Source organism: Scandinavium tedordense (genome assembly GCF_024764965.1).
In the GTDB taxonomy this organism is placed as follows: Bacteria; Pseudomonadota; Gammaproteobacteria; order Enterobacterales; family Enterobacteriaceae; genus Scandinavium; species Scandinavium tedordense.
Map to the genome: position 1 here is coordinate 629,417 of NZ_JALIGG010000058.1, position 84,100 is coordinate 713,516.

91 protein-coding genes and 1 pseudogene (1 of these 92 only partly in view) are annotated in these 84,100 nt (G+C 54.2%); 41 read left to right on the forward strand and 51 right to left on the reverse strand.

Annotated features, from left to right (window positions below; all coding sequences use genetic code 11):
- Both marA and marB read left to right on the forward strand, forming a co-directional pair.
- Window positions 1-198 carry the 3' portion of an MDR efflux pump AcrAB transcriptional activator MarA gene (gene marA / locus MUU46_RS22405; protein WP_159756530.1) on the forward strand. It extends 186 nt beyond the left edge of the window, so only the last 198 of its 384 coding nucleotides appear in the window; the start codon falls outside the window, past its left edge; the stop codon is at window positions 196-198.
- 29 nt (window positions 199-227) lie between these two features.
- The gene (gene marB, locus MUU46_RS22410; RefSeq protein WP_159756527.1) at window positions 228-446 is read left to right on the forward strand and encodes a multiple antibiotic resistance protein MarB; all 219 of its coding nucleotides are present in this window, start codon (window positions 228-230) and stop codon (window positions 444-446) included.
- Window positions 447-486: 40 nt separating this feature from the next.
- On the opposite strand, the gene eamA is transcribed toward marB, so the two are convergent.
- Complete coding sequence (eamA, locus tag MUU46_RS22415) at window positions 487-1,386, reverse strand: O-acetylserine/cysteine exporter (RefSeq protein ID WP_258966763.1); 900 nt, start codon at window positions 1,384-1,386, stop codon at window positions 487-489.
- Between the two features lie 194 nt (window positions 1,387-1,580).
- On the opposite strand from eamA, the gene ydeE reads away from it, so the two are divergent.
- Window positions 1,581-2,774, forward strand: a complete 1,194-nt coding sequence (ydeE, locus tag MUU46_RS22420; protein ID WP_258966764.1) for an efflux MFS transporter YdeE — start codon at window positions 1,581-1,583, stop codon at window positions 2,772-2,774.
- A gap of 7 nt (window positions 2,775-2,781) precedes the next feature.
- Here ydeE and MUU46_RS22425 read toward each other — a convergent pair whose 3' ends face one another.
- Window positions 2,782-3,618, reverse strand: coding sequence for a helix-turn-helix transcriptional regulator (locus tag MUU46_RS22425; RefSeq protein WP_258966765.1), 837 nt, complete (start codon window positions 3,616-3,618; stop codon window positions 2,782-2,784).
- 98 nt (window positions 3,619-3,716) lie between these two features.
- Here MUU46_RS22425 and MUU46_RS22430 point away from each other — a divergent pair, with 98 nt between their 5' ends.
- Window positions 3,717-4,616 (forward strand): SDR family oxidoreductase, encoded by a 900-nt coding sequence (locus MUU46_RS22430; RefSeq protein WP_258966766.1) that lies wholly within the window; start codon window positions 3,717-3,719, stop codon window positions 4,614-4,616.
- A gap of 54 nt (window positions 4,617-4,670) precedes the next feature.
- Here the strand turns inward: MUU46_RS22430 and zinT are convergent, their stop codons facing one another.
- The 8 genes from zinT to MUU46_RS22470 all read right to left on the reverse strand — a co-directional run bounded on the left by zinT (window position 4,671) and on the right by MUU46_RS22470 (window position 12,743).
- Window positions 4,671-5,309: a metal-binding protein ZinT gene (zinT, locus tag MUU46_RS22435; protein ID WP_258966767.1), complete on the reverse strand. Its 639-nt coding sequence runs from the start codon at window positions 5,307-5,309 to the stop codon at window positions 4,671-4,673.
- Window positions 5,310-5,381: 72 nt separating this feature from the next.
- Window positions 5,382-6,080 (reverse strand): urea ABC transporter ATP-binding subunit UrtE, encoded by a 699-nt coding sequence (urtE, locus tag MUU46_RS22440; protein ID WP_258966768.1) that lies wholly within the window; start codon window positions 6,078-6,080, stop codon window positions 5,382-5,384.
- Window positions 6,081-6,089: 9 nt separating this feature from the next.
- Complete coding sequence (gene urtD / locus MUU46_RS22445; RefSeq protein WP_258966769.1) at window positions 6,090-6,887, reverse strand: urea ABC transporter ATP-binding protein UrtD; 798 nt, start codon at window positions 6,885-6,887, stop codon at window positions 6,090-6,092.
- The gene (gene urtC, locus MUU46_RS22450; RefSeq protein WP_110508255.1) at window positions 6,887-7,960 is read right to left on the reverse strand and encodes an urea ABC transporter permease subunit UrtC; all 1,074 of its coding nucleotides are present in this window, start codon (window positions 7,958-7,960) and stop codon (window positions 6,887-6,889) included. Before urtC ends, urtD begins: the two co-directional genes overlap by 1 nt.
- A complete protein-coding gene (urtB, locus tag MUU46_RS22455) occupies window positions 7,960-9,525 on the reverse strand; it encodes an urea ABC transporter permease subunit UrtB (RefSeq protein ID WP_258966770.1) in 1,566 nt (521 codons plus the stop codon). The genes urtC and urtB overlap by 1 nt, the downstream gene beginning before the upstream one ends.
- A gap of 95 nt (window positions 9,526-9,620) precedes the next feature.
- Window positions 9,621-10,892 carry an urea ABC transporter substrate-binding protein gene (gene urtA / locus MUU46_RS22460; protein ID WP_159756500.1) on the reverse strand — a complete coding sequence of 424 codons (1,272 nt, stop codon included), beginning with the start codon at window positions 10,890-10,892 and terminating at the stop codon, window positions 9,621-9,623.
- A 205-nt stretch (window positions 10,893-11,097) separates the two neighbouring features.
- Window positions 11,098-12,201 (reverse strand): cobalamin-independent methionine synthase II family protein, encoded by a 1,104-nt coding sequence (locus tag MUU46_RS22465; RefSeq protein WP_258966771.1) that lies wholly within the window; start codon window positions 12,199-12,201, stop codon window positions 11,098-11,100.
- Between the two features lie 146 nt (window positions 12,202-12,347).
- Window positions 12,348-12,743 carry a rhodanese-like domain-containing protein gene (locus MUU46_RS22470; RefSeq protein ID WP_258966772.1) on the reverse strand — a complete coding sequence of 132 codons (396 nt, stop codon included), beginning with the start codon at window positions 12,741-12,743 and terminating at the stop codon, window positions 12,348-12,350.
- Window positions 12,744-12,824: 81 nt separating this feature from the next.
- On the opposite strand from MUU46_RS22470, the gene ftrA reads away from it, so the two are divergent.
- The gene (ftrA, locus tag MUU46_RS22475) at window positions 12,825-13,817 is read left to right on the forward strand and encodes a transcriptional regulator FtrA (RefSeq protein WP_258966773.1); all 993 of its coding nucleotides are present in this window, start codon (window positions 12,825-12,827) and stop codon (window positions 13,815-13,817) included.
- A 112-nt stretch (window positions 13,818-13,929) separates the two neighbouring features.
- Window positions 13,930-14,025 (forward strand): protein MgtS, encoded by a 96-nt coding sequence (gene mgtS / locus MUU46_RS22480; protein WP_110508261.1) that lies wholly within the window; start codon window positions 13,930-13,932, stop codon window positions 14,023-14,025.
- A gap of 276 nt (window positions 14,026-14,301) precedes the next feature.
- On the opposite strand, the gene MUU46_RS22485 is transcribed toward mgtS, so the two are convergent.
- The 6 genes from MUU46_RS22485 to guaD form a co-directional block, all read right to left on the reverse strand.
- Window positions 14,302-14,709 carry a hypothetical protein gene (locus MUU46_RS22485; protein WP_159756488.1) on the reverse strand — a complete coding sequence of 136 codons (408 nt, stop codon included), beginning with the start codon at window positions 14,707-14,709 and terminating at the stop codon, window positions 14,302-14,304.
- A 502-nt stretch (window positions 14,710-15,211) separates the two neighbouring features.
- A complete protein-coding gene (gene dcp, locus MUU46_RS22490; RefSeq protein ID WP_258966774.1) occupies window positions 15,212-17,257 on the reverse strand; it encodes a peptidyl-dipeptidase Dcp in 2,046 nt (681 codons plus the stop codon).
- A gap of 32 nt (window positions 17,258-17,289) precedes the next feature.
- Window positions 17,290-18,063: a xanthine dehydrogenase accessory protein XdhC gene (xdhC, locus tag MUU46_RS22495; protein ID WP_258966775.1), complete on the reverse strand. Its 774-nt coding sequence runs from the start codon at window positions 18,061-18,063 to the stop codon at window positions 17,290-17,292.
- Entirely contained in the window at window positions 18,053-20,416 is a 2,364-nt protein-coding gene (gene xdhB / locus MUU46_RS22500) for a xanthine dehydrogenase molybdopterin binding subunit (RefSeq protein ID WP_258966776.1), read from the reverse strand. Before xdhB ends, xdhC begins: the two co-directional genes overlap by 11 nt.
- Window positions 20,406-21,824: a xanthine dehydrogenase small subunit gene (gene xdhA / locus MUU46_RS22505; RefSeq protein WP_258966777.1), complete on the reverse strand. Its 1,419-nt coding sequence runs from the start codon at window positions 21,822-21,824 to the stop codon at window positions 20,406-20,408. Before xdhA ends, xdhB begins: the two co-directional genes overlap by 11 nt.
- Window positions 21,821-23,149, reverse strand: a complete 1,329-nt coding sequence (guaD, locus tag MUU46_RS22510) for a guanine deaminase (RefSeq protein ID WP_159756472.1) — start codon at window positions 23,147-23,149, stop codon at window positions 21,821-21,823. The genes xdhA and guaD overlap by 4 nt, the downstream gene beginning before the upstream one ends.
- Window positions 23,150-23,547: 398 nt before the next feature.
- On the opposite strand from guaD, the gene ydfG reads away from it, so the two are divergent.
- The 3 genes from ydfG to MUU46_RS22525 all read left to right on the forward strand — a co-directional run bounded on the left by ydfG (window position 23,548) and on the right by MUU46_RS22525 (window position 26,142).
- Entirely contained in the window at window positions 23,548-24,297 is a 750-nt protein-coding gene (gene ydfG, locus MUU46_RS22515; protein ID WP_258966778.1) for a bifunctional NADP-dependent 3-hydroxy acid dehydrogenase/3-hydroxypropionate dehydrogenase YdfG, read from the forward strand.
- Window positions 24,298-24,392: 95 nt separating this feature from the next.
- Entirely contained in the window at window positions 24,393-25,079 is a 687-nt protein-coding gene (locus MUU46_RS22520) for a GntR family transcriptional regulator (protein WP_159756466.1), read from the forward strand.
- 160 nt (window positions 25,080-25,239) lie between these two features.
- Window positions 25,240-26,142 (forward strand): hypothetical protein, encoded by a 903-nt coding sequence (locus tag MUU46_RS22525; protein WP_258966779.1) that lies wholly within the window; start codon window positions 25,240-25,242, stop codon window positions 26,140-26,142.
- 139 nt (window positions 26,143-26,281) lie between these two features.
- Here MUU46_RS22525 and MUU46_RS22530 read toward each other — a convergent pair whose 3' ends face one another.
- From MUU46_RS22530 to MUU46_RS22555, 6 genes are all read right to left on the reverse strand, one after another.
- Window positions 26,282-27,745: a mannitol dehydrogenase family protein gene (locus tag MUU46_RS22530; RefSeq protein ID WP_258966780.1), complete on the reverse strand. Its 1,464-nt coding sequence runs from the start codon at window positions 27,743-27,745 to the stop codon at window positions 26,282-26,284.
- 105 nt (window positions 27,746-27,850) lie between these two features.
- Entirely contained in the window at window positions 27,851-29,380 is a 1,530-nt protein-coding gene (locus tag MUU46_RS22535; RefSeq protein ID WP_258966781.1) for an MFS transporter, read from the reverse strand.
- A gap of 103 nt (window positions 29,381-29,483) precedes the next feature.
- Window positions 29,484-30,860, reverse strand: a complete 1,377-nt coding sequence (locus tag MUU46_RS22540) for an MFS transporter (RefSeq protein WP_258966782.1) — start codon at window positions 30,858-30,860, stop codon at window positions 29,484-29,486.
- A gap of 44 nt (window positions 30,861-30,904) precedes the next feature.
- Window positions 30,905-31,924: a Zn-dependent oxidoreductase gene (locus tag MUU46_RS22545; protein ID WP_258966783.1), complete on the reverse strand. Its 1,020-nt coding sequence runs from the start codon at window positions 31,922-31,924 to the stop codon at window positions 30,905-30,907.
- A gap of 11 nt (window positions 31,925-31,935) precedes the next feature.
- Entirely contained in the window at window positions 31,936-33,150 is a 1,215-nt protein-coding gene (rspA, locus tag MUU46_RS22550; protein WP_258966784.1) for a starvation-sensing protein RspA, read from the reverse strand.
- Between the two features lie 161 nt (window positions 33,151-33,311).
- Window positions 33,312-34,595 (reverse strand): MFS transporter, encoded by a 1,284-nt coding sequence (locus MUU46_RS22555; RefSeq protein ID WP_258966785.1) that lies wholly within the window; start codon window positions 34,593-34,595, stop codon window positions 33,312-33,314.
- A gap of 259 nt (window positions 34,596-34,854) precedes the next feature.
- Between MUU46_RS22555 and MUU46_RS22560 the strand changes: the two genes are divergently transcribed.
- The 3 genes from MUU46_RS22560 to speG all read left to right on the forward strand — a co-directional run bounded on the left by MUU46_RS22560 (window position 34,855) and on the right by speG (window position 36,138).
- On the forward strand, window positions 34,855-35,070 hold the full coding sequence (locus MUU46_RS22560) for a hypothetical protein (protein WP_159756442.1): 216 nt from the start codon (window positions 34,855-34,857) through the stop codon (window positions 35,068-35,070).
- Between the two features lie 104 nt (window positions 35,071-35,174).
- Window positions 35,175-35,516, forward strand: coding sequence for a DUF1283 family protein (locus MUU46_RS22565; RefSeq protein WP_159756439.1), 342 nt, complete (start codon window positions 35,175-35,177; stop codon window positions 35,514-35,516).
- 67 nt (window positions 35,517-35,583) lie between these two features.
- Window positions 35,584-36,138, forward strand: a complete 555-nt coding sequence (gene speG / locus MUU46_RS22570; protein WP_159756436.1) for a spermidine N1-acetyltransferase — start codon at window positions 35,584-35,586, stop codon at window positions 36,136-36,138.
- On the opposite strand, the gene MUU46_RS22575 is transcribed toward speG, so the two are convergent.
- From MUU46_RS22575 to MUU46_RS22625, 11 genes are all read right to left on the reverse strand, one after another.
- Entirely contained in the window at window positions 36,132-36,824 is a 693-nt protein-coding gene (locus MUU46_RS22575; protein ID WP_374685034.1) for a YnfC family lipoprotein, read from the reverse strand. The two genes, speG and MUU46_RS22575, sit on opposite strands and share 7 nt — an antisense overlap.
- Window positions 36,825-37,065: 241 nt before the next feature.
- Complete coding sequence (locus tag MUU46_RS22580) at window positions 37,066-38,109, reverse strand: phage late control D family protein (protein WP_258966787.1); 1,044 nt, start codon at window positions 38,107-38,109, stop codon at window positions 37,066-37,068.
- A gap of 3 nt (window positions 38,110-38,112) precedes the next feature.
- Window positions 38,113-38,319 (reverse strand): tail protein X, encoded by a 207-nt coding sequence (locus MUU46_RS22585; RefSeq protein WP_258966788.1) that lies wholly within the window; start codon window positions 38,317-38,319, stop codon window positions 38,113-38,115.
- 10 nt (window positions 38,320-38,329) lie between these two features.
- Window positions 38,330-39,241 carry a hypothetical protein gene (locus MUU46_RS22590; RefSeq protein WP_258966789.1) on the reverse strand — a complete coding sequence of 304 codons (912 nt, stop codon included), beginning with the start codon at window positions 39,239-39,241 and terminating at the stop codon, window positions 38,330-38,332.
- Window positions 39,242-39,299: 58 nt separating this feature from the next.
- Window positions 39,300-39,515, reverse strand: coding sequence for a hypothetical protein (locus MUU46_RS22595; RefSeq protein WP_258966790.1), 216 nt, complete (start codon window positions 39,513-39,515; stop codon window positions 39,300-39,302).
- A gap of 115 nt (window positions 39,516-39,630) precedes the next feature.
- The gene (locus MUU46_RS22600; protein WP_258966791.1) at window positions 39,631-39,918 is read right to left on the reverse strand and encodes a phage tail assembly protein; all 288 of its coding nucleotides are present in this window, start codon (window positions 39,916-39,918) and stop codon (window positions 39,631-39,633) included.
- Window positions 39,919-40,020: 102 nt separating this feature from the next.
- Window positions 40,021-41,109, reverse strand: a complete 1,089-nt coding sequence (locus MUU46_RS22605) for a hypothetical protein (protein WP_258966792.1) — start codon at window positions 41,107-41,109, stop codon at window positions 40,021-40,023.
- Window positions 41,110-41,610: 501 nt separating this feature from the next.
- Window positions 41,611-41,757, reverse strand: coding sequence for a phage major tail tube protein (locus MUU46_RS22610; RefSeq protein WP_258966793.1), 147 nt, complete (start codon window positions 41,755-41,757; stop codon window positions 41,611-41,613).
- A 45-nt stretch (window positions 41,758-41,802) separates the two neighbouring features.
- A complete protein-coding gene (locus tag MUU46_RS22615; RefSeq protein ID WP_159465391.1) occupies window positions 41,803-41,976 on the reverse strand; it encodes a hypothetical protein in 174 nt (57 codons plus the stop codon).
- The gene (locus MUU46_RS22620; RefSeq protein WP_258966794.1) at window positions 41,973-42,143 is read right to left on the reverse strand and encodes a putative periplasmic lipoprotein; all 171 of its coding nucleotides are present in this window, start codon (window positions 42,141-42,143) and stop codon (window positions 41,973-41,975) included. Before MUU46_RS22620 ends, MUU46_RS22615 begins: the two co-directional genes overlap by 4 nt.
- Window positions 42,140-42,976, reverse strand: coding sequence for a peptidoglycan-binding protein (locus MUU46_RS22625; protein WP_258966795.1), 837 nt, complete (start codon window positions 42,974-42,976; stop codon window positions 42,140-42,142). The genes MUU46_RS22620 and MUU46_RS22625 overlap by 4 nt, the downstream gene beginning before the upstream one ends.
- 160 nt (window positions 42,977-43,136) lie before the next feature.
- On the opposite strand from MUU46_RS22625, the gene MUU46_RS22630 reads away from it, so the two are divergent.
- From MUU46_RS22630 to clcB, 9 genes are all read left to right on the forward strand, one after another.
- Window positions 43,137-44,255 (forward strand): tyrosine-type recombinase/integrase, encoded by a 1,119-nt coding sequence (locus MUU46_RS22630; RefSeq protein WP_258966796.1) that lies wholly within the window; start codon window positions 43,137-43,139, stop codon window positions 44,253-44,255.
- A 164-nt stretch (window positions 44,256-44,419) separates the two neighbouring features.
- A complete protein-coding gene (locus MUU46_RS22635) occupies window positions 44,420-44,677 on the forward strand; it encodes a DUF1161 domain-containing protein (protein ID WP_159756430.1) in 258 nt (85 codons plus the stop codon).
- Between the two features lie 132 nt (window positions 44,678-44,809).
- Window positions 44,810-47,254 (forward strand): selenate/tellurate reductase subunit YnfE, encoded by a 2,445-nt coding sequence (gene ynfE / locus MUU46_RS22640; protein WP_258966797.1) that lies wholly within the window; start codon window positions 44,810-44,812, stop codon window positions 47,252-47,254.
- Between the two features lie 145 nt (window positions 47,255-47,399).
- Complete coding sequence (gene dmsD / locus MUU46_RS22645; protein WP_258966798.1) at window positions 47,400-48,014, forward strand: Tat proofreading chaperone DmsD; 615 nt, start codon at window positions 47,400-47,402, stop codon at window positions 48,012-48,014.
- 311 nt (window positions 48,015-48,325) lie between these two features.
- Complete coding sequence (osmY, locus tag MUU46_RS22650; RefSeq protein ID WP_159756421.1) at window positions 48,326-49,039, forward strand: osmoprotectant ABC transporter permease OsmY; 714 nt, start codon at window positions 48,326-48,328, stop codon at window positions 49,037-49,039.
- A 19-nt stretch (window positions 49,040-49,058) separates the two neighbouring features.
- The gene (gene osmX, locus MUU46_RS22655; protein WP_159756418.1) at window positions 49,059-49,961 is read left to right on the forward strand and encodes an osmoprotectant ABC transporter substrate-binding protein OsmX; all 903 of its coding nucleotides are present in this window, start codon (window positions 49,059-49,061) and stop codon (window positions 49,959-49,961) included.
- 9 nt (window positions 49,962-49,970) lie between these two features.
- Entirely contained in the window at window positions 49,971-50,618 is a 648-nt protein-coding gene (gene osmW / locus MUU46_RS22660) for an osmoprotectant ABC transporter permease OsmW (RefSeq protein ID WP_159756415.1), read from the forward strand.
- On the forward strand, window positions 50,618-51,766 hold the full coding sequence (osmV, locus tag MUU46_RS22665; protein WP_159756412.1) for an osmoprotectant ABC transporter ATP-binding protein OsmV: 1,149 nt from the start codon (window positions 50,618-50,620) through the stop codon (window positions 51,764-51,766). Before osmW ends, osmV begins: the two co-directional genes overlap by 1 nt.
- Window positions 51,767-51,868: 102 nt before the next feature.
- Complete coding sequence (clcB, locus tag MUU46_RS22670; RefSeq protein WP_258966799.1) at window positions 51,869-53,164, forward strand: voltage-gated ClC-type chloride channel ClcB; 1,296 nt, start codon at window positions 51,869-51,871, stop codon at window positions 53,162-53,164.
- Here the strand turns inward: clcB and bioD are convergent.
- The 3 genes from bioD to ynfL all read right to left on the reverse strand — a co-directional run bounded on the left by bioD (window position 53,117) and on the right by ynfL (window position 56,185).
- Window positions 53,117-53,812 carry a dethiobiotin synthase gene (bioD, locus tag MUU46_RS22675; protein WP_159756406.1) on the reverse strand — a complete coding sequence of 232 codons (696 nt, stop codon included), beginning with the start codon at window positions 53,810-53,812 and terminating at the stop codon, window positions 53,117-53,119. The genes clcB and bioD overlap by 48 nt on opposite strands.
- 129 nt (window positions 53,813-53,941) lie before the next feature.
- Window positions 53,942-55,162 carry a sugar metabolism global transcriptional regulator Mlc gene (gene mlc / locus MUU46_RS22680; RefSeq protein WP_258966800.1) on the reverse strand — a complete coding sequence of 407 codons (1,221 nt, stop codon included), beginning with the start codon at window positions 55,160-55,162 and terminating at the stop codon, window positions 53,942-53,944.
- A 93-nt stretch (window positions 55,163-55,255) separates the two neighbouring features.
- Window positions 55,256-56,185: a multidrug efflux transcriptional activator YnfL/SxtR(Kp) gene (ynfL, locus tag MUU46_RS22685; protein WP_159756400.1), complete on the reverse strand. Its 930-nt coding sequence runs from the start codon at window positions 56,183-56,185 to the stop codon at window positions 55,256-55,258.
- Window positions 56,186-56,299: 114 nt separating this feature from the next.
- Between ynfL and ynfM the strand changes: the two genes are divergently transcribed.
- Window positions 56,300-57,550 (forward strand): multidrug efflux MFS transporter YnfM/SxtP(Kp), encoded by a 1,251-nt coding sequence (gene ynfM, locus MUU46_RS22690; protein WP_159756397.1) that lies wholly within the window; start codon window positions 56,300-56,302, stop codon window positions 57,548-57,550.
- Between the two features lie 28 nt (window positions 57,551-57,578).
- Here ynfM and MUU46_RS23015 read toward each other — a convergent pair whose 3' ends face one another.
- Complete coding sequence (locus MUU46_RS23015; protein ID WP_374685028.1) at window positions 57,579-57,671, reverse strand: KPN_01571 family protein; 93 nt, start codon at window positions 57,669-57,671, stop codon at window positions 57,579-57,581.
- A gap of 128 nt (window positions 57,672-57,799) precedes the next feature.
- Here MUU46_RS23015 and MUU46_RS22695 point away from each other — a divergent pair, with 128 nt between their 5' ends.
- Complete coding sequence (locus MUU46_RS22695; protein WP_258966801.1) at window positions 57,800-59,284, forward strand: carboxypeptidase M32; 1,485 nt, start codon at window positions 57,800-57,802, stop codon at window positions 59,282-59,284.
- A 45-nt stretch (window positions 59,285-59,329) separates the two neighbouring features.
- On the opposite strand, the gene MUU46_RS22700 is transcribed toward MUU46_RS22695, so the two are convergent.
- On the reverse strand, window positions 59,330-59,611 hold the full coding sequence (locus MUU46_RS22700) for a hypothetical protein (RefSeq protein WP_159756391.1): 282 nt from the start codon (window positions 59,609-59,611) through the stop codon (window positions 59,330-59,332).
- Between the two features lie 333 nt (window positions 59,612-59,944).
- Here MUU46_RS22700 and asr point away from each other — a divergent pair, with 333 nt between their 5' ends.
- The 3 genes from asr (at window position 59,945) to MUU46_RS22710 (ending at window position 61,517) form a co-directional block, all read left to right on the forward strand.
- Complete coding sequence (gene asr / locus MUU46_RS22705) at window positions 59,945-60,433, forward strand: acid resistance repetitive basic protein Asr (protein WP_258966841.1); 489 nt, start codon at window positions 59,945-59,947, stop codon at window positions 60,431-60,433.
- A gap of 74 nt (window positions 60,434-60,507) precedes the next feature.
- Window positions 60,508-60,591 carry a small membrane protein YdgU gene (gene ydgU, locus MUU46_RS23140; protein ID WP_509908863.1) on the forward strand — a complete coding sequence of 28 codons (84 nt, stop codon included), beginning with the start codon at window positions 60,508-60,510 and terminating at the stop codon, window positions 60,589-60,591.
- Window positions 60,592-60,692: 101 nt separating this feature from the next.
- The gene (locus tag MUU46_RS22710; protein ID WP_258966802.1) at window positions 60,693-61,517 is read left to right on the forward strand and encodes a trypsin-like serine peptidase; all 825 of its coding nucleotides are present in this window, start codon (window positions 60,693-60,695) and stop codon (window positions 61,515-61,517) included.
- Here MUU46_RS22710 and MUU46_RS22715 read toward each other — a convergent pair whose 3' ends face one another.
- The 4 genes from MUU46_RS22715 to MUU46_RS23145 all read right to left on the reverse strand — a co-directional run bounded on the left by MUU46_RS22715 (window position 61,518) and on the right by MUU46_RS23145 (window position 64,658).
- Complete coding sequence (locus MUU46_RS22715; protein WP_258966803.1) at window positions 61,518-63,680, reverse strand: bifunctional diguanylate cyclase/phosphodiesterase; 2,163 nt, start codon at window positions 63,678-63,680, stop codon at window positions 61,518-61,520.
- A 105-nt stretch (window positions 63,681-63,785) separates the two neighbouring features.
- Window positions 63,786-64,115 carry a multidrug/spermidine efflux SMR transporter subunit MdtI gene (gene mdtI, locus MUU46_RS22720; RefSeq protein ID WP_110508297.1) on the reverse strand — a complete coding sequence of 110 codons (330 nt, stop codon included), beginning with the start codon at window positions 64,113-64,115 and terminating at the stop codon, window positions 63,786-63,788.
- Window positions 64,102-64,467: a multidrug/spermidine efflux SMR transporter subunit MdtJ gene (gene mdtJ / locus MUU46_RS22725; protein WP_374685036.1), complete on the reverse strand. Its 366-nt coding sequence runs from the start codon at window positions 64,465-64,467 to the stop codon at window positions 64,102-64,104. Before mdtJ ends, mdtI begins: the two co-directional genes overlap by 14 nt.
- Window positions 64,468-64,559: 92 nt before the next feature.
- On the reverse strand, window positions 64,560-64,658 hold the full coding sequence (locus tag MUU46_RS23145) for a protein YdgV (RefSeq protein WP_509908887.1): 99 nt from the start codon (window positions 64,656-64,658) through the stop codon (window positions 64,560-64,562).
- Between the two features lie 205 nt (window positions 64,659-64,863).
- Between MUU46_RS23145 and MUU46_RS22730 the strand changes: the two genes are divergently transcribed.
- Window positions 64,864-65,898, forward strand: coding sequence for an AI-2E family transporter (locus tag MUU46_RS22730; RefSeq protein WP_159756376.1), 1,035 nt, complete (start codon window positions 64,864-64,866; stop codon window positions 65,896-65,898).
- A 315-nt stretch (window positions 65,899-66,213) separates the two neighbouring features.
- Here MUU46_RS22730 and MUU46_RS22735 read toward each other — a convergent pair whose 3' ends face one another.
- Together MUU46_RS22735 and MUU46_RS22740 are read right to left on the reverse strand one after the other, a co-directional pair.
- The gene (locus MUU46_RS22735; protein ID WP_159756373.1) at window positions 66,214-66,459 is read right to left on the reverse strand and encodes a YmjA family protein; all 246 of its coding nucleotides are present in this window, start codon (window positions 66,457-66,459) and stop codon (window positions 66,214-66,216) included.
- Between the two features lie 37 nt (window positions 66,460-66,496).
- Window positions 66,497-67,036 (reverse strand): DUF2058 domain-containing protein, encoded by a 540-nt coding sequence (locus MUU46_RS22740; protein ID WP_159756370.1) that lies wholly within the window; start codon window positions 67,034-67,036, stop codon window positions 66,497-66,499.
- A 159-nt stretch (window positions 67,037-67,195) separates the two neighbouring features.
- Here MUU46_RS22740 and MUU46_RS22745 point away from each other — a divergent pair, with 159 nt between their 5' ends.
- The 3 genes from MUU46_RS22745 to yajD all read left to right on the forward strand — a co-directional run bounded on the left by MUU46_RS22745 (window position 67,196) and on the right by yajD (window position 69,202).
- The gene (locus MUU46_RS22745) at window positions 67,196-67,894 is read left to right on the forward strand and encodes an RluA family pseudouridine synthase (RefSeq protein ID WP_258966805.1); all 699 of its coding nucleotides are present in this window, start codon (window positions 67,196-67,198) and stop codon (window positions 67,892-67,894) included.
- Between the two features lie 50 nt (window positions 67,895-67,944).
- The gene (locus MUU46_RS22750) at window positions 67,945-68,754 is read left to right on the forward strand and encodes an alpha/beta fold hydrolase (RefSeq protein ID WP_258966806.1); all 810 of its coding nucleotides are present in this window, start codon (window positions 67,945-67,947) and stop codon (window positions 68,752-68,754) included.
- Window positions 68,755-68,854: 100 nt separating this feature from the next.
- Window positions 68,855-69,202 (forward strand): HNH nuclease YajD, encoded by a 348-nt coding sequence (gene yajD, locus MUU46_RS22755; RefSeq protein ID WP_159768129.1) that lies wholly within the window; start codon window positions 68,855-68,857, stop codon window positions 69,200-69,202.
- A 51-nt stretch (window positions 69,203-69,253) separates the two neighbouring features.
- Here yajD and yjjJ read toward each other — a convergent pair whose 3' ends face one another.
- Window positions 69,254-70,558, reverse strand: coding sequence for a type II toxin-antitoxin system HipA family toxin YjjJ (gene yjjJ, locus MUU46_RS22760; protein WP_258966807.1), 1,305 nt, complete (start codon window positions 70,556-70,558; stop codon window positions 69,254-69,256).
- Window positions 70,559-70,861: 303 nt separating this feature from the next.
- On the opposite strand from yjjJ, the gene mdcA reads away from it, so the two are divergent.
- The 8 genes from mdcA to mdcH all read left to right on the forward strand — a co-directional run bounded on the left by mdcA (window position 70,862) and on the right by mdcH (window position 77,972).
- Window positions 70,862-72,517, forward strand: a complete 1,656-nt coding sequence (gene mdcA / locus MUU46_RS22765; protein WP_258966808.1) for a malonate decarboxylase subunit alpha — start codon at window positions 70,862-70,864, stop codon at window positions 72,515-72,517.
- The gene (locus MUU46_RS22770) at window positions 72,517-73,377 is read left to right on the forward strand and encodes a triphosphoribosyl-dephospho-CoA synthase (protein ID WP_258966809.1); all 861 of its coding nucleotides are present in this window, start codon (window positions 72,517-72,519) and stop codon (window positions 73,375-73,377) included. The genes mdcA and MUU46_RS22770 overlap by 1 nt, the downstream gene beginning before the upstream one ends.
- A gap of 10 nt (window positions 73,378-73,387) precedes the next feature.
- Window positions 73,388-73,687 carry a malonate decarboxylase acyl carrier protein gene (mdcC, locus tag MUU46_RS22775; protein ID WP_159756350.1) on the forward strand — a complete coding sequence of 100 codons (300 nt, stop codon included), beginning with the start codon at window positions 73,388-73,390 and terminating at the stop codon, window positions 73,685-73,687.
- On the forward strand, window positions 73,680-74,513 hold the full coding sequence (locus MUU46_RS22780) for a biotin-independent malonate decarboxylase subunit beta (protein WP_258966810.1): 834 nt from the start codon (window positions 73,680-73,682) through the stop codon (window positions 74,511-74,513). The genes mdcC and MUU46_RS22780 overlap by 8 nt, the downstream gene beginning before the upstream one ends.
- On the forward strand, window positions 74,513-75,313 hold the full coding sequence (mdcE, locus tag MUU46_RS22785; RefSeq protein ID WP_258966842.1) for a biotin-independent malonate decarboxylase subunit gamma: 801 nt from the start codon (window positions 74,513-74,515) through the stop codon (window positions 75,311-75,313). Before MUU46_RS22780 ends, mdcE begins: the two co-directional genes overlap by 1 nt.
- A gap of 178 nt (window positions 75,314-75,491) precedes the next feature.
- On the forward strand, window positions 75,492-76,451 hold the full coding sequence (locus tag MUU46_RS22790; RefSeq protein WP_159756344.1) for an AEC family transporter: 960 nt from the start codon (window positions 75,492-75,494) through the stop codon (window positions 76,449-76,451).
- Between the two features lies 1 nt (window position 76,452).
- A complete protein-coding gene (locus tag MUU46_RS22795; protein WP_258966811.1) occupies window positions 76,453-77,070 on the forward strand; it encodes a malonate decarboxylase holo-ACP synthase in 618 nt (205 codons plus the stop codon).
- Window positions 77,070-77,972, forward strand: a complete 903-nt coding sequence (gene mdcH / locus MUU46_RS22800) for a malonate decarboxylase subunit epsilon (protein WP_258966812.1) — start codon at window positions 77,070-77,072, stop codon at window positions 77,970-77,972. Before MUU46_RS22795 ends, mdcH begins: the two co-directional genes overlap by 1 nt.
- On the opposite strand, the gene MUU46_RS22805 is transcribed toward mdcH, so the two are convergent.
- From MUU46_RS22805 to ycgZ, 5 genes are all read right to left on the reverse strand, one after another.
- Window positions 77,962-78,888, reverse strand: coding sequence for a LysR family transcriptional regulator (locus MUU46_RS22805; RefSeq protein WP_258966813.1), 927 nt, complete (start codon window positions 78,886-78,888; stop codon window positions 77,962-77,964). The two genes, mdcH and MUU46_RS22805, sit on opposite strands and share 11 nt — an antisense overlap.
- 95 nt (window positions 78,889-78,983) lie before the next feature.
- Window positions 78,984-79,553 (reverse strand): helix-turn-helix transcriptional regulator, encoded by a 570-nt coding sequence (locus MUU46_RS22810; protein ID WP_258966814.1) that lies wholly within the window; start codon window positions 79,551-79,553, stop codon window positions 78,984-78,986.
- Between the two features lie 109 nt (window positions 79,554-79,662).
- The gene (locus MUU46_RS22815; RefSeq protein WP_258966815.1) at window positions 79,663-79,941 is read right to left on the reverse strand and encodes a biofilm development regulator YmgB/AriR family protein; all 279 of its coding nucleotides are present in this window, start codon (window positions 79,939-79,941) and stop codon (window positions 79,663-79,665) included.
- A 28-nt stretch (window positions 79,942-79,969) separates the two neighbouring features.
- Window positions 79,970-80,278, reverse strand: coding sequence for a hypothetical protein (locus MUU46_RS22820; RefSeq protein ID WP_258966816.1), 309 nt, complete (start codon window positions 80,276-80,278; stop codon window positions 79,970-79,972).
- 68 nt (window positions 80,279-80,346) lie between these two features.
- Window positions 80,347-80,586, reverse strand: coding sequence for a regulatory protein YcgZ (gene ycgZ, locus MUU46_RS22825; protein ID WP_258966817.1), 240 nt, complete (start codon window positions 80,584-80,586; stop codon window positions 80,347-80,349).
- A 338-nt stretch (window positions 80,587-80,924) separates the two neighbouring features.
- Between ycgZ and MUU46_RS22830 the strand changes: the two genes are divergently transcribed.
- Together MUU46_RS22830 and MUU46_RS22835 are read left to right on the forward strand one after the other, a co-directional pair.
- Window positions 80,925-82,145 (forward strand): diguanylate phosphodiesterase, encoded by a 1,221-nt coding sequence (locus MUU46_RS22830; protein ID WP_258966818.1) that lies wholly within the window; start codon window positions 80,925-80,927, stop codon window positions 82,143-82,145.
- 213 nt (window positions 82,146-82,358) lie between these two features.
- Complete coding sequence (locus tag MUU46_RS22835; protein WP_258966819.1) at window positions 82,359-83,090, forward strand: MerR family transcriptional regulator; 732 nt, start codon at window positions 82,359-82,361, stop codon at window positions 83,088-83,090.
- Between the two features lie 15 nt (window positions 83,091-83,105).
- On the opposite strand, the gene MUU46_RS22840 is transcribed toward MUU46_RS22835, so the two are convergent.
- On the reverse strand, window positions 83,106-83,954 hold the full coding sequence (locus tag MUU46_RS22840; RefSeq protein ID WP_258966820.1) for a DMT family transporter: 849 nt from the start codon (window positions 83,952-83,954) through the stop codon (window positions 83,106-83,108).
- Window positions 83,955-83,984: 30 nt separating this feature from the next.
- Here MUU46_RS22840 and MUU46_RS23150 point away from each other — a divergent pair.
- Window positions 83,985-84,100 (forward strand): annotated as a pseudogene (locus MUU46_RS23150) (hypothetical protein); the annotation flags it as partial.

The window sequence follows — 84,100 nt, forward strand, 5'->3', positions numbered from 1 at the left end:
CTGACTGAAATCGCACAGAAGCTGAAAGAGAGCAATGAGCCGATCCTGTATCTGGCCGAGCGCTATGGCTTTGAATCCCAGCAGACGCTGACGCGTACCTTTAAGAACTATTTTGACGTGCCGCCGCACAAGTATCGCATCACCAATATGCCCGGCGAGTCGCGTTATCTGATGCCACTCAATCACTGTAATTGTTAATCGCCTGCACAAGACGTATCGAGGAAAAAATGAAACTGTTCGCCTCCGCCGCCCTCACCTTGTTGGTGCTGGTCTCCGGCCAGAGTTTTGCGGAGCAATCCACTAACCCGACAAGTAACGCGACCCGCGACACGATGCTTTTGCCTTCAGCACAGGACCGGTCGCCGTTTGACTTAAATCACATGGGTTCCGGCAGCGACAAATCCGACGAACTGGGCGTGCCATACTATAACGGAAACCCCCAGTAACTCTTTTGCCCCGCACCTGCGGGGCTTTTTTCTTCCCGCCTTATCCCTGCATGACTTTCGCCCGGCGCAATCGCAAGCCAAACACATTGATGTACAACCCAGCCATGATCAGCACCGCGCCCATCATCTGTAATGCCGACAGCGTTTCATCAAGCAGCAACGCTGCACTGGCAATGCCCACCACCGGCACCAACAGCGAAAGCGGCGCCACGCGCCAGGTTTCATAGCGCCCCAGCAGCGAGCCCCAAATTCCGTAGCCGACAATCGTCGCGATAAACGCCAGATACACCAGCGCCAGAATGGTCGTCAGGTCGATATTCACCAGACTTTGCACCATCGCCGTTGAGCCATCCAACAGATACGACGCCAGCAAAAATGGCAGAATGGGGATCAGCGCACTCCACACCACCAGCGACATCACCGGCGGACGCGAAGCATGCTGCATAATTGTCTTATTGAAGATATTGCCACAGGCCCAGCATAGCGCCGCCGCCAGTGTCAGGAAGAACCCAAGCAACGCGACGTGTTGCCCGGTCAGGCTCGCTTCAATCAGCACCAGTACGCCAAAGACTGCCAGGGTTATCCCCGCCAGCTGTTTACCCTGCAAACGTTCACCAAACACAAACGCACCCAGAATAATCGTGAAGAAGGCCTGCGCCTGCAGTACAAGTGATGCAAGCCCGGCTGGCATACCAAATTTAATCGCGCAGAACAGGAAGGCAAACTGACCGAAGCTGATAGTTAGTCCGTAGCCGAGCAGCAAAGACAGCGGGATTTTCGGGCGGGCGACAAAGAAAATGGCCGGAAACGCGACCAGCATAAAACGTAGGCCGGCCAGCATCAGCGGAGGCATATTGTGCAGCCCGACCTTAATGACCACAAAATTGAGTCCCCAGACGACAACCACCAACAGCGCTAACAACCCATCTTTCCGCGTCATAACCTGCCCCAGAAATATTAAATTATTGTAAACAGAATTAAAGTATCGAAAAACGAGCGCGAGGAACAGATCATTATATTTAGCAGGTGGTCAAGGCACTTAGGGATAAATTGGGATCTGTACAAGCCCCCGGACGCCATGATAATTGTGATAACACACAAAATAATAACATAAGCAATTTGTCGGGCTAAACCATGAGATCCTCTATAAAACGTTCTACTTCAGCATTGCTGGCGTCGTCGTTGCTGTTAACCATTGGCCGCGGCGCCACGCTGCCGTTTATGACCATCTACCTGACGCGCCAGTACGGCATGAGCGTCGAGGCCATCGGCTATGCTCTGACGCTGGCCCTCACCGTCGGGGTAATTTTCAGCCTTGGCTTTGGCATTATGGCGGACAAATTCGATAAAAAACGCTACATGATTGTCGCTATTGTGGCCTTTATCGCCGGATTTGTGGCCATTCCACTGGTGCACAGCGTCGCACTGGTAGTGTTTTTCTTTGCGCTGATCAACTGCGCCTATTCGGTCTTTTCGACGGTATTAAAAGCCTGGTTTGCCGACGCGCTGAGCGTAAGCGACAAGGCCCGAATCTTCTCGCTCAACTACAGCTTTCTGAATATGGGCTGGACCGTCGGCCCGCCGATTGGTACCTGGCTTGTCATGTACAGTCTGCAATTACCGTTCTGGCTGGCCGCCATCTGCGCCGCCTTCCCGCTGGTGCTGATTCAGCTTTACGTGCAGCGCGGCGCGCAAAGTGATGAAGAGAAAGTCGCCACAGTCTGGCAGCCGTCAGTGCTGCTGAAGGACAAAGCGCTGTTCTGGTTTACCCTCTCCGGCCTGCTGGCGTCGTACGTCGGCGGCTCGTTTGCGACCTGCATTTCGCAGTACGTGTTGACGATTGCCGATAACGCGGATTTTGCGCAAAAAGTGGTGTCGGTGGTGCTGCCGGTCAACGCGGTGGTAGTGGTCAGCCTGCAATACCTTGTCGGGCGTAAAATCACCGCGCATAACATTCGCCCGCTGATGGCTTTGGGCACGCTTTGCTTCCTGTTGGGTCTGGGCGGCTTTATGTTCTCGGGCGAAAATTTGATTTACTGGGGTGCGGCCGCGGCGGTGTTTACTCTCGGCGAAATCATTTATGCGCCGGGCGAATACATGCTGATTGATAACATCGCCCCGCCGGGCATGAAGGCAAGCTATTTTTCCGCACAGGCGCTGGGCTGGCTGGGCGCGGCCGCCAACCCGATGCTGACCGGGCTAATCCTCACTTCATTACCGGCCTGGACACTGTTTGCCATTATGATGCTGGTGATTGTGCTGGCATGGCTGATGATCCTGCGCGGCATGCGCGTAAAAACCTGGGACGGTGCGTTGAAAACGGCCTGACCCAGCATTATTCAGCGCCGATTGTGCTCGCCGCAATCCAGCGCTGAATGATTTCCCGACTCTCGTCATTGGCCGGATTGAACACCATCATCGTCAATTCCGGCCGCCCTTCCACTGCGAAGGTTGAAAACTCCAGCGCAATAGGCCCCAACTGCGGGTGAAGCAGACGTTTAAGGCCTTCGCCGTGTCCGGCCACATCGTTATTGCGCCAGTAACGGGCGAAATCCTCACTTTGCGCGGACAGCTCCTCCACCAGACGATCAATTTCTTCCGACGCGCCAGCGCGCGCGGCGTCTGCCCGAAACGCATTGACAATCAGCCGTGCTACGCCGTCCCAGTCTTCCTGCATTTTCCGGGCTTCTGGATCGGTAAACAGCAGACGCAAAATATTGCGCTGCTCTGGCGGGAGTTGACCATAATCTTTCAGGACGACAGCCGCCGGACGGTTCCACGCCAGAACATCCCAGGTTGCGGTTTTGATAATCGCCGGAATACTGAAGCTGTCCAGAACCCGTTGCAGGCGCGGCGTCATGGAGTCCGAGGCGCTAAGCCGGTTTTCTGGCGGATGGCCGAAAGCCAGAATAAACAGGTGGTCACGTTCCGGTGCAGTCAGACGTAGCCCTCCGGCAATGCGGTTCAGTACTTCTCGCGACGGTGCCCCACCGCGTCCCTGTTCAAGCCAGGTGTACCAGGTCGGGCTGATGCTGGCGAGCTGCGCCACCTCTTCACGCCGAAGGCCCGGCGTACGGCGGCGGCCGGGCACGAACCCGAACGACGCCGGGTCGAGTCGCAGCCGGCGGGCGCGCAGGAAATCACCCAGAGGATTATCGGAAAGTAGCGTCATAATTAACCTGTTAGTGTTTATACCCTGATAATGTCACTACTTTAATAGTAATCGACGACGACATAAGCTGTCGCTGAAATTCATTCAGGAGACAGGCTATGCGTATTTTTGTTACCGGTGCGACGGGTTTTATTGGCTCACGAGTGGTGTCAAATCTTCTGGAAAGCGGTCATCAGGTGACCGGTTTAGTCCGTTCGGAAGAGGCAGCGCGTAAATTATCCGACGCGGGCGCCACGCCTCAGCGCGGTACGCTGGAAGACCCGCAACGCTGGCTCTCTGGAATCGAAAACTGCGACGCGGTGATCCACACCGCCTTCGATCATGATTTCAGTCAGTTCGTCGCGAACTGCGAAAAAGACCGCCGGGTGATCGCCGCCATTGGCTCGGTGTTGAAAGGCACATCTCGCCCACTGATTATTACCTCCGGCACCGCCATGGGTGACGACGATAGCGGCCAACCGGCGCGTGAAGATTTCTTCAACCCGGCCAATCCAAACCCGCGTAGAGCGTCTGAACTGGAAGGCAACCTCCAACTGGCTGCGGGCGTTGACGTGCGCGTGGTACGTCTGCCGCAGGTGCATAACACCGAACGTCAGGGGTTGCTGAGTTATTACACCCCTCTCGCCCAGCAAAAAGGCATGGCGGCGTATATTGGCGAGGGCGAAAATGGCTGGTGTGCCGCGCACGTCGAGGACGTCGCCCGTCTGTATGTGAACGTTCTGGAGCAAGGCGAAAGCGGCAAACGTTATCACGCGGTTGCGGAAGAAAGCATTTCTGCCCGCCAGATTGCGGAAGTGGTTGCGGAAGGATTAAGCGTGCCTTGCGTGTCGTTGAAAGCAGAACAGGCGGAAGCACATTTTGGCTGGTTCGCGCTATTCGCCACCCACGATCTTCGCGCCAGCGGAGAATGGACGCGCCAACAGCTAAGCTGGCAGCCGAAAGGCCCAGGATTGATAGACGATTTGCGTAATATGGATTATTCAGTATTCATGAAATAACATTTTCAATCGGTTGAGAATGCCCGGTGAGCACCGGCGCCATCGGGCATTCTTTTAATGGTGCAACATCTCATCCACCACCTGATGCGTGTGCAGCTGCTCAGGGTAATACGTTGGCCAGTTATCCATCTCTTCTAACAATGCCGCCTGTGAAGCGTTGCCGCTGAAAATATGGAAATGCTGAGACTGGTGCGGTCCGATGATGTGATCGCTAAATTGCACGAATGTCGGCGCAGCACTTTTGCTGTCGGTGCATTCAAACAGATAGCGCACGCCCTTCTTGCCGGACGCATAGTGCAGAATTTTGTAGCCGTCGGAACGGTATTCACACGCCGCAGTTTTATCGCCATCATGAAACGCCATCACGTTGTTTTCAATCTCGATTTTTCCGACGGTCGTTTTGTATCCCGCCGTGTAATACGCTTTGATTTGCCCAGTGGTTTTGTTGCCGTCCTTCTGCGCTTTCTGTTTAAACACCGGGTCCAAATCCCCGTTCTGCAACAGCGGATAGACCGACTGCCAGATGCCATCCCAATTGGAAAGCGGACGGTCGCGGACGTCGCCGTCGCTAAAAATGCCCGAAGCCGCTTTTTGTTCAGCCTCGGTCATCTGATGTCCGTGTGAATGGGCGAGTGCGCTGCTAGTGACCAGCAGGCCCAGAATAGTCAGAGTGAAACGTTGAAAAGACACCATAAATCCCTCGGGTTGATGTGAAAAAAATGAAATGTTATAATATAACATTTACCACATCAACCCTTCGGGTTATTAAATCGTGACCATCCCGCGCACGCCGTCGGCTTCCATATTTTCACCGCGCCCTTGTTGCACAATGGTACCGCGCGACATCACCAGATACTGGTCCGCCAGGTCTGCGGCGAAATCATAAAACTGTTCCACCAGCAGAATCGCCATATCGCCCCGGCGTGCCAGTTGGCGAATCACTTCGCCAATCTCTTTAATCACCGATGGCTGAATGCCTTCGGTCGGTTCATCGAGGATCAGTAACTGCGGGCGACTCGCCAGCGCCCGGCCAATCGCCAACTGCTGCTGTTGGCCGCCGGAGAGATCACCGCCCCGCCGCTGTTTCATCGCCCGCAGCACAGGGAACAGCTGATAAATTTCGTCTGGCACCTCACGCGCATCGCGGGCAGAAAATCGCGACATGCCGAGCAGCAGGTTTTCTTCGACGGTGAGTCTGGGGAAGATTTCTCTCCCCTGCGGTACATACGCCATTCCCGCCTGCACTCGCTGGTGCGGTTTACGTTGCATGATGGCCTGATTTTGCCAGTTCACGCTGCCACTGCGGGCCGGAATCAGCCCCATCAGGCATTTCAGTAATGTGGTTTTCCCGGCGCCGTTTCGCCCCAGTAAACAGGTGATTTCACCCGGCTGCGCAGCGAAGCTCACGCCGCGCAGAATATGGCTACCGCTGTAATATTGATGCAGTTCCTGAACCTGTAACATTCGACCTCCTTAGCGCCCCAGATAGACTTCAATCACCTGCTCGTTGGCCTGAACGTCACGCAGCGACCCTTCTGCCAGAACCTGGCCCTGATGCAGGACGGTCACGCGGTCGGCGATGGTCTCGACAAACCCCATATCATGTTCCACCACCATCAGCGAATGGCGGCCCGACAGCGTGCGAAACAGCTCGGCGGTGTATTCCGTTTCAGCATCGGTCATGCCTGCCGCGGGCTCATCAAGCAGCAACAAATGCGGCTCCTGCACCAATAGCATACCGATTTCGAGAAACTGCTTTTGTCCGTGAGACAGCAACCCCGCGCGCCGGGCGCGTTCGCCTTCCAGGCGCAGCAGCTGCAATACTTCGTCGATGCGGTCCTGTTGTTCACCAGAAAGTTTCGCCCGCAAACTGGCCCACACCGATTTATCGCCCTTCATCGACAGCTCAAGGTTTTCCGCCACGCTCAGCGCTTCAAACACCGTCGGCTTCTGGAATTTACGCCCGATGCCCTGGCGGGCAATGGCAATTGAATCCAGCGTGGTTAAATCTATCGATTGATCGTAAATCGCCCTGCCGCTTTGTGGCCGGGTTTTGCCGGTGATCACGTCCATCAGCGTGGTTTTTCCCGCGCCGTTGGGGCCAATCACGCAACGCAATTCACCCACGCCAATTTGCAGCGATAAATTGGTTAATGCCTGGAAACCGTCGAAATTGACGTTGATGTTCTCGAGCTGCAAAACGGGATCCGTTTGTTCGCGAAAGCGATCCCCGGGCAGCTGCCGGGTAAAAAGTCCGTCATCGGGTTGCATTATTTGTCTCCTTTGCGCAGCAGGCCAATCACGCCTCGCGGCAAGAACAGCGTCACCACGATGAAAATCAGGCCAAGAAATAGCTGCCAGTATTCCGGCATTGCCACCGTAAACAGGCTTTTCGCCCCGTTGACAAGCCCAGCGCCGAGGATTGGCCCAATCAATGTGCCGCGCCCGCCGAGTGCGACCCAAATCGCCGCTTCAATCGAGTTGGTCGGCGACATTTCACCCGGGTTAATAATGCCCACCTGCGGCACATACAGCGCCCCCGCCAGGCCGCACAGCACGGCGGAAAGCGTCCACACCAGCAGTTTGAAACCGCGCGGATCGTAGCCGCAGAACATCAGCCTGTTTTCCGCATCGCGTACCGCCGTCAGAACGCGGCCAAATTTGCTGCGTGCCAACGCGAAGCCCACCGCCAGCGTGGCAAGAAGCAACAGGACCGTCGCCAGAAACAGCGCGGCCCGCGTGCCGGTGGCGCTCACCGGAAAACCGAGAATGGTGGTGAAACCGGTAAAACCGTTATTGCCGCCAAAACCGGTTTCGTTGCGAAAGAACAGCAGCATCCCGGCGTAAGTCAGCGCCTGAGTCATTATCGAGAAATACACCCCTTTGATTTTGGAGCGGAAGGCAAACCAGCCGAACACCAGCGCCAGCAGACCCGGCACCAGCATCACCAGCAGCATCGCCCACGCAAAATGTTGCGTACCCCACCAGAACCACGGCAGCTCGTTCCACGATAAAAAGGACATAAACGCCGGGAGTCCGTCGCCCGCAGCCTGACGCATCAGGTACATACCCATCGCATAGCCGCCGAGGGCAAAGAACAGCCCGTGCCCCAGCGACAACATTCCGGCGTAGCCCCAGACCAAATCAAGCGCCACCGCCACGACCGCGTAACAGAGAATTTTGCCGACCAGCGTCAGGGTCCAGGTCGAAATGGCTAGCGGATGGGTGGCCGGCAGCAGCGCCAGAAACGGCATACTCAACAGCACCAGCACCGCCAGGCCGCCAATCCAGCGCAGCGGGCGCGGCGCCCGACGGGCAAGTGTTAAGGTTAATGGCTGGCTCATCAGTCAATGACCCTCCCTTTCAGCGCAAACAGCCCCTGAGGACGCTTCTGAATAAACAGAATGATAAGCACCAGAATCAGAATTTTGCCGAGCACAGCGCCCATTTGCGGCTCCAGAATTTTGTTGAAGATCCCCAGGCCAAATGCCGCTGCCACGCTGCCTGCCAGCTGGCCGACACCGCCGAGCACCACCACCAGGAACGAATCAATAATGTAGCCCTGACCGAGTTCCGGCCCGACGTTACCCAGCTGAGACAACGCCACGCCGCCAAGCCCGGCAATCCCGGAACCGAGGCCAAATGCCAGCATATCCACGCGTCCGGTTGGCACGCCGCAGCAGGCCGCCATCGCACGGTTTTGCGTTACCGCCCGCACGCGCAAACCGAGCCGCGTTTTATTGAGGATGAGCCAGGTGAAAAACAGCACCAGCATCACGAAGCCGATCACCACAATGCGGTTCCACGGCAGAATGAGATTCGGCAGCGCCTGAATGCCACCCGACAGCCAGGACGGGTTCGAAACTTCAAGGTTCTGCGGGCCAAACAGCATCCGCACCAGCTGGATAAGCATCAGGCTGATGCCCCAGGTCGCCAACAGCGTTTCCAGCGGGCGACCGTACAGATGCCGAATAATCATCCGTTCCAGCAACATGCCAATCCCGCCGGTGATGCAAAACGCCACCGGCAGCGCCAGCAGTGGATAAAATGCCAGCCACTGCGGCGCAAACTGGCTGAGCGCCTGTTGCACCAGCCAGGTGCTGTACGCGCCGAGCATCAGCATTTCGCCGTGTGCCATGTTAATCACGCCGAGCAGGCCGTAGGTGATCGCCAGCCCCAGCGCCGCAAGCAGCAGGATCGATCCGAGCGAAATGCCCATAAACGCCTGCCCGAGAATATCGCCCCAGAACAAACGCTGCTGGATCTGCTTCAGGCTTTCCGCCGCGGCGGCGCGCACCGTGGCGTCGGGTTCATGTTGGGCATCGGTATAAGGTTGCAGTCGCGCCTGCGTTTCCGGATCGGACGAATGCCCGAGCAGGGTCATCGCCTGTTTGCGCACGGCGGCATCCGGGCTGCTGAGCTGTAAATTAGCCAACGCAAGTGCCACTTGCTGCTTCACGCGATCGTCGGTTTCCACCTTCAGGCGTTTTTCCAGCATCGGGACCACGTCCGTCCCGGCATCACGTTGCAGGGTTTTCGCTGCGGCAAGCCTTTGCGTGACGTTGTCACTTAAAAGTTGATGCGTGGCGAGTGCGCCGGCCACCAGATTGCGCAGACGGTTGGTCAGACGAACGGGTTTGAGGTCGCCTTGCGGCTGGCCGCTGGCGTCCAGGGCTAGCGGCTTGCCACTTTCAACGCTAAAGGCATGATGCGCGGCGTCACTTCGTAGGCTTTCGGCGCTGAGCGCCTGTAACAGTGGCAGGCGCTGCGGCTGTGGATCGGCCGCCCACTTTTCAAGCATGGCCGACTGCTGGCTGCGGTTGGCGGCCACAAAATCATCCGCGTCTCCTGCGTGAGCGAAACACGGCAACAGCGAGGCTACAAACAGCAGCCAGCGTACTGGTTTCATGAAAGACTCCTTTTTGTGAATACCGTGCGGTCTGATTCTCCCTCCCCAGCCCTCTCCCTTGAGGGTGAGGGTCAGGGTGAGGGGGAAAATGCCACTCAGTTGCTGGCCATTTTCATTGGCTGATCCGGCTTCTTGTCGTTCCCTGGAATGTATGGGCTCCACGGTTGCGCGCGCACCGGCTTATCGGTCTGCCAGACCACGTTAAACTGGCCGTTGCTTTCGATTTCGCCAATCATTACCGGCTTATGCAGATGATGGTTGGTGGCATCCATCGTCAGCGTAAAGCCCGACGGCGCTTTGAAGGTTTGACCGGCCATTGCCGCACGGACTTTGTCCACATCGGTGGTGCCCGCTTTTTCCACCGCCTGCGCCCACATATGAATGCCGACGTAGGTCGCTTCCATTGGATCGTTGGTCACCACCGTGCCCGCATTCGGCAGGTTGTGGGCTTTGGCATACGCGCGGTAATCCGCGACGAAGCTCTGGTTAGTCGGGTTATCGACGGATTCGAAGTAGTTCCATGCCGCGAGATTGCCGACCAGCGGTTTGGTATCTATCCCGCGCAGTTCTTCTTCGCCGACCGAGAACGCCACCACCGGTACGTCGGTCGCTTTCACGCCCTGGTTAGCCAGTTCTTTGTAGAACGGGACGTTGGAATCGCCGTTGATGGTTGACACCACCGCCGTTTTCCCACCCGCGGAGAATTTTTTGATATTGGCAACGATGGTCTGGTAATCGCTGTAGCCAAACGGGGTATAGACCTCTTCGATGTCTTTATCCTGCACGCCTTTCGAGTGCAGGAACGCGCGCAGAATTTTGTTGGTGGTGCGCGGATAGACGTAGTCGGTGCCGAGCAGGAAGAAGCGTTTGGCCTCTCCACCGTCTTCACTCATCAGATATTCCACCGCCGGGATCGCCTGCTGATTCGGCGCAGCCCCGGTGTAGAACACGTTTGGCGACATTTCTTCGCCTTCATATTGCACCGGATAGAACAGCAGTCCGTTCAGTTCCTCAAACACCGGCAGCACCGATTTTCGCGAAACCGAGGTCCAGCAGCCGAACACCGCCGCCACGTTGTCCTGAGTCAGCAGCTGACGCGCCTTTTCAGCAAACAGCGGCCAGTTTGACGCCGGGTCAACCACCACCGGTTCAAGCTTTTTGCCGAGTACGCCACCCTTGGCGTTGATCTCGTCGATGGTCATCAACGCTACGTCCTTCAACGGCGTTTCGGAAATCGCCATCGTTCCGGACAGCGAATGCATAATCCCCACTTTGATGGTGTCAGCGGCATACACGCTGACGCTAAAACCAAGAGCAAGCGTGGAGGCAGAGAGAGCAAAAGCTTTAAGCAAAGTTCGACGGCGCATGATTCACTCCTGAAAGAGACAGCAACAAGGATTAAAAACATCGGTGTAGTCGTCAGGAGACAGGCAAGAAAGATGCCAAGGTGGGAAAAAGTACCAAATACAGGCGGGTGGACTGGGGAATTACAACTTTCGTTGCAGGATGGAACGTCCGATTCAGGGGCAGCATTGCGCCATTGCGGTGCAGTGCTGCCCTGTCAGTTAATGCTTACCAGACGTCGGCGGCAATTTCGGTCACCAGACGAACCTTCTGCCACTGTTGGGCTTCAGTCAGGCTGTTGCCCTCTTCGGTGGAGGCAAAACCGCACTGCGGGCTAAGGCAAACCTGCTCTTTTGCAACGTATTGCGCCGCTTCTGCCAGACGCGCTTTCACGCCTTCTGGATTTTCCAGCTCACCGTTTTTAGTGGTGATCAGACCCAGAACTACCTGCTGATGGCCCGGACGCACAAAGCGCAGCGGCGCGAAGTCACCGGAACGGTCGTTATCGTATTCGAGGAAGAATGCGTCGACGTTAACGCTGCCAAACAGGACTTCCGCCACCGGCTCGTAGCCGCCAGAGGAAATCCACGTTGAGCGGAAATTTCCACGACACACGTGCAATCCGATAGTTAAATCGTCCGGCTTACCTTCCAGCGCGTTGTTCAACACCCGGGCGTAGGTTTTAGCCAGCTCGTCCGGATCGTCACCCCGCTCACGTACCTGCTGGCGCTGTTCATCAGAACAGAGATATGCCCAGACGGTATCATCGAGCTGTAAATAGCGGCAGCCTGCGTCATAAAATGCGCGGATTGCATCGCGCCAGGTGGTGGCTAAATCGTCAAAGTATTCAGCCAGATCGGGATAAACCGTGGCATCAATATCTTTGCGGCCGCCGCGGAAATGCAGCACGCTCGGGCTTGGAATGGTCATTTTTGGCTGTGCGTCGCCGCTGATGCTTTTCAGATAGCGAAAATCATCAAGCATCGGGTGCGAACCGAAACCGAGCTTGCCCGTCACCCGTACGCCATGGGCTTTGGTTTGCACGCCGTTAAACTGAATGCCTTTGTCAGAATCGTAACGCTCAACGCCCTGTAAGCCGTCGAAGAAGTCAAAGTGCCACCATGCACGGCGAAACTCACCGTCGGTCACCACGTTCAGGCCGCAGTCACACTGGTGCTGAACCACGTGGAGAATCGCTTCATCTTCTACCGCACGCAGCGTCTGCGCGTCGATAGCACCTTCAGCAAACTGCTGGCGGGCGTGTTTAATGCTGTCCGGACGTAAAAAACTGCCGACGATGTCGGCGCGGTATGGAGCGGTGTGACGTGGCATGGTCTCTCCTCGTCGTCAGGCAATTGATTGCCTGACGTGATAATTGCGAAATCAACATTCAGACTTCTGGATGGCTATATGTCTTCAACTTGCCATGCGGGAGAAGCGCAGGCAAACGAGATAAATTCATCACCCGTGAAAAAAATTCATGTTGCGGCAAATTCCAGGCCCTCATCTGCCCAACCGGTAAGGCCGCCAATCATGATTTTCACGGGACGGCCAAGCTGAGCGAGCTTCAGCGCCGCCCTGTCTGCACCGTTGCAGTGCGGCCCTGCGCAATAGACCACGAACAGCGTTTCCAGGGGCCACTCGCACAACCGCGCTTCGGTAAGATAACGATGCGGAAGATGCAGCGCGCCGGGCAAATGGCGGCGGGCGAACGCCGCTGGCGAACCGACAACGTGCAGCAGAACAAAATCCACCTCTCCGCTTTTTGTTGCCGCATGCACATCATCGCAGTCAGTTTCCACGCTCAGACGGCACTGAAAATGGGCAATGGCGTCCTGCGGGCTCGCAGCCGGGATCTCAGTGACATAACTCATGGCATTTCCTTCTTGTTGTGTTGACGGTGTCGTGTTACCTCTTATCTCATCAAAAATTCAGGACTCGCACCGCACGCCGAGATGACAGAAATCGCCAGGATAATGACAACCGCATCCCGCCCACTGGTGGTGGCCATCGCCTACGACGGCCTGTGCACTTTTGAATTTGGCGTCGCTGTCGAAATTTTTGGTCTGCCACGCCCGGAGCTGGGCGATAACTGGTATCGCTTTGCGGTGGCTTCGGTGGACGACGGCGAACTACGCGCGACGGGAGGGATCCGCATTGTGGCCGATGGCGGCTTTGAGCTTCTGGAACAGGCGGATACCATCGTGATCCCCGGTTGGCGCGGCGCGGACGCACCGGTGCCGCAGGCATTATGTGAGGCATTGCGCCTGGCACATCAGCGTGGCTGTCGGCTAATGTCGATTTGTTCAGGGGTATTTGTCCTCGCGGCCAGCGGCCTGCTGAACGGGCATCAAGCCACCACCCACTGGCGTTATACCGATGAACTGCAGCGGCGTTTTCCCGCCATTCAGGTGATGGAAAATGTACTGTACGTCGGCGACGATGGGCTTATGACCTCGGCGGGCAGTGCGGCGGGAATCGATTTATGCCTGCATGTAGTACGCCGTGATTTTGGGCTTGATGCCGCCAACAGCGTTGCGCGGCGATTAGTCGTCCAGCCGCATCGCGACGGCAGCCAGACCCAGCAACTCGAGCGCCCGGTAGCACGCAGCCGGGAAAGCGAACGACTCGGGCAGCTGTTTGACTGGCTTCATGTGCATCTTACCGAACCGCATACACTGGAATCTCTGGCCCAGCGCGTCGGGATGAGTCCGCGCACATTACTGCGACGTTTTCAGGAAGCCACGGGGGTAACGCCCGCTCGCTGGTTGCTCAATGAACGGCTACAACGCGTGCAACAGGCCTTAACCGACAGCCGACTCAGCATTGAACATATCGCCACCAATAACGGCTTTGGCACCACCAGCGCCCTGCGCCATCATTTTCAGCAACGTTTCGCCATCAGCCCACAAGCATTCCGCAAAAAATTTACGCAAGTGCCTAAATAATTCACATAATTAACGATTCGTTTAGATTGACTCCGGTATTCTCTGTTCATCGCGGCTAATTAAGGTAAGTGAGGGGATTATCGTACGCTTTTAACATTAACGGAGGTTAATCATGCTGGGAAATATGCATGTCTTCATGGCAGTTTTGGGAACCATCGTATTCGCCGGTTTTCTTGCTGCGTATTTCAGCCATAAATGGGATGACTAATGAACACTGACAGTCCCGAGTTTTAATGGCCCCTTGTCGCTTTTCGCACAAGGGGCTTTTTGTTGGCATTCAGCCAGGCAGCGAGATGTTAAAGACAAAAAAAACCGCCAACGGTGTGGCGGTAAATGCTTGCATGGATAGATTTGTGTTTTGATTATTCAGCAATTCGGCGCGTCCATGCCTTATTTGCCTCATGCATTCAGGCTACCACTCCAAACCTCAATGAAGCCTAAACGAAGCGGCTTTCCTTGCGACGTTTCATTCTGCGCCCTTGACTTAACGCACCACCACGCCCATGACTTTGCCTTCCGAGTTCATATCAAATTCCGCCGTATGCCCGGATTTTTTCCAGCGAGTTTGTTCTTCATTCAGCGGCTTCCAGCCCGTAACTCGCATATAATCAACCGCCTGCCCTTGATATTTCCCGGCGATGTCGGAATCAATACTCCGCGCTAAATCGCGGTTTTCCTGTGAGTCATCCTTCACACCATTCTGAGCCTGTGCGTGTTGATTTTGCTTGTGGGTGAGCGTTGGGTCACACGTTCCGTTAGACTCACTAACCTGTGTGCAGCCCGATTTTTCCAGCTGGGCACGATAGGCTTCACTAATGGCAGAAGCAGGAAAAGAAAAGATCCCGCCCACCATCAGCGTTGTTGCTACCATCATTATTTTTTTATTCATCATTCAATCCTGAGTATTATTAGAATAACGCCCCTGTCAATTTAGTATGCTTTATCATTCCGTGGTTATGCTGGGCGTTTTGTTGCTCATTAGCGTTATGTACCAGCGCATCATATTTTTTTATGCACAGAATGACCAGATCCGATGAGCAGTGAATAATGTCTTTTTATCCATTTGATTTGGAAGGGATTATGTTATTCAGCCTGGATTATGTTGAGTGGGTGTATCTAAAGTGTATTGCGGATAAAGATATTATTTTTAATAACTGTATAAATAAGGCATCAGATAATTCTAAACTATAACAATTAAGGGGTGTTTTAAAACATGCCAGTAGCACTGCGCTTACCGGACCTATTCATTCACACGTAGGTTCGGCAAGTTATCGCCCCCAGGCAAGAAAAAAGACCCCGAAGGGTCTTTGGATTATTTTTTCTCGTCGGCATAGCGCCGGGCGTTATCGAACAGATTGGTACACATCGCATCTCTCCTTTTTACTGACGGGGAACTATTCGCTCAATCCGCGATTTTTAAGCATCGGTTCCGGCAGCGGATCGTGTCCACGCCAGTCGCGGTATAACGCATCCAAATCACTGCTGTTGCCGCGTGATAAAATGGCTTCGCGGAATCGCTGACCATTTTCACGCGTCAGGCCGCCCTCTTCGACAAACCACTGGTAGCCGTCATCAGCTAACATTTGCGTCCAGATATAAGCGTAATATCCTGCCGCGTAGCCGCCGCCAAAAATATGCGCAAAATAGCTACTGCGGTAACGCGGCGGAACGGCAGCCAAATCGAGGTTTTCCCTGTCGATGGCCTGCTGTTCAAACGCATCTACGTCGGACGGCAGCGTTTCAGGCGTCTGCGTATGCCAGTTCATATCCAGCAGCGCGGAGCTGACCAATTCGGTCATGTCATAACCTTTATTGAACGTCGCCGCGCGCATCATGCTGTCGCGCAGCGTTTCCGGCATCGGTTCTCCGCTCTGATAATGACGCGCAAAGCGTGCAAATACCTGCGAATGACGGGCCCAGTGCTCGTTAATTTGCGACGGGAACTCGACAAAATCGCGCGGGGTACGCGTGCCGGACAGGCTCGGATATCGCTGAACGGCGAACAGCCCGTGCAGTGTGTGGCCAAATTCGTGGAACAGCGTCACCACATCGTCCCAACTCAGAAGTGCAGGGTTACCCGCCGTCGGCTTCTGATAGTTGCAGACGTTATAAATCACCGGACGCTGTTCGAGCAGCGTCGACTGCTGCACGTAGTTATCCATCCACGCGCCGCCACCCTTCGAATCACGGGCAAAAAAATCACCGTAGAACAGCGCCAGACCTTCACCATTGGCGTCAAAAATTTCCCAGACGCGGACATCCGGATGGTAGACCGGGATATCAAAACGCTCGACAAAGCGGATACCAAACAGCTGTGAGGCGGTCCAGAACACACCGTCGGTCAGTACATTGTTCAACTCCAGATACGGTTTGATCTGCGCCTCGTCAAGATCGTAACGCGCCAGTCGTACCTGCTCGGCGTAGTAATTCCAGTCCCAGGCCTGCGCCTGAAAACCGCCCTGCTGCTCATCAATCACGTGCTGAATATCGGCCAGTTCACGTTCGGCGCGCGCCCGGGCGGCGGGTGCAATCTGACGCATAAAGGTGAATGCGGCTTCCGGCGTTTTCGCCATCTGGTCAGCCATGCTCCAGCTCGCGTAATCGCGATAGCCCAGTAGCGTCGCTTGTTTAGCGCGCACGGTAGCCAGGCGCAAAATCAGTGCCCGGGTGTCGTTTCCATCGCCTTTCTCATTTCGTAACCAGCCTGCTTCGAACAGATTTTTGCGGGTTTGTCGGTCACGAAGCTGTGCCAGCGCAGGCTGCTGGGTGCAGTTAAGCAGCGGCAGAAGCCAGCGATCGTTGAGCCCTTTTTCACGGGCAGCGCTGGCGGCAGCGGTAATGTCTTCTGGGCTGAGGCCATCCAGCTGATGGTGGTAATCAAGCACAAGACCGCCGGATTTGGCAGCGGCCAACAGTCGCTGGTGAAACTGGGTGCTCAGCGTCGCGGCTTCGGTGTTCAGCGAGCGCAGCTCGGCTTTCTGCGCAGCCGCGAGCTTAGCCCCCGCCAGAATGAATTGCTGATGGATAACGTCGACTAACCGCCGTGATTCCGCATCCAGGTCCAGCGTTTCCCGCTGCTGCCAGATGGCGTCGACGCGGGCGAACACCCCCTCATTGAGGTAAATATCGTTGGCTAATTCCGCCAGTTCGGCAGAAAACTGCTCGTCGAGAAGCTGGAGCGTGTCATTGGTGTGGGCAGCGGTCATGGCAAAAAATATGGACGTGACGCGGCCCAGCATTTCGCCGCTTTTTTCCAGCGCCACGAAGGTGTTGTCGAACGTTGCGGGCGCGCTGTTTCCGGCAATCGCCGCGATTTCTTCACGTTTTTGACGCAGGCCTTCATCAAACGCGGGACGATAATGACCGTCCTCAATCGCATCAAAACGCGGGGCCTGATAAGGCAACAGGCTGACGGTTAAAAACGGGTTCTCACTGCTCATCACGGACTCCTGAAAACGGGATTCTCCTTAGATTAGGCAACCCCTTGATAAACCGCAATGATTTCCCCCGCCACCGCCACGGCGATTTCGGCAGGCAGCTTGCCTTTTACGTCCGGCAGGCCGATCGGGCAGCGCATCGTATCCAGCGTTTCTCGGGCAATGCCTTTACCCTCCAGAAGATAATCAAAACGCTGGCGCTTAGTTTGCGAACCGATTACCCCCAAATAACGATAACGTCCGCGCCGCAGCAGCGTTTCTGCCAGCGCCAGATCCAGCGGATGGTGATGCGTCATTACCACGAACAGGCTGTTATCAGGCGCGTTGCGGGCGATTTCGCACGGGTCATCGGTGTGATGGCAGCGCACCCCGACGGGCACCGCACCAAACTGCCCCTCGCGCTGATCCACCCAGTTCACCCGGCACGGCAACGTGGCGAGAATGCTCACCAGCGCTTGCCCCACGTGCCCGGCACCAAAAACGTACACTTCCGGCTGCGGCAGTCCCCAGGGTTCGAACAGCACCTGGGTCATACCGCCGCAGCACTGTCCGGCGCGAGCGCCGAGGGCGAACGTTTCCTGACGGGGTGCCTGGGTGCCGGAATGCAACATGTCGCGCGCGATGGCGATGCACTGAAATTCCAGATTCCCGCCACCAATGGTCAGCCAGCTCTCATCGAGGCTGACTACCATCTTGGTGCCTGCCTCGCGCGGCACGGAGCCTTTATCCTGTAACAACGTCAAAATCACCGCGGGCACGCGTCGCTCGCGCAATGACATCAGCACGTCCAGCCATTCATCAGCTTTCATCGTCGCCCGCCTCCAGTTGAGTGACGCCCGCCAGCACCCGTTCTGGCGTCGCCGGGGCGTCAAGCAAAGGGTGACGACGATAATCGGCCACCGACGCCACCGCGTCCTGTAACGCGCACCACACCGAAATGCCGAGCATAAACGGCGGTTCGCCCACCGCTTTAGAGCGATAAACCGTCTCACAGCTGTTGGCGTGCGCCTCCAGGAGTGAGACGTTAAACACCTCAGGCATGTCGCTAATCGCCGGGATTTTGTAGCTCATCGGACCGTCGGTAAGCAGCCGCCCGTTGTTGTCCCACTTCAGCTCCTCGGTGGTCAGCCACCCTGCACCTTGCATGAAGCCACCTTCAATCTGTCCGATATCCAGTGCCGGGTTCAGCGACTGCCCGACGTCGTGCAGAATATCGGTGCGTAACAGGCGATATTCCCCGGTCAGCGTATCGATAATGACTTCGGAACAGGCCGCGCCCCAGGCGAAGTAGTAGAACGGTTCGCCGCGCCCGGTCTGACGGTCGTAGTGAATACCCGGGACCTTGTAAAATCCGGTTGCCGAGAGCGGAACCTGATTGAGCCATGCCAGCATCGCCACGTCGGCAAAACTGAAATAGCGTTCGTTGACCTGCACCACGCCGTTGCCAAACGTCACCCGATCTTCGCTGCACTGGTGCACCGAACACAGCATTTCCACTAAGCGCTGTTTCAAGGTCTGGGCGGCGATTTCTGCGGCTTTGCCGTTAAGATCCGCTCCGGACGACGCCGCCGTCGGCGAGGTATTCGGCACTTTTCCGGTACTGGTGGCGGTGACCTGAATCGCATCGAGCGGAATTTGCAGCACATTCGCCACAATTTGCGCCACTTTGGTGTTCAGCCCCTGACCCATTTCGGTGCCGCCGTGGTTGAGCTGCAGCGTGCCGTCGCTGTAAATCAGGATCAGCGCTCCGGCTTGATTGAGGAAACTGGCGGTAAACGAGATCCCGAATTTTACCGGGGTCAGTGCCAGTCCGCGTTTTAGCACCGGACTTTGGGCGTTAAAGCGTGCAATGTCTGCCCGACGTTCGGCATAGCATGCGGAGTCCGCCAGCTGACCAATAACCGTTTGAGCCAGATTCTGCTTCACCGGCTGATGATAATGAGTGACGTCGCGGCCTTCGCCGCCGTAGGCGTTAATTCGACGGATATGCAGCGGGTCGAGGGATAACTGACGGGCTACCGCATCCATGATTTGCTCAATGGCGACGATACCCTGTGGGCCACCGAAGCCGCGAAACGCGGTGTTCGACGCCAGATTGGTGCGGCAGCGATAGCCGGTGACCCGGGCGTCGCCGAGATAATAGGCATTATCGGCGTGGAACATGGCCCTGTCGCAGATTGAAGCTGACAAATCCAGCGAATAGCCGCAGTTGGCAGCCAAATCAATGACCACACCGTGCAGCATGCCGTCGTCGGTGAAGCCCACATCAAAGCGCACAAAGAACGGATGGCGCTTGCCAGTGATGCGCATGTCATCCCGACGCGAAAGGCGGAGTTTCGCCGGACGTCCGGTCACCCGCGCCGCCAGCGCGGCATGACAGGCAATGCCCGCTGCCTGCGTTTCTTTTCCCCCAAAGCCGCCGCCCATCCGGCGCACGTCAACGGTGACTTTGCTTTGCGTTACGCCCAGCACCGACGACACCAGTTTCTGCACTTCGGTCGGATGCTGCGTTGACGACCAGATTTGCATCGCGCCATCTTCGCCGGGCAGCGCCAACGCCACCTGGCCTTCAAGATAAAAATGCTCCTGGCCGCCGATATGAAACTGCCCCTGCAAGCGATGTGGCGCAGCGGCCAGCGCCGCGTCGGCATCACCGCGTTGCTGAATGTGCGGCTGTTCGACAAAGTGCGATTTCGCCAGCGCCTGCTCGACATCCAGCACCGCTTCCAGCGGTTCGATGGTTATCTTCGCCGCTAACGCCCCGGCGCGCGCCGATTCGGCTGTTTCGGCGGCAATCATCAACACCACCTGACCGTGATATTCCACCGTTTCTTTGGCAAACAGCGGGTCGCCTGGAGCCAGTGGCCCGATATCCAGCTCGCCCGGCACGTCCTGCCAGCTCAGCACGCGAATCACTCCAGACACCTTCAAACAGGCGGCGGTATCGATGTGAATAATGCGACCATGGGCGCAGTCGCTGAGCACTGGACACAGATGCAGCATCCCGGTGAGCGGCGTTTTATCGTCGATGTATTCTGCCGCGCCGCTGACGTGACGCCCGGCGCTTTCATGCGCGCGAGATTTGCCCACGCGGCCGTTTAACTGCTCAAGAAACTGCGCTTTCAGCATCGTTTCGGAAATGGCTGGCGGTTTAGCGGACATAATCAGTCACCTCCACGAGATGTTCAGACGTCATGTGCAGGAAATAGCGTTTCAGCAGGTTTTTCGCCACCTGCAGGCGGTATTCCGCGCTGGCGCGAGCATCACTGAGCGGCGAGAAATCTGCTGTCAGCGCAGCGCAGGCGGCGTTGAGCGTCTCACGATTGAGCCCCCGACCCATCCACGCGGCTTCGCAGTGCAGGGCTCTGGCAGGCGTAGCCGCCATGCCGCCAAAGGCAATGCGCGCCCGACTCACGACGCCATCACTGACGCCAAGATTAATGGCGGCAAACACCGAAGAAATGTCGTCCTCCCGCCGCTTTGAGACTTTCCATAACTGCATATGACGTGACACTGTCACGTCATCAATGATGATATGGCTGATGAACTCCCCTGGCTGCATGACAGTTTTACGGTAGCCGATAAAGAAATCGGCCAGCGCCACGTCGCGCGTTTGTGTCCCGCGGCGCAGATGAAGACGTGCATCGAGGGCCAGCAGCGCCGGGGCACAGTCCCCGATGGGCGAAGCGTTCGCGATGTTGCCGCCCAGCGTGCCCTGGTTGCGAACCTGTTGGGAGGCAAAGCGATCGAGCATCTCGCTCAAGGCAGGGATCGTCTCTTTCAGTTGACGCTGTAGGGTGTCCAGGGTGGTCATCGCGCCGATCACCAGCCGGTTGCCCTGCCGTACGATCCCACGCAGTTCTTCTACACGCGCCAGAGAAATCAGCTCGCCGTGTGGCTGGTGCGCCTGCGTGACCAGCAAATTAAGATCGGTTCCGCCCGCCAGCAGTCGCGCCTGCGGGTGTTGGGCATAGCATTCTGCCAGCGCATCGAGCGTCTCCGGCATGATCAGCCGTTCATCCGTTGGCTCGCCGAAGGCCTGAAGCTGTGCCACCGTTTGCGCGGCCTGTGCATCAAACTTATCCACACAGGATCCAGACAGAATGCGCATCGCGGCGTCAACTATCGGCCGATAGCCGGTGCAGCGGCACAGATTGCCACCCAGCTGATGAGCAATCGTCGCGCTGTTGGCTGCTGCGCCGTTTTTTTGCATTGCAAAGGCCGACATCACGATGCCCGGCGTGCAGAACCCGCACTGGGAGGCATGTCCGCAGGCCAGCGTGCGCTGCACCGGATGCAGTTCGCCGCCATCCACCAGGTCTTCCACTGTCAGTAATTGTTTCCCGTGCAGTTGCCCCACTAATAACAAACAGGCGTTAGCACTCTGGTAGCGAATTTTGCCGTCGTCCACGCTGCCGAGTACCACGGTGCAGGCTCCACAATCTCCCGACGCGCAGCCTTCTTTAGTGCCGCAGCGCAACCGGTCGTTACGCAGCCAGTTCAGCACGGTCAGATTCGGGTCGACGTTTTCAAGCGTGACTGGCTGTTGATTGAGCAAAAATTGGGTCATGCAGCCACCTCCAGCCCATCACGGCTCCAGGCACATTCACCATTGATCCACGTCTGGGCGATGTTGCGGTCATCGCCGAGGGTCATCAGCATAAACAGCAGTTCGTAAATATTCTTGCAGCGGGCGCTACGCAGCTGTTGAAGCGGTGAAACCGCCGGATCAAGCACCACAAAATCCGCCTCTTTACCGACACTGAAATTGCCGATGTGCTCATCGAGACACAGCGCCCGCGCGCCGCCAAGGGTGGCGTGATAAAACGCTTCGCTGGCGCACAGCTTGTAGCTTTGCAACTGACCGATTTTGTAGGCTTCACCGAGCGTGCGAAGCATGTTGAACGTGGTTCCGGCGCCAACGTCGGTTCCGATACCCATTTTGACTTTTTTCTGCCAACAGGTTTGCAGACGGAACAGGCCGCTGCCGAGGAACAGATTCGAGGTCGGGCAGAACGCCACCGCTGAGTCGCTGTCGTGCAGGCAATTCCACTCCGTATCCTGTAAATGAATGGCATGCGCGAAGACGCTGCGTTTGCCGGTCAGGCCGTAGTGATGGTAGACGTCGAGATAGTTTTCATGTTCCGGCCACAGGCTTTTCACCCATGCAATTTCCTGCGGGTTTTCGCTCAAATGGGTGTGCAGCCAGGTGTCCGGAAACGCTTCGCGCAGCCGCTGCACCGCTTCGAGCAGTGCTGGCGTCGAGGTTGGCGCGAAACGCGGGGTGATGGCGTAGCCGAGACGCTGATGGTTGTGCCAACGCAGGATTAGCTCACGAGTTTGCTGGTAGCTCTGCTCGGCGGTTTCGGTTAAATAGTCGGGCGCGTTGCGGTCCATCATTACTTTCCCGGCGATGAGACGCATATTTTGCTGTGCGGCGGCGGCAAACAGCGCGTCGACCGATTCCGGGTGCACGGTGCCAAACACCAACGCGGTGGTGGTGCCGTTCGAGAGCAGCTGGTTGAGGAAGAACGCTGACATTTCTGCCGCGTGCCCGGCGTTGCCGTACTGGCTTTCCACCGGGAAGGTGTAGGTTGTCAGCCATTCCAGCAACTGTTCACCAAACGCGCCGATCATTTCTGTTTGCGGATAATGCAGATGAGTATCGACGAAACCCGGCACGATAAGCTTGCCGCGCAGATCGACCCAGTCGTCCGGTTGTTTGAGCAATGACTGCCCTTCTTCCCAGCTCATCAGCGCGGCGATGCGCCCTTCAGCGATGAACATCAGGCCGTCGTCAACGTAGCGCGCCTGACGGGCTATTTCCTCAGGGCTATCGGCCGTTGCGGCAATATCAAAAAAGCGCCCGCGCAGCGCGTAGCGATAGTCGACCATTTCTGACCTCTTCTTATCCCGGTTGTGCCCGGGTTATTTATGCAGGTGTATTGTCAGAATAGTATTGCAAACAGAGTGCCAGCTTTAAATTTACGATTATCGTGAAATTTCAACACCTTATTAATTATTCATTCGTTTGCGCAACAAACTGAATATTATTCAGCCCGCAACCGTTTGCTTATTCTGGCAATCGTTTTTCTTGCATAACTATTCCGCTGAACATTGATGAAAACAAAAATAGCGGCGTAAAACGATGCACAACGCTGAAGCAGTTGCACCGTTTTTGCGCACGGTGAAGGCGCTGTAAAGTGGTACAACAGGTTGCAAAGTTCCGTTCCCGAAGGCCGACCACGCGTGGTATGGTATGGCAACAGTTAACGCATTGAGGAACAGGAAGAATGATTGTACTTGTTACCGGAGCGACCGCCGGGTTTGGTGAGAGCATCACCCGCCGTTTCATTGCCAATGGCCATAAAGTTATCGCCACCGGACGCCGTCATGAGCGTCTGCAGGAACTGAAAGAAGAACTGGGCGACAGCATTCTGACCGCGCAGCTCGACGTGCGTAACCGCGCAGCTATCGAAGATATGATGGCTAACCTCCCCGTTGAATGGCGCAATATCGACATTCTGGTCAATAACGCCGGGCTGGCGCTGGGCATGGAGCCGGCACATAAAGCCGACGCGGATGACTGGGAAACCATGATCGACACCAACAACAAAGGACTGGTGTATATGACCCGCGCGGTGCTGCCGGGCATGGTTGAGCGCAACTGCGGGCATATCATTAACATCGGTTCCACCGCCGGGAGCTGGCCGTACGCGGGCGGCAACGTTTACGGCGCGACCAAGGCATTCGTTCGCCAGTTCAGCCTGAACCTGCGCACCGATCTGCACGGCACCGCCGTTCGCGTGACTGATGTTGAGCCGGGCCTGGTGGGCGGCACTGAGTTCTCAAACGTGCGCTTTAAAGGTGACGACGCGAAAGCAGAGAAAACCTATGAAAACACCAGCGCGCTGTCTGCGGAAGACGTGACCGAAGCCGTGTGGTGGGTGGCAACGCTGCCAAAACACGTCAACATCAATACCCTTGAAATGATGCCCGTCAGCCAGTCTTTTGCTGGCCTGAGCATTCATCGTCAAGGCTAAGCGATTCTACGCCCAGCCCGGCCTGCAGGCCGGACTGGGCGTAGCGTCATATTCAGCGTAAAATAACGCACTTACCCCGCAATTAAGAAAGAGCAATGGCCGCAGAATCGCAACTCAATCCGACACAGCCCGTGAACCAGCAAATCTACCGTATTTTGCGCCGGGATATCGTGCACTGCCTGATAGCGCCGGGTACACCGCTGTCCGAGAAAGAGGTTTCTGTTCGCTTTGACGTTTCGCGCCAGCCGGTGCGTGAAGCCTTTATTAAGCTGGCCGAAAACGGGCTGATTCAGATTCGCCCCCAGCGCGGTAGCTACGTTAATAAAATCTCTCTTTCCCAGGTGCGCAACGGCTGCTTCGTACGCCAGGCCATCGAATGCGCGGTGGTGCGACGTGCGGCGGCAATGATTACTGACGCCCAGTGTTATCTGCTGGAGCAAAATCTGCACCAGCAGCGGATTGCCATTGATCGCCAGCAGCACAATGATTTCTTCCAGCTCGACGATGAATTCCACCAACTACTGTCACAGATTGCCGACTGCCAGCTCGCCTGGGACACTATCGAGAACATTAAAGCTGCCATCGACCGCGTGCGTTATATGAGTCTCGATCACGTTTCCTCCCCGGAAATGCTTTTGCGCCAGCATCAGGATATCTTTAGCGCGCTGGAAAAACGCGATGTAGAGGCGGTAGGTAAAGCGATGACCGTTCATTTGCAGGAGATCAGCGAATCCGTGCTGTTAATTCGCCAGGAAAATGGCGAGTGGTTTAGCGAAGAGTAAGACCCTATCCTCAGATTAATCCGCTGAAATTTTGACAGAAAAACTTACGCCGCATCAACATTAATAATGCGGCGTTGGCTGAATAAACTTCACTCTACTACAGACACAGGATAATAAATTAATATAACATGACGGATAATATACACGCAAAGGAGTTGCTATGTTATCTTTTAGAAATCATAACTTTGGTGAATCATTTATAAGTCGTTCAAGAGAATTAAGAGCAAGGTCCGTCAATAATAAAATGGTACAGGGCGGTACTCTTTGGTTTAATAATTTCGTCACAACCCACTCTACACTCTGTTCTTTTGCCTTATTAATTCCCGGCCTTAAGTTTGGCGATTCAATAAGTGACTTTACTGAACTGGCAAATAATAACTATCGCGCATTACAGGTGGCTGCACAACGGCTTACTGATCAAGAAATTCTGTTTTTTGATCATTTTACGCGATCTGATTTTTATGCCGCACATGCAACAAACAGCAAGGCTGTTATTAACGATAACAATGATCTTGTTTTATTTTCAAGAAAAAAGTTAATTGAAGATAAAATCATATTCCCTACGGGGAATACATCTTCTGACGATATCGTAGGGCTTGCCAATGATGATAATGTTTTTTTCTCATTGGAAGTGGGTGCTCCACCGCAAAAGTCCCCTGCGGAGGGAATCGGCAGTCGTTTTGGCAATACCATTTACAAAATACCCTATAAAAACCCTGCCTTTGAACATTCCTCTTTAGTGCTTTTTGACCAGCTTGAGATGGTGGTTCCTGAATGCCATCTCAACGGTATTAGCATCGAAGCAAAACAGATATTGAACTCGCGTAACTATACAATGCGTTCAATTTGCTTCTATGGGCGAAAATCAATTCCAGCGCTGGCATTATCTATTATACTAGCGGCCAGATTGTTACCCGAAGATGACAGAAACATCTTGCTAAAGATTCAGTCAGAGCGAGAAATAAACAACCTGCTTGGTTACCTCTTCAGAATTGAAATAAGAGTTCCACGGCTGTTCGGTGTTAACTTTGGTGAATATTTTAAGTTCAATTTTGGTAGATGATAAAGGCCCCTATGCAGACCCCGGTTGAGGGGTATGGACTGGCGATGTCTCTTGACTCAACGTTCTGGTCGAGAGACATGCCCTGGCAGAGGCCTTTTTCTGGAAATCACACGTCGCCCCGAATGAGGCGACATAAAACTTACAGTTTCTCAGCAAAGGCCGCCACGGTGGCTTTGGCCCCTTTATCCAGCAACGACAGATAGGCATTTGTCACCTGCGAGACAAATTTCCCTTCCAGCGGCAACTCATCACCAAAGATGGCCTCGATGCCCAGCAGCGCTTTCACACGGGCTTCGCCCTGTTCGCTGTTTTTCACCACGGACTGAATAGTACTGAGCAGCGGGTCGCATACTTCAATCGCTTCGCCCTGCTCGTCGCTGCCGTCGACATAGCGCATCCAGCCCGCCACGCCAAGGGCCAGCAGTGAGAAATCGCTGTTATGCGCCAGATGCCAGCGTACGGAATCCAGCATACGCTGTGGCAGTTTCTGGCTGCCATCCATGGCAATCTGCCAGGTGCGGTGGCGCAGTGCCGGGTTGCTGTAGCGTGCAATAAGCAGGTCTGCGTAACGGCCCAGATCAACGCCTTTCACTTTCAGCGTCGGTGCCTGCTCTTTCAGCATCAGCGCGTGCGCGGCGCGACGATATTTTTCGTCTTCCATGCAGTCGTTAATATGCTGATAGCCTGCCAGATAGCCCAGATACGCGAGGAAGGAGTGGCTGCCGTTCAGCATTCGCAGCTTCATTTCTTCGAACGGGATAACATCGGAAACCAGTTCGGCCCCAGCTTTTTCCCACTCTGGACGCCCGGCGACAAAATTGTCTTCGATGACCCACTGGCGGAACGGCTCACAGGCAACACCTGCCGGATCACGCACGCCGGTGATGGCTTCGATTTTTTCCAGCGTTTCAGCGGTGACGGCAGGCACGATGCGGTCAACCATGGTCGACGGGAATGTGACGTTCTGTTCGATCCACTCGGCCAGTTCGCTGTTTAACGCCCGCGCATAGGCACGTACCACTTTCCCGAGTACATGGCCGTTTTCCGGCATGTTGTCGCAAGACATCACGCTAAAAGGCGCCAGCCCTGCCGCTTTACGACGGGCCAGCGCTTCGACCACTACGCCCGGTGCAGACGTTGGCTGATGCGGGTTTTGTAAATCGGCGGCGATCATCGGGTGGCTGAGATTCAGTTCGCCGGTTGCCGGAGAGTGGCAGTACCCTTTTTCGGTGATGGTCAGCGACACAATCGCCACCTGTGGCTCGCACAGTTTTGCCAGCACGGTTTCGAGGCCGTCCACCTGGGCGTGGAGCGCTTCTTTTACGACGCCCACGATACGGGCAGTCCACGCATTAGCGGACATTTCTGCCACGGTATACAGGTTATCCTGATGCTTGAGGTCAGCGATTTGCTGTTCGCCACCAATCAGGTTCACTTCTGTGTAGCCCCAGTCGCTGTTGTGCTCCTGAGCCAAAATATCGGTATAAACGGCCTGATGTGCGCGGTGAAATGCGCCAAAGCCGAGGTGCACGATGCGAGGCACCAGCGCGTTACGATCGTAGGCGGGTACAGTCGCCTTAGCGGTTAAAAGCGTGTTTTGCATTTTATGACTCACTGTTGAGGACGCTCATTGCCATACTAGAATAGCCAGATGAAGTTCCCGTACTTTGATTTACGATAATTTCTCTGCAAGTGGTATGACACGAATTTAAAGTTGTGTGACAGCATTCTCAGGTGCCTTTTCTGGCAGATTATTTAATCGCGCCCAGGAATACCCGGTAAGATCCTCAACCACCGCCTGCGTTTCTGGTGCGATCCCTTTTGCGTCATGCGTGGCCTTCATGCGCTCCACTTCAGCGACAAATAGCCCGTGGGTTTTCTTATTCAGATGGAAAGTGGTGGCCTGCCAAAACGCGAACAATAATAAGACCGATGTGCCGACAAACAGCAGCATTGCGATGGTATTGATGGCTTCCTGTGGCTGCACCTGGCTGCCCTTCACGAACCCACCGCTCTGCAACAGCAGACCGACCGCAAAGGTCGCAATCGCCACCGTGGTTTTACGCGAGAATGTCATCACCGCGGCAAACAGCCCTTCCCGGCGCTGGTGGCTGATCATTTCATCGATATCAGGAATGAACGGAAACACATTCCACGGCGTAAACTCCAGCACGCAGCGCCCGACCTGATACGCCGCCGCCAGGATCAACAGCAACATCACTTTGTTGTCGGTCGGGAACTGGTAGATAAGGAACAAGCCGCCAAGGCAAATCAGCATGACGCTGTAGCCGAACATATACAGGCGTGATGGCCCGTATTTGATGATGGCCACACCCGCCAGTAGCGTTACCGGTAGGCCAACGATGCTCATCGACAACAGCGTCCCTGCTAGCGCAGAGGACACGTTCAGGCAGTAGACGCAGAAAAATACAAACACCGTGTTGTAGACGTCTTTGGCGGTAAAGGAGAAGAGATATATCGCCAGATGTTTACGAAAAGCGCGCACTTTCAGCGTTGAGGCGTAGTCTTTGAACAGCATGGCGATGCTGTTCATCTTTTCCAGCCACGATGTTTTGACGTTATCTTTTTCAAGCTCCGCCAGCATTTCCGGCGTTATTTCTCGCTCCCAGGTCACTTTCCAGGAAATAAATACGCAGGCCATAAATGCCACCGCAAATACGATGCCGTTAATGAAATAGGCATTGGCATTGTGCTCACCGAAATGGGCAATCAGCACGCCTGGAATAAAAGTCGCCAGAAATGTACCTGACGCCGATAAAAACATCCGACAGGTTGATAACTTGGTGCGGGCATTAAAGTCTTTGGTCATTTCTGACGGCAACGTTTCCCAGGGAATGAGCACCATTGCGGCGATCACTTCGAAGGCCAGATACACCGCCAGGTAAAACCCGTACGACATACCGTCGAGCCACAACAGCGCGTAGACCAGCATCAGCGGCGCGCCAATGAGCAGGAAGAAGCGCCGACGACCAAATTTTTTGCCGAAATAGTTTTTATAGAAATGGTCGGTAAAGCTGCCCATAAACAGACTGACCACCGCATCAACGATACGGGCAATGGCCACAATCGACGCGGCTTCCATCGGCGATAAACCGACAAAGGTGGTGTAGTAAAATAGCAGCCACGCGCCAATAACCGTGAACGCGCCACCGCCCATAATATCCGTCAGACCATAGCCAATACTCACAGGAATTGTGATGTTCTTCTTGCGGGTCATGTTCCATCCTCGAAGGGTAAGAAAATTGGTGGCTTCATGCTTATTGAAAGGCTTTTTATGGTGCATGAAGCCGCTTATTTGCAGGTCACTGCTGCTTGATTTTTTAGCTGTACTGTCCTAGCCGGGAGTCCGCTTTGGACGGCACGACTTCGGCGGCGTCATGCGCCAAACTCAAATCACGGTCGCGCACTTCCGGCATCAACACTGCGGAAATCAGGCCAATCACCGAGTAGCAGACGATCATGGCGACCATCGGCCACCAGCTGCCGGTAACGTTGCAGAAGATCCCTGCCAGCAGTGGGCCAAAGCCCACCGCTATCAAACCGCCTGCCTCTTTGGCGATCGCCATGCGGGTGAAGCGATTACGCGAGCCAAACATCTCCGCCATGGTGATGTTTTCCAGCGCGAACAGGCCGAGTACCGCCACGTTATGAATGACTATCAGACTGATCATGATGGTGCTGGCGCTGTAGCTTTTGTCGACAATCAGCGCCAGCATTGGGTAGGCCAGAATAATCGCCGAGATATTGAGGATGATGTACGGCAGGCGGCGGCCGAATTTGTCCGACAACCAACCCAGCAGCGGAATGGTGATGAACCCGATGACCGAGCTAATCATCAGCGCGTCTGTCGGAATCGCTTTATCAAACAGCAGCGTCTGTACCAGATACCCGGCAAGGAACGTTTGAATCAGGCCCGAGTTTCCGGCCTGACCAAAGCGCAGACCGGTTGCCAGCCAGAACGATTTACTGCGGAACATCGCCCCGAGCGTAGTCTCTTCCGGCGTGACCTTCGCCGCCACCGTGCCATTTTCGCTGACTTTCTCAAACACCGGGCTTTCTTTGAGATTCAGACGCAGCCAAATGGCGAAAATCATTACCACTACGCTGGCGAGGAACGGCACGCGCCAGCCCCAGGCAACCAGCGATTCACGATCGAGTGCGAAAAACATCACCGCCCAGATTGCGGTGGCGCTGAGCGTGCCGCAGTTGGTGCCCATCGCCACCAATGAGGAAATGATCCCGCGTTTCCCCTTCGGCGCATATTCGGCCAGCATTGTCCCAGCCCCAGAAATCTCCGCACCTGCGCCCAGTCCTTGCACGATACGCAGCGTCACCAGCAGCACCGGTGCGAAAATACCAATCTGCGCGTAGGTCGGTAATACGCCGATAAGCGTGGTGCAAATTCCCATCATGGTGATGGTGATAAACAGCACCTTTTTGCGTCCAATTCGGTCCCCCATTTTGCCAAAAATAAACGCGCCGACGATGCGAGCGATATACCCTGCACCGTAGGTACCCATCGCTAAAATAAGCGCCATCGCCGCAGACTGTTCTGGGAAGAAAATCTCATGGAAAACCAGCGCCGCGCCGAGGGAATAAAGTTGAAAATCCATGAATTCCAGCGCGGTGCCAAGCCAGCCCGATACCGCTGCGCGGATCAGGTCTTTGGTGCTTCGTACAGGTTGATGTTGCGTCATAGTCGTTATCTCTGAAGGAGTGGACCACATACTCGCTATCGTGATTATTCTGCGAAGGTCAACAGGACCTTGCAGCAGTGCTGCCTATCTTTCTCAAACCGTTCAATGGCATCGCTGACATGCCGGTAATCCATGACGTGGGTAATCAGCTTGTCGGGATCTATCAGCCCCTTCTCCATCCAGTCGATAACCACCGGGAATTTGTTGGCATTCAGACGCGAGGAGTACAGCGTCAGCTCTTTGCCGGTGATGCCCTGCTGGGCGACGGACGACGGCTCGCTTGAGAAGCCCATCAGTACAATGCGCGCTGCAGGAGATGCCAGACTGACCGCTTCCTGCAAAATGGACGGATGACAGGCCGCGTCGACAATCAGCGTCGGCTTGATGCCTTTTTCATCCAGCCGCGCCTGCAACGACTGCGCGCTATTATTGATGGTCAGGTCCGCGCCGCTACGTTCGGCCATCTCCAGACGCTCAGGAATACGGTCGACAACGATCACCTGTTTGACACGATATACGCCTTTTAGCGCCTGCACCGTCACCAGCCCCATTGGGCCTGCACCGTAAATCAGTGCCACATCCTGCTCTGTCGGTTTCGACTGGCCAGTAACGTTCGCCGCGATGGTGAATGGTTCAACCATCACCGCGTGTTTGTCTTCGATGCTGTCGGGTATACGCCAGGCGTTATGAGCAGGTACAGCCGCATATTCACTGAAGCCACCGTCCCGGTGGACGCCGAGCACCACCAGAGAGGTGCAGACATTCGGTTTGCCAACCGAGCACGGGTAGCAATGTCCGCAGCTGATCACCGGGTCGACACTGACGCGCTCGCCGAGGCGGGCTGGATTGACACCCTCACCCACGGCGTCAATCACGCCGAAAAATTCATGGCCAATAACCCGTGGATATTTAGCAAAAGGATTGTGGCCGCGATAAATATGGCTGTCCGAGCCGCAAATCCCGGCCAGTTTGACCTTCACCCGCACTTCGCCCGTGGCGGGCTGCGGGATGTCGCGCTCTTCAATCACCAACGCGTTCGGTTGACGAATAACGATACTTTTCATGCTTCCGCTCCTTACCAGTTCCACAGTGTGCCGTCTTCCAGGCGCGCGACCGGCAAACAGGCCGGCTCGTAGGGATATTTCGCCGCGAGTTTTTCATCAAACTCGATGCCGAGGCCCGGTTTCTCACCCGGGTGCATATAGCCGTTGTCGAAAGTCCAGTTATGCGGGAACACCTCGAGCATTTGTTCGGAATAACCCATGTATTCCTGGACGCCAAAATTTGGCACCCACAGATCGAAATGCAACGCAGCCGCCATGCAGATCGGCGACAAATCGGACGGACCGTGCGAACCGGTGCGCACCTGATACAACGAGGCAAAATCAGCGATGCGTCGCATACCGGTGATGCCACCCGCGTGGGTAATAGTGGTGCGGATATAGTCGATGAGCTGCTCTTCAATCAGCTGTTTGCAGTCCCAGATGCTGTTGAACACTTCACCTACCGCAATCGGCGTGACGGTATGCTGGCGAATCAGACGGAAGCACGCCTGGTTTTCTGCAGGTGTCGGGTCTTCCATCCAGAACATACGGTACTGTTCAATGCTTTTACCAAAGCGGGCGGCTTCGATCGGGGTCAGACGGTGGTGCATGTCGTGCAGCAGATGTTCGTTGAAGCCGAATTTCTCGCGTACCGCATCGAACAGTTTTGGGGTGAAATCGAGGTATTTTTCGGTGGACCACAACTGTTCATCTGGCCACTGGCCTTTGGTTGCAGGTTCGTAAGCCTGGCCTTTGCCTTTCGCCATGCCGTAGGTGGTTTTCATCCCCGGCACGCCGCACTGCACGCGAATGGCTTTGAAGCCCATCTCTTTGTGACGCGCGTAGTCGTCGAGAACTTCATCAATGGTGTGTCCGGTGGTGTGGCAGTAAACCATCACCCCTTCACGGGACGCCCCGCCGAGCAGCTGATACAGTGGCATATTGGCGGCCTTAGCTTTGATATCCCAAAGAGCCATGTCGACCGCAGAAATGGCCGACATTGTGACCGGGCCCCGTCGCCAGTACGCGCCTTTATAAAAGAATTGCCAGATATCTTCGATTCGGTGGGCATCACGGCCAATCAGCTGCGGACAGAGATGATCTTTCAGGTACGAGGCCACGGACAGCTCGCGCCCGTTCAGCGTGGCATCGCCCAGCCCGGTCAGGCCATCTTCGGTGGTGATTTTTAACGTGACGAAATTACGCCCTGGGCAGGTAACAAATACGTCTGCGGCAACAATTTTCATTTTTGATCCTTACGGCTCATCGTTGATGGCGTCATTTAGCGCCCACAACAACTACCATACAAGTATATTGATCAAAAAGAGTTCAGCAGATCACAAAAAAAGGCGTGGATAAATCAAGAAAGCCCGGATGCGTTTTCATGCAGCCGGGCAGGATGAAGGGATTATTCGATGCGGTCTTTAACGATGAAGAAGTAGCACAGCGCCCCAGTAAAGGTGACGCAGGCGGCAATCACCAGTGCAAGGTTAAAGGAGTGCGTAGTGTCTACCACCCAGCCGGTGACAATCGGTGCAAACGAGGCAAACACGAAGCTGCCGAAGTTTTGAATGGCGGCCACCGAAGCGACTTTAGTTTCAGCCACCATGACCTGCACCAGCCCCCAGGCGGAGGTTCCGGCAAAGTGTACGCAGAACAGCGCCATCGAAATAAACGCCACCGCCTGCGTTGGTGTAGAAGACTGCACCACCAGCAGCGTACCGAGCGCCGACAGGGTAAGACCGAGCACAATGGCTGTTTTCCGCGTTTTCGCCAGATCGTATCCACGACGCGCCAGCGCGTCGACCACGTAGCCATTAGTCCACATCCCGACCGCTGCGGCCAGGAACGGGATCGCCGCCACCCAGCCAGTTTTGGCGAGGCTAAAGCCCTGCTCCGCCTGCAAATAACCCGGTAGCCAGGCGATGTACAGCCAGCCGGTGTAGTTCACACCTGAGAAACCTAAGATCATGCCCCATGTGGTGCGGCGCTTAAACAGCGCCAGCCATCCGCTGAACGCCAGTTTTGGCCGAGGCGTGTCCGGCGCAGAGAGGTATTCGCGTTCGGTATTGTCCAGTGCGAACTGCGCGCGATTGCGATACCACGCGTACCAGCAAATGCCGACCAGAACGCCTGCCAGGCCAATCACCACAAACATGGTGCGCCAGCCCCACGCGAGCTGCATCACCACCAATGCAGGCGGTGCGAGGGCTTGCCCAATCACCGTGGAGGAGTTAAAAATCCCCAGCGCCGTGCCGCGCTCTTTCTGCACGTACCAGTCGCTTATCGATTTCACGCCCGCAGGCATAAATGGCGCTTCGCCGATCCCGAGGCCGATCCGCAGAAAGATAAAGTGGCTGAACGAGTTCACTACTCCGGTCAACGCCTGCATCGCCGACCAGAAAATCAGGCCCGCGCCCAGCACCAGTCGTGGCCCGAACCGGTCGAGCAAAATGCCCGCAGGCAGTTGCGATAAACCATAAGAAAGGGAAAACGCCGAGAGCAGAATGCCAAACTCGGTGGCCGACAGACCCAGTTCGCCGCGGATCGCCTCGCCCGCGACGCTCAGTGAAGAACGATCGAGGAAGTTGACGATCCCGGCAATAAACAGTAGCGCCAGCGTTACTGTCTGAATCGTTTTTATTCTTGCGGGCTTTGCCAGGGCCGCCTGTTCCACTACTTCAGTTGCCATAAAACACTCCTGGTCAGTCTTCCGCACGCGCCGTGAGACCAGCGTGGGCCGTTAGAGGTTATATCCGGCAACTACCATACAAGAAGTGTCAGCAAGAGAATTCACAACGATCACATTTTTGAAACATTCAGGAAAATGCCATACAAGGGAACGATTATTTAAGGCGGTTGTCAGCAAAGTTCTTAAGGATAAATTAACCTTAGTAAAGGGAGAATCTCTTTTCTCCAGATAAGCCCTATGGCCATTGAGGTGCAGTACTATGAGTATCGACAGAATGGCGAAGATGGTGTTACGCCGTCAGGGTATTGGCGTGAAAGACAAAGTTATTCGCTTTCGCGGCGATACCATTATTTTTCGCCTGAGTCAGGACGGCTACGACATCTATGTCAACGGACTGAAAATCAATTCCGTCAAAACCCAGGACGTGAACGAGGCGGTGCGCATTTATAAAACCACGCTCAGTGGTGCCTGCTGAGAAACGTTTCCTGAGCGACAACCTGGCCGGGTATTCCCTGCGCGGGAGTTGGTGTAAACTCCGCGTGTGGGATTACCGTTTTTAACACCCTTAAGGAAACAGCAATGAAAGTGACTTTTAGCAAACGCCTGTGCCTGACGGCGATGCTGACGCTGGGTGCCATCGTTTATACTGCGAGTGCATCTGCGCAAACCAGCAAGCTCATCATTGAATCCGGTGACAGCGCGCAGAGCAAACAAGATGCGGCGATGGACAAGGAACAGTGGAACGATACCCGGTCGCTTCGTCAGAAAGTGAATACCCGCGTTGAAAAAGAGTGGGATAAAAAAGATGTCGCTTTTGATACGCGTGATAAATGCGATAAAAGCGCCAATCTGAATGCGTACTGGGAGCCAAACACCCTGCGCTGCCTCGACAGATCGACCGGTCGACCTCTTACTCCGTAACACCGTTGGGCGCCTGCAGGCGCCCTTCTTCCCCGTTTGACATGCTTACCCAATTCAAGGAAATTACATGGCCAATGCTTATGCCGTTAAGCTGCGCCCTCTGGAACGCGAGGATCTGCGCTTTGTTCACCAGCTGGATAATAACGCCAGCGTTATGCGTTATTGGTTCGAAGAGCCATACGAAGCCTTCGTTGAGCTTTCTGACCTGTACGACAAACATATTCACGATCAGAGCGAACGCCGCTTTGTTATCGAATGCGACGGCGAGAAGGCTGGCCTCGTTGAATTAGTGGAAATTAACCACGTTCACCGCCGTGCAGAATTTCAGATTATTATTTCCCCTGACTATCAAGGCAAAGGGCTGGCGACAAAAGCAGCGATACTGGCGATGGACTACGGCTTTATGGTACTGAACCTGTACAAGCTGTATTTGATTGTCGATACCGAAAACGAAAAGGCGATCCACATTTATCGCAAACTCGGTTTCCAGGTGGAAGGCGAACTCATCCATGAGTTCTTCATTAACGGCGAATACCGCAATACCATTCGTATGTGTCTGTTCCAGAATCAATATCTGCCAAAACACAAAACACACACATTGCTTAAGCCGACGGCTCAGTAGTACTCGATGGTATTTTTGATGGTGTAGCGCCGGGTCACTGGCGGCGTTACGCTGTCATCTACAATCTGCAACTCGCAGCTCAGCGGGTTGTCGTGTCGGTCGTAATCACAGGTTTGCACCACATTGCCGATGGTTTTGTCATTCAGAATGCTGACCGCAGTGTAATCGAGTTTCTTACGGGCATCTTTCGGCGGCGTCGCCACTATTTTCAGCGTTTCATTACCACTGGTTGAGGTTTTCCCTAACGGATAACCTTCACTATCATATTGATAATCTACGCTTAATGCTTTCCCGTGTGCGGCTACAACAAAGCCGTTATCGTCAGTGTCCCAGCTCATTCCGGCGGCAGGCATTCCCGCTAACTGGCATTTCCCTTGCAACAAAATACGCTTTTGCTGGGTGGTGCCGTCGACGTAATAGTTTGCGTCGAGTACCAGCGTCGCACCGGCGTTATTCTCCAGATCATGCAGTTCAATCAAATCAAAACAGCCTTCCTGCGAGAGTCTGGCGCTAACGCGTTTGGTTACTTCGCCCTTCTCGTTCATCAGCGTCTGACTGAAGTCTTTAACCGGCCCCCGCAACGGATCGAAATCAAATTCATTGGAAAAACTCGCCATTTCCGGCGTAAAGGCAGCCGGTGTTGAGGCGTTATCGCAGGCGGTGAGCACGCTGATAAGCGGCACCATAAACAGCAGTTTCTTCACAGACTGTCCTTTACGGTAGATTTTTCTCAATCATATTAGCAAATACAGCGATTTACACTATAGCAGCAGCCAATCAAGTAAAATACAATATATTCATATCGTTACAGGGATTTCACTGTCTTTGAGATAGAACTAAGTCGACAAAAAACAGGCTATACTTTTCAACACGTTACAAATAGTTTTGGGGAAAGATTTTACCCCCATAATCTTGCCCCAAACTGCATTATTCGAGATCCATACTCAGGCTGAATCCCTGCTCAGAAAGTCGAAAATCTAGCGAGGCAATTTTCCACTCCCGATCCTCCACGCTACCGAAGCCACTGGTGGTTATTTTCGCTTCTGCTGTCATTGGCATCATTTCTGGCGTAGCTGGGAGAACGAGGGACATGCCCACCAGCTTTTTCGTGCTGTGGGCACTACAACCACCAGCGATGACCCGGGCACCTTGAATATCTTTCTGTGGTATCGGGTAATGGTTGACCGGTTCGCCGCTTCCGACCGTCAGTGTCTTTATCCTGCCACTGTCAGCCATGTCTCTGTAACTCACGACAACAGTTCCTTTTCCTGATTTGCTGCTGTCAGGATGATCGCTGTTGTCGTAGTACCGCCAGTTACTGCACATATCAGGCGTAATGGTTTTCACCGGCAGAGGTTTACCGCTCACCGTAGTTTGCGCCCCTCTGGGTGTTATCACCCAGTAATCGTGCGTCACCTTGCTCACCGCACCATACTGCGCTGCTATCCGGGTCAGTAAATTCATATCGCTCTCACCAAGCTGGTCAACATGGGATAGCGGCTGTTCCTCCAGCGTTGAATCAACCCGAGCCGTTAAGCCATGTTCGGCTGCGATGGTACTGACTAAATCGCTCATCAAGGTACCTGACGCAAAGGAGCGTGTTTTCTGCGACTGCAACGAACTGTGGCCACGCTCATTCGTTTTAGAGAACGCTCGGGCTGTGATTTCGATTACTCGAGGTTGTGAAGATGAACCACCGGACGAACGTGAATCAACTACGAAGTTTCCCTTATCCACCAGCTCGTCACCGAAGCCCATGGACACAGAAATTTTCACGCCCTTCCCAGGCAATTTCATATCAGGGGATACCACCGCAAATGAGATCTGATCACTCTTTTTGGAATCACCGCCGTAATCTTTCAGCGAAAGGTCAATCAGGTTCTCACGCACTGCGTCGGTGATATCTTCACCCTCGACGGAAATAGCAAAGTTTGGCAGCCATGGTTTGCTGCCGGTATCGATGTAAGACATTGGTTAATCCCAGAGTGATGTTTCTGTTTTCTTCTCTGCGGGCTTTACAACAGGGAGGTCGAAGGTTGAACCAGCATTGAAAACTTCATTCGTTGTCAGATCATAGTTCTCTGGCGAAAAGAGAACGGCTTCAAAGGTGTTGTTGACCGCCGCGTAATGGCGGGCGCAGATAATATCCAGCCGTTCACCGTCTTTCGTTGTGTATTGCACAGGCGTCTCCTCAGAATGCTGGAATATCGAATGTGTCTGACCCGGCCGAGCCAGGCACGCCAGGCGTCGCTTTGTTGAAAGCGTCGTAGACACCCTGGCCAAACTCAGTCGGGTCCTGGCCCGGTAGCGTGTTCACCGTGATATTGACGTGGTTCGTCTGCTGCGGTGCCGGAGTTTTCAGCGACGGGACCGGCACACCGAATGTCTTATCATTAAAGTTAACGCCATCCGGAACTCTGGCCTGACTATGGGCGTCCTTCCAGGATTGCTCACCTACGTTGGCAACATTGATGGATTCCTGATAACCCAGCGAGCTTACGCCCTGCTTCTGTTCTTCAGTTTCGATAGCGCGCTGTCGGGCTTCCTGTGCTGTAGCCATCTGCGCAGGAGATCGTTCATCGTTTTCAGGCAGGATTGCATCTATCCATTTCACAACCTGTGAGACAGCCCGCCCAAAGGTTTCCAGTCCATGGACAACTCGCTCCGGACCACCACCTTTCACCCACTCAGTGATTTCATTCGCGATCAGCTGCTTATTGTTACTGACCCATTGCGTAGCTTGTTGTTCCCACGCTTTCAGCTGCGGTTCGAATGCCTTGCCTAACTCCCCGGCCATTCCCTGCAAAGCAGTTTCCCCGGACGTCCAGAGGTTACTGATAACCTGGCTGGACTCAGCCGCTGCGCGTGCTTCATCCTCAGACACATTGTTGAGCTGAGCGGCGTTATCCATCACTTCCTTGAAGGATTTGCCGGTGCTGGCGATGTAGGTCACCAGTTTGTTGGCTTCACCGCCCATCAGCTGGTCGGCAAGTGATTCCCCCTGCTGGGCAGTCAGGCTCTTATTTTTGATGCCGACCGAGATGGCCTGCATCACCTGGTCAAACTGCTGTTGTTTGCCCCCCGTCATCTGCGTTTTGTTCATACCGATCTGGGCCAGCAGCGGGTTTAAGGATTTATCATTGCCCTGCTCACCCAGTTTGTTACTCAGCTCTTCTCATATTCTTTATCTGCGCGGTAGTCCCCGCAGATCCGGCTTTCACCTGACGCATCCAGGCCGTTTGTGATTTTGCCGCCTTAGCTGACTCTTCGCTGATATCGTCAATGCCGCGAGTAAGCCCTTTCAGGGTCCGGGACATTGACGGGTCAAGCGACGCCCCGAAATTAATCGAGGCGTTAAACTTCTGGGATTTTGACATTACGCCGCGCTCTGCTTAATGGCCTTTTTCAGATAGCGCCGCCAGATACTCAGTGGCATCGTGAGCTGTTCGCTGAACGTAATGCGGCACCAGTATGTGATCCCCGGCTGGTTGTTCAGGAACTCAGGTTCAAGCGCTCCGCCGGTGGCAGCAAAAAATCATTAAATGCCTCCGTCAGCTGGTCGTAGTCGTACGCCGGAAGCTGGTGCAGATCACCGGGGTTAAGGCTGCAAAGGCCCGCAATCATCGCCACTTCTTTCTCAAGCGCGGCGCCTTTGTTCTTTTCAAACAGAAGTTTGTCGAACATCGTCGGCTCGCGCATCTTGATGGTTTCGACTTCTTCCCCATTCAATTTCAGTGGACGGGATAAGGTGATAAGAGTGGTGTTAGCCGGATAAGTCATTTCGCGGTTCCTTAAATGAAAAAAGCACCCGAAGGTGCTTTTGTTAGGTTTTGTTGTTGGGAAATTGATTATTATGTAGCTATTGCTTATTACGTGTATGTTTTATAAGACTTCACTATCTAATATTCCCGCATTGTGCAACTTACTCCGTAGTTTTTTGGCACCATGCATATTTAAATGATGCCCATCGTGAAAATCGCAGTAATCGAAATCGTTGTCACTTGAGAAATCGCACACATGAAAGAAATCAGATTCCAACCCACTCAAAAAGTCATACACTTTATTTTTCATGAGTTCATTTATGTTTTCGACATAAGATTCTGGTAATGGGGGAATGATGAAATACACATCCTTCCCTAAACACTCAGAATTCCTCTTGACCTCCATCATTAATTCACAATTCAACTCAAATGAACTTTCATACTTAACGTATTTGTTATGCAACGATACAGTCTGAACCCCCTGTAATTCGCCATCGAGTTTTGGATCTCTTGTGGGATAGTTTATTCCCTTTTGCAAAGCTGATATAATTTCACTTTCACTGGGAAACCTCTCTTGCTTCTCACTATCGTTACAAGAAAAATAACGAGAGGAAACAATCACATCAACAGACGCAGCCAAATTAAGAGTCACTGGCAAACAAATTGGAGCAACAGAAGATTTTTTAGCATCCATGAACCCCATCACAGCCTTATGGGCATATACGTATACCTGAGCGTACCCTTTTTTAATTTCCTTGAAAAAATCATACACACCAAAACAAAAAATAGTTTTATTACTTAATGGTATTTGGTGTATCTCATTATAAAACATCACCGCACTGGTAATATCTAACCCAGGTAATGAAAAGCTCACAGAATTCACAGAATTCATATCCGTTAACGTATTGTAGGAGTATGATGAACCCAGAATCACTTGTTTATGCTTTTCTTCAATAAATCGTTTGTATTGATAAATGAGGAAAATCGTCCAGTCCTGATGCAATTGATGTTTAGTCGCCTGACGCTTCTCGTAATAAAAATGGGAAAAAGGTTTGCAAACTCCTTTCCCCAGTAAAGCTTCACTTCCATAAAAATCGTAAGCAAGAACAGAAAACTGGCTATTAGAAATTTTATTGCTGAGGCTTTCGAAGTCAGTGAAATGATCGCAATTATAAAACAAAATGTTATAACCAAGGTGATTGACTTGCATTATGAAATCATTATAAGCGCTTTCCTTTCCGATAAAAAAACATCCTTTGAATGTATATCCATTATGTGTCCATAAAAAAGACATGAAGATATATAAAACGCTTCTACAGCAAGGGAGTTAAACTCCTCGCATAGCCGAAATAATGAATCAACAAAATCAATAGTTACATCACTATCTGGCAAGTATTGGACATTTTTTAGTAATAGTTCTTTAAGCTCCAAGGCTTTGATTAGTTTTCGGCCACTGTTTAATTCTATAATTAAACGCCTTAAGCCCAACATAAACTTTACATTTGCATTCATATGCGCCTCAACAAAATCCAACATTTTCTTGATAAAGCGACCGTAAAGAAAAGAACTTAAATGTTTATATTAAAAAAAACACAAACAATTGCCACCTGATGTACTTGCGAGAAAAGACGCAGGTATTTGCCTTTCTGGCTTCGATATATCTCTTCTTGTTGCCTACATACCAACTGCCCTTTCAATTCTCACAACCCCGTTACATCAGCAGCGCATCTTTCTCGTCTGCCAGAACGTTCACGCCGTTAACGCTGCGGATCATGTTCGCCGGGTCAATCTCGTAGATTTCCTTTCCGTCGACCATCAGCTTGTAATAGCTGAGATTCATGGTCACTGACATCCCCACGCCCTCTTTGCTGTCGGTCCCGGCTTCGTCTGGGGTTATGATAGGTTATTTGGTGGTGGCGGTAGCGTGACACTGGCTGTCGCGCTTCAGGGCCTGGTCACCGCTGCACTGAATGTTGCCTTTGGTTTCATCGTGCCGGACGTAGGTGATGATGTTCGAGCACCCCGCCATCACCGTGCACAACATCAGGGTGATCATCACCTGAACTGCTTTTTTCATTGGTTCGCCTTACATTGAGAGTGATCGGAGACCGTTACACTGTTGCCGAGGCTTTCCACACTCACCACCGGCGCACAGGCCTGCTGGCTCCCGGACTCTTCGATATGAACCCAGGTTCCCGAGCATCCGGACAGGACCAGAATCGCCGCTAACATCAGAGCTTTCATACGCCGTAGACCTCCCGGTCAAGTGCCGCCCAGGTATCTTTCCCGCAGACCCCGTCGACCGCCAGCAAGTGCGCCGCCTGGAACGCCATGATGCCGTTGATCGTATCCGGTCCCGCGCTCCCGTCAGGTTTCAGGCCCAGCATCAGCTGGATCTCGCGCACGTCGTCGCCGCTGGCGCCCTCTTTCACCAGGTTGCGGACAATCCCTTTCCCATGAGCCAGCTCGAGCGCGGCCTGCGCTTCAGTCGCATACGCCGCGATGGTCTGCGCTTTGTCGGTGCCGTTGATAATGCGGCGCGCATTGAGATAATCGATCGTCGTGTCGGTCAGGTAATCCGCCAGCGTCTTGCCGGTGAACCAGCCTTCCGCCATGCCGTTAATCGCCACCTGCGCCGCCACCCATGGCGTCATTGCTAAATCAGGCTGCATTACCAGTGGCACGTTGTGCTGGAGCGTCAGAAAGTCGACCACCTGCGCCTGCGCCTTCTGGTAATTGTCTTTCCAGGTCAGTTGGACGTAGCCGCGACCGTCATAAACCTGCCCGGTTTCAAGGTCCGGTTCGCCATAGGGACGCCCCGCCCCTTTGCCGTATTCCTCGACCGGCTGCATGGTGGCTGCCGTTTCGTGGTAGGTGGTGGCGAGCACATAGGCCAGCCAGCTCACAGGCACGTGGCGGCCCAGCACGTTGTTGTAAATGAGATAGGCGGCAGTGAATCCCGCCAGGCACTCAGCCTGCACGTCATTCACGCCACCGTTAAACCAGACCGCATTCATACGGGTCTGAAAAGCGCGCAGTGAAAATCCTCGCAAACGCGATTTTTTATGTTTAAACATTGGAACTCCGTGTAAGAGAGGGGGGGTTATTCACCTGCAATGAAGGACGGCGGGAAGTGGGTTGTTTACGAAGACGCCAAATTCATCGGCATTCGAGGTGAGCACCGGATCTCAAACAACCTCCCAGAAGCGGCGAGGAAAATGGTGGAGAGAACGCTCAATGGCAAGGCCACGCACACACAACATTGATATCCCGAATCTGTATCGAAAACTCGACAAGCGGAACGGCAAGACCTACTGGCAGTACTTCAATCAACTAGATGGCAAATTTTCGAGCCTGGGGCGTGACGAAGCTCTTGCCAAAACCGCCGCGCTCAAACTGAACAGGGTTATTGCTCAAAAGCAGGTTGAGCATGCCTACTCACTGGTTGATAGCGTTCTGGGTCGCGATAAACCTGAGTGCAGTAAAATTCGGCTACATGCGTGGATTGACAGGTATTTTGATTTGCTGGATAAGCGACTGGAACGCGGGGAACTGGCAGCCAGCACCATTCGATCCAGAAAATTTTCAGCACGTCTGTTGAGGGACAAGTCTTCGAATATGTATCTCGAAAATGTAGGTGCTCGCGAAATGGCGGCTATTTTAGAAGAGTATAAAAACGAGGATAAAAATCTCACAGCCAACCAGCACCGTAGTAACTGGATGGATCTGTTCAAAGAGGCTCAGTACGCTGGCGAAGTTCCGCCCGGCTTCAACCCGGCCCTCGCCACGCGGAAAGTATCGTTTCAGATCCGACGAGGTCGCCTGGAGTTTAAACAGTGGCAGAGGATTTACGAGGCTGCGGGAAATTGGGCGCATTGGGCGCAATGCTGCCTGTTGTTATCTCTGGTGACAGGCCAGCGCCCCGGTGATGTTATCAAGATGAAATTCTCGGATGTGTGGGACGATTACCTGCACATCGAGCAGGAAAAGACCGGCCATAAGATTGCTCTGCCGCTTTCACTTCACTGCGAGGCTATCTCGATGAATCTTGGCCAGGCCATCAAATTTTGCCGCGACGGAATCCTCAGTCATTTTATGGTTCACCATTCGACTTCGTATCGCCGGGCGAAAGTCGGCGGTCAGCTCAGTAGAACGACGGTGAGCAAAATGTTCTGTGATTTACGGAATGAGTTAGGTATTGAGGCCGAAGAAGGAAAAACACCACCAACTTTTTACGAACAGCGCTCTCTCGCCGAACGCCTGTATGAAAAACAGGGCATCGATACGCAACTACTTCTGGGTCATTCCACTGCAGCAATGACGGCGAGATACCATGACGACCGGCGCAACGATTGAGTCCGTTTGGTGGTGTGATATTGGGGAACAGGATTGGTGGAATTTTGGTGAGATTTTGGTGATTCCACCCTACTCTCAGAAATTTCAGAAAGTTAGCTTCAAAGACAGCTACTTACACTATGAGTGCTATGCTTTTATCTCACCATAGCGACAAGGAGATGCGTATGAAAAAGACTCACTGGCTATTTGCACTGTTACTGGCCGGCGCGATGCCAGCTTTTGCGGCTGCCCCGGAGTCCTGCGAGCGAGTTAAGGATGATATCCAGCAGAAAATAGTGACCAACGGTGTGCCAGAATCCGGGTTTACGTTGAATATTGTGCCGAACGACCAGGCTGACCGGCCGGATGCACAGGTGGTCGGGCATTGCGCCAACGACACCTTCAAAATTCTCTACACCCGCAACGGCAACGATCAGCAGTAGTCTTCGCCTTCACACGAAAGATATTATCCCTGGATTGACCGGGGATAATATCTCTATACCTCTAAGTAAGTAACATCCCTCCATCAAAAGTCGGGCTGCGCGTCCGGTGCATAAATAAAAATGGAGTGAGCGATGTCTGATAATGAACAGCATGTACACCCCGGCGGAATAAGCCGCCGCAGCCTGATCAAATCCACTGCTATTGGCTCTATGGCCCTCGCCGCCAGTGGAATTTCACTTCCCTTTACCCTGAAAAGTGCAGCCGCCGCTGTTCAACAGGCCACACAGCCTGATGACAAAGTGGTCTGGGGCGCCTGTTCGGTAAACTGCGGTAGTCGCTGCGCCCTGCGTCTGCACGTACGCGACGACGAAGTATACTGGGTCGAAACCGACAATACCGGCCATGACATCTACGGCGATCACCAGGTGCGCGCCTGTCTGCGCGGGCGCTCTATTCGCCGCCGTATCAATCACCCGGAACGCCTGAATTACCCGATGAAGCGCGTCGGCAAACGCGGAGAAGGCAAGTTCGAACGTATCAGTTGGCCGGAAGCGCTCGATATGCTGACCGACAGCCTAAAGCATGTAGTGAAAGAGTACGGCAACGAGGCCGTTTACATTAACTACACCTCCGGGATTGTGGGCGGCAATATTACACGCTCTTCGCCTTATGCCTCTTTGGTGGCCCGTCTGATGAACTGCTACGGCGGTTTTCTCAGTCACTATGGTACTTACAGTACCGCACAGATTGCCTGTGCCATGCCCTATACCTATGGTTCGAACGAAGGCAACAGCACCTCCGATATCGAGAACAGTCAGCTGGTGGTGATGTTCGGTAACAACCCGGCAGAAACGCGCATGAGCGGTGGCGGCATTACCTGGTATCTGGAACAGGCCCGCGAGCGCTCGAACGCCAGAATGATCGTCATCGATCCGCGCTATACCGACACAGCCGCCGGGCGCGAAGACGAATGGGTGCCAATTCGCCCAGGTACAGACGCCGCGTTAGTGGCGGGCATCGCGTGGGTGTTGATTGACGAAAATCTCGTCGACCAGCCGTTCCTCGACAAATACTGCGTCGGCTACGATGAAAAAACGCTGCCGGAAGGCGCCCCCGCCAATGGGCATTATAAGGCGTATATTCTCGGTCATGGGGACGACACCACCGCTAAAACGCCGGAATGGGCCTCACGTATTACCGGGATCCCAGCGGATAAAATTATCAAACTGGCGCGTGAAATCGGGACGGCGAAACCTGCGTATATCTGCCAGGGCTGGGGCCCACAGCGCCAGGCCAACGGTGAACTGACGGCGCGGGCTATCGCGATGCTGCCAATTCTGACTGGCAACGTCGGCATTAACGGCGGCAACAGTGGCGCACGTGAATCCACCTATACCATCACCATTGAACGTATGCCGGTACTGCAAAACCCGGTGAAAACCGCTATCTCCTGTTTCACCTGGACCGACGCCATTGAACGTGGCACAGAAATGACCGCCATCCGTGACGGTGTCCGCGGCAAAGATAAGCTGGATGTACCGATTAAATTCATCTGGAACTACGCTGGCAACACTATAATCAACCAACATTCGCAGATTAACCGCACCCACGACATTCTTCAGGATGATAAAAAATGCGAAATGATCGTGGTCATCGAAAACTTTATGACCGCCTCGGCAAAATACGCTGACCTGCTGCTACCGGACCTAATGACCGTGGAGCAGGAAGACATCATTCCTAATGATTACGCGGGTAATATGGGTTACCTGATCTTCATCCAGCCTGCTACACGTGCGAAATTCGAACGCAAACCGATTTACTGGATCATGAGCGAAGTAGCAAAACGCCTCGGGCCGGACATACTGCAGAAATTTACAGAGGGGCGCACCCAGGCGGAATGGCTGCAATTTCTGTACGCCAAAATGCTCGCTAAAGACCCTGAGCTCCCTTCTTATGAAGCGCTGAAAGCGATGGGAATTTACAAACGTAAAGATCCTAACGGCCATTTCGTGGCGTATAAAGATTTCCGTAAAGATCCGGACACCAACCCGCTGAAAACGCCGTCGGGTAAAATTGAAATTTACTCGGCACAACTGGCCAGCATCGCCGAAAGCTGGGAGCTGGAAAAAGATGACACTATCAGCCCGCTGCCGGTGTACGCCTCAACGTTTGATGGCTGGGATGCGCCACAGCGCGACACCTTCCCGCTGCAGCTGTTTGGCTTCCATTATAAAGCCCGCACGCACTCCAGCTATGGTAACGTCGACGTGCTGAAAGCCGCCTGTCGTCAGGAAGTGTGGCTTAACCCAGTGGACGCCGCCAAACGGGGTATTCACAGCGGTGATATGGTGCGGGTCTTTAACGATCGCGGTGAGTTGCGCATCGAGGCGAAAGTCACCCCACGCATCATGCCGGGTGTGAGCGCAATGGGCCAGGGCGCGTGGCATGATGCCAGTATGAACGGGGACCGAATCGATCATGGGTCATGCATCAATACGCTGACCACACACCGTCCGTCGCCGCTGGCGAAAGGTAACCCGCAGCATACTAATCTGGTACAAATCGAGAAGGTGTAAGTTTGCCCGCCGTGTTGTCACCACGATTACCAGGCCTACATTGAGTTGTAGGCCCATTAAATTACGAGCCCTTTCGCTCGAATGCATCATTGATGAAAATAGAAAATAACCGGCGTGTAAACCCCGCCGTAGCAAGGAAACTGTTATGAATCAACCGCGCTTCGTTGAAGCCATCGCCATCACTGGCCGCGTGCTGGGTGGACTGTTCTATTATGACCCGCAGAGCGAAAACATCGCCCCGCTGATCGCCGCCTTCCGTGACGGAAGTTGGGCGCAGCAGTGGCCGGAGTCCATTCCTTTCAAACCGGAACTGGTAGACAGTTTTCAGGTCGCGTCAGATGAGCCGCTCAGCGAAGCGTTTCAACGTCTTTTCGTCGGCCCATACGCACTACCCGCGCCGCCGTGGGGTTCGGTTTGGCTGGATCGCGAAAATGTTCTGTTTGGTGATTCCACGCTCGCCCTACGCCAGTGGATGCGTGAGAAAGGAATCGCCTTTGAAGCGCAACAGAATGAGCCGGAAGATCATTTCGGTACCCTGCTGATGCTGGCGGCCTGGCTCAAAGAGAACAACCGCGACGAAGAGTGGCAGCAACTGTTGGGCTGGCACCTGTTGCCGTGGTCGGGTCGTTTCCTGGAAGAGTTTGTTACCCACGCTGAGCATCCTTTTTACCGTTCGCTCGGCGAGCTGGCACAGCAGACGCTGGCTTTCTGGCAGACCGAACTGCTGTCTCCGGTTGCCGATAAAAAACTCTATCGCTAAGCCGTTATCACCCGCCGTCCGGCGGGTGACTTAACTTAAATTTCAGACACCTGCAAAACCATCATTTGTGACAACGTCACTTACCCCGCTTCGTTTTAGGACTTTTCTGGTCTTTTGCCGCTCAGCCTTTACGTCATAAGGCGTAACACCTTGTTTACAAAACCTGACCCCGTCACTTAATTCGTCCCTCTTCTGGAATCCTTCCCAAGCGCTTGCTATAGGTCTTAAACCCTGCCGGAACATGGCATAACAACAAGCAACAACAAGCAACGTCGTTGCAATAACGCATGCACACAGGGAGACACACTGCAATGCACAACTCTTTACTGACCCGCGCGCTGTTGTTTATAGGCGCGATTATCGCGGTCCTGGCATTACTCACGTGGGGAATCGGCCTTGAGACAATCCGCTCTCGCCAGGTTGATTTAGTCTATCTCGGACAACAGCACCTGATCCTGGTGTTCTCCTCAATGTTCTTCGCACTCCTGGTAGGTATCCCAAGCGGCATTCTGCTGAGCCGTCCTGCCGCACGCGGTATCGCCGAATATGTGATGCAAATTTTCAACATCGGTAACACCCTGCCGCCGCTTGCGGTGCTGGCGTTAGCGATGGTGATTGTCGGCATCGGCGATAAACCCGCAATTGTGGCGCTGTTTCTGGCGTCGCTGCTGCCGATTGTGCGTAACACCTACTCAGGCTTGTGTTCAGTACCGGCCTCTCTGCTGGAAGCAGCGAACGGTATTGGCATGACCAAAATGCAGCGTTTGTGGCAGGTGGAAATTCCTAACGCCTGGCCGGTGATGCTCTCAGGTATTCGCATCGCCACCGCGATTAACGTCGGTACCGCGCCGCTGGCATTCTTGATTGGCGCCAGCAGCTACGGCGAGCTTATCTTCCCGGGCATTTACCTGAACGACTTCCCGACGCTTATCCTCGGCGCGGTCGCGACGGCCCTCTTCGCCCTGATCCTCGATACGCTGTTGGCGGGTCTGGGACGCATACTTAGCCCGCATACCGCCGAATAACAATAATCAGGAGCATTCCATGAGACGATTGAAACGTCTGTTTATCGCCGCCGCTGCGCTGGCGATGGTTGCCGGTCAGGCCAACGCGGCCCCGATCATTCTGGCGACCAAGAGCTTTACCGAACAGCATATTTTGTCCGCCATGACTGTACAGTATCTGCGCAAGAAAGGTTTCCAGGTTCAGCCGAAAACCAACATTGCGACCGTAATTTCCCGCAACGCCATGATCAACAAGCAAATTGACATGACCTGGGAATACACCGGCACCTCCCTCATCATCTTCAACCACATCAATAAGCGCATGTCTCCCCAGGAGTCTTACGACACCGTAAAACGCCTCGATGAAAAGCTCGGCCTGATATGGCTTAAACCAGCAGACATGAACAACACTTACGCCTTTGCAATGCAGCGTAAACGCGCCGAAGCGGAAAACATCAACACCATGTCGGAAATGGTAGCAAAGCTTGAACACATTCGTCAGACCGACCCGAAACACAACTGGTTGCTGGGTCTGGATTTGGAATTCGCCGGTCGCAGTGACGGGATGAAACCGTTGCAGCAGACCTATAACATGCCGCTCGACCGCCCGCAAATTCGTCAGATGGACCCAGGCCTTGTGTACAACGCCGTGCGTGACGGGTTCGTCGATGCCGGTCTGGTTTACACCACGGATGGCCGCGTGAAAGGCTTCGACCTCAAAGTGCTGAAAGATGACAAAGGTTTCTTCCCAAGCTACGCCGTGACGCCGGTGGTGCGTAAGGACACGCTGGAAGCAAACCCGGGTCTTGAAGAGGCGATGAACACGCTTTCCGGTCTGCTGAATAACGAGGTGATCACCGAGCTGAACAAACGCGTGGATATCGATCACCAGTCGCCACAACAGGTTGCGCGGGACTTCCTGCACAGCAAAGGCCTGGAATAAGGAGGCGTCATGGATACGATTCACTATATGATTGATAACTGGAGTTATCTGGCAACACTGACCTGGCAGCATCTGTGGCTGGTTCTGCTCGCCGTTGGGCTGGCAATCATCATCGGCGTGCCGCTGGGAATTCTGATTGTGCGTCACAAATGGCTGGCAACGCCGATTTTGGGCCTGACGACCATTTTGCTGACCATTCCGTCGATTGCGCTGTTTGGCCTGATGATCCCCCTGTTTTCGCTGATCGGTCAGGGTATTGGCGCCTTACCCGCCATCACCGCGGTGTTCCTTTATTCACTGCTGCCTATTGTGCGTAACACTCATACCGCGCTCGATAATCTGCCGCCGGGGCTGCGTGAAGCCGGCCGTGGGATTGGCATGACCTTCTGGCAGCGTCTGCGCTGGGTGGAGATCCCGATGGCGCTTCCGGTAATTTTCGGCGGCATCCGTACTGCGGTAGTGATGAACATCGGCGTCATGGCGATTGCCGCGGTTATCGGCGCGGGGGGTCTTGGCCTGCTACTGCTGAACGGCATTGGTGGGAGTGATATTCGTATGTTAATTGCCGGGGCGTTAATGATTTGCCTGCTGGCTATTGTGCTCGACTGGTTGCTGCACAGACTGCAGATTGTCCTGACACCAAAGGGGATTCGATAATGATAAAGTTAGAAAATCTGACCAAACAATTTACGCAAAAGAACGGCCAGAGCTTTAACGCCGTCGATAACGTCAATCTCAACGTGCCGGAAGGTGAAATGTGCGTCCTGCTGGGGCCGTCCGGCTGCGGGAAGACCACAACGCTTAAAATGATTAACCGCCTGATCCCGGCCAGTAGCGGGAAAATCCTGATTAACGGCCAGGACACTAGTGATATGGACACCGTCAGCCTGCGGCGTAATATCGGCTACGTTATCCAGCAAATTGGTCTGTTCCCGAACATGACCATTGAGGAAAACATCACCGTCGTGCCACGGATGCTGGGCTGGGATAAACCCCGCTACAAAGCGCGCGCCGAAGAGCTGATGGATATGGTAGCGATGGACCCCAAAAAATTCCTGAGCCGCTATCCAAAAGAGATGTCCGGCGGACAGCAGCAGCGTATCGGGGTTATCCGTGCGCTGGCGGCAGATCCTCCGGTGCTGCTGATGGATGAGCCGTTCGGCGCCGTCGACCCGATTAACCGTGAAGTGATTCAGAACCAGTTCCTGGAGATGCAGCGCCAGCTGAAGAAAACGGTGATGTTGGTCAGCCACGACATTGATGAAGCGCTGAAGCTCGGCGACCGCATTGCGGTGTTCCGTCAAGGGCGCATCATACAGTGCGCCAGCCCCGACGAACTGCTGGCGAAACCGGCGAATGAGTTTGTCGGCTCGTTTGTCGGCCAGGACCGCACGCTGAAACGCCTGCTGTTAGTCTCTGCCGGTGACGTCACCGACCAGCAGCCTACCATCACCGTGAAACGCGATACCGCCCTGCCGGAAGCCTTCGCCACCATGGACGACAACGACATTCGTGCGATTACGGTGGTGGATAACGAAGGCAAACCGCTGGGCTTTGTGAAGCGCCGAGAAGCGCGTAATGCCTCCGGCAGCTGCGCAGATCTACTGCATCCATTCCGCGTCACCGGTAAAGCCGAAGACAACCTGCGTGTCGTGCTTTCCAAGCTGTACGAAAGCAACACCAGCTGGATGCCTATCGTCGATGAAGATGGCCGCTACAACGGTGAAATCTCCCAGGATTACATTGCCGACTATCTCAGCTCTGGCCGTACGCGCCGTGCGCTGAATATCCATTCCGCAGATTAAGCGATTTCCCCCTCGCCTGAGGGGGCTCTCTGCGTTTGTTTTTTGCCAAGTTCCCGATTTCCTCGCACAATACGGTATCACTCTGATCAACCGTGAAAAACAATGCATCGCCTACACGCTTACCCTGACATTCAGGCTATGTTTCGCCGCCTGCTCATTGCGACGATAGTCGGCATTCTTGCCGCCCTTGCCGTGGCGATCTTCCGTCACGCCATGTATTTGCTTGAGTGGATGTTTTTGAGCGACGACAGTAAAAGTCTGGTGTACGCCGCAGGCAGTCTGCCCTGGTGGCGACGCCTGCTGACACCTGCGCTCGGTGGCCTTGCCGCCGGGCTACTGCTGTGGGGTTGGCAGCGTTACACCCGCCAGCGACCGCATGCTCCAACGGATTACATGGAAGCACTGGAAACCGGCGACGGACAGTTCGATTACGGCTCGAGTCTGGTGAAATCGCTGGCTTCGTTGCTGGTTGTGGTTAGCGGCAGCGCCATCGGGCGTGAAGGCGCGATGATCCTGCTCGCAGCTCTCGCCGCCTCTTTCTTGGCAAAACGTTTTACGCCCAAAGACGAATGGAAACTGTGGATTGCCTGCGGGGCCGCCGCCGGGATGGCCAGCGCTTATCACGCGCCGTTGGCGGGTAGCCTGTTTATCGCAGAAATTTTGTTCGGCACGTTAATGCTGGCCTCGCTCGGGCCGGTAGTGGTCGCGGCGGTGATTGCCCTGCTGATCACGAATCTGCTGAGCGGTGGCCCGGCGTTGCTGTATGTGGTTCACGTCGACGCGCCACACAGTGCGGGAACTTACGGCCTGATGCTGGCGACCGGGCTGCTCGCCGGGCTATGCGGGCCGGTGTTTATCTGGTTAATGGGTTTCACCCATTCGCTCTTTTTGCGACTCAAACTGTCTCCGCCGTGGCAGTTGGCGCTGGGCGGATTTATCGTCGGGTTGCTGTCGTTGTTAACGCCTGCGGTATGGGGCAACGGCTACAGCGTGGTGCAAAGCTATCTGCTGGCGCCGCCGCTATTTGGCGCGGTAGCGGGTGTGTTCTTGTGTAAATTGCTGGCAGTGCTGTCGAGCAGCGGTTCTGGTGCGCCGGGCGGAGTATTCACACCAACGTTGTTTGTCGGGATGGCGATTGGCATGTTGTTTGCGCGATTCTGGGGGCTATGGCTGCCGGACGGCAATGAAATGGCGGTGCTGATGGGGTTGACGGGAATGGCCACGCTGTTAGCGGCTACGACGCATGCGCCAATCATGTCGACGTTGATGATCTGTGAAATGACCGGGCAGTATGCACTACTGCCCGGCTTACTGATTTCCTGCGTGGTGGCGTCGGTGCTGTCGCGGACGTTACGCCAGGACTCGATCTATCGCCAGCATATCACCGAACAGGGTTAAATCGACGTACTGGCTCAGTTCACGCTGTTCAGCGCGCGGCAGATACGGAAGCTCACCGACCAATGGCGCGGGCAGTTTTTTACTCAGCACGCCGATGATTTCAGCATAGTGTGCCAGCCCCGGATTGATACGGTTAGCGACCCAACCGATTAACGGCAGACCATCGTTCGCAATCGCCTGAGCGGTCAGCAATGCATGGTTAATGCAGCCTTCCTGGATGCCTACCACCATAACGACCGGTAATTGTTCCTGCACGACCCATTCAGAGAGCGGGCGCAGATCGTTCATCAGACTACGCCAGCCGCCAGTGCCTTCAACCACCACGTGATCGACACGCTGGCTCAGGTCATCAAGACCTTTGGACAATAAGGTGTAGTTGATAGGGCAACTGTGCGCCACGCTGCTTTCCTCTTCGCTAAGAGCGATAGGATTAATAGCGCTATAGGGCAGTTCCGTGGTGGAAACACTTTGCAGTATCAGCGCGTCTTTGTTGCGCAGTCCTTCAGGCGTTTCCTTGCTGCCTTTGGCGACAGGTTTGTACCCTGCCACGCTTTTGCCGTTGGCGGCTAACGCCTGCAGCAACGCGCGTGATACCACCGTCTTTCCAACAGAGGTATCCGTACCAGTAATAAAGAAACGCTTAAGCATGTTTCACTCCACTGCTTTGACGGTGAAAATATAAATCAGGGTGATAATTCAAGAGCAGAGGAAGTGTAAGGGATTGGGCGAAAAGCCAGCTTGCGTTAGCGCAATTTTTAGCTTAACAATTAAAATTTGTTAACCTTGTAACAATCTGATCAGCAGAGAACCGTTATAAAGCGCGTCTTTAACCAGCGCTGCGCCCGTCATCGTTCCACGGTTGAGGAACTGCGTGCTCTCGACGCTGATATGTCGACTGTACGCTGGCAGAGACTGCTGATGGATGCAGGCGCTGATGGCCGGGAACAGTATGCTGGAGGCCTGATTGAACGGCGAACCGATAAGAATTTTTTGCGGGTTAAATAAATTCACCATGATGGCGAGAATACGTCCGACGTGGGTCCCCACGCCGCTAATGATATCCTTAGCTAATAAATCGCCCTGCACCGCCGCCTGACACAGCCACTCAACGGTCAGCGGCTGCTGGTGCAGCATTGAGCTTATCGACTGTTTCATCCGAATTTTCGCCAGTTCCAGCACACTTTCCACACTGGCGATGGTTTCCAGACAGCCGTGGTTGCCGCAGTAACAGAGCTTACCGTACGGGTCGACCTGGGTATGACCGATTTCCACCAGACTGCTGCTGCCCGCATGCAGCAAACGTCCGTCAGTGATAACGCCCGCGCCGACGTTATGATCGATAACCACCTGAATAACGTCGCGCGCCCCCCGAGAAGCGCCGAACAGCGCCTCCGCCATGGTCCACGCGCTGATATCATGTTGCAAATATACCGGCACGCCGGTGCGAGACTCTAGCGCTTCGCCGAGCGCCACGTCTTTTACGTCATCGTAAAATGGCATACGGTGAATGATGCCATTTTCGGTATCAATAATACCGGGAAGGGTTATTGCAATAGAGGTTAAACGCTCAAGCTTTTGCTGATGGCGAATGAAAAAGTGGTCGATGTGTTCGATCACGCGGTCGAGAAACGGTTTGTCATCTACCAGCGGCAACGTTTGTTCTTCTTCTACCACCAGCTTACTGCTCAAATCACGCAGGGCGAGGTTAATTTCTCCCCGGCTGATACGCAGTGACAGATAGTGCCAGGCTTCGGTTTCCACCATCAAGCCTACTGCCGGACGCCCACGGCTACCCGGGTCCTGAATTTCAGTTTCCTGTACCAGATGCGCTTCGAGCATTTCGCGAACAATCTTGGTGATACTGGCGGGCGCAAGTTGCGCAAGGCGAGAAAGGTCGATACGCGACACCGGGCCGAGCTGATCAATCAGGCGGTATACCGCCCCTGCGTTGGTCTGCTTAATCTGATCAATATGCCCTGGCTGACTTTCTGCTACCACCGAAGACTCCCTTATTTTCGCGCTTCGAAATAAACTTTTGCTATGTTGAAGCACTTCGACCTAAATCGTCAAATTTTTACTTAGGCTTGTGATTTACCGCACATTTTTTCGTGTATTTTCGGCAAAAAAGTCGGCCATTGCGGCAGCCAGCAGCTGTTCGCGGAAGCGAAGCGCCGCCTGGGTTTGCTCATGATGTCTGGACCACACCAGCCACATTTCCGACACCGCGTCCTCATCACTTATCGGTAACCAGCGCATCTCATTAAGCTGAACCTTCTTAAAAGAGGCCGGAAGAATCGACGCGCCCAGTCCGGCGGAGACCAGGCCAATAATGGTCATCGCCTCGCCCACTTCTTGAGTAATGGTGGGCGTGCCGAAACGCCTGAGCAGGCCAAGAATATCGTCGTACAAGCCGGTGCCGACGAGCGGATCGAAAAACACCAACGGCTCCAGCACCAGTTCTGCCAACGACACGGATTCGCGGCTTGCCAGCGGATGATCCCGGTGAACCATCGCCATTAGCGGTTCTCGCAAAATAACCTGCCACTCAAGGGTATCCGGCAGCTGCGTTTTACGCATCAGGCCCAAATCCAGCGCCCCTTCGCTAAGCGGCGAAATTTGCTCCCGGGTATTACTTTCCCGCGTCTGGATATGAACGTCAGGATACTGACGACGAAAACGCGACAGCGTATCCGACACCGACTTAATGAACGGCGCCGAAGAGGTAAATCCAATGCGCAGCTCGCCGGTTTCCCCTTGATGCAGACGTGCCGCCCGGGAAGCAGCGTCTTCCACCTGAACCAGGATTTGGCGACTGTCAGCCAGAAACAGCTTCCCGGCGGGCGTCAGGCTCACACTGCGGTTAGTGCGGGCGAACAGTCGGGCGCCAATCTGCTGTTCAAGGATCTGAATTTGCTGACTTAACGGTGGCTGGGAGATGTTCAGCCGTGCGGCAGCGCGGCCAAAATGCAGTTCTTCAGCTACTGCTACAAAGTAGCGCAAGTGTCGCAGCTCTATATTCATAGGTTTAAAGTATCATTTGAGATTATTAATATATTAGACAGAATATTTACATTTTCCTAATCTGAACTTGTGAACTGATTTTTTTGATATTTCCTCTGATGTAAGGATCATGCTTTGAGCCGTACCTCCACCGTTGACACCGTCCCGGCCCGTGACGTCAACGATATTCGTCTTCCCGCGCCGGGCCAGTTTATTCAACGTGGAACCTCACAATTCATTCGCGTCACACTGGCGCTTTTCTCCGCCGGACTGGCCACTTTCGCCCTGCTCTATTGCGTCCAGCCTATTCTTCCGGTGTTGTCGCATGAGTTTGGTGTATCGCCTGCCAGCGCCAGTATTTCCCTGTCGGTATCGACCGGTTTACTGGCCGTCGGCCTGTTGTTTACCGGGCCGCTGTCGGATGCCATTGGTCGCAAACAGGTCATGGTCACCGCCCTGCTGCTGGCCTCCTGCTGTACGCTGCTGTCGACGATGATGACCAGTTGGCACGGGATCCTTATCATGCGTGCGCTGATTGGCCTTTCATTAAGCGGCGTGGCCGCAGTCGGCATGACCTACTTAAGTGAAGAAATTCATCCGAGCTTTGTCGCCTTTTCGATGGGGCTGTACATCAGCGGAAACTCGATTGGCGGCATGAGCGGGCGTTTGCTGACCGGGGTGATGACGGATTTCTTCGGCTGGCGAGTGGCAGTGGCGATGATCGGCTGTTTCGCTCTCGCGGCGGCGCTGATGTTCTGGCGCATTCTACCCGATTCACGTCACTTTAAACCCGCATCGCTGCGACCAAAATCACTGTTCATCAACTTCCGTATTCACTGGCGTGATAAGGGACTGCCGCTGCTGTTCGCGGAAGGTTTTCTGCTGATGGGCGCGTTCGTGACGCTGTTCAACTATATCGGCTATCGCCTTATGATGTCGCCATGGTCACTGAGCCAGGCGGTGGTCGGCCTGCTGTCGGTGGCTTATCTCACCGGGACCTGGAGTTCCCCAAAGGCGGGCGCCATGACGCAACGCTTCGGGCGCGGTCGGGTGATGATTGGCTTTACCGGCGTGATGCTGTGCGGCCTGCTGCTTACGCTGTTCTCATCACTGTGGATTATCTTCTTCGGTATGCTACTGTTCTCCGCGGGCTTCTTCGCCGCGCACTCCGTCGCCAGCAGCTGGATTGGACCACGTGCCCGCCGCGCACGCGGCCAGGCCTCGTCGCTGTATCTGTTTAGCTACTATCTGGGTTCAAGCATCGCGGGGACGCTCGGCGGTGTGTTCTGGCATAACTGGGGATGGAACGGCGTGGGGGGATTTATCGCAGCAATGCTGGTCCTGGCGCTGATAACCGGCAATTGCCTGCATAAGCGCCTGCACTAATTTGAACGCCCGTCACTGACGGGCTGCTTTACCACTGACCTAAAAAGGTGGCTAAGCCTGCCATGTCGCGCACTGCGTCAACTGACAGCAGTGCGATGAAAACCCAGATGAACGGATTCATAATTTGCCGCACACTGATGACCTGTGATAGTGATTAGCCTGGCGTATAATTCACATTCCGCCTCATACTTTCGTCGTATTTTTGACCTCACGCGTATTTCGACGTCACTCAATGGGAATTAAGGCAAAATGGCAAACAATAACTACCAGCAGCTCACCCGCACTTTCCAGCGTTTATCGCGTTTTTCGCACCTTTCCTCTATAGCCGGCTGGGATATGGCCGCCATGATGCCCCCGGGCGGAAGCCAGGCTCGCGGCGAAGCGCTGGCTGAATTAGGCGTGTTGCAGCATCAGATCCTGACCGATAAAAATGTGGCGAACGGCCTCGAAGCCGCACAGCAGGAAAACCTCGGGGATGATGAACGCGCGAACCTGAACGAAATGGCGCGCGCCTACCATCAGGCCGCGCTGTTACCCGAAAGCCTGGTCGAAGCGAAATCGCTGGCGGGTAATCGTTGCGAGCATGCCTGGCGTACTCAGCGTAAAAACAACGACTGGCAAGGCTTCGCCCCGAATCTGAAAGAAGTGGTGCGACTGAGTCGTGAAGAAGCCAAAATCCGCGCTGAAGTCAGCGGCGGTTCGCGCTACGACGCCCTGCTCGACCTCTACGAACCGGGCATGACCAGTAGCCGCCTCGATGTGCTGTTCTCTGACCTGAAAAGCTGGCTCCCCGATTTGCTACAAACCGTGGTCGACAAGCAGGCCAGCCGCAAACTCATCAATCCACAAGGCCCGTTCCCGACCGAATCACAGCGCCAGCTCGGGCTGGAAACCATGACGCTGCTCGATTTTGATTTTAACGGCGGCCGCCTTGATGTCAGTACCCATCCTTTCTGCGGCGGCGTACCGGAAGATGTGCGCATCACCACGCGCTACGACGAAAACGATCTGCTCAGCGCCCTTTTTGGCGTTATTCACGAAACCGGGCATGCGCGTTATGAACAAAATCTGCCGCGCCAGTGGGCCGGACAGCCGATTGCTCACGCACGCTCAATGGGCGTGCATGAATCACAGAGCCTGTTCTTTGAGATGCAGCTCGGACGCAGTGCCGCGTTTCTTAAGCATCTGCTGCCGAAAATTCAGCAGCATTTCGGCAGCCAGCCTGCGTTCAGTCTGGATAATTTTATTGCCTGGAGTCAGACCGTAGAACGCGGATTCATTCGCGTGGACGCCGATGAAGTCAGCTATCCTGCGCATGTGATCCTGCGTTATGAAATCGAACGGGCGCTGATTGATGGCCAGATTGAAGTCGATGACATTCCGGTGCTGTGGGATGAAAAAATGCAGCAATATCTGGGACTATCAACCGAAGGTAACTACCGCAACGGCTGTATGCAGGATATTCACTGGACCGACGGCGGCTTCGGCTACTTCCCGTCATACACGCTGGGCGCCATGTACGCCGCGCAGCTGTTTCAGGCCGCCCGCAACGCGCTACCGGACCTCGACCAGAACCTGAACGACGGCAATTTCAGCCCACTGTTCAGTTGGTTACAGCAGAACGTCTGGCAGCACGGCAGCCGCTTCAGTACGTCGGAGCTGATCACCAACGCCACCGGCGAAGACCTGAATAGCCGCTTTTTCCGCGAGCATTTAACCGCACGTTATTTGTAAGTTGATGGGCGAGAGTGTGACGTAGCCCGCCACACTCTTTTCTTGTCAGTGAGGCAGCATTCCGGCCAGCCTGCTCAGCTTGCGGTAAACCACACGCTCATATTTGCGGTGCATTGCAATCCTCAGCTGATCAAGCTCATTTTTTTCTGCGACAAGAAACTCATCCCATTCTTGCTGCAATAATTTAAGCTCGGCCTCGCGCTGCTCCCGCCCTTTACGCGAGCGCCGCATTTCCCGCTTCAGCCTTCCGCTATCGTAATGCAACCACAGTATCGCAAGCACAAGAAGTAGAACACCGCCCCACAGGACAGAAGAATTCCCAATCACAACTCACTCCAAAAAAATAATTAGCCTGCTATGTTACGGGTACCAAAAGGTTAATGGTGAACTTTTAATGCGGTATTTTTTGCGGCCCTAAGAGGTTTCCTGCGGCGTTAAATGCCCGGAAATTTAAAGAATTGCGGGTAGTTCTATAGCAAAGGGGTATGCCTCTCCATATCTTTCTGATTTTTAAAGAGTAATGAAGTGACCACCGGAAGTGTACATATGGTTACACGCCGATACCAATCACTCACGGAAACCTCGAAAAGACAAGCATATAGTCTATTCAACGGCCCCGCAGTGGGGTTGAACATAGAAACCAAATTCGAGGATTTCAGAATGAAAAAAGTATTAGCTCTGGTTGTTGCCGCTGCTATGGGTCTGTCTTCTGCTGCTTTCGCTGCTGACACCGCTGCTACCGCTCCGGCTGCTGCAACTCACGCTGCTCCGGCTAAAACCACTCATCATAAGAAACACAAGAAAGCCACTGTAAAACCAGCTGCAGAGCAAAAAGCCCAGGCGGCTAAAAAGCATCACAAAAAAGCAGCAACCAAACCTGCTGTAGCGCAGAAAGCGCAAGCGGCTAAAAAGCACCACAAAAAAGCAGCAACCAAACCTGCCGTAGCGCAGAAAGCCCAGGCGGCTAAAAAGCACCACAAAAAAGCAGCAACCAAACCTGCTGTAGCGCAGAAAGCGCAGGCGGCTAAAAAGCACCACAAAAAAGCAGCAACCAAACCTGCTGTAGCGCAGAAAGCGCAGGCGGCTAAAAAACACGTGAAACACACCAAGCACCAGGCTGCTAAACCAGCTGTACAGCCAGCTGCGTAATTTCGCAACCGGTCGTACTGTCTTGTAAACTAAATCGGCGCTGTTTCAGCGCCGTTTTTTTCTGGAGAGCAATGATGCTGCGCCGCTATCGATTCGAGCTCATCCTCTTATTGCTGATTGTTTGTGCCCTTGTTGCCACCCGGTTCTTTTTGTACTGAGTGTAGCACGCTGATTTTACTCCCACTTTTCATTCATCCCGTCTATAGTAATCTCATTGGGTTACCTTTTTATAATCATAATCGCCCCTTCAGAGAGTGTTATGCACAGATCCATAGTGGTTTTACTGGGAGCCGTTTGCCTTTTTTCTCCCCTGACCCACGCTGACGATGACAGCGACGATACCGGCATCAGTACCTCCGATCTTAAGACGCTGTTCTTTGGTCATGACGACCGCGTCAAGGTCACCAATCCTACGCAATCCCCGTGGGATGCTATCGGCCAGCTGGAAACTGCCAGCGGCAATCTTTGCACCGCTACATTAATTTCTCCGCATCTGGCGCTGACCGCAGGACACTGCCTGTTGACGCCGCCACATGGCAAGCTCGATAAGCCCGTCGCTCTGCGCTTTGTGTCGCAAAAAGGTCTGTGGCGTTATGAAATTCACGGGATTGAAGGCCGCGTTGAGCTGTCGCTCGGCAAACGCCTGAAGCCGGACGGTGACGGCTGGATTGTTCCGTCGTCTGCTGCGCCCTGGGATTTTGGCCTGATTGTGCTGCGCTATCCGCCTTCCGGTATCACACCGTTACCGCTGTTCGCCGGTGATAAAGATGCATTGACCGCGGCGCTCAAATCCGCCAACCGCCAGGTGACGCAATCGGGTTATCCGCTCGATCATCTCGATTCTCTGTACACGCACAATAACTGTCTGGTGACCGGCTGGGCACAAAGCACCGTGCTGTCGCATCAGTGCGATACCTTGCCTGGTGATAGCGGTTCACCGCTGATGCTGAAAATCGATGACGGCTGGCAGCTGATTGGCGTTCAAAGCTCAGCTCCGGCGGCGAAAGACCGCTGGCGTGCAGATAACCGCGCGATTTCAGTGACTGGTTTTCGGGACAAACTTGAAGCACTTGCCAGCCAGTAATTAACACTGTCGCTGCTGACGCAACGCCAGCAGCGACGTTATCGGCATCGGTTCACTGAACAAAAAACCCTGCAACTGTTCGCACCCTGCCAACCGCAGCAACTTCATTTGTTTTTCGTTTTCCACCCCTTCCGCAATCACTGACATTCCAAGCGCGCTGGCAATGCGAATTGTCCCGCCGACTAACGCCGCAGCCTGATCGTCGTTATCCACCAGCCCGGCCAGCGATTTGTCGATTTTGATGGTGTCGAAATTAAAACGCCGCAGATAGCCAATACTGGAATAACCGGTTCCAAAATCATCCAGCGCCACGGCGATGCCGAGGAGTTTCAGGTTAGAAATGGCTACCCGTGCGCGTTCCGGATTTTCCAGCACATAGGTTTCGGTGACTTCAAGCTGTAAGCGATACGGCGGAAAATGGCAGGACTCCAGCACCCGCGCGACTTTATTTTCAAATTCCGGGTCGCGGAACTGCGCCGGGGAAATGTTCACCGAGAGTTTTAAATCATCCAGGCCCTGCATATCTGAACAGGCACGGCGCAGCACGAACTGGCCGAGAGAGTAAATCAACCCGCTGGTTTCGGCGATAGCAATAAACGCGTCGGGTTTCAGCTCACCCTTTGGCCGCCGTGGCCAGCGTACAAGCGCTTCCACGCCGGTCATTACCAACGTTCGCGCGTCGACAATCGGTTGATACCAAACATCGAACTCACCGTTATCCAGCCCGTCACGAATGTCATTTTCAATGCTCAGTTGATATTCCCGGGCGCTGTTCAGCTCAGCGTCGTAATGTGTGATGCGCCCTTTACCGGTAATTTTCGAGTGATACATAGCGATATCCGCCCGACGGAACAGCTCAGAGCTTGGGCTGTTCTCCAGTGAGCCGCTGGCGATGCCGATGCTGGCGCTAATGTGGATCGTGCGTTCACCGAGACGAATCGGGTTGTGGAGGTAATCCAGCACGCTTCCCGCGAAAGCTGCCGCTTTTTGGCCTGACGCCACACCGCTGACGGTCATCGCAAACTCATCGCCGCCAAGCCGCGCCAGCATCCCGCCCACCGGCACCTGCGCCTGCAAGGTATGCGCAATATGCACAATCAGCGTGTCGCCCACGTCGTGTCCGTAGATGTCGTTCACGTCTTTGAAGCCATCAAGATCGATAAATACCACCGTTTTGAGCGCTTCATCGGCGCGCGGGCTGACGAGTTCCAGGTGCTCAATCAGTGCCCGGCGATTTGGCAGATGACTCAGCCAGTCGGTGAGCGCGATTTCACGCGCCTGTTTCTCGCCACGCGCCAGTTTGTAGAGGCCGAGACTGCTCAACAGAATAAACAGCAGGATAAGCCCCACTGCCAGGGCGACGATTTGGCGGATCTCTGGCGAGGCCGCCATCGCCGCTTCCGCACCCGGCAGACGCGGCTGCCAGTTCAGATAGCCGACGACTTTATTCCCGGAGCTTTTCAGCGGCACGCTGTAGTCGCTGCTTTTGGCTTTGGTCATATTCAGGTTGGCAATCTGAAAGGTATTCCCGAGATCTTTTAAAATGCGGGCATTCAGGTGACGTGTAATGACCAGATAACGGCGGGTGGCATCATATATCTGCAGGCGGCTGGTCATCGGGCGAATAAGGCCAATGCCGACAAACGCAACGCCTTCGCGGGTTTCGGTTATACCGGCATAGATATTTTTTCCGCTCGCCAGTTCCGCCGCATGGTTCTTAATCAGCGCGGTTAAGCCCTCGCCGAAGAAATCCAGGTTACGTTCGTTGAATGGCTGGCTGTGAAACGATCCCCACAGCACGTTGTAATGTTCATTGAGCACGAATGTGCCGTCGTAGAGATTATTGATTTTAAACCCGGCGCCCCAGGTATCGTAAAGCCAGCGGGTATCCAGCGCAGGCGGATACACCTTATGCACCGCGTCGTCCCAAATGGCATTATCCACCACAAGCGAAAGCACGCGATTGACCGATGTCTGAATCGCACCGTCCACCGAAAGTGCCGAACGATGCGCGTCAATGGCGTTAGTTTTGCTGCTAATCAGGTGCTGGGAAAGATACAGCAAAGAGACAATCGAAATAATCAAACCAATACCCGCCAGAAACAGCATCACAAAAAGTGTTCTGGCGGTGGCAATATTACGCCACCGAGATGGATTAAACATAAGCAACCCTCCTGCAAGTGCCCAGCACTCGGGAAAATGCACCCTGTTTAATTAGCGTAATACAGCCAGCATTTTTCGCTGCCCACAAACGCGGGCAGCATCACATCATGCAAGTTTAATCATCACCATTCCGGCGATTAACAAAATTAAACCGATCCATCCTTTGTAATTCAGGCGCTGTCCAAACAGGATCCAACCCGCAGCCAGTGTGGCAACCACGCCAAACCCACCCCAGATTGCGTATGCTACCGAAAGATCAATCCCTTTAACTGCCTGCGACAATGCGCTAAATGCGGCCAGTACCGCTACCAGCGATAATATACCGTATATTTTTCGGCGGAAACCGTCTGAGAATTTAAGGAATATATTGGCGATGATTTCCAACACAATCGCCCCTGCCAGCCACGCGCCATGTACCCACTCAAACTGCGGCATGGTTCACCTCCGCAGATTTATTTTTGACTTTGCGGGTACCAGATTTAATCAGCACAATGCCCATCACCAGCGTGGCCAGCCCTGCGCCTTTCATTAGCGTCAGGCTTTCATCAAAGAGCACCACGCTAAACAGCGTTATCAATAAAATACCGACGCCTTCCCACAGGGCGTAAGCCACGCCGAGCGCGATTTTTTTAACCGCGAAGGAAAGGAATATATAAGAAAGGGCAATCATACCGAGCATTAAAATATAACCGGCATGACCATCGCTGACGCTTGCCCATTTCATCGACAAGGTACCTGTAATTTCAGCGACAATCGCCAGACCTAATAATATCCAGTAAAACATGATTCTTCTCCTGCCTGAGAATATAACCCGTTGCAGTTTGCGAGGAGACGCAAACCGTAAAAATGATTAAGTTTTAACTCAAAGGAAGGAAAAGACTATAGCGCAGAGCGCCAGTGCTGCTCGGCAGAAAGCAAGGAAAGCGAGGGGGTAACGACAGATTGCAAGGGAGTACAGGTTCTGAACGACATGTCCATAAAATTACAATTATCCGCGGAGTTGCTTCTCGTCTTTGCGGATGAAAATTGTCCTCAGTAGTTAAACACTGCATAATTCTGGCATAGTGCAAAAATAAACTCAAAGTCTTTTCAATTCTTTACCCGCCGCATTCTGTATTAATAAGTTTATTCTTATCTCCCGCCGCTTTATGATGTTCTTCATCACGTTTACCAAGGTAATGTTATGGCAAAGTCGGGTATTACACTTAATGGATTAAAGATAGTCATCATGCTCGGAATGCTGGTGATTATCCTCGCCGGTATTCGCTTCGCCGCTGATATTGTGGTGCCTTTTATTCTGTCACTGTTTATCGCCGTGGTGCTCAACCCAGTGGTGCAGCTGCTGGTCCGCTGGCGCGTTCCGCGTGGGCTGGCGGTTACCCTGCTTATCACCTTCATTATTATGGTGGCGGTTCTGCTGCTGTCCTATCTGGGCACGTCACTCAACGAACTCGCCCGCACGCTGCCGCAGTATCGTTCGTCGCTGGTTATACCGATGGAAAACCTGCAACCGTGGCTAAAACGCTTTGGCATTGATGTGTCCGTTAATGCGTTGGGGAAATACATCGACCCGAATGCGGCGATGACGCTGGTCACTGCCCTGCTGACGCAACTTACTAACGCCATGTCCTCCATTTTCCTGTTGCTGCTGACGGTCGTATTTATGCTGTTTGAAGTGCCACAACTCCCGGCCAAAATGCAGCAGATGATGGTGCGACCGGTAGAAGGCATGGCGGCAATTCAGAAAGCTATCGACAGCGTGAGCCATTATCTGGTGTTGAAAACCGCCATTAGCCTGGTGACCGGGCTGGTTGCCTGGGCCATGCTCGCCGCTCTCGACGTGCGCTTTGCGTTTATCTGGGGAATGCTAGCCTTTGCACTGAACTATATTCCCAACATCGGTTCGGTGCTGGCTGCCGTACCGCCGATATTACAGGTGCTGGTTTTAGGCAACGTCTACGATGCACTGGTGGTGCTGGCGGGGTATCTGGCTATCAACCTGGTGTTTGGCAACATTCTTGAGCCACGGATTATGGGCCGTGGGCTGGGCCTTTCCACGCTGGTAGTACTCCTGTCGTTGATATTCTGGGGCTGGCTGCTCGGCCCGGTGGGTATGCTGTTATCGGTACCACTGACGATCATCGTTAAAATCGGGTTGGAGAACACCGAAGGTGGGCAAAGCATTGCAGTACTGCTGAGTGATTTGAGTAAAAAGTAACGGGTAAAAACAGGCTGCTTAATGTGAACGGTTCCGGGCTCACATAATCAGCCTGTCTATGCAGCCGGAGAGGACCACCAGGCGCACTAACAAGACGAGGAGCCCCCAAAAAACACATAGTCTTAACATATTATTACGCCCAGCTTCGATTATCTCTGTACCCGAAACAGAGTAGCGCCCTGCGGCTATATGGCGCATAAACGGAGTGGCTATTAGGCGTGTAATATTTGCAGTTGGTGGATATGTGACATCGCCCCCCATTGGTGGCTTTTAGTCACATATCACCGCTCATTCTGGGCTAATTTCCGACAGGAATTACTCATTGCCCCATGTATTCAGGAACGTCGCAATATCATCAATACGCTTCGCGTTGATCCCAGCTTCCTGAGCCATATCCTGCTGAGCTTCTTCGCTGATTTCTTCGTTATTCATCAAACGGCTGACCAGCAGCTGAAAATAGTGCGCCAGAGAATCACGTTCAGCGTCGCTCACCGGCTCTGCGCATTCAGTCGAATACTCGTCCACGATGTCATAAAATTTCAATGGGATTTCAGTGTTCATTAATCGTCCTCGGGAGTTAAAGTCGGGTAGCGGTGCGTTACCACATCAAATCGTCAGGCACTTTGAAATCAGCATACGGATCGTCTTCATTCTGCTCTTCCTGACTCAACGCACTGTTCAGAACGATACTGTCCTCATCACGCTGGGCAATTTTATCGGCCACGATCGCGGGGATAATGGCGTAGGTGCTGTCACCGTTTTTATCGACAGCCAGCCGCGCAATCGCCAGACGACCGCTGATCAACTGTGACTGCGTCAGCTTATCCACTACGACTTTCTTGATTAAATTGTTATCGGTGAAGTTAAAATCAATATTGCCTCTGGCAATCGTAATTTTATTCATTTCAATCAGCTGCTTCACCTGCGCTTTATATTCTTTCGAAAGCATCGCTTGTTTTTGCTGTTCGCTGAGCTCTTTATCACGCTCAAGCTGCGCTTTTTTATTCTCTTCTACAGCCTCTCTTGCCTCACGAGCCTGAACGCGTGATTTTTTAGCCGTGCGCTGGACCTTGGCCATTTTTTTGCTGGACACTAATCCTGCTTTTAACATCTGCTCTTGTAAGGTGAGTTTTGTCATCTTCGTATCTGAACCGGTTGAATAATTTAGGTGATTATACCCGTATTTTTACGGGCGATACCAGACGGCAGGCGCTGGGCCTGACCCAGCAACAGCCAAATTCGTCAGTCGACTGAAAATTCGCTATCATCCGCTTCCACTCTTCCTCCTGGCCGCCCGATGTCTTCGATAATTGATACTTTTATTGCTCCGCCGTGTCATGAGCAGATAGAAATTCTCTGGCAGGATGCGCACCTGGTGCTTATCAATAAACCCACGGGACTGCTCAGCTTGTCGGGGAAAAATCCGCAGAACCTCGATTCGGTGCATCATCGTCTGGTCCAGCTTTTTCCCGGTTGCACCCTGGTCCACCGCCTGGATTTCGGCACGTCCGGTCTGATGGTGGTGGCGCGAAATAAAGCGATCAATGCCGCGCTTTGCCATCAGTTCAGCCAGCGAGCCGTGACCAAAGTGTATAGCACCCTGCTGTGCGGTCATCTTCCCGACGACACAGGGATAATAGACGCGGCGATAGCCAAAGACCCGGCGCTGTTCCCACTAATGTCGATTTGCGCCATTACCGGCAAACCCGCCCGTTCACGCTATCAGGTTATCGCGCGCTTTCATTATGCACAGGCAGACGGGACCTCAGTGCCGGTAACGCGCGTCCAGCTAACACCAGAAACCGGGCGTACCCATCAACTGCGCATTCACAGCCAGCTGCTCGGCCACCCTATTCTTGGCTGTGACCTGTACGGTGGGCTTCTGCCGCCAGGCTGCGAGCAGACGCCACGCCTGATGCTGCACGCCAGCGAACTGCATTTTGTGCATCCTGTTAGCGGAGAACCGATCCAGGCCCATAACCCCAGCCCGTTCTGAAAAAGAAAATCGCTATAATTTAACGACAGAATGTTGTTGGAGTCATTGCTATGACAATTGAAGATCTCGAACTCAGCCTGTTTGATGCGTCCGGCGCGCCGCCGCTGCCGCCAGACGCCATCGAAGGCTTGCTGGAGCATGACGGGGCGCGAATCTGGTACGCCACCTGCGGCGACGGCCCAGCGGTTATTCTGCTGCACGGCGGTCTGGGCCATGCCGGGAATTGGGGTTATCAGACTCCAGCGCTGATTGACGCAGGTTTCTCGGCGGTGCTGATTGACAGCCGTGGACATGGCCGTAGCACGCGCGATAACCGACCTTATTCTTACCACCTGATGGCGTCGGACGTGCTGGCGGTGATGGACGCATTGAATCTAAAAACGGCTTATTTTGCAGGATGGAGCGACGGCGCCTGCACCGCGCTGGTTCTGGCTTCTTTGCACCCTGAGCGCTCGGATGGCGTGTTTTTCTTTGCCTGTAATATGGACCCTTCAGGGGCTAAAGAAATGCAGCCTGACTCGATAATTGATCGTTGTTTTTCCCGCCACCGCCAGGACTACGCCGCACTGTCGGCCACACCTGAAGACTTCGAGAATTTCGTGGCCGCGGTCAGTGAAATGATGCGCACCCAGCCGAACTATTCCACAGATGATTTACGCGCCATCCGCGTGCCGGTCGAGATAGTACTGGGCGAGGACGATGAATTTATTAAACGCGAACACGCAGTTTATCTGATGCACAGCATTCCCGGCGCGACGCTAACTATTCTGCCCGGCGTCAGCCATTTCGCGCCCTTGCAGCGGCCCGCGCTGTTCAATCAAGCCCTGCTCCGTTTCCTCGACAGGCTCAGAGCGGGATGAATTCTCCTTAAAAATAAACATCCATTCCCTTTTCATTTCGCCTTCGGGTACATTGGCGTACTGACGTAAAATTTTCGATTTTTAACAGGTAACAACGGCCATGGCTCTTATCCCAAAAAACTACTCGCGACTGGAAAGCGGCTACCGCGAGAAAGCGCTAAAAATCTATCCATGGGTATGCGGACGCTGCTCGCGGGAGTTTGTGTATTCAAACCTGCGCGAATTAACGGTTCACCATATCGATCATGACCACACCAATAACCCGCCAGACGGCAGTAACTGGGAGTTGTTGTGTTTGTATTGTCATGACCATGAGCACTCAAAATACACCGAAGCGGACCAATACGGTACCCGCGTGGTAGCAGGCGAAGACGCGCAAAACGATGTTGATGCGGCGACGTACAATCCTTTTGCTGATTTGAAATCGATGCTCAGCAAAAAGAAATAGTGTCCTTTGCAGCGAGCGCCTGGGAAACGTAAATCGGCAACGCCGTTTCGCTTATCCCAGGCGCTCGATACGCGATCTTGCCTCGCAAAGGTGACGGTGTAACGCCTCAAGACATGGACCAAAACTGACCGAGAAACGCGCGCAGCGGCTTGATATAGCTAAGAAGTCCTCAGCCAATCCGAGCGCTTCCCGCCAGACATCCCCGCTAATGACTTCAGGTAGTGACGCCGGTCGAAGCTCGTTCACGATAGTCCCCCCCGCTCTGGGCGCGAACCCCATAGGCAGAATGTCGTAAGCTGGTGCAAGTTGATACGGGCGACCGTGGCTGCTGATGAACGACAAGTTCCCGTGGTGCATGTCGGTATTACCAATTAGCATCCCAAATGCCCAAAGACGGGCAGTGTCAACGGCGGCCTCAGGATGGACATGCCTTTCCGCTACCAGGTTATTAACCAGTACAGGCCATGGGGCTCTTGCATTACCGACAAATTCAGCATCCAGCGCCCGCAGTGAGAAGATGCCGATCCGACCCAGTTGATCAACGCGATCGAATCGTGGGATCTCAAGAAAGCGCTGGCCCCCAAAATCAAATATCTCCGTTTTCACACCAAGCACACTCAGCGCCAAATGTTCGGCCAACAGAAGGTCGCGCCAGCGTTCGCTAACCGGATTATCGTCTGGGGCCGAGAATTTCACTAAGACGTGACCGCGGTCCGTATAAGTGCAAAATTTCGGCTGCTCGCCTCCTGCTGATGAACCCGGTGCCTCACCGGCATCAGCCGCTAATGCCAGCGCGGGATACATCGTGACGCGCTCAACGGCAGTGGGTTCCGGCATCTCAAGGAAACGGTTTCGTGCCTGCTCCCCTATCAGCAGGTTGCCGACAGAATCATGACCATGGGCAAGCAACGCTCTGAGTACATCCGAATCTTCCCATAGCTCTGGATTTGCCGGTAGCCCAAGCTCGGCCGCATACGTTGAGGCGTAGGCTCGCCCGAGATAGCCTTGTGGTCGCATGTCAAACAGCCACCACGGCAGCCCATCGCTATGAAGACTTAGACCGTCGGTCTGCACCATGACAAATCCGTCAGGACGGACCGGAATGAGCTCGCCAAGAGACGTGACGCGTCCGTCTTCTGTAATACGGTAAATCGGCGCAGACCTGAATCCGCGAAAGGCATCGCGTAAAGCGTATTGAATAGATGGGCCTGCGCCAATGCGAACGATATCGCCGCCAATCTCTCGCAATGCACGGGACATCGTTGGTTGACTAACGCTCATTTTTTCAATGAGTTGACTGACTTTCATCGGCCCCTGGCTGAGCAACTGGCGTATCGTATCAGAGCGAGCAGACATCGTTTTGAATCGCTTTTTGAATAGATAAATGAATATATATCATATCAATCAATTCACAACCCGTCACTCATGGAAAAGTCAGTTCCCACGATAGAACTGATTTGTCTCCGGTCCGAAATTTCCCACTCCGTAGTCTACACTCAACCTTCCTGCTTCGATCGCCATCACATAATTACACAGGAAATTATTACTCTTAGGCTAACAATCCGAGCTCCAGCTTAATTGATGCCCTACTCCTAAGGGAGCAGACTTACTGCAGCATAAATCCCGGCAAAAATGATTTGCTGAATCAGGAGGTTAATAATGAATGCTGGCCAAACTCCGGCCCGGAACTGGAGCACGCGTCGTAGCGAAAAAGCACGTCGTGTCGCGTCCCTCCCGGTGCAGGGCAAGGTAATTCCCACCGATGGTCTGGTGGATGCGCTGGAAAAACTGATTGCCCCCGGCGACCGTGTGGTGCTGGAAGGTAACAACCAGAAGCAAGCCGATTTCCTCTCTCGTATGCTCGCCGAAGTCAACCCGGCGAAAATCCACGATCTGCATATGATTATGCCGAGCGTCGGACGTAGCGAACACCTTGATATCTTCGAAAAAGGCATCGCCCGCAAACTCGATTTCTCTTTCTCCGGTCCTCAGAGCCTGCGCATTTCGCAGCTGCTGCAGGATGGTCAACTCGAAATCGGCGCAATCCATACGTACATCGAGCTCTACTCGCGCCTTTACGTCGACCTGTGCCCGAATGTCGCGCTGATCGCCGGTTTTAAAGCTGACCGTAAAGGTAACCTTTATACCGGACCGAGCACCGAAGATACGCCAGCGCTGGTTGAAGCCGCGGCCTTCCGTGACGGCATTGTTATTGCCCAGGTTAACGAACTGGTCGACGACGAATGTGACCTGCCGCGCGTCGACATTCCTGGCTCGTGGATTGACTACGTCGTCGTAGCCGATAAGCCGTTCTTTATCGAACCGCTGTTCACCCGCGACCCGCGCCACATCAAGCAGGAACACATCCTGATGGGCATGATGGCGATTAAAGGCATCTATGCGGAACACCAGGTTCAGTCCCTGAACCACGGGATCGGTTTCAACACTGCCGCTATCGAACTGCTGCTGCCCACCTACGGCGAGCAACTCGGTCTGAAGGGCAAAATTTGTAAGCACTGGACCCTTAACCCGCATCCGACGCTGATCCCGGCGATTGAAAGCGGTTGGGTAGAAAGCGTGCACTGCTTCGGCGGCGAGCTGGGGATGGAAGAGTACATCCGTGCCCGTCCGGACGTGTTCTTTACCGGTGCCGACGGCTCAATGCGTTCTAACCGTGCGTTCTGCCAGCTGGCAGGCCAGTACGCGGTAGATATGTTCATCGGTTCTACGCTGCAGATTGATGGCCTCGCCAACTCCTCCACCGTGACCCGTGGTCGTTTGTCAGGTTTCGGCGGTGCGCCAAACATGGGCCATGACCCACACGGTCGCCGTCATGCGACGCCAGCGTGGCTGAACATGATGACCGACAAAGACCCAATGCAGCGCGGTAAAAAGCTGGTTGTGCAGATGGTCGAAACCTTCCAGGCCGGTGCGAAACCAACCTTCGTGGAAAAACTCGACGCAGTTGACGTGGCGCAATCCTCCGGGATGCCTCTGGCCCCGGTCATGATCTACGGCGACGACGTGACCCACGTGCTGACCGAAGAAGGTATCGCCTACCTCTATCGTGCTGAAAGCATGGAAGAGCGCCGCGCGATGGTTGCGGCAGTTGCCGGGATCACCGACATCGGTCTGGGCGTTGACGCCAAGCGCGTTGCCGACCTGCGTAAGACCGGCAAGGTGGTGTACCCGGAAGACATGGGCATCCGTCGTTCAGATGCAACCCGTTCCCTGCTCGCTGCTGGCAGCGTAGCGGATCTGGTGGAATGGTCTGACGGTCTTTACAACCCACCTGCGAAATTCCGGAGCTGGTAATGAAACAGCTGTCACAGACTCATGCAGAGGTTCAGGCCGAGCGACTGGCGACACTCGCCCGCGACTGCCTGATCGACGAAGCACGTTTAAGCCCGAAGCCGGGTCTGGTGGACAGCCGGGGTAACGGTGCCCATCACGATTTGTCTTTAGCGTTGATGGAGCGCTCTGCGCACAGCCTGACCCCTACGTTTCTGCAACTGGCCCAGCAAAGCTGGCAGCGCCCCGCCGACATCGCCCTGCGCGAAACCGTCGGCCGTCTGGGACGCGAAGGCGAACAGCAGATGATGAAAGCCACCGAAGGCGTTAATACCCATCGGGGGGCTATCTGGGCGCTTGGCCTGTTAGTCAGCGCCACCGCGATGCAGGGCGAAAACGCCAGTGCGCAGCAGATTACGGATACCGCAGCCGGGCTTGCCCGCCTGCCGGACAGTGCCGCGCCGAAAGTCTTCAGCAAAGGGTTGAAGGCCACGCACCGTTATCAGGTGCCCGGCGCACGTGAAGAAGCGCAACAGGCGTTCCCCCACGTAATGACGCTGGCATTACCGCAGCTTTTACGCAGCCGCGCGAACGGCGCCAGCGAAAGCGAAGCCCGTCTCGATGCGCTGATGGCGGTCATGACTTCACTTAGCGACACCTGCGTGCTGTCTCGTGCCGGCATGACCGGCCTGAACGCTATGCAAAACGGTGCCCGTGCGGTGCTCACCGCCGGGGGCTGCGCTCAACAGGCTGGCCGCGAGGCTCTCGCCCGTCTTGATGCGCAAATGCTGGCGCTCAACGCCTCACCCGGTGGTGCCGCCGATTTGCTCGCCGCCACGCTGTTTCTCGACAGGGTCAGCCAGCCCGCGTCTTGCTCAATTTAAAGAGGATGTTATGGAACACATTACATTGTCATTCCCTGCCAGCCGCACTTTCAGCGGCAAAGCTCTCGCAGGGGTCGTTGGTTCCGGTGATATGGAAGTGCTGTTTACCGCTGCCGCCGGGGAAACCCTCAGCATTGATATCACCACTTCAGTGGACAACAGCACCAGCCGCTGGAATGCGTTGTTCGACCGTCTGAACCTGATTAACGGTCTGCCTGCGGGCAAACTGGTGATCCATGATTTCGGTGCGACGCCCGGTGTGGCACGTATTCGTATCGAACAGGTTTTTGAAGAGGTGAGCCATGCGTAACGATCGCAGCTTTATTGAATTACGGGCCCGTGAACGCGCCCATGCGCTGCTGGACGACGGCAGCTACCGCGAACTGCTCGACCCGTTCGAAGGCATTATGTCGCCATGGCTCCCACAACAGGGCGTGGTGCCACAGTCTGATGACGGCATGGTCGTCGCACGCGGCACCATCAACGGCCAGTCCGCGGTAGTGATTGCCATCGAAGGGACCTTCCAGGGCGGCAGCATGGGCGAAGTGTCCGGCGCCAAAATGGCCGCTGCGCTGGAACTGGCAGCAGAAGATAACCGTAACAATATCCCGACTCAGGCCGTGCTGTGCCTCGAAACCGGTGGCGTTCGGTTGCAGGAAGCCAATCTCGGCCTGGCGGCTATCGCCGATATCCACGCCGCGATCGTTGACCTTCGTCGCTATACCCCGGTGGTCGGCATTATAGCTGGCACCGTTGGCTGCTTCGGCGGAATGTCCATCGCCGCCGCGCTGTGCAGCTACCTGATTGTGACCCGTGAAGCGCGTCTCGGTCTGAACGGCCCGCAGGTTATCGAGCAGGAAGCCGGAATTGAAGAGTACGACTCCCGCGACCGTCCATTTATCTGGAGCATGACCGGCGGCGAAATTCGCGCTGAAAGTGGTCTGGTTGATGCCCTGGTCGGTGACGGCATCAACGCGGTGAAAACTGCGATGAACGACGCCATCGCCAAAGGTGTTCCGACCCAAAACCGCAGCGATAAATATGCCGAGTATCTGGCTCGTCTGACCCAGTTTGATACGCGTCAGCAGGCCGATACCGACCAGATTAAACAGCTTTTTGCCCAGGAGGTGAAATGATGACTCAGTCCAATAGCCGGGGTGCAGTCTGGCTGGAAAAACTGGCACCTAATGCCCCACGTATGAGCGGCCTGTGCCCTTCTGTTCAGGTGGCTGACGGTGAACTCAACGGTGAAAACGTGCGTTTTATTGCCGTGGTCCCGGATGCGAATAACCATTATCCACGCGCCGTAAAAGGTGAAGTGGGTCTGCTTGAAGGCTGGACGCTGGCAAAAGTGGTCAACGAAACCATTGATGCCGATGCCAACCACGACGTGAAGCGCCCGATTATTGCGGTAATCGACGTGCCGAGCCAGGCTTATGGCCGCCGCGAAGAAGCCTTCGGTATTCACCAGGCGCTGGCCGGTGCCGCTGGCGCTTATGCAAAAGCGCGTCTGGCTGGCCATCCGGTTATCGGCCTTATCGTCGGTAAAGCGATGTCCGGTGCTTTCCTGGCGCACGGTTATCAGGCTAACCGTCTGATTGCTTTCAACGACCAGGGCGTTCTGGTTCATGCGATGGGTAAAGACTCCGCCGCACGTATCACCCTGCGCACCGTTGAAGCGCTGGAAAAACTGGCGGCGACCATTCCGCCAATGGCCTACGACGTGAGCAACTATGCGACGTTGGGTCTGCTGTCTGATCTGCTGAATATCAGCAACCCGGATGCGCCAACCGATGCCGACCTGGCGCAGGTGTTAATCATCCTGCAACAGTCTGTTCGCGACGCACGTCAGGATCCCAGTTTGAAAAACCGCCTCGGCGCGGAAAATCGCCGTAGCTCGGCTCTGGTTCGCGAACGGATGCGCGCCAGCTGGTAACGAGCAGTTGTAGTAAGAAGTCCGTAAAAAAAGACCTGCCGAAAGCGGTCGCCGTCGGGCGCAACATAGCGCCCACGGTACAGCCGCTTTTAGAAAATTATAAACATCGCAAATGACCAATACGCTCCATCGTTCTTGGACGGTGACGTGTATTTCTTTTTTTATCTACAGGTGACTTATGACTTACGTAATTGTTCATGCCCTTGCTCCGATTTTCCTTATCATGCTGCTGGGCTTCTGGGCTGGCAAAGCTAAAATGGTCGACAACAAAAATGTGTCGCTGCTGAATATCTTTGTTATGGATTTCGCCCTGCCTGCGGCGCTGTTTAGCGCAACCGTGCAGACGCCGTGGTCTGGTATTGCCGCTCAATCTCCGCTGATTGTGGTCCTGACGGGTGCAATGTGGGTAACCTACGCGGCTATCTACTTCCTCGCGACCAAGGTCTTCAAGAAGTCTCCGCAGGATGCTGCAGTCCTCACGCTGACCGTTGCACTGCCTAACTATGCGGCACTGGGCTTGCCAATTCTGGGCAGCGTTCTGGGTGAAGGTTCTGCAACGTCCCTGTCCGTCGCAGTGTCTATCGCCTGTGGTTCCGTGCTGATGACCCCGTTCTGCCTGCTTATCCTTGAGCGTGAAAAAGCACTGGCAGCGGGCGAAAATAGCGGTTCTACCCTGGCAATGCTGCCAGTGTTGATGTGGCGTTCACTGAAAAAACCTATCGTCATGGGCCCGCTGCTGGGTGTGATCCTGTCCGCGATTGGCATCAAAATGCCGGATCTGGTTCTGTCGGCGATTAAACCACTGGGCCTGTCTGCAACAGCCGCAGCCCTGTTCCTGACCGGTGTTATCCTGTCTGCTCGTAAACTCAAACTGAATGCGGTCGTGGGTATTGCCACCATCACCAAGCTGCTGATTCAGCCGTTCATCGCCTGGGGTATCGTTCTGGCGTTCGGTCTGCATGGCTCCGTGGCTATCACCGCTATCCTGATGATTGCGCTGTCCGCCGGTTTCTTTGGCGTGGTGTTCGGTAACCGCTTTGGCGTTCAGTCTCCAGATGCAGAAGCCGTGCTGCTGTTGAGCTCCGTTCTGTGTATCCTGTCGTTACCGCTGTTCATTACGTTAACTTCAGGCATGTAATATGACTTTCACATCGCGCCCTCACGATTTGCTGTGGCTGAGCAATGCTGACGCTTTACTGAACATTCAGGAAGCATGGGTAGCAAGCCAATGGCACACCGGTCTTCCGGTGGTTGTACGGCGCGATGTGAATGACAACGCTGATATACCGGTGGGCGTACGCGGCATGAAGCGCGAACAACGCGCCGCCGGATGGGTGAACGCAGAGGCTATTTTCCGCGTCGTCACGCCCGAAATGCTCGCCGATCGCGAACGTCTGCTGCATTCCCCGTTTGTCTCTCAGCCGCCTGTTCAGGCGGCTATTTTACTGACCACCTTTGCGTGGCCGTGGCTCTGGGGTATTACCGGCAGCACCGGTTATGCGCTCGCCACCGAAATTCCCGTCCTGCACGCAGAGAGCGATCTCGACGTGATCATCCGCGCCCCGCAGCCACTGACTCACGATGAGTTATGCCAGTGGCAGGCGCAGGTGAAAAAACTGCCGTGCCGGGCTGACACTCAGGTTGAAACGCCTTTCGGCGCGTTCGCGTTAAATGAATGGCTACGCGAAGGACGCGTATTGCTCAAAACCGCCTCAGGCCCGCAGCTGACCGCGACGCCGTGGCACAGGGAGCCATAATGAAAATCCTCTTTACCTTCCCCGGCCAGGGCACTCAGCGCCCCGGTATGCTGCAAAACTTGCCCGACGGCGACGCAATTCTGGCTGAAGTGCGTGCCGTACTCGGCGATGAAACCGACTCTCTGGACAGCGCCGATGCGTTGCAGCACACCCGTGCGGTGCAGCTGTGTTTACTGATAGTCGGCGTGGCGTGGGCGCGTGAATTAATGCGCCATGACGTCAAACCCGATATCGTCAGCGGCCTGTCGATTGGAGCCTACCCCGCAGCGGTGATGGCCGGTGCGCTGGCCTTTGATGATGCGCTGCGCCTGGTCGCGCTGCGTGGTGATTTGATGGAGCAGGCATATCCGCACGGCTACGGCCTGACGGCGATTGTCGGCCTGACGCTGTCCCACGTCGAAAAGCTGATGGCGGGTACGCAGACGTACATCGCCAATCTGAATGCCGAAACGCAGATTGTCATTGCCGGAAGTGATGAAGAGATGGCGATTGTGGCGCATAACGCACTGGACGCCGGGGCCAGTAAGGCGACTCGCCTTGCGGTCAGCGTGCCGTCGCACTGCGCGCTGCTGGATGAACCCGCTGAAAAGCTGGCTCATGCCTTTACATCAGTGACATTGTCACGTCCGCAGCGTGCTTATCTGAGTGGCACCACGGGCCGGGTATTGTGGGAGCCACAGAAAATCGCCGACGATTTAGCGTATAACATGGCGCGAACCGTGCAGTGGCAGGACGCGATGGTTTCCGCCAATCAGCGTGACGCGCGACTCGCCATTGAAATGCCGCCGGGCAGCGTATTGACCGGACTGACGCACCTTTCTGGCTGGCAAGGCGAAGCGATTTGTCTGGAACGCAACAGCGTTGAGGTTGCGCAGCACCTACTGAAACGGCTTAACCGCTGATGCTACGAGCGTACATGCGCCCTTCTGCCGCCAGCGCCAGCAGGTCCTGATCGCGCTCGCGATGATGTGAATAGACAATCGAAATCAGCTGGCGCATCTGATACGGTTCCGCCAGCTTCAGCAATTGCACATCGTTCTCGTACACTTTCTTCATACGCCCTGGAACCAGGGCAAATCCGACTCCCGCCTGTACCAAACTGATCATCGAGAAAATATCATTCACTCGGGTCACAATCTCCGGTTCAAAACTGGCAATGCTGAAAGCTTCCTGAAAACCGGCGTAGGTAGCAAACCCTTCCGCCAGCGAGACGAATTTCCGGTCGGCATAATCACGCAGATCGGCATCCTGGGAGGCGTCCAGCACAACGCTGGCGGGTGCGGCGAGAAAGATATCGTCGTGAAATAGCGGAATAACATCGAATTTAGACCCGGTGAATTCGCCTTCGTTAGTAGAAATCAGAATAGCGTCGAGGGCGTCATCTTCGAGCATATCCAGCAGCATCTGGTTCGAGCCCATGGTCAAATCCAGCTCCAGTGACGGACGGCGCAGCTTCATGCCCATGATAATTTTCGGCACCGTTTCCAGCGTCAGCGAATATAGGGTGCCGATACGCAAACGTCCGCGACCGACGCCCGCCACTTTTCGCGTCTGCTCCAGCCCTTTGCTCATCAGGCTTATCACGTCCTGGCAGTATTCCAGCAACGTCCATGCCGCTGGCAGCGGCACCAGATTACGGCCTTTATGGACAAACAACGGACAGCCAACGCCCTCTTCAAGGGTGTGCAGCGCGCGGTGTACGCTGACGCTGCTTAGCTCCAGCGCTTCCGCAGTGCGGGCGATGTTGCCTTTATTCATAAACATCATAAAGACGCTGAGCTTGCGGAAGGTAATGTCCTGATTGATGTCGTCTTTCATGGCTGTCCGGTTTCGTGTTTCAGAGTTGAATGATTATACCCGTAATTATTCATACCCCGTTGAAACCGTATCACACCGGCACTAACTGGCCCGTTTCAGTGGATCACATTCCGGCGGTTTGATACAGGATAACGCTGGTTTTCCTGCAGCCAGCGGCTGAAGACATCGCTGCGCAGGGTGCGTAGAAAATCAATCAGCCCGGTACAGCCCATCTTCTTAATCAGGTTCTGACGGATTTGATAAATCGTTTTGATATGCACATTCATGTGCATGCCCACTTCCGTCATTTTTTTCCCTTCCTTCATTAAGTCGATCAGCTTTTTCTCCCTGGCGGTCAATAACATTCGATGAGAGGGCATCGTTGCCTGTCCCTTTTGCCAGGTAATGGCGGTGATAAAATTACGTATATCATCGAGCGTAGCTCTGGCCGATAGACGGTGTAGCGGCACGCTGTCGAGAAAGTTAAAATCATGCCCGTTGGTCAGAAGAATTAAGCGGTTCTTTTCCAGATCGTAATTATGGCTGAGCACATCCGCATAATATTGCTCAGTCAAAAACACGTAACGAATACCGATATCATCAAAGCGGATATTCTCCAGCGCCGTTTGCAAACCGAGTTGCAAATAATGGTCAGACAGCCAGAGATCGACCTGTTCAAGCTGCACGCAGTTTAGGCCACTCATTGTTAAGTTCCCATCGTCACAGGGTTAGAACGCTCAGGACCGCAATTGCTCACGGCCCGAATCACTGTCTCCGGCAGTACCGGCAGACCTGTCAGATATCGTCGGTGGTATGGCTGACCACCCTTTCAAGGGTTTTACGGATAACATCCGCTTGCTCGACATCGCGGGTGACTTCCAGCGAGCGCAGCAACGCCAGAATAATGTTCTTATTATTAATATGTTCACCGGCCGACAAAACATGGCGAATTGCCGTGCCCAATACAGCAGACTCCGCGGCAAACATATCACCCGCCTGACGGAAATAATCCGTCAAAGAGGTGTCTTGTATATCGGTATCAATATCAGGATGTTGAATCGTGGCTGTGTGCATTCTTTTACCCTCGGGCATCGTTGTGTTGTCAGTGGATTTTATTTTTTCTTGGCGGCTGCTTATTACCCAGTAGCGTATTCGCATTTTCCTTATGCGTTCCCGTGGTCAGGTTTTCCGGACGCTCAGTTCTCAGCGTCGTCGCTTCAACTTCAGCGATAATAATCGGCAACGTTTCTTGCCGCCGTGGGTCGCTTTCTACGGCCAGCATGTTGCGTAGCTCTGCCAGCAGTGCGAGCGTGCTTATCGGTCCTTTGCGCTTTAGCAGCGATAATACGGCCTCGCCAATAAGCTGATCGGTTATTTGGTCTGTTTGTTGTTTATTTTCACTTCTCGTCATAACTGCAATCTCTGTTCGCCGACTTACCCAGAACCTGGAACGCGACATGATCATTGCGCGCGACCGGCTTATCTGTCGAACAGCAGACCGATTAGCGCATTGTAATGACCCTCCTCTTCAGCACAGGATGCTTGCTCAAGACGGCCCAGCAGCTTTGTGCAGAGAGATTTACGATTCAGGTTCCGTCCATCGTTCAGAATTTCCACTACGATTTGCCCTAAGGTTTCCTGCTGGGTCGGCAGAATTGCCTTGTTGAAGTACTGGGCAATGGCGCTCGCTGTATCCGGTATGTAACCATTCTGCTGCATATGTCACTCCTGTACGAATCAGTAAAAGGGTTAATGTCGTGTTATTCAACGTTAGAAAAATTGTACACAAAAAACTGTACAGTCGCATTGCCGATACTTTAACAAAAAGTGCTAATCGTTTTAATTCATTACGTTATGTCTTTTATATTGAGTATTACCTGATGGCTTCATGTACAGGAAAAACTTGAAGTTGTACAACGAAGAAAGAGATATGAAACAGAGCCGTGTGACGACCTGATTTTCCGTGAATCGCTTGTTAATTTAAAGTGTTACAAGACGAGACGAAACGGCTTACTTCTGTTAGGGTTAATAGCAATCCCCCTACTGTCTGAAAAATTATGCTTACGACAATCATCTATCGCAGCCATCTGTGCGACGACGTGCCGATCAAATTCCTCGAAGCGATGGTCGCCGGAGCCAATACAAAAAACCGCCAGGCGGATGTCACCGGTATTTTGCTGTTTAACGGCACCCATTTCTTCCAGCTGCTTGAAGGCCCGGACCACAACGTAAAAGCCATCTACAACGCTATCTGCGATGATCCTCGACACTATAATGTCGTTGAGCTGCTGTGTGACTATGCCCCGTCGCGCCGCTTTGGCAAGGTCGGGATGGAGCTGTTTGATTTGCGGGAGCATGACCGCGACGCGGTGTTGCAAAACATCCTCGATAAAGGCACCTCAAAATATCAGCTCATTTACAATGACCGCGCGCTGCAGTTTTTCCGCACTTTTGTCGAAGCGACGGAAAAAGAGAATTACTTTGAGATCCCGCCCGCTGGCACCTGGGAATTTATCCCGTCTGGTGATGAACGATTAGTTGACCCACAGGTTATTGGCCCGGACGCCGATTGTGGTTTTGCGTTTCAGCCGATTATTGACCCGCTTACGCAGGAAATTGTCTCGCTGGAAGCTCTTCTGCGTACTCCGTCAGGCGGTTCTCCGCAGGCGTATTTTGACAACTTTAGCGTCGATGACATTTATCAGGCCGACCTTCAGAGCAAGAAAGTCGCGTTCGCGCTGGCCGGGGCATTGACCCTGAACGACCAGACGCTCTCGGTGAACCTGCTGCCTATGACGCTGGTGAAAATCCCTGATGCGGTCGCTATTCTGCTGCACGCGATTGAGGACAACGGCCTGGTACCGGAACAGGTGATTGTGGAGTTCACTGAAAACGAAGTAATTTCCCAGTTTGATGCGTTTACCCAAGCGGTCAGAAAACTGAAAGCCGCGGGGATCATCGTCGCTATCGATCATTTCGGTGCCGGGTCCGCCGGATTGTTGCTTTTGGCGCAGTTTCAGCCAGACCGAATTAAAATCAATTGCGACCTGATCCGCGATGTGCATAAAAGTGGCCCGCGCCAGGCCATCATTCAGGCCATCATTAAATGTTGTACATCGCTCGAAATTCTGGTCTCCGCCGTAGGCGTGGAGAAAGCAGAAGAATGGATGTGGCTTGAGTCTGCGGGCATAACCCAGTTCCAGGGCCATTTGTTCGCTGAACCTCTGTTCTGTGGCATCCCACAGGTTGCCTGGCCGGAGAAGAAAACCCCGTTCTGACCCGCCATGCCTGACCTTTCGCCTGCCGCCCTCGTGCGGCAAGCCCTTCCCATGAGACCTATTCCACCGATTATGTTACGTTTGTTTAACAAACGTTCGTCATATTTTTACCGCACCTGTTCGAGTCTGCTGTACAATAAATTATAAATTGTACAAACGCCTTTGATTGGTTACGTTAAAAAAAGACGTCTCTGATTGAACATGGGGGATACTATGGCGTTTTATAGCATCGGCGATGTTGCCGAGCGATGCGGTATCAATCCCGTGACCCTGCGTGCCTGGCAGCGCCGCTACGGTTTATTGAAACCTCAACGCAGCGAAGGTGGGCACCGTCAGTTTGACGAAGAAGATATCCAGCGAATCGAAGAGATTAAGCGTTGGATCAAGAGCGGCGTGCCCGTTGGCAAAGTCAAAGCGCGGCTCGAAGAACGCAAATTTACCACCGATAGCGACTGGACCAGCCGTCAGGAAGAGATGATGGCGGTGCTGCGTTTCGCCCACCCCGCCAGGCTGCGCGTTAAAATCGTCGCGCTGAGCCGCGAGCATTCCGCCAGTGACCTGATTGACCATGTTTTCGTGCCTGTCCGTCAGCGCCTGAGTCTCGATCACAATACCGCGCGTATCATGTGCAGCCTGCTCGACGGGGTACTGATTGAATTCGTTGCGTCTGCCCTGTCTGAAGCACGTAAAAAAGCCGGCAACGAAGCCCTGCTGATTGGCTGGGACACCGACGACAGAACACGCCTGTGGCTGGAAGCCTGGCGTCTTTCTCAGCAAGGTTTACACATTGCCGTGCTGGCTGAACCGCTGGATGTCCCGCGCCCGGAGCTGTTCCCCGGCCAGCAGCTTTTCGTCTGGACAGGCATTTCCCCAACACGCCGTCAGCAGGAACTCATCCAGCACTGGCATGAGCAGGGTTATACCCTCACCTTCCACCAGCCCTGAATGGGTCCGTATGTTTTACAGCGAGGCCACTTTTTGCCGCGCCTGTTTATCGGCATAAATCGTCATCGTAATCCCCGCAATCACCGTCACAGTTGACACCACCAACTGAAGCGTCAGGTGCTCGCCGAGAAACGCCACGCCGCCAAGCGCCGAAATGCACGGCACACTCAGCTGAACGGTGCTGGCCGTCGAAGAGGTCAATGTCGACACGATGGCGTACCACAGCGCATAGGCCGCGCCAGACGTAATCCCTCCTGATATCAGCGCCAGCAGCACGCCGTGCGTGTCCGTGTGCGCCGCCGGATTGAAGGTCAGCGACAGTAACAGCGCCACGGGAACGGCCAATATAAAGCTGCCCGCCGTCGCCGCCGTGGCGTTGTGAACGCTTTTCCCTGCGATGCTGTAGGCCGCCCACCCCACCCCGGCCAGCATCATGGTTGCCGCCGGAACGTACGGTGGACTATTTGCCCCCGGCAGCAGCAGCCAGCAAATCCCAACCGCCGCCAGCGCGATCCCGGCACTTTTCAGCCAGGTTAATTTCTCACCCCGATAAATCCCCCAGCCCGTCATCACCAGCTGCACCGTACCAAACAACAGCAGCGCCCCTTCGGCGGTGCCGAGATGAACATAGGCGATCGAAAAGGCAATGGCGTAAACCGCGAGGAAAAGTGCGTTTTTCACTTTCCACTCAATCCGGTGATTCAGGAATGGCTTCTGCAGCAGGATAAACAGTGCGATTGCACCACTCAGCAGGCGCAGGCTGCTAAAAGACAGGGGATCAATATGCACATCTTTGAGCGCAATCCGGCACAGGATCGAGTTCGCGGCGAATGCGAACATGGCTAGCGTGATTTTACCCGTCATGAATATTCTCTTGTTTAGCGGCTTTGTTGAATAAATCGAACTTTTGCTGAGTTAAAGGATCAGATCACGCATCATCCGGCAACACGGGTCGTCCCATGGCAAAACAGAAGTTTAAAGTCACTAACTGGCGCAATTACAACAAAGCC

Excerpts from the sequence above, each read along its gene's own strand:
- marB (WP_159756527.1), top strand. The coding sequence starts at position 228 with ATGAAACTGTTCGCCTCCGCCGCCCTCACCTTGTTGGTGCTGGTCTCC.
- eamA (WP_258966763.1), bottom strand. The coding sequence starts at position 1,386 with ATGACGCGGAAAGATGGGTTGTTAGCGCTGTTGGTGGTTGTCGTCTGG.
- ydeE (WP_258966764.1), top strand. The coding sequence starts at position 1,581 with ATGAGATCCTCTATAAAACGTTCTACTTCAGCATTGCTGGCGTCGTCG.
- MUU46_RS22425 (WP_258966765.1), bottom strand. The coding sequence starts at position 3,618 with ATGACGCTACTTTCCGATAATCCTCTGGGTGATTTCCTGCGCGCCCGC.
- MUU46_RS22430 (WP_258966766.1), top strand. The coding sequence starts at position 3,717 with ATGCGTATTTTTGTTACCGGTGCGACGGGTTTTATTGGCTCACGAGTG.
- zinT (WP_258966767.1), bottom strand. The coding sequence starts at position 5,309 with ATGGTGTCTTTTCAACGTTTCACTCTGACTATTCTGGGCCTGCTGGTC.
- urtE (WP_258966768.1), bottom strand. The coding sequence starts at position 6,080 with ATGTTACAGGTTCAGGAACTGCATCAATATTACAGCGGTAGCCATATT.
- urtD (WP_258966769.1), bottom strand. The coding sequence starts at position 6,887 with ATGCAACCCGATGACGGACTTTTTACCCGGCAGCTGCCCGGGGATCGC.
- urtC (WP_110508255.1), bottom strand. The coding sequence starts at position 7,960 with ATGAGCCAGCCATTAACCTTAACACTTGCCCGTCGGGCGCCGCGCCCG.
- urtB (WP_258966770.1), bottom strand. The coding sequence starts at position 9,525 with ATGAAACCAGTACGCTGGCTGCTGTTTGTAGCCTCGCTGTTGCCGTGT.
- urtA (WP_159756500.1), bottom strand. The coding sequence starts at position 10,892 with ATGCGCCGTCGAACTTTGCTTAAAGCTTTTGCTCTCTCTGCCTCCACG.
- MUU46_RS22465 (WP_258966771.1), bottom strand. The coding sequence starts at position 12,201 with ATGCCACGTCACACCGCTCCATACCGCGCCGACATCGTCGGCAGTTTT.
- MUU46_RS22470 (WP_258966772.1), bottom strand. The coding sequence starts at position 12,743 with ATGAGTTATGTCACTGAGATCCCGGCTGCGAGCCCGCAGGACGCCATT.
- ftrA (WP_258966773.1), top strand. The coding sequence starts at position 12,825 with ATGACAGAAATCGCCAGGATAATGACAACCGCATCCCGCCCACTGGTG.
- mgtS (WP_110508261.1), top strand. The coding sequence starts at position 13,930 with ATGCTGGGAAATATGCATGTCTTCATGGCAGTTTTGGGAACCATCGTA.
- MUU46_RS22485 (WP_159756488.1), bottom strand. The coding sequence starts at position 14,709 with ATGATGAATAAAAAAATAATGATGGTAGCAACAACGCTGATGGTGGGC.
- dcp (WP_258966774.1), bottom strand. The coding sequence starts at position 17,257 with ATGAGCAGTGAGAACCCGTTTTTAACCGTCAGCCTGTTGCCTTATCAG.
- xdhC (WP_258966775.1), bottom strand. The coding sequence starts at position 18,063 with ATGAAAGCTGATGAATGGCTGGACGTGCTGATGTCATTGCGCGAGCGA.
- xdhB (WP_258966776.1), bottom strand. The coding sequence starts at position 20,416 with ATGTCCGCTAAACCGCCAGCCATTTCCGAAACGATGCTGAAAGCGCAG.
- xdhA (WP_258966777.1), bottom strand. The coding sequence starts at position 21,824 with ATGACCCAATTTTTGCTCAATCAACAGCCAGTCACGCTTGAAAACGTC.
- guaD (WP_159756472.1), bottom strand. The coding sequence starts at position 23,149 with ATGGTCGACTATCGCTACGCGCTGCGCGGGCGCTTTTTTGATATTGCC.
- ydfG (WP_258966778.1), top strand. The coding sequence starts at position 23,548 with ATGATTGTACTTGTTACCGGAGCGACCGCCGGGTTTGGTGAGAGCATC.
- MUU46_RS22520 (WP_159756466.1), top strand. The coding sequence starts at position 24,393 with ATGGCCGCAGAATCGCAACTCAATCCGACACAGCCCGTGAACCAGCAA.
- MUU46_RS22525 (WP_258966779.1), top strand. The coding sequence starts at position 25,240 with ATGTTATCTTTTAGAAATCATAACTTTGGTGAATCATTTATAAGTCGT.
- MUU46_RS22530 (WP_258966780.1), bottom strand. The coding sequence starts at position 27,745 with ATGCAAAACACGCTTTTAACCGCTAAGGCGACTGTACCCGCCTACGAT.
- MUU46_RS22535 (WP_258966781.1), bottom strand. The coding sequence starts at position 29,380 with ATGACCCGCAAGAAGAACATCACAATTCCTGTGAGTATTGGCTATGGT.
- MUU46_RS22540 (WP_258966782.1), bottom strand. The coding sequence starts at position 30,860 with ATGACGCAACATCAACCTGTACGAAGCACCAAAGACCTGATCCGCGCA.
- MUU46_RS22545 (WP_258966783.1), bottom strand. The coding sequence starts at position 31,924 with ATGAAAAGTATCGTTATTCGTCAACCGAACGCGTTGGTGATTGAAGAG.
- rspA (WP_258966784.1), bottom strand. The coding sequence starts at position 33,150 with ATGAAAATTGTTGCCGCAGACGTATTTGTTACCTGCCCAGGGCGTAAT.
- MUU46_RS22555 (WP_258966785.1), bottom strand. The coding sequence starts at position 34,595 with ATGGCAACTGAAGTAGTGGAACAGGCGGCCCTGGCAAAGCCCGCAAGA.
- MUU46_RS22560 (WP_159756442.1), top strand. The coding sequence starts at position 34,855 with ATGAGTATCGACAGAATGGCGAAGATGGTGTTACGCCGTCAGGGTATT.
- MUU46_RS22565 (WP_159756439.1), top strand. The coding sequence starts at position 35,175 with ATGAAAGTGACTTTTAGCAAACGCCTGTGCCTGACGGCGATGCTGACG.
- speG (WP_159756436.1), top strand. The coding sequence starts at position 35,584 with ATGGCCAATGCTTATGCCGTTAAGCTGCGCCCTCTGGAACGCGAGGAT.
- MUU46_RS22575 (WP_374685034.1), bottom strand. The coding sequence starts at position 36,824 with ATGGTGCCGCTTATCAGCGTGCTCACCGCCTGCGATAACGCCTCAACA.
- MUU46_RS22580 (WP_258966787.1), bottom strand. The coding sequence starts at position 38,109 with ATGTCTTACATCGATACCGGCAGCAAACCATGGCTGCCAAACTTTGCT.
- MUU46_RS22590 (WP_258966789.1), bottom strand. The coding sequence starts at position 39,241 with ATGAACAAAACGCAGATGACGGGGGGCAAACAACAGCAGTTTGACCAG.
- MUU46_RS22595 (WP_258966790.1), bottom strand. The coding sequence starts at position 39,515 with ATGTCAAAATCCCAGAAGTTTAACGCCTCGATTAATTTCGGGGCGTCG.
- MUU46_RS22600 (WP_258966791.1), bottom strand. The coding sequence starts at position 39,918 with ATGACTTATCCGGCTAACACCACTCTTATCACCTTATCCCGTCCACTG.
- MUU46_RS22605 (WP_258966792.1), bottom strand. The coding sequence starts at position 41,109 with ATGCAAGTCAATCACCTTGGTTATAACATTTTGTTTTATAATTGCGAT.
- MUU46_RS22615 (WP_159465391.1), bottom strand. The coding sequence starts at position 41,976 with ATGAAAAAAGCAGTTCAGGTGATGATCACCCTGATGTTGTGCACGGTG.
- MUU46_RS22620 (WP_258966794.1), bottom strand. The coding sequence starts at position 42,143 with ATGAAAGCTCTGATGTTAGCGGCGATTCTGGTCCTGTCCGGATGCTCG.
- MUU46_RS22625 (WP_258966795.1), bottom strand. The coding sequence starts at position 42,976 with ATGTTTAAACATAAAAAATCGCGTTTGCGAGGATTTTCACTGCGCGCT.
- MUU46_RS22630 (WP_258966796.1), top strand. The coding sequence starts at position 43,137 with ATGGCAAGGCCACGCACACACAACATTGATATCCCGAATCTGTATCGA.
- MUU46_RS22635 (WP_159756430.1), top strand. The coding sequence starts at position 44,420 with ATGAAAAAGACTCACTGGCTATTTGCACTGTTACTGGCCGGCGCGATG.
- ynfE (WP_258966797.1), top strand. The coding sequence starts at position 44,810 with ATGTCTGATAATGAACAGCATGTACACCCCGGCGGAATAAGCCGCCGC.
- dmsD (WP_258966798.1), top strand. The coding sequence starts at position 47,400 with ATGAATCAACCGCGCTTCGTTGAAGCCATCGCCATCACTGGCCGCGTG.
- osmY (WP_159756421.1), top strand. The coding sequence starts at position 48,326 with ATGCACAACTCTTTACTGACCCGCGCGCTGTTGTTTATAGGCGCGATT.
- osmX (WP_159756418.1), top strand. The coding sequence starts at position 49,059 with ATGAGACGATTGAAACGTCTGTTTATCGCCGCCGCTGCGCTGGCGATG.
- osmW (WP_159756415.1), top strand. The coding sequence starts at position 49,971 with ATGGATACGATTCACTATATGATTGATAACTGGAGTTATCTGGCAACA.
- osmV (WP_159756412.1), top strand. The coding sequence starts at position 50,618 with ATGATAAAGTTAGAAAATCTGACCAAACAATTTACGCAAAAGAACGGC.
- clcB (WP_258966799.1), top strand. The coding sequence starts at position 51,869 with ATGCATCGCCTACACGCTTACCCTGACATTCAGGCTATGTTTCGCCGC.
- bioD (WP_159756406.1), bottom strand. The coding sequence starts at position 53,812 with ATGCTTAAGCGTTTCTTTATTACTGGTACGGATACCTCTGTTGGAAAG.
- ynfL (WP_159756400.1), bottom strand. The coding sequence starts at position 56,185 with ATGAATATAGAGCTGCGACACTTGCGCTACTTTGTAGCAGTAGCTGAA.
- MUU46_RS23015 (WP_374685028.1), bottom strand. The coding sequence starts at position 57,671 with ATGAATCCGTTCATCTGGGTTTTCATCGCACTGCTGTCAGTTGACGCA.
- MUU46_RS22695 (WP_258966801.1), top strand. The coding sequence starts at position 57,800 with ATGGCAAACAATAACTACCAGCAGCTCACCCGCACTTTCCAGCGTTTA.
- asr (WP_258966841.1), top strand. The coding sequence starts at position 59,945 with ATGAAAAAAGTATTAGCTCTGGTTGTTGCCGCTGCTATGGGTCTGTCT.
- ydgU (WP_509908863.1), top strand. The coding sequence starts at position 60,508 with ATGCTGCGCCGCTATCGATTCGAGCTCATCCTCTTATTGCTGATTGTT.
- MUU46_RS22710 (WP_258966802.1), top strand. The coding sequence starts at position 60,693 with ATGCACAGATCCATAGTGGTTTTACTGGGAGCCGTTTGCCTTTTTTCT.
- MUU46_RS22715 (WP_258966803.1), bottom strand. The coding sequence starts at position 63,680 with ATGTTTAATCCATCTCGGTGGCGTAATATTGCCACCGCCAGAACACTT.
- mdtI (WP_110508297.1), bottom strand. The coding sequence starts at position 64,115 with ATGCCGCAGTTTGAGTGGGTACATGGCGCGTGGCTGGCAGGGGCGATT.
- MUU46_RS23145 (WP_509908887.1), bottom strand. The coding sequence starts at position 64,658 with ATGGACATGTCGTTCAGAACCTGTACTCCCTTGCAATCTGTCGTTACC.
- MUU46_RS22730 (WP_159756376.1), top strand. The coding sequence starts at position 64,864 with ATGGCAAAGTCGGGTATTACACTTAATGGATTAAAGATAGTCATCATG.
- MUU46_RS22735 (WP_159756373.1), bottom strand. The coding sequence starts at position 66,459 with ATGAACACTGAAATCCCATTGAAATTTTATGACATCGTGGACGAGTAT.
- MUU46_RS22740 (WP_159756370.1), bottom strand. The coding sequence starts at position 67,036 with ATGACAAAACTCACCTTACAAGAGCAGATGTTAAAAGCAGGATTAGTG.
- MUU46_RS22745 (WP_258966805.1), top strand. The coding sequence starts at position 67,196 with ATGTCTTCGATAATTGATACTTTTATTGCTCCGCCGTGTCATGAGCAG.
- MUU46_RS22750 (WP_258966806.1), top strand. The coding sequence starts at position 67,945 with ATGACAATTGAAGATCTCGAACTCAGCCTGTTTGATGCGTCCGGCGCG.
- yajD (WP_159768129.1), top strand. The coding sequence starts at position 68,855 with ATGGCTCTTATCCCAAAAAACTACTCGCGACTGGAAAGCGGCTACCGC.
- yjjJ (WP_258966807.1), bottom strand. The coding sequence starts at position 70,558 with ATGTCTGCTCGCTCTGATACGATACGCCAGTTGCTCAGCCAGGGGCCG.
- mdcA (WP_258966808.1), top strand. The coding sequence starts at position 70,862 with ATGAATGCTGGCCAAACTCCGGCCCGGAACTGGAGCACGCGTCGTAGC.
- MUU46_RS22770 (WP_258966809.1), top strand. The coding sequence starts at position 72,517 with ATGAAACAGCTGTCACAGACTCATGCAGAGGTTCAGGCCGAGCGACTG.
- mdcC (WP_159756350.1), top strand. The coding sequence starts at position 73,388 with ATGGAACACATTACATTGTCATTCCCTGCCAGCCGCACTTTCAGCGGC.
- MUU46_RS22780 (WP_258966810.1), top strand. The coding sequence starts at position 73,680 with ATGCGTAACGATCGCAGCTTTATTGAATTACGGGCCCGTGAACGCGCC.
- mdcE (WP_258966842.1), top strand. The coding sequence starts at position 74,513 with ATGACTCAGTCCAATAGCCGGGGTGCAGTCTGGCTGGAAAAACTGGCA.
- MUU46_RS22790 (WP_159756344.1), top strand. The coding sequence starts at position 75,492 with ATGACTTACGTAATTGTTCATGCCCTTGCTCCGATTTTCCTTATCATG.
- MUU46_RS22795 (WP_258966811.1), top strand. The coding sequence starts at position 76,453 with ATGACTTTCACATCGCGCCCTCACGATTTGCTGTGGCTGAGCAATGCT.
- mdcH (WP_258966812.1), top strand. The coding sequence starts at position 77,070 with ATGAAAATCCTCTTTACCTTCCCCGGCCAGGGCACTCAGCGCCCCGGT.
- MUU46_RS22805 (WP_258966813.1), bottom strand. The coding sequence starts at position 78,888 with ATGAAAGACGACATCAATCAGGACATTACCTTCCGCAAGCTCAGCGTC.
- MUU46_RS22815 (WP_258966815.1), bottom strand. The coding sequence starts at position 79,941 with ATGCACACAGCCACGATTCAACATCCTGATATTGATACCGATATACAA.
- MUU46_RS22820 (WP_258966816.1), bottom strand. The coding sequence starts at position 80,278 with ATGACGAGAAGTGAAAATAAACAACAAACAGACCAAATAACCGATCAG.
- ycgZ (WP_258966817.1), bottom strand. The coding sequence starts at position 80,586 with ATGCAGCAGAATGGTTACATACCGGATACAGCGAGCGCCATTGCCCAG.
- MUU46_RS22830 (WP_258966818.1), top strand. The coding sequence starts at position 80,925 with ATGCTTACGACAATCATCTATCGCAGCCATCTGTGCGACGACGTGCCG.
- MUU46_RS22835 (WP_258966819.1), top strand. The coding sequence starts at position 82,359 with ATGGCGTTTTATAGCATCGGCGATGTTGCCGAGCGATGCGGTATCAAT.
- MUU46_RS22840 (WP_258966820.1), bottom strand. The coding sequence starts at position 83,954 with ATGACGGGTAAAATCACGCTAGCCATGTTCGCATTCGCCGCGAACTCG.